Source organism: Actinomyces sp. Marseille-P3109 (assembly GCF_900323545.1).
Lineage (GTDB): Bacteria > Actinomycetota > Actinomycetes > Actinomycetales > Actinomycetaceae > Actinomyces.
This window is the reverse complement of sequence record NZ_OOHN01000008.1, coordinates 2,132,092-2,247,168: the sequence shown is the minus strand read 5'-3', so window position 1 is coordinate 2,247,168 and position 115,077 is coordinate 2,132,092. Positions and strand designations below refer to the sequence as shown.

The 115,077-nt window shown below is 68.8% G+C and carries 100 protein-coding genes, 2 tRNA genes and 1 pseudogene (2 of these 103 cut by a window edge); 61 read left to right on the top strand and 42 right to left on the bottom strand.

All coding sequences use genetic code 11. The annotated features are described in order from the left end of the window. Positions 1–1,270, top strand: partial view of an alpha/beta hydrolase gene (locus BQ8008_RS09755; RefSeq protein ID WP_108834862.1) — the 3' portion only. The gene continues 398 nt to the left of window position 1, outside the view; the window shows 1,270 of its 1,668 coding nt (coding positions 399–1,668); its start codon lies beyond the left edge, outside the window; it ends in the stop codon at positions 1,268–1,270. 76 nt (positions 1,271–1,346) lie between these two features. Next, positions 1,347–3,008 (top strand): alpha/beta hydrolase, encoded by a 1,662-nt coding sequence (locus BQ8008_RS09750; RefSeq protein ID WP_108833839.1) that lies wholly within the window; start codon positions 1,347–1,349, stop codon positions 3,006–3,008. Positions 3,009–3,144: 136 nt separating this feature from the next. Here the strand turns inward: BQ8008_RS09750 and BQ8008_RS09745 are convergent, their stop codons facing one another. After that, positions 3,145–4,143: an asparaginase gene (locus BQ8008_RS09745; RefSeq protein ID WP_108833838.1), complete on the bottom strand. Its 999-nt coding sequence runs from the start codon at positions 4,141–4,143 to the stop codon at positions 3,145–3,147. Positions 4,144–4,146: 3 nt separating this feature from the next. After that, on the bottom strand, positions 4,147–5,733 hold the full coding sequence (locus tag BQ8008_RS09740) for an amino acid permease (RefSeq protein WP_108833837.1): 1,587 nt from the start codon (positions 5,731–5,733) through the stop codon (positions 4,147–4,149). A gap of 283 nt (positions 5,734–6,016) precedes the next feature. On the opposite strand from BQ8008_RS09740, the gene BQ8008_RS09735 reads away from it, so the two are divergent. The 3 genes from BQ8008_RS09735 (at position 6,017) to BQ8008_RS09725 (ending at position 8,172) form a co-directional block, all read left to right on the top strand. After that, positions 6,017–6,089: transfer RNA gene (locus BQ8008_RS09735), tRNA-Thr, on the top strand. Positions 6,090–6,704: 615 nt separating this feature from the next. Next, positions 6,705–7,034: a histone-like nucleoid-structuring protein Lsr2 gene (locus BQ8008_RS09730; protein WP_108833836.1), complete on the top strand. Its 330-nt coding sequence runs from the start codon at positions 6,705–6,707 to the stop codon at positions 7,032–7,034. Between the two features lie 400 nt (positions 7,035–7,434). Next, entirely contained in the window at positions 7,435–8,172 is a 738-nt protein-coding gene (locus tag BQ8008_RS09725; RefSeq protein ID WP_108833835.1) for a phosphoglyceromutase, read from the top strand. A 151-nt stretch (positions 8,173–8,323) separates the two neighbouring features. On the opposite strand, the gene phoU is transcribed toward BQ8008_RS09725, so the two are convergent. Beyond that, positions 8,324–9,004: a phosphate signaling complex protein PhoU gene (phoU, locus tag BQ8008_RS09720; RefSeq protein ID WP_108833834.1), complete on the bottom strand. Its 681-nt coding sequence runs from the start codon at positions 9,002–9,004 to the stop codon at positions 8,324–8,326. A 205-nt stretch (positions 9,005–9,209) separates the two neighbouring features. Here phoU and BQ8008_RS09715 point away from each other — a divergent pair, with 205 nt between their 5' ends. The 5 genes from BQ8008_RS09715 (at position 9,210) to BQ8008_RS09695 (ending at position 14,235) form a co-directional block, all read left to right on the top strand. Further along, complete coding sequence (locus BQ8008_RS09715; protein ID WP_108833833.1) at positions 9,210–10,430, top strand: sensor histidine kinase; 1,221 nt, start codon at positions 9,210–9,212, stop codon at positions 10,428–10,430. Positions 10,431–10,495: 65 nt separating this feature from the next. Further along, positions 10,496–11,224 (top strand): response regulator transcription factor, encoded by a 729-nt coding sequence (locus BQ8008_RS09710; protein WP_108833832.1) that lies wholly within the window; start codon positions 10,496–10,498, stop codon positions 11,222–11,224. A gap of 140 nt (positions 11,225–11,364) precedes the next feature. After that, positions 11,365–11,847, top strand: a complete 483-nt coding sequence (locus BQ8008_RS09705) for a CarD family transcriptional regulator (RefSeq protein ID WP_003779424.1) — start codon at positions 11,365–11,367, stop codon at positions 11,845–11,847. A 49-nt stretch (positions 11,848–11,896) separates the two neighbouring features. Beyond that, positions 11,897–12,685 carry an IspD/TarI family cytidylyltransferase gene (locus BQ8008_RS09700; protein ID WP_108833831.1) on the top strand — a complete coding sequence of 263 codons (789 nt, stop codon included), beginning with the start codon at positions 11,897–11,899 and terminating at the stop codon, positions 12,683–12,685. A 107-nt stretch (positions 12,686–12,792) separates the two neighbouring features. After that, positions 12,793–14,235 (top strand): MFS transporter, encoded by a 1,443-nt coding sequence (locus BQ8008_RS09695; protein ID WP_108833830.1) that lies wholly within the window; start codon positions 12,793–12,795, stop codon positions 14,233–14,235. Positions 14,236–14,300: 65 nt separating this feature from the next. On the opposite strand, the gene BQ8008_RS09690 is transcribed toward BQ8008_RS09695, so the two are convergent. From BQ8008_RS09690 to BQ8008_RS09665, 6 genes are all read right to left on the bottom strand, one after another. Further along, complete coding sequence (locus tag BQ8008_RS09690) at positions 14,301–14,720, bottom strand: DUF2218 domain-containing protein (protein WP_108833829.1); 420 nt, start codon at positions 14,718–14,720, stop codon at positions 14,301–14,303. 507 nt (positions 14,721–15,227) lie between these two features. Continuing rightward, positions 15,228–16,067, bottom strand: coding sequence for a class II aldolase/adducin family protein (locus BQ8008_RS09685; RefSeq protein WP_108833828.1), 840 nt, complete (start codon positions 16,065–16,067; stop codon positions 15,228–15,230). Between the two features lie 59 nt (positions 16,068–16,126). After that, positions 16,127–17,653: a rhamnulokinase gene (locus BQ8008_RS09680; protein ID WP_108833827.1), complete on the bottom strand. Its 1,527-nt coding sequence runs from the start codon at positions 17,651–17,653 to the stop codon at positions 16,127–16,129. Positions 17,654–17,760: 107 nt separating this feature from the next. After that, on the bottom strand, positions 17,761–18,945 hold the full coding sequence (gene rhaI, locus BQ8008_RS09675; RefSeq protein ID WP_108833826.1) for an L-rhamnose isomerase: 1,185 nt from the start codon (positions 18,943–18,945) through the stop codon (positions 17,761–17,763). 147 nt (positions 18,946–19,092) lie between these two features. Further along, a complete protein-coding gene (locus BQ8008_RS09670; protein ID WP_108833825.1) occupies positions 19,093–20,376 on the bottom strand; it encodes an MFS transporter in 1,284 nt (427 codons plus the stop codon). Between the two features lie 42 nt (positions 20,377–20,418). Then, positions 20,419–20,805, bottom strand: a complete 387-nt coding sequence (locus tag BQ8008_RS09665) for an L-rhamnose mutarotase (protein WP_108833824.1) — start codon at positions 20,803–20,805, stop codon at positions 20,419–20,421. Positions 20,806–21,036: 231 nt separating this feature from the next. Between BQ8008_RS09665 and BQ8008_RS09660 the strand changes: the two genes are divergently transcribed. Then, positions 21,037–22,128 (top strand): LacI family DNA-binding transcriptional regulator, encoded by a 1,092-nt coding sequence (locus BQ8008_RS09660; RefSeq protein ID WP_234415336.1) that lies wholly within the window; start codon positions 21,037–21,039, stop codon positions 22,126–22,128. Positions 22,129–22,194: 66 nt separating this feature from the next. On the opposite strand, the gene BQ8008_RS09655 is transcribed toward BQ8008_RS09660, so the two are convergent. Together BQ8008_RS09655 and BQ8008_RS09650 are read right to left on the bottom strand one after the other, a co-directional pair. Then, positions 22,195–22,524, bottom strand: a complete 330-nt coding sequence (locus tag BQ8008_RS09655; RefSeq protein ID WP_108833823.1) for a putative heavy metal-binding protein — start codon at positions 22,522–22,524, stop codon at positions 22,195–22,197. A gap of 81 nt (positions 22,525–22,605) precedes the next feature. Beyond that, positions 22,606–23,121 (bottom strand): SprT-like domain-containing protein, encoded by a 516-nt coding sequence (locus BQ8008_RS09650; RefSeq protein WP_108833822.1) that lies wholly within the window; start codon positions 23,119–23,121, stop codon positions 22,606–22,608. A 164-nt stretch (positions 23,122–23,285) separates the two neighbouring features. Between BQ8008_RS09650 and BQ8008_RS09645 the strand changes: the two genes are divergently transcribed. Together BQ8008_RS09645 and BQ8008_RS09635 are read left to right on the top strand one after the other, a co-directional pair. Further along, a complete protein-coding gene (locus BQ8008_RS09645; RefSeq protein ID WP_234415335.1) occupies positions 23,286–24,407 on the top strand; it encodes a hemagglutinin in 1,122 nt (373 codons plus the stop codon). Between the two features lie 423 nt (positions 24,408–24,830). Beyond that, positions 24,831–26,357, top strand: a complete 1,527-nt coding sequence (locus BQ8008_RS09635) for a phospholipase D-like domain-containing protein (RefSeq protein WP_108833821.1) — start codon at positions 24,831–24,833, stop codon at positions 26,355–26,357. A 318-nt stretch (positions 26,358–26,675) separates the two neighbouring features. On the opposite strand, the gene BQ8008_RS09630 is transcribed toward BQ8008_RS09635, so the two are convergent. Further along, on the bottom strand, positions 26,676–31,418 hold the full coding sequence (locus BQ8008_RS09630) for a DUF3418 domain-containing protein (protein WP_108833820.1): 4,743 nt from the start codon (positions 31,416–31,418) through the stop codon (positions 26,676–26,678). A 115-nt stretch (positions 31,419–31,533) separates the two neighbouring features. Here BQ8008_RS09630 and BQ8008_RS09625 point away from each other — a divergent pair, with 115 nt between their 5' ends. Continuing rightward, positions 31,534–32,607 (top strand): endonuclease/exonuclease/phosphatase family protein, encoded by a 1,074-nt coding sequence (locus tag BQ8008_RS09625; protein ID WP_234415334.1) that lies wholly within the window; start codon positions 31,534–31,536, stop codon positions 32,605–32,607. Positions 32,608–32,632: 25 nt separating this feature from the next. On the opposite strand, the gene BQ8008_RS09620 is transcribed toward BQ8008_RS09625, so the two are convergent. The 3 genes from BQ8008_RS09620 to BQ8008_RS09610 all read right to left on the bottom strand — a co-directional run bounded on the left by BQ8008_RS09620 (position 32,633) and on the right by BQ8008_RS09610 (position 35,669). After that, entirely contained in the window at positions 32,633–33,454 is an 822-nt protein-coding gene (locus BQ8008_RS09620; RefSeq protein ID WP_108833818.1) for an alpha/beta hydrolase family protein, read from the bottom strand. Positions 33,455–33,786: 332 nt separating this feature from the next. Beyond that, positions 33,787–34,698 carry a copper homeostasis protein CutC gene (locus tag BQ8008_RS09615; protein WP_199908035.1) on the bottom strand — a complete coding sequence of 304 codons (912 nt, stop codon included), beginning with the start codon at positions 34,696–34,698 and terminating at the stop codon, positions 33,787–33,789. Between the two features lie 56 nt (positions 34,699–34,754). Then, positions 34,755–35,669 (bottom strand): cation diffusion facilitator family transporter, encoded by a 915-nt coding sequence (locus BQ8008_RS09610; protein ID WP_108833816.1) that lies wholly within the window; start codon positions 35,667–35,669, stop codon positions 34,755–34,757. A gap of 237 nt (positions 35,670–35,906) precedes the next feature. Here BQ8008_RS09610 and BQ8008_RS09605 point away from each other — a divergent pair. Continuing rightward, a pseudogene (locus BQ8008_RS09605) lies at positions 35,907–36,662 on the top strand (trimeric intracellular cation channel family protein); the annotation flags it as partial. Positions 36,663–36,856: 194 nt separating this feature from the next. Here BQ8008_RS09605 and BQ8008_RS09600 read toward each other — a convergent pair. The 6 genes from BQ8008_RS09600 to BQ8008_RS09575 form a co-directional block, all read right to left on the bottom strand. After that, positions 36,857–37,174 (bottom strand): protoporphyrinogen oxidase, encoded by a 318-nt coding sequence (locus BQ8008_RS09600; protein ID WP_108833815.1) that lies wholly within the window; start codon positions 37,172–37,174, stop codon positions 36,857–36,859. Positions 37,175–37,346: 172 nt separating this feature from the next. Continuing rightward, entirely contained in the window at positions 37,347–37,697 is a 351-nt protein-coding gene (locus BQ8008_RS09595; protein ID WP_108833814.1) for a hypothetical protein, read from the bottom strand. A gap of 213 nt (positions 37,698–37,910) precedes the next feature. Beyond that, entirely contained in the window at positions 37,911–39,185 is a 1,275-nt protein-coding gene (locus tag BQ8008_RS09590) for an App1 family protein (RefSeq protein ID WP_108834856.1), read from the bottom strand. Between the two features lie 472 nt (positions 39,186–39,657). After that, positions 39,658–40,992: a glycosyltransferase 87 family protein gene (locus BQ8008_RS09585; RefSeq protein ID WP_108833813.1), complete on the bottom strand. Its 1,335-nt coding sequence runs from the start codon at positions 40,990–40,992 to the stop codon at positions 39,658–39,660. A gap of 60 nt (positions 40,993–41,052) precedes the next feature. Continuing rightward, positions 41,053–42,339 carry an MFS transporter gene (locus BQ8008_RS09580; protein ID WP_108833812.1) on the bottom strand — a complete coding sequence of 429 codons (1,287 nt, stop codon included), beginning with the start codon at positions 42,337–42,339 and terminating at the stop codon, positions 41,053–41,055. A 77-nt stretch (positions 42,340–42,416) separates the two neighbouring features. Further along, on the bottom strand, positions 42,417–43,730 hold the full coding sequence (locus tag BQ8008_RS09575; protein WP_108833811.1) for a variant leucine-rich repeat-containing protein: 1,314 nt from the start codon (positions 43,728–43,730) through the stop codon (positions 42,417–42,419). A 404-nt stretch (positions 43,731–44,134) separates the two neighbouring features. On the opposite strand from BQ8008_RS09575, the gene BQ8008_RS09570 reads away from it, so the two are divergent. The 14 genes from BQ8008_RS09570 (at position 44,135) to BQ8008_RS09505 (ending at position 58,160) form a co-directional block, all read left to right on the top strand. Then, positions 44,135–45,004, top strand: coding sequence for a PP2C family protein-serine/threonine phosphatase (locus BQ8008_RS09570; protein ID WP_108833810.1), 870 nt, complete (start codon positions 44,135–44,137; stop codon positions 45,002–45,004). Beyond that, positions 45,001–46,383 (top strand): FHA domain-containing protein, encoded by a 1,383-nt coding sequence (locus BQ8008_RS09565; RefSeq protein WP_108833809.1) that lies wholly within the window; start codon positions 45,001–45,003, stop codon positions 46,381–46,383. Before BQ8008_RS09570 ends, BQ8008_RS09565 begins: the two co-directional genes overlap by 4 nt. Positions 46,384–46,562: 179 nt before the next feature. Further along, on the top strand, positions 46,563–47,396 hold the full coding sequence (locus tag BQ8008_RS09560) for a hypothetical protein (protein ID WP_108833808.1): 834 nt from the start codon (positions 46,563–46,565) through the stop codon (positions 47,394–47,396). Positions 47,397–47,422: 26 nt separating this feature from the next. Continuing rightward, positions 47,423–48,343 carry an LmeA family phospholipid-binding protein gene (locus tag BQ8008_RS09555; RefSeq protein ID WP_234415332.1) on the top strand — a complete coding sequence of 307 codons (921 nt, stop codon included), beginning with the start codon at positions 47,423–47,425 and terminating at the stop codon, positions 48,341–48,343. A gap of 210 nt (positions 48,344–48,553) precedes the next feature. After that, on the top strand, positions 48,554–49,879 hold the full coding sequence (locus BQ8008_RS09550) for an AAA family ATPase (protein WP_108833807.1): 1,326 nt from the start codon (positions 48,554–48,556) through the stop codon (positions 49,877–49,879). Between the two features lie 23 nt (positions 49,880–49,902). After that, positions 49,903–50,925 carry a DUF58 domain-containing protein gene (locus tag BQ8008_RS09545; protein WP_108833806.1) on the top strand — a complete coding sequence of 341 codons (1,023 nt, stop codon included), beginning with the start codon at positions 49,903–49,905 and terminating at the stop codon, positions 50,923–50,925. Between the two features lie 3 nt (positions 50,926–50,928). Continuing rightward, a complete protein-coding gene (locus tag BQ8008_RS09540; RefSeq protein WP_108833805.1) occupies positions 50,929–51,450 on the top strand; it encodes an alpha-amylase in 522 nt (173 codons plus the stop codon). After that, positions 51,444–52,556, top strand: a complete 1,113-nt coding sequence (locus BQ8008_RS09535; RefSeq protein ID WP_108833804.1) for a VWA domain-containing protein — start codon at positions 51,444–51,446, stop codon at positions 52,554–52,556. Before BQ8008_RS09540 ends, BQ8008_RS09535 begins: the two co-directional genes overlap by 7 nt. After that, on the top strand, positions 52,553–53,659 hold the full coding sequence (locus BQ8008_RS09530; protein WP_108833803.1) for a VWA domain-containing protein: 1,107 nt from the start codon (positions 52,553–52,555) through the stop codon (positions 53,657–53,659). Before BQ8008_RS09535 ends, BQ8008_RS09530 begins: the two co-directional genes overlap by 4 nt. Next, a complete protein-coding gene (locus BQ8008_RS09525) occupies positions 53,656–54,663 on the top strand; it encodes a hypothetical protein (RefSeq protein WP_108833802.1) in 1,008 nt (335 codons plus the stop codon). Before BQ8008_RS09530 ends, BQ8008_RS09525 begins: the two co-directional genes overlap by 4 nt. After that, entirely contained in the window at positions 54,660–55,157 is a 498-nt protein-coding gene (locus tag BQ8008_RS09520) for an NUDIX domain-containing protein (protein WP_108833801.1), read from the top strand. The genes BQ8008_RS09525 and BQ8008_RS09520 overlap by 4 nt, the downstream gene beginning before the upstream one ends. Before the next feature lie 114 nt (positions 55,158–55,271). After that, entirely contained in the window at positions 55,272–55,964 is a 693-nt protein-coding gene (locus BQ8008_RS09515; protein WP_108833800.1) for a TetR/AcrR family transcriptional regulator, read from the top strand. Between the two features lie 54 nt (positions 55,965–56,018). Next, positions 56,019–56,726, top strand: a complete 708-nt coding sequence (locus BQ8008_RS09510; protein WP_108833799.1) for a M50 family metallopeptidase — start codon at positions 56,019–56,021, stop codon at positions 56,724–56,726. A gap of 216 nt (positions 56,727–56,942) precedes the next feature. After that, the gene (locus tag BQ8008_RS09505) at positions 56,943–58,160 is read left to right on the top strand and encodes a sugar ABC transporter substrate-binding protein (protein WP_108833798.1); all 1,218 of its coding nucleotides are present in this window, start codon (positions 56,943–56,945) and stop codon (positions 58,158–58,160) included. Between the two features lie 375 nt (positions 58,161–58,535). Here the strand turns inward: BQ8008_RS09505 and BQ8008_RS09500 are convergent, their stop codons facing one another. Together BQ8008_RS09500 and BQ8008_RS09495 are read right to left on the bottom strand one after the other, a co-directional pair. Next, positions 58,536–59,012, bottom strand: coding sequence for an OsmC family protein (locus BQ8008_RS09500; protein WP_234415331.1), 477 nt, complete (start codon positions 59,010–59,012; stop codon positions 58,536–58,538). Between the two features lie 268 nt (positions 59,013–59,280). Next, a tRNA-Gly gene (locus BQ8008_RS09495) sits at positions 59,281–59,354 on the bottom strand. A 201-nt stretch (positions 59,355–59,555) separates the two neighbouring features. Between BQ8008_RS09495 and BQ8008_RS09490 the strand changes: the two genes are divergently transcribed. From BQ8008_RS09490 to BQ8008_RS09480, 3 genes are all read left to right on the top strand, one after another. After that, entirely contained in the window at positions 59,556–60,053 is a 498-nt protein-coding gene (locus BQ8008_RS09490) for a TM2 domain-containing protein (RefSeq protein ID WP_108833797.1), read from the top strand. A 147-nt stretch (positions 60,054–60,200) separates the two neighbouring features. Next, on the top strand, positions 60,201–60,836 hold the full coding sequence (gene dcd, locus BQ8008_RS09485; protein ID WP_108833796.1) for a dCTP deaminase: 636 nt from the start codon (positions 60,201–60,203) through the stop codon (positions 60,834–60,836). Next, positions 60,833–61,960 (top strand): hypothetical protein, encoded by a 1,128-nt coding sequence (locus BQ8008_RS09480; protein WP_108833795.1) that lies wholly within the window; start codon positions 60,833–60,835, stop codon positions 61,958–61,960. The genes dcd and BQ8008_RS09480 overlap by 4 nt, the downstream gene beginning before the upstream one ends. Positions 61,961–62,097: 137 nt before the next feature. Here the strand turns inward: BQ8008_RS09480 and BQ8008_RS09475 are convergent, their stop codons facing one another. Then, a complete protein-coding gene (locus BQ8008_RS09475; protein WP_108833794.1) occupies positions 62,098–62,898 on the bottom strand; it encodes a 3'-5' exonuclease in 801 nt (266 codons plus the stop codon). Between the two features lie 203 nt (positions 62,899–63,101). Here BQ8008_RS09475 and BQ8008_RS09470 point away from each other — a divergent pair, with 203 nt between their 5' ends. Further along, on the top strand, positions 63,102–63,971 hold the full coding sequence (locus BQ8008_RS09470) for a serine hydrolase domain-containing protein (RefSeq protein WP_108833793.1): 870 nt from the start codon (positions 63,102–63,104) through the stop codon (positions 63,969–63,971). Positions 63,972–64,001: 30 nt separating this feature from the next. On the opposite strand, the gene BQ8008_RS09465 is transcribed toward BQ8008_RS09470, so the two are convergent. Then, positions 64,002–64,718, bottom strand: a complete 717-nt coding sequence (locus tag BQ8008_RS09465; protein ID WP_108833792.1) for an NPCBM/NEW2 domain-containing protein — start codon at positions 64,716–64,718, stop codon at positions 64,002–64,004. A gap of 335 nt (positions 64,719–65,053) precedes the next feature. Next, positions 65,054–66,544 carry an MFS transporter gene (locus BQ8008_RS09460; RefSeq protein WP_108833791.1) on the bottom strand — a complete coding sequence of 497 codons (1,491 nt, stop codon included), beginning with the start codon at positions 66,542–66,544 and terminating at the stop codon, positions 65,054–65,056. A gap of 149 nt (positions 66,545–66,693) precedes the next feature. Here BQ8008_RS09460 and BQ8008_RS09455 point away from each other — a divergent pair, with 149 nt between their 5' ends. Further along, entirely contained in the window at positions 66,694–67,569 is an 876-nt protein-coding gene (locus tag BQ8008_RS09455; RefSeq protein ID WP_108833790.1) for a helix-turn-helix transcriptional regulator, read from the top strand. Here BQ8008_RS09455 and BQ8008_RS13760 read toward each other — a convergent pair. After that, positions 67,566–68,291 (bottom strand): hypothetical protein, encoded by a 726-nt coding sequence (locus BQ8008_RS13760; protein ID WP_234415330.1) that lies wholly within the window; start codon positions 68,289–68,291, stop codon positions 67,566–67,568. The genes BQ8008_RS09455 and BQ8008_RS13760 overlap by 4 nt on opposite strands. 161 nt (positions 68,292–68,452) lie before the next feature. After that, positions 68,453–68,797: a hypothetical protein gene (locus tag BQ8008_RS13755; protein ID WP_234415329.1), complete on the bottom strand. Its 345-nt coding sequence runs from the start codon at positions 68,795–68,797 to the stop codon at positions 68,453–68,455. Positions 68,798–68,921: 124 nt separating this feature from the next. Between BQ8008_RS13755 and BQ8008_RS13750 the strand changes: the two genes are divergently transcribed. Next, entirely contained in the window at positions 68,922–69,122 is a 201-nt protein-coding gene (locus BQ8008_RS13750; protein ID WP_234415328.1) for a hypothetical protein, read from the top strand. Positions 69,123–69,300: 178 nt separating this feature from the next. On the opposite strand, the gene BQ8008_RS09440 is transcribed toward BQ8008_RS13750, so the two are convergent. After that, on the bottom strand, positions 69,301–70,110 hold the full coding sequence (locus BQ8008_RS09440; RefSeq protein ID WP_108834848.1) for an exodeoxyribonuclease III: 810 nt from the start codon (positions 70,108–70,110) through the stop codon (positions 69,301–69,303). A 69-nt stretch (positions 70,111–70,179) separates the two neighbouring features. On the opposite strand from BQ8008_RS09440, the gene BQ8008_RS09435 reads away from it, so the two are divergent. From BQ8008_RS09435 to BQ8008_RS09390, 10 genes are all read left to right on the top strand, one after another. Then, complete coding sequence (locus BQ8008_RS09435) at positions 70,180–70,956, top strand: SDR family NAD(P)-dependent oxidoreductase (RefSeq protein ID WP_108833788.1); 777 nt, start codon at positions 70,180–70,182, stop codon at positions 70,954–70,956. 81 nt (positions 70,957–71,037) lie between these two features. After that, positions 71,038–71,535, top strand: coding sequence for a thiol peroxidase (gene tpx, locus BQ8008_RS09430; protein ID WP_108833787.1), 498 nt, complete (start codon positions 71,038–71,040; stop codon positions 71,533–71,535). Positions 71,536–71,656: 121 nt separating this feature from the next. Next, a complete protein-coding gene (gene pyrE / locus BQ8008_RS09425) occupies positions 71,657–72,226 on the top strand; it encodes an orotate phosphoribosyltransferase (RefSeq protein ID WP_108833786.1) in 570 nt (189 codons plus the stop codon). A gap of 53 nt (positions 72,227–72,279) precedes the next feature. Further along, positions 72,280–73,035 carry a TrmH family RNA methyltransferase gene (locus BQ8008_RS09420; protein WP_108833785.1) on the top strand — a complete coding sequence of 252 codons (756 nt, stop codon included), beginning with the start codon at positions 72,280–72,282 and terminating at the stop codon, positions 73,033–73,035. A 186-nt stretch (positions 73,036–73,221) separates the two neighbouring features. Beyond that, on the top strand, positions 73,222–74,271 hold the full coding sequence (gene fbaA, locus BQ8008_RS09415; protein ID WP_108833784.1) for a class II fructose-bisphosphate aldolase: 1,050 nt from the start codon (positions 73,222–73,224) through the stop codon (positions 74,269–74,271). A 408-nt stretch (positions 74,272–74,679) separates the two neighbouring features. Further along, positions 74,680–76,023 (top strand): ABC transporter substrate-binding protein, encoded by a 1,344-nt coding sequence (locus tag BQ8008_RS09410; protein WP_108833783.1) that lies wholly within the window; start codon positions 74,680–74,682, stop codon positions 76,021–76,023. 195 nt (positions 76,024–76,218) lie between these two features. Further along, the gene (locus tag BQ8008_RS09405) at positions 76,219–77,064 is read left to right on the top strand and encodes a carbohydrate ABC transporter permease (RefSeq protein ID WP_108833782.1); all 846 of its coding nucleotides are present in this window, start codon (positions 76,219–76,221) and stop codon (positions 77,062–77,064) included. After that, positions 77,061–77,966 carry a carbohydrate ABC transporter permease gene (locus BQ8008_RS09400; RefSeq protein ID WP_108833781.1) on the top strand — a complete coding sequence of 302 codons (906 nt, stop codon included), beginning with the start codon at positions 77,061–77,063 and terminating at the stop codon, positions 77,964–77,966. The genes BQ8008_RS09405 and BQ8008_RS09400 overlap by 4 nt, the downstream gene beginning before the upstream one ends. 182 nt (positions 77,967–78,148) lie before the next feature. Then, the gene (locus BQ8008_RS09395; protein ID WP_108833780.1) at positions 78,149–78,829 is read left to right on the top strand and encodes a DUF624 domain-containing protein; all 681 of its coding nucleotides are present in this window, start codon (positions 78,149–78,151) and stop codon (positions 78,827–78,829) included. A 130-nt stretch (positions 78,830–78,959) separates the two neighbouring features. Continuing rightward, complete coding sequence (locus tag BQ8008_RS09390; protein WP_108833779.1) at positions 78,960–80,246, top strand: adenylosuccinate synthase; 1,287 nt, start codon at positions 78,960–78,962, stop codon at positions 80,244–80,246. Between the two features lie 25 nt (positions 80,247–80,271). Here BQ8008_RS09390 and BQ8008_RS09385 read toward each other — a convergent pair whose 3' ends face one another. From BQ8008_RS09385 to BQ8008_RS09360, 6 genes are all read right to left on the bottom strand, one after another. Continuing rightward, a complete protein-coding gene (locus BQ8008_RS09385) occupies positions 80,272–81,246 on the bottom strand; it encodes an LppM family (lipo)protein (protein ID WP_108833778.1) in 975 nt (324 codons plus the stop codon). A 115-nt stretch (positions 81,247–81,361) separates the two neighbouring features. Beyond that, complete coding sequence (locus BQ8008_RS09380) at positions 81,362–82,240, bottom strand: LppM family (lipo)protein (protein WP_108833777.1); 879 nt, start codon at positions 82,238–82,240, stop codon at positions 81,362–81,364. Between the two features lie 161 nt (positions 82,241–82,401). Continuing rightward, positions 82,402–83,373, bottom strand: a complete 972-nt coding sequence (locus BQ8008_RS09375) for an LppM family (lipo)protein (protein ID WP_108833776.1) — start codon at positions 83,371–83,373, stop codon at positions 82,402–82,404. A 70-nt stretch (positions 83,374–83,443) separates the two neighbouring features. Beyond that, positions 83,444–84,331 carry a hypothetical protein gene (locus BQ8008_RS09370; protein ID WP_108833775.1) on the bottom strand — a complete coding sequence of 296 codons (888 nt, stop codon included), beginning with the start codon at positions 84,329–84,331 and terminating at the stop codon, positions 83,444–83,446. 84 nt (positions 84,332–84,415) lie between these two features. Beyond that, positions 84,416–85,489, bottom strand: coding sequence for an LppM family (lipo)protein (locus tag BQ8008_RS09365; RefSeq protein WP_108833774.1), 1,074 nt, complete (start codon positions 85,487–85,489; stop codon positions 84,416–84,418). 163 nt (positions 85,490–85,652) lie between these two features. Then, entirely contained in the window at positions 85,653–86,420 is a 768-nt protein-coding gene (locus BQ8008_RS09360) for a translation initiation factor 2 (protein ID WP_234415327.1), read from the bottom strand. 312 nt (positions 86,421–86,732) lie between these two features. Between BQ8008_RS09360 and BQ8008_RS09355 the strand changes: the two genes are divergently transcribed. The 3 genes from BQ8008_RS09355 to BQ8008_RS13355 all read left to right on the top strand — a co-directional run bounded on the left by BQ8008_RS09355 (position 86,733) and on the right by BQ8008_RS13355 (position 92,588). Then, the gene (locus tag BQ8008_RS09355) at positions 86,733–88,580 is read left to right on the top strand and encodes a phosphoenolpyruvate carboxykinase (GTP) (RefSeq protein ID WP_108833772.1); all 1,848 of its coding nucleotides are present in this window, start codon (positions 86,733–86,735) and stop codon (positions 88,578–88,580) included. Positions 88,581–89,549: 969 nt separating this feature from the next. After that, positions 89,550–90,791 carry a hypothetical protein gene (locus tag BQ8008_RS09345; protein WP_108833770.1) on the top strand — a complete coding sequence of 414 codons (1,242 nt, stop codon included), beginning with the start codon at positions 89,550–89,552 and terminating at the stop codon, positions 90,789–90,791. A gap of 225 nt (positions 90,792–91,016) precedes the next feature. After that, positions 91,017–92,588 (top strand): hypothetical protein, encoded by a 1,572-nt coding sequence (locus BQ8008_RS13355; RefSeq protein ID WP_159086789.1) that lies wholly within the window; start codon positions 91,017–91,019, stop codon positions 92,586–92,588. A 71-nt stretch (positions 92,589–92,659) separates the two neighbouring features. Here BQ8008_RS13355 and BQ8008_RS09340 read toward each other — a convergent pair whose 3' ends face one another. Beyond that, positions 92,660–93,175 (bottom strand): hypothetical protein, encoded by a 516-nt coding sequence (locus BQ8008_RS09340; protein ID WP_234415326.1) that lies wholly within the window; start codon positions 93,173–93,175, stop codon positions 92,660–92,662. A gap of 401 nt (positions 93,176–93,576) precedes the next feature. On the opposite strand from BQ8008_RS09340, the gene BQ8008_RS09335 reads away from it, so the two are divergent. The 8 genes from BQ8008_RS09335 to purQ all read left to right on the top strand — a co-directional run bounded on the left by BQ8008_RS09335 (position 93,577) and on the right by purQ (position 102,145). Beyond that, positions 93,577–94,404 carry a helix-turn-helix domain-containing protein gene (locus BQ8008_RS09335; protein ID WP_108833768.1) on the top strand — a complete coding sequence of 276 codons (828 nt, stop codon included), beginning with the start codon at positions 93,577–93,579 and terminating at the stop codon, positions 94,402–94,404. A 137-nt stretch (positions 94,405–94,541) separates the two neighbouring features. Then, complete coding sequence (locus BQ8008_RS09330; protein WP_108833767.1) at positions 94,542–95,324, top strand: VOC family protein; 783 nt, start codon at positions 94,542–94,544, stop codon at positions 95,322–95,324. Between the two features lie 523 nt (positions 95,325–95,847). Continuing rightward, positions 95,848–97,134, top strand: a complete 1,287-nt coding sequence (purD, locus tag BQ8008_RS09325) for a phosphoribosylamine--glycine ligase (protein WP_108833766.1) — start codon at positions 95,848–95,850, stop codon at positions 97,132–97,134. 284 nt (positions 97,135–97,418) lie between these two features. Beyond that, positions 97,419–98,369, top strand: a complete 951-nt coding sequence (locus BQ8008_RS09320; RefSeq protein ID WP_108833765.1) for a phosphoribosylaminoimidazolesuccinocarboxamide synthase — start codon at positions 97,419–97,421, stop codon at positions 98,367–98,369. After that, positions 98,366–99,133, top strand: a complete 768-nt coding sequence (locus tag BQ8008_RS09315) for a hypothetical protein (RefSeq protein WP_234415325.1) — start codon at positions 98,366–98,368, stop codon at positions 99,131–99,133. The genes BQ8008_RS09320 and BQ8008_RS09315 overlap by 4 nt, the downstream gene beginning before the upstream one ends. Further along, on the top strand, positions 99,130–101,022 hold the full coding sequence (locus BQ8008_RS13460) for a hypothetical protein (RefSeq protein WP_199907972.1): 1,893 nt from the start codon (positions 99,130–99,132) through the stop codon (positions 101,020–101,022). The genes BQ8008_RS09315 and BQ8008_RS13460 overlap by 4 nt, the downstream gene beginning before the upstream one ends. A gap of 154 nt (positions 101,023–101,176) precedes the next feature. Further along, positions 101,177–101,431, top strand: a complete 255-nt coding sequence (gene purS / locus BQ8008_RS09305; RefSeq protein WP_108833764.1) for a phosphoribosylformylglycinamidine synthase subunit PurS — start codon at positions 101,177–101,179, stop codon at positions 101,429–101,431. A gap of 3 nt (positions 101,432–101,434) precedes the next feature. After that, positions 101,435–102,145 (top strand): phosphoribosylformylglycinamidine synthase subunit PurQ, encoded by a 711-nt coding sequence (gene purQ / locus BQ8008_RS09300; protein WP_108833763.1) that lies wholly within the window; start codon positions 101,435–101,437, stop codon positions 102,143–102,145. A gap of 548 nt (positions 102,146–102,693) precedes the next feature. On the opposite strand, the gene BQ8008_RS09295 is transcribed toward purQ, so the two are convergent. From BQ8008_RS09295 to BQ8008_RS09275, 5 genes are all read right to left on the bottom strand, one after another. Continuing rightward, positions 102,694–103,353, bottom strand: a complete 660-nt coding sequence (locus BQ8008_RS09295; protein ID WP_108833762.1) for a DUF2461 domain-containing protein — start codon at positions 103,351–103,353, stop codon at positions 102,694–102,696. Continuing rightward, positions 103,350–103,721, bottom strand: a complete 372-nt coding sequence (locus tag BQ8008_RS09290) for a TfoX/Sxy family protein (protein WP_108834844.1) — start codon at positions 103,719–103,721, stop codon at positions 103,350–103,352. Before BQ8008_RS09290 ends, BQ8008_RS09295 begins: the two co-directional genes overlap by 4 nt. 21 nt (positions 103,722–103,742) lie before the next feature. Continuing rightward, positions 103,743–104,177 (bottom strand): SRPBCC family protein, encoded by a 435-nt coding sequence (locus BQ8008_RS09285; protein ID WP_108833761.1) that lies wholly within the window; start codon positions 104,175–104,177, stop codon positions 103,743–103,745. Further along, entirely contained in the window at positions 104,170–104,505 is a 336-nt protein-coding gene (locus tag BQ8008_RS09280; protein WP_108833760.1) for an ArsR/SmtB family transcription factor, read from the bottom strand. The genes BQ8008_RS09285 and BQ8008_RS09280 overlap by 8 nt, the downstream gene beginning before the upstream one ends. A 193-nt stretch (positions 104,506–104,698) precedes the next feature. Beyond that, on the bottom strand, positions 104,699–106,111 hold the full coding sequence (locus tag BQ8008_RS09275; protein WP_108833759.1) for a glycosyltransferase: 1,413 nt from the start codon (positions 106,109–106,111) through the stop codon (positions 104,699–104,701). A 211-nt stretch (positions 106,112–106,322) separates the two neighbouring features. Between BQ8008_RS09275 and purL the strand changes: the two genes are divergently transcribed. Together purL and BQ8008_RS09265 are read left to right on the top strand one after the other, a co-directional pair. Next, a complete protein-coding gene (purL, locus tag BQ8008_RS09270; RefSeq protein ID WP_108833758.1) occupies positions 106,323–108,683 on the top strand; it encodes a phosphoribosylformylglycinamidine synthase subunit PurL in 2,361 nt (786 codons plus the stop codon). 157 nt (positions 108,684–108,840) lie between these two features. After that, complete coding sequence (locus BQ8008_RS09265) at positions 108,841–109,233, top strand: VOC family protein (RefSeq protein ID WP_108833757.1); 393 nt, start codon at positions 108,841–108,843, stop codon at positions 109,231–109,233. Positions 109,234–109,499: 266 nt separating this feature from the next. Here BQ8008_RS09265 and BQ8008_RS09260 read toward each other — a convergent pair whose 3' ends face one another. Further along, positions 109,500–109,688, bottom strand: a complete 189-nt coding sequence (locus BQ8008_RS09260; RefSeq protein ID WP_108833756.1) for a hypothetical protein — start codon at positions 109,686–109,688, stop codon at positions 109,500–109,502. Positions 109,689–109,798: 110 nt separating this feature from the next. Here BQ8008_RS09260 and BQ8008_RS13350 point away from each other — a divergent pair, with 110 nt between their 5' ends. The 3 genes from BQ8008_RS13350 to BQ8008_RS09250 form a co-directional block, all read left to right on the top strand. After that, positions 109,799–109,954, top strand: a complete 156-nt coding sequence (locus BQ8008_RS13350) for a hypothetical protein (protein WP_159086788.1) — start codon at positions 109,799–109,801, stop codon at positions 109,952–109,954. A 239-nt stretch (positions 109,955–110,193) separates the two neighbouring features. Beyond that, complete coding sequence (locus BQ8008_RS09255) at positions 110,194–114,117, top strand: eIF2A-related protein (protein WP_108833755.1); 3,924 nt, start codon at positions 110,194–110,196, stop codon at positions 114,115–114,117. 218 nt (positions 114,118–114,335) lie between these two features. Then, on the top strand, positions 114,336–115,077 hold the 5' portion of the coding sequence (locus BQ8008_RS09250) for a CDP-alcohol phosphatidyltransferase family protein (RefSeq protein ID WP_108833754.1). 23 nt of this gene lie beyond the right edge of the window; only the first 742 of its 765 coding nucleotides appear in the window; its start codon is at positions 114,336–114,338; its stop codon lies off the right edge, out of view.

Sequence of the window (115,077 nt, the reverse complement as noted above, 5' to 3'; positions counted from 1 at the left end):
CTACGACATCATCGGCTTCGACCCGCGCGGCATCGGTGAATCGACCCCCATCACCTGCGCCGTCGCCGGTGAGACACCGGCCGGAGGAGCGGCCCAGGGAGCGATGGGAGCCGAGGATCCCCTTTCCGGCTCCATCAGACCAGACGCCGCCGGTGTCGATCCGGAGCCCCCGGAGGACACTGAGATCCCCGCTGCCGGTGCGGCGGCGGGCGGTGCCGGCTTCAAGGCACTCATCGACGAGATCACCAAGAACTACAAGCAGAAGGAGGCCGACTGCGCCGCCAGCACCAAGCCTGCAGGGCTGCTCGACCACGTGGACACGGTCTCGGTGGCCCGGGACCTCGATGTGCTGCGGGCGCTGTCCGGGGATGAGAAGCTCAACTACCTGGGCTTCTCTTACGGCACGTACCTGGGGGCCCACTACGCCGAGCTCTTCCCGGCCAACACCGGTCGTATGGTGTTCGACGGCGCCCTGGACCCCTCCCTGTCCCTGGGACAGCGAGGGGCGGGCCAGGCTCAGGGATTTGAGAGCTCGCTGCGCACCTACGTCGAGCAGTGCCAGGCCGGTCTGGCCGTCCGGGAGGGGCAGCGCTGCCCGCTCACCGGCGACACCGATGCCGGGGTTCAGCAGATTCGTGACCTCATCACCTCCGCCAACCAGTCGCCGCTGACGACCACCGACCCGAACGTGACCGTGGACGGCAGCACGGTCCGCGTCGTCGTCAACCGGCTCCTGTACTCCTCGGAGTACTGGAGCCTCCTCACCTACGCGCTCGACCAGGCCATCACCCAGCAGGACGGTTCCTACATCCAAGTGCTCCAGGGGCAGGTCGCGGCCGATGGTGGCTCGGGCGCTCCGACCTTCTACGCCGTCAGCTGCCTCGACATCCCCGTCCAGGGCGATATGGCCAGCTGGGAGAGGCAGTACCAGCAGAACCTCCAGAACTCGCCGACCTTCGGCGCCTCGCTGAGCAACCAGGACGCGCGCTGCCAGGCATGGGGGCACAACGGCACCCGCGAGCCCGCCCCCATCCACGCCAAGGGGGCCGCCCCCATCCTGGTGGTGGGCACCACCGGCGATCCGGCCACCCCCTACGCCTGGTCCCAGGCCATGGCCGAGCAGCTCGAGTCCGGCCGGCTCCTGACCTGGGAGGGCAACGGTCACACCGCATACGGGCGCTCCGGTACCTGTATCCACAGCGCCGTCGACGGCTACCTGCTCAACGGGACCATGCCGGAGCCGGGCGCCACCTGCAGGGGAAACGAGTGAGGCCGGCCCGCACGGGGGCGGGGCATCGCGATGATGGGTAGTTGTATCCACTCCACCTCCAGGAGGAGGAGCGCCCATGGCTCGGCATCGTAAGGTTCACCCCGTGACTACCGAGACTCTTCATCGGCCCGGCACCAAGCGGCTCGTCGCGGCGATCGCCGCGCTCCTGGTGTGCGCCGGCCTGACCGCGTGCCAGGGCAGCCCGGACATCAAGGCCTCGCCGGCCACCGCGTCGGCCACGCCGACGGTCCCGGCCGGGCTGGAGAGCTTCTACAACCAGAAGGTCTCCTGGTACGCCTGCGCCAAGAAGGGCATGGACGAGGCGAAGTCCGGGGAGGACACCGGTTTCAGCTGCGCCAAGGTCAAGGTGCCGCTGGACTACAGCAACCCCGGCGGCGAGACCATCGAGATCGCGGTGAAGAAGCGGGCGGCGACCGGGGACTCGGTCGGGTCCCTGTTCATCAACCCGGGTGGGCCGGGAGGGGTCGGGTCCCTGTTCATCAACCCGGGTGGGCCGGGAGGGTCGGGCATCGAGCTGGTCGACTCCGTCGGGACGTACTTCTCCAAGAACCTCACCGGCTCCTACGACGTCGTCGGCTTCGACCCGCGCGGCGTGGGCTCCTCAACGGCGATCGACTGCCTGAGCGACTCCGATCTCGACGCCGAGCGGGCCGGCGAGAACGACCCGGCGACGCCGTCGACCACCGCCACGATAGAGCGCGCCCAGAAGATGAACACCGCCTGTGAGTCGAAGACCGGCACGCCGGGGCTCCTGGACCACATCGACACGATCAGCGCCGCCCGGGACCTCGACGTCCTGCGTGCGGTCGAAGGACAGCAGGCGCTCACCTACCTGGGCTTCTCCTACGGCACCTACCTGGGGGCGACCTACGCCGAGCTCTTCCCGGCCAACACCGGTCGCCTGGTCCTCGACGGCGCCGTCGACCCCTCCCTGAGCGCCGAGGACATGACCCTGGGCCAGGCCAAGGCCTTCGAGGTCGCGCTGCGGGCCTATGTGCAGGAGTGCCAGTCCTCCAAGCTGAGCTGCCCGCTCAGCGGAGACGTCGACTCCGGCGTCTCCCAGATCCGGGAGTTCCTGGAGTCCACCAAGACGGCGCCGATCCCGACGTCCGACCCCCAGCGGCCGCTGACCTACGACCTGGCCCTGACCGGTGTGCTGGGGGCGATGTACCAGACCAGCCTGTGGTCATCTCTCACCGCGGCCCTGACGCAGGCGATGGACACCTCGGGAAGCCGGGACGGAAGCGCGCTGATGGTGATCACCGATGCCTTCGCCTCCCGGCAGAGTGACGGCAGCTACTCCGGTAACAGCACTGAGGCCCTCATGCCGGTCAACTGCCTGGACTTCCCGGTCCAGGGGGACGACGCCTCCTGGGAGCAGAACGCGACCGCCGTCAAGGATGCCTCCCCCACCTTCAGCGCTCAACTCCTGTACCCCGATGCCTACTGCCAGGGCTGGGGCCACGAGTCGAGCCGCAAGCGCGAGAAGATCACGGCCTCCGGCGCCGCGCCGATCCTCGTGGTGGGGACGACCGGCGACCCGGCGACCCCCTACGCCTGGTCCGAGGCTCTGGCCGAGCAGCTCGAAACCGGCCAGCTTCTCACCTGGAAGGGCAACGGGCACACCGCCTACGGACGATCCAACGACTGCGTTAAGAACGCCGTGGACACCTACCTGCTCAACGGGACGATGCCCGACAAGGGACTCACCTGCTGACTGACATGTGTGCGCCCGGAACGCCACCGACGGAGTCCTGGCAGGCGTGAACGCGGACACGGACTCGGCCCCGGACGGCTCACCAGCCGGCCGGGGCCGAGGTCTGTGACGCGGGTCCTGCCCTGATGCCGGGGTGCTACTCGCGCAGCTCGCCGGCGATGGAGCGCCCCATCCACTGGGCCAGCTCACTGCCGTGCAGTCCCTGCGAGAGCAGGAACTGCACCTTGGCGTAGGCGGCCTCCAGGGTCATGTCGCGGCTGCCCACGGCGCCGCTGCGGGCCAGCGCGTCCCCGGCCTCGTAGTGCCCCAGGAGCACCTCGGACTCGTGGCACTGGGAGGTGACGACGACGGCCGTCCCGGCGGCGATCACCCGCTCGAGGACGTCGGTCAGCCCCGGTTCCTGGGAGGGCATGTTGCCCACCCCGAAGGCCCGCAGGACCACGGCCTCGGGCAGCGGTGTCAGCAGAGCCTCCAGGCGCTGTGCGGTGATGCCCGGGGCCAGATCGACCACGACGACGTCGTGGCGAGTGTAGGGCCTGGCATCCTCCCAGGCCGTGCCCGCCGGTGTCGCCGCGGCCCACTGCCACGGGGCGCCGGTGGTGGCCAGAGGGGCGGCGTTGGGGGACTCGAAACCGGTGAAGGCCCACGAGGAGGACTTCGTCGCCCGGTTCCCGGCCAGCAGCCGGTGCCCGAAGAACAGCGATACCCCGCTGAGGCGCTCGGAGGTGGCGGCCTTGAGGGCGCCGGTGACGTTCGCGGCGGCGTCGGATCCCAGCACCCCCAGCGGGAGCTGGGATCCGGTGACGACGACGGGCGTGGCCAGGTCCGTCAGGGCGTAGGACAGGGCGGCGCTCGTGTAGGCCATCGTGTCGGTGCCGTGCAGGACCACGAAGGCAGCCTCCGGATCCTCGGCGGCATGGGCGCGCAGGTCGTCGATGATCGCCTGCCAGGACAGCGGCGTGGCATTCGAGGAGTCGATGAGCGGGGCCAGCGAGGTCACCGACACCGCGTCCGCCAGCGGAGTTCCCCTCAGCAGGGAGCCGAGCCAGCCCTCCAGATCGGCCCCGGGAACGAGGCCGCGAGGGGAGTCCACCATTCCGATGGTGCCTCCGGTGTAGGTGATGTGGACGCGCATGGGTCAGGCTCCTGCCGGTGAGGCGCCGTCATGCGTTGAGTGGACGGCGTCGTGCGGTGAGGCGGGCGCGGATCCGTCCACCTCGTCGGCGAGGACCTCCTCGAGGAGGTCTCCCCGGATGCGTCCCCGCACTGCGTACCAGCCTGCCACCATCATGATGATGACGATGGCGAACAGTGCCAGAGTCCACCGCCCGGCCGGGTCGGCCAGGTTCGAGGCGACGACGATGGTGAAGAAGGCCAGGGCGGCGTAGTTGCTCCAGGGGGCGCCGGGCATCCGGTAGGCCGGACGCACCTCCTTGCCGTCGCTCACCCGCCGGAGGAAGGCGAGGTGGGTGACGAGGATGGCGCCCCAGGTTCCGGCGATGCCGATGCCGGCCAGGTTCATGACGATGTCGAAGGCGTCTCCGGGCAGGTAGGCGTTGAGCAGGACGCCGAGCAGTCCCAGCGCGGAGGTGATGATGATGCCGCCGGCGGGAACCTGGTGCTTGTTGAGGCCGGCCGCCACCCGTGGAGCCTCACCGGCCACCGCCATGGAGCGCAGGGTGCGCCCCGTGGCGTAGAGGCCGGCATTGAGAGAGGACAGCGCGGCGGTGAGGACCACGACCTGGATGATGTCACCGGCGTAGGGAACACCGATACCGGAGAAGAAGGTGACAAAAGGCGACTCGGTCTTCGAGTAGGAGGTGTAGGGGAGGACCAGTGCCAGCAGCATGACGGAGCCGACGTAGAAGACGAAGATACGAAGAATCATCGAGTTGATCGCCTTGGGCAGGATTTTCTCCGCGTCCTTCGCCTCTCCGGCGGCCACTCCTACCATCTCCGTGCCACCGAAGGCGAAGACGACGCCGAGGGTCAGGGCGAAGACGATCGGGAATCCTTCGGGGAAGAAGCCTCCGTTTCCGAGGATGTTATGAGCCCCTGCGGTGATCGCCCCTCCATCGGAGGCTGTTCCGGTGTGAAGCCTGAGAACAATGGCGACGATGGCCACCACCATGAAGGACACGATGGCGGCGACCTTGATGAGTGCGAACCAGAACTCTGCCTCTCCGAACATCTTGACGTTCAGCATGTTGAGGATGAAGACCAGGACGAGTGCGATGAGCGCGAAGACCCACTGCGGTACAACCTGCAGAGTCGTCCAGTAGTGGAGGTAGAGGGCCACTGCGGTGATGTCGGCCATGACGGTCACCGACCAGTCCAGGAAGAAGAACCATCCAGTGATATAGGCACCCTTCTCCCCGAGGAACTCACGGGCGTAGGAGACGAATGCTCCGGAGGAGGGCCTGCGGATGGCGAGCTCGCCCAGTGCCCGCACCATGAGAAACGCGAAGACCCCGCAGATGGCATAGGCGAACATCAGGCCGGCTCCGCCTTCTTCGAGGCGGCCGCCGGCACCCATGAAAAGACCCGTGCCGATGGAGCCGCCGATGGCGATCATCTGCAGGTGGCGGTTCTTCAGTGACTTGTTGTAACCGGCGTCGCCGCGGTCCTGGACGTGATCGCCCGAGCGGGCGTCGGTGGGGACCCGCGGTGAATCCGGACGCGGAGATGGCGAAGTGGAGGGTGAGCTGGATGGAGACTCGGTCATGGAGATCCTTACGGGAGGTCGGCCGGCTGAATGATGTGCGGAGAATATCGGGCTCTGGCGGGTGCGGCTGACACAGGCGGTGAGTACTCCGAGCCGAGTCCGGGCTCTTCTCGGTGCGTGCCGCTCCTGCGCTGGAAGACGGATGTTGTGGGCACTGGGTGCTTGTGATCCGGTGCTCTGAGAGACGCTATCAACTGTGTCGAGGAACACGGTCGGTGGCGTTCTGGTGGATTGCGGTGATGGGGACGGGAACGGTATGTTCGGCCCTGCTGCTTGCGTCAGCGCCGCCTTAGCTCAGTCGGCAGAGCGATTCACTCGTAATGAATAGGTCGTGGGTTCGATTCCCACAGGCGGCTCGATCGACCCCGGGGAGGTACATCCCCGGGGCTTTTGCGTTGACCGGGTTCGGACTTATGTGTGCATTATGACACACGCCCCTCCTTCCGCGGCAGAGCGGGTGCTGCTTTCTGAAACGACCGCATCGTCGAAATGCCCGTCATCGATGATCGTGCACGGAGGGTGGGCGCCTCAGGGATTTTACTGGTTTAGCGGGCTGTCCCTTGTGGTGTGAAGGCATGTCTCTGGCGTTAGTAGGCAATCGCTTCAGGCTGGGAGAATCCTGTCCGATTATCTGGGAACCCTCTGGGAGTGATGGATTCGCGGACCGGATGATCTTCGTGGGCCTCCAGTTCTCAGGGGTGCTGGGCGAGTTGGTTGAGCATTGAGTGGCCGCATCTTGAGGGGATCTCCAAAGGAGGGCATCAGTGCTTTCACAGTTTTCAGTCTTGCGCGGGGAGGTGAGGAGGTGGGCCTGTCGGTGGGGTGGGTGCTGGATTAGGGTGCCCGGTCGTGGTTGGTAATGCAGGTGGCGAAAATACCGTGTTGCATTGAAGGCAACTATTGTTTAATCTAACGGTGTCCGCAGCGGGATACGTGCTTAGACCCGCTCCCTCCAATCAGAATGAGGAATCATGGCACAGAAGACTCAGGTCATCCTCGTCGACGATGTCGACGGGTCCGAGGCCAACCAGACCGTCACCTTCGCGCTTGATGGCGTGACCTATGAGATCGACCTGAACGACGAGCACGCCGCCGCTCTTCGTGAGTCCCTGGAGGAATGGGTCGGAAAGGCTCGTCGCACCGGCGGTCGTCGCAGTTCTGGTCGTCGTCGTTCCAGCGGTCCTTCCGACACTCAGAAGATTCGTGAGTGGGCCCGTGAGCAGGGTCTGGAGGTTTCTGACCGCGGTCGCGTCTCCGCTGAGGTGCGCAAGGCCTACTACGAGGTCAACCCCAACAACTGAGGCCGGTTGGGTGCGACGGGCTCCTGTGAGCCGGCGCCCAGTATCGAGACAACCTCGAGCTTATTGCCACCTCACACAATGGTCCTGGTTATGCACTGAGGCGCATAACCAGGACCATTGTGTTTTCAATGGGTGAATATCAGTGCCGTCCATGGGGGACAGGTATGAGTGCGGTGCGCGAGGCCTCATGCCTATGACGGATGAGTTTGTCCGTCCTCCTCTGCCTGCGGTGCGCGTCCATCGGCCTGCTGAAGGACGGGTCGCCGCGCTGTACGGGAACCCGCCCGGCGTGGAGCGCACCGAATACGTTCTCCGGCACCTGCTGAAGAGATCGGGCCGAGAGGGTTCCTAGGACCTCCAGGTCCTCGCGCCGTGCCTGGGATCCTGGCAGGATGGGGTCATGGCTTACACCCTCGTACTGCTCCGCCACGGCGAGAGCGAATGGAACGCGAAGAACCTCTTCACCGGCTGGGTCGACGTCCCGCTGTCAGACAAGGGCCGCGCCGAGGCCGTCCACGGCGGCGAGCTCCTCAAGGAGACCGGTGTCCTCCCCGAGAAGCTCTTCACCTCGATGCTCCGCCGCGCCATCATGACCGCCAACCTGTCCCTGGACGCCGCCGACCGCCACTGGATCCCGGTGGAGCGCGACTGGCGCCTCAACGAGCGTCACTACGGCGCCCTGCAGGGCAAGAACAAGAAGGAGATCCGCGACGAGTACGGGGAGGAGCAGTTCATGCAGTGGCGCCGCTCCTACGACGTGCCGCCGCCGGTCATCGAGCCCGGCTCCGAGTTCTCCCAGGACACTGACCCCCGCTACGCCGGTGAGCCCATCCCCGCCACCGAGTGCCTCAAGGACGTCCTCGAGCGCCTCCTGCCCTACTGGGAGGGCACTATCGTTCCCGAGATCAAGACCGGCAAGACCGTCATGATCGCGGCCCACGGCAACTCGCTGCGCGCCATCGTCAAGCACCTGGACGACATCTCCGACGACGACATCGCAGGCGTCAACATCCCCACGGGGATCCCGCTGGTCTATGAGCTCGACGAGGAGACCCTCAAGCCCCTCAAGAAGGGTGGCCGTTACCTCGACCCCGAGGCCGAGGCCAAGATCGCGGCGGTGGCCAACCAGGGCAAGTGAGCCCCACGGGCTGTCCGTCCTCTGACCGTCCCCCTAAGGACACGGGCGGCCTAGGGACACGGGCGGCGTCGAACCTGAAAAGGGTTCGACGCCGCCCGTCTCGTTCACGGTCATCCCTCGGCCGGGGTGGCTCCGGCCGGGGCCGGAGGGCTCAGTGGAGCGCGTCGGCGTCCTCGGCGTCGTGCGTCTCCGGCATGGAGGCCCCCGAGACGAGGTAGGCCACGCGGCTGGCCACCGAGGTCGAGTGGTCGCCGAAGCGCTCCAGGAACCTGCCCATGAGGACCGCGTCGATGACCTGCTGCCGGCTTAGGTCGTGGGCCGGGTCCAGGATCATCTGGAAGGAGCGCCGGTGCAGGGCGTCGAGCTCGGCGTCGTTGGACTGGATGACGCTCGCCAGCTCCAGGTCCCGCGTCGAGATGAGCCGGGCGACGTCCTTGCCCGCGCGTACCGCCAGGTCCGCCATCTCAAGGATGAGTCCCAGGATCGGCTCGGGCAGTGGCGGCTCGGGGTAGCGGCCCCGGGCGATGGCGGCCACGTGGCGGGCCAGGTCCCCCTGCCGCTCGAGGGTCTGCGCCATGCGCAGCGCGGACAGGACGTTGCGCAGGTCTCCGGCCACCGGCTGCTGGCGGGCCAGCAGCATGACACACAGGTCGTCGATGTCGCGCTGAAGGTCGTTGATGCGCTCGTCGGCGTCGATCACCTGCTCGGCGATGACGATGTCCCCCTGGCGCAGGGACTCCGCGGCCCGCTCGATCGCGGTGGCGACCTGGTTGGCCATGGACTCGAGGTCGGAGCCCAGCTGCTTGAGCTCCTGGTTGAAGATGGCGCGCATAGAGGCTGCTCCTGTTCCGGGCGGGCGCCGATGGCTCGTACCAGTCGACGATGCGGCTCTCGACGGCGCGGCTCGACGATCCTGTCGAGCCTGCCGCCAAGGGTGTTGGTCCTAAGCACAGCAGCCCCGCGACGCCGTCGCAAGCGGCGCGCCCATGGGCGGTCCTGGTCGGGAAGCGCCGTCGGGTCTCAACTACCCTAGAAAGGTGGGCCTGACCGTCATCGTTCTCCTCGTGATCGCCGCCGCGGTCCTCGTGTGCCTGGGGGCGGGGATCGGCGTCGTGCTGTCCCGGCGCGAGAGCAGGGCGGCCACGAGCGCCGCCGACCTCGCCGGGCTGGCCGGGACTGACACGACCGTCCCCGTGCTGGCCGCCCTGCGTTCGACGGTTGTCGTCCTCGATGACGACGATGAGGTCCTGCGCGCCTCGGCCTCGGCCTACACCTTCAACATCGTGCGCGACGACGCCGTCGTCGAGCCGGCCGTGGCGGCGATGGTGAGCCGGGTGCGTGCCTCGGGCCAGGCGCAGGACGCGGCCGTCACGGTGGCCAGGGGGCGGGTGCCGGGGTCGGGCCAGTTCCACCTGCAGGTGCGCGTGGCCGGCATCGGTCAGGGGCGCGTCCTCATCCTCATCGAGGACCACACCGCCGCCCGCCGGGTGGAGGCCATGCGTCGCGACTTCGTCGCCAACGTCTCCCACGAGCTCAAGACCCCCGTCGGCGCGATCCAGCTGCTGGCCGAGACCGTCGAGGCCGGCGCCGACGACCCCGACTTCGTGCGCGACTACTCCGGGCGCATGCGCAAGGAGGCCCGCCGCCTGGGCGTCCTGGTCCAGGAGATCATCGAGCTCACCCGCCTTCAGGAGGGCGACGCCCTGGCCGAGCCCGAGGTCGTCGACATCGACGCCGTCGTTGCCGAGGCCGTGGACCGGGTGCGCGTCGAGGCCGACGGCAACCAGATCACCCTCGTGGCCGGGGGCACTCGGGGACTGCGGGTGCGCGGCGACTCCGCCCTCATCACCACCGCCGTGCGCAATCTGCTGGACAACGCCATCCGGTACTCCGAGCCCCGTACCCGGGTCTCGGTGGGCGTCTCACTGGATGCGGGGGATCCCGACATCGTGCGCATCGCCGTGGTCGACCAGGGCATCGGCATCCCCAAGGAGGAGCAGGAGCGCGTCTTCGAGCGCTTCTACCGTGTCGACAAGGCCCGCTCGCGGGCCACCGGTGGCACAGGCCTGGGCCTGAGCATCGTCAAGCACGTGGCCGCCGACCACGGTGGGGCCGTTGAGCTGTGGTCCGCCCCGGGGCGGGGCTCCACCTTCACCCTCGTGCTGCCGCGCCTGGGCGAGGGCGAGCCGGTCCCGAACGGGCCGCCGCAGGGGGATCCAGACGACGCCGCCGGCCAGTCCGCCAGGAGCGCGTCGTGAGCCCGACAGAACCGTCCGCCGTCCCGCCCGCAGCGTCGTCCACGCCGTCGTCCGCAGCATCGCCTGTGGCGCCGTCAGCACGGACCCGTATCCTGCTGGTCGAGGATGAGGAGAACTACCGCGACCCGCTCGCCCTCGGTCTGCGGCGCGACGGCTTCGAGGTGGTCGAGGCCCAGGACGGCCAGCGCGCCGTCGAGATCTTCGAGGCCTCCCGGCGTCCCGGCGGCGTCGGCCCCATCGATCTGGTCCTGCTGGACCTCATGCTGCCGCGCCTGGACGGGACCGAGGTGTGCACCCGGATCCGGCGGTCCTCCTCCGTCCCGGTCATCATGCTCAGCGCCAAGGACACTGAGCTGGATAAGATCGTCGGCCTGGAGATCGGTGCCGACGACTACGTCACCAAGCCCTACTCCTACCGGGAGCTCCTGGCGCGCCTCAAGGCGGTCCTGCGCCGTAGCCGGGCCGTACCCCAGGAGCCCGAGCAGGTCCTGTCTGCAGGGCGGGTGCGGATGGATGTGGAGAGGCACGAGGTCAGGGTCGACGGCGAGGTGGTCGCCATGCCGCTGCGGGAGTTCGAGCTCCTGGAGCTATTTCTCCGGCATCCCGATCGCGTTCTCACTCGCAGCCAGATCATCGAGCGCCTGTGGGGACCCGATTACGAGGGAGATACCAAAACCCTGGACGTCCACGTCAAACGACTGCGGGGAAGGATTGAGGTCGAGGCCTCCAAACCGGTTCTCATCACGACAGTCAGAGGCCTGGGCTATCGCCTCGACAGTGGATCTGATCGCTGATCCCCCTCTCGTGCACCGCCCTATTCCCGCCGTGATCCCGGGCCGTGATCGCCGTGACCGCTGTGAGATACCTCCCCGATCTTTTCGCAGAATGACCTGATAAACTAGAGCCCCGCAAACCAGTCTGGAGAGTCATCCTTATGACCTATGAAGTCGGTGAGACTGTCGTCTACCCACACCACGGGGCCGCCCGGATCATTGATATCCGGCAGCGCAAGGTACGCGGTGAGGAGAAGACATATCTGCAGCTCGAGGTGGCCCAGGGTGACCTGACCATCCTGGTTCCCGCCGAAAGTGTTGAGCTCATCGGCGTACGTGACGTCGTCGATGAGACCGGCTTGGAAAAGGTCTTCGAGGTGCTGCGCGCACCGCTGACCGAGGAGCCCACGAACTGGTCGCGTCGTTTCAAGGCCAACCAGGAGAAGATCGCCTCCGGGGACGTCATCAAGGTGGCAGAGGTTGTGCGGGACCTCTCTCGCCGTGACACGGACCGAGGCCTGTCCGCCGGTGAGAAGCGCATGCTCGCCAAGGCCCGTCAGATCCTCGTCTCCGAGTTGGCACTGGCCCAGAAGACTCCCGAGGAGGAGGCCGAGTCCCGCCTGGACGAGGTCCTGGCCTCCTGATCCGCCCAGTGCCTCGGTCAGGGGTGGCGTACAGGGTAGCGTCCTGCTCGTGAGCATCATCCCGTCATCCGAGCCATTCGCCCCGCCCGGGTCCTCTCCGGGTGGGGCGGTCGCCGTTCTCACCGCGGCCGGCTCAGGCAGCCGCCTGGGAGCCGACGTCCCCAAGGCCCTCGTCCCGGTGGGGGGCATCAGCCTCCTGCGGCGAGCGGCGGTGGGACTCATCGCCTCCGGGGCTGTCAGTCACCTCGTCGTCACCGCCCCCGCCGACGACGTCGACCGCTTCCGCGCCGAGCTGTCCGGGGTGCTGGACGATGCGGCAGGGCGGGCGGTCGGGGTCGAGGTCGTGGCCGGCTCGCCGCACTCGCGCCAGGCCTCGGTGGCCCACGGGCTCGCGGCGGCCCTGGCCGCGGTGCCGCAGGCCGACGTCGTCATCGTCCATGACGCGGCTCGGGCGCTGACGCCGCCGGAGGTGACTCGCCGCGTGATCGCCGCCGTGCGCGCCGGCCATGCGGCCGTGGTGCCGGCACTGCCCGTGACCGACACGGTCAAGGAGGTCGAGATCGGTATGGCAGGCGAGCCCGAGCACGTCGTCGGCACCCCGCGGCGCGCCCGGCTCCGGGCGGTCCAGACCCCGCAGGGCTTCGCCACCGGCGCTCTTGTCGCGGCCCACCGAGCCGGGGCCGAGCGGGCTGAGGACGAGTCGCTCGCCGCCTCCGACGACGCCGCCCTGGTCGAGGCCTGCGGCGGCAGTGTCGTCGTCGTCGCAGGGGACGAGCGAGCCATGAAGGTGACGACGCCGATGGACCTGGCCCTGGCCGAGCTGCTTCTTGCGCAGTAGCCCGACGGCAGAGTGCGCCCGCTCCTCAGAGGATGGGGAGAACTGACGATCAGGTCTGTTTCCCTTTCGGTATCGTCACGAGCGCGGATGGTTCTATCGTCTGTCCCATGAGCACGATCGTGACGCCTGCTCCGACGCAGGCCGGCTCCCGTACCCGGCTCCTGTCCTGGCCCGTCATCGCCTGGGGCCTGTGGGACTGGGGGTCGGCGGCCTTCAACGCCGTCATCACCACTTTCGTCTTCACCGTCTACCTGGTCAGCGACTCCTTCGGGCCCAAGGCGGACAACGAGTCGGCGCTGTCCATCGGACTGGCGATCGCCGGACTGTTCATCGCCCTGCTGGCGCCGGTGACCGGGCAGCGCTCCGACAGGGCCGGACGCACCGTCTTCTGGCTCGGGGGCTACACCGCCGTGGTGGTTGCGGTCTCCGCGGCACTGTTCCTCGTGCGGCCGGCCCCCGGCTACCTGTGGCTCGGCATCGTCCTGCTGGGGATCGGCAACATCTTCTTCGAGCTCGCCTCGGTCAACTACAACGCCATTCTCAACCACCTGGCCTCCAAGGACCGGATCGGCGCCGTCAGCGGGCTGGGCTGGGGAATGGGCTACCTCGGCGGCATTGTCCTGCTGCTCATCCTCTACGTCGCCCTGGTGGGCCCCAGCCCCTTGATCTCCTTCCCCGCCGGAACCGGCATGGGGGTGCGCATCGCCATGCTCGTGTCGGCGGCCTGGTTCGGCCTGTCCGCGCTTCCCGTCCTCATCAACCGCTCCCGCAGTCTGGGCCGCCACGACGGCGCCGCGGAAGTGGGCGAGGGCATGGCCTCCGCTGAGCCGGGGCGGGACCGGGCCGGTATGGAGGTCGAGCCCGACGAGGCCGTCTCCCACAGCGTGGAGCGCAAGGAATCGATCCTGACCTCCTACAAGCTGCTGTGGCGCACTCTGCTTCGGCTCCACCGCTTCCAGCCGCGGCTGCTGTGGTTCCTGCTGGCCGCGGCCGTCTTCAGGGACGGCCTGGCCGGGGTCTTCACCTACGGCGGCATCATCGCCCAGAACACCTTCGGCTTCTCATCGGGCGATGTCATCATTTTCGCCATCGTCGCCAACATTGTGGCCGGCATCGCCACGATCGGCGCCGGGCGGCTCGACGACCGGTGCGGCCCCCGCAACGTCATCATGGCCAGTCTCATCATCCTGGTGGTGACCGGAATGCTGGTCTTCTTCCTGCACGCCGCCGGCACGGTCGTCTTCTGGGTGCTGGGTCTGGTGCTGTCGGCCTGTGTGGGGCCGGCGCAGTCGGCCGCCCGCTCCTTCCTGGCCCGTCTCATCCCCGAGGGGCAGGAGGGGGAGATCTTCGGGCTCTACGCCACCACCGGGCGCGCGGTCTCCTTCATGGCGCCCATGATGTACGGCATCTTCATCCACCTGGGCACGCGCATCGTCGGTCAGGGCGCGAACTACTGGGGGATCCTCGGGATCGTCGCCGTGCTGGCCACCGGCCTGATCCTCATGCTGCGCGTGGGCAACCCCGTCGCCGACGAGGAGCCGGCCGCGTAGACCGCGTGCGCCTCAGGCGAGTGAGGTCGGCCCGGGCCGAGCGGGGCAGAGGCAGGTGGCGTCGATCAGGAGGATGCCTTGCGGGCCTCGCGCTCGGCGCGCATGCGTTCGAGGTCCTCCGGGGTGAGCGGCCCCTGGGTGGTGCCCGGCGTGCCGTCCTGTCGGTGCCAGCTCACGACGATTCCCTCTTTGGCTCCGAAACGGGCCAGGTGGATGCCGGTGACCTGCTCAAGGCGCTCGAGGTGCTCGCCGTCGGAGGCCAGGTCGAGCTGGAGGACGGCGTCGTGAGACGAGAGCATGACGACGCCGGTGACCACTCCCTCGCGGTCGAAGGTCAGGGAGCCGGCCTCGGTGTCCTCGTCCCATGCGGTGGTGATCTTGCGACCCATGTGGCCGGCGAGCTGCTTGCCGTACCGGGCCGGTCGGTCGGTGCTCACGCGGGCGGTGGAGCGGCGCGAGAAGGCGGGCTGTGCTGAGTCAGTCATGCTCCTATCCTGACGCGCCTCCTCATCAAAAACATCCATGAACTCTCTGACATCGTGAGCCGGTGGGAGGGGAGAGCGCTCTGTGAGGGCATGGTGCGAGGTGAGGGTGTTGAAAAACCGCCGAAAAATGACTCGGCCCGCGGTCCGATTTCCCGGACCGCGGGCCCAAGCCTCGCGAGGTCCCACCTGCAACCCGGGGTCCCATGCACCCGAGGAGGCGGTTCCTCCTTCGCTGGAACGATGACGCCAGGCTCCCTATGACCTGACGCCGTCTCAGAAATGCGATCCGTCACTGGGCTCCCCAACCCTCGAGACCGTTCCTGTCCGGCGGTGACCACTATGTAACGCCATCACCCTGTGAGGAGAATGGACAGAGCCCTGGGAAAAATCTGGGAAATACTCGGCGAGGTCGATTCGCTGAGCCGAGAGTTTTCTCCGGCAGGGGAGGCGCTCATCATCGCTCAGAAATCACGAGAGGCCACCCTGGGTGGGATCGACGTGGTGACGTCAGAGAAGGTCGGTCGGAACGTCGAATGCGCTGGCAACCGCACGAAGCTCATCAGTAGTGACCCCCTCGCCGAGACCTCCCGTCATGAGGTTGCGGACCTCGTACATGGCGCCGGTCTCGGCATACTCCACCTTGTCGACGGCGGCCAGGGGGTCAGTATCGGAGCGCACCATGATCCCGTGCTTGGACCACATGACCATGACGTGGACGCGTAAGGCCTCCACACTGCTTTCCATCAGCGTCTGTGAGCCGGGGACCATGAAGTCGAGCACCTCAATGCCAGCCGGCAGCTGAACGATCGTCTCCGGCTCCCACCGCAGGATGCGGCGGTTGAACTCTTTGGTGCTACGGATATCTCTCATGTGGGACAGCTGGACCAGGTAAGGGGGTTGGGCGTGGATGACGGATTGGAAGTCCACGGCACGTCGCTCAACCTGATCGTTGTGGACGGCCAGATGGGAGTTGAACTCGCTCGTCGGCCTCAGGTACTCCCGCTTCGGGTGGGTGTACCAGGTGCCGGTGGTTCCGTCGTCGTCGATGGTGAAGGCGGATACGTTCGCCTCGGGTGAGTCGGCAATATCGCGTAGGCGACATCCTGAACCGGTGACGAGGACTGTTCGGCCGGCAAGTGCCGGAGCCGGCAGTGGCAGCTTCGTGCCGGGATGTGCTTGTGGCAGGTGCTCGGCCAGACCCAGCTCGTCGGCGTCGGCGGCGACCGACACTGAGATGTTGCCGGCGCCTGCCTCAACGGCGTTCATATGGTCCAGTCGGAGTCCGGCGGCTCCCATTTGCGTGAGGATCTCGTTCAGAGTCGAGTGAGTGGTCTTCTGCTCGGTCATGGTTCTGTTGTCTCCGGTTGTGTGTTTCGCGTTCAGAGGCCGCCGGCCGGGCGGATGGATCAGCCGAAGAGGCGGCGTTCTATGGCGTCCCAGTCGGAGGAGGCGCCGAGGTCGGGCGCGTGCCGCGTCAGCCGACTTGAGGTACGGATTAGGTGCCGTAGGTCGCCGAGGTCCCCCTCGATCACACCGGCTCCTCGAGCGGCGACGACGACGTTTCCCAGCGCCGTGCCCTCCGCAGGACCGGCCAGCACGGGCAGCCCGGTTGCGTCTGCGGCAAGCTGACACAAGAGCCGGTTGCGGATGCCACCGCCGACGATGTGCAGTACCTTCACCTCTCGCCCCGAGAGCTCCACCGCCTGGCGCACCGCGCGGCGGTAGGCCAGGGCGAGAGAGTCGTTGATGCAGCGGACGTACTCCCCGATATCTCGAGGACGTGGCTGTCCGGTGGCGTACGCGGCCTCATCGATGCGCGCCGCCATGTCACCGGGGCTGTAGAAGGTGGCGTCGTTGATGTCGATGACGGTTCGTAGCGGCTCGGCCGCCGCCGCGGCGGCGTCGGCCTCAGGCAGGGCGATCTCCAGACCCTGGTCGTGCCAGGCGCGGACGGCCTCGTTGAGGACCCAGAGCCCCATGACGTTCTTGAGATAGCGAACGGTGTGGTCCACGCCGAGTTCATTGGAGAAGTTGGCGGCCCGAGAGGCTTCAGTGAGCACTGGCTCGTCCAGCTCCAGACCGACCAGCGACCAGGTTCCACAGGAGACATAGGCGAAGTTGGGGTCCGTGGCCGGTACGGAGACGACGGCGGAGGCTGTGTCATGGCTGCCGACGGCAATCACGGGAGTGGGTTTCCCATCCGGACCGACGATGTCCGCCGCCTCGGGTCGTACTGTTCCGATGACGGTTCCCGGCTCGATGATGTCAGGCAGGAGACCGTTCAGGTCGAGACCAACCTCCGTGCGCAGGCGCTCCAGCAGGGGACGGGACCAGGTTCTACCGCGCGCATCAACCAGTCCGGTGGTTGATGCGTTGGTCACCTCGGCGACCCGCTTGCCGGTGAGGAAGCAGGCGAGAAGATCGGGCAGGAGCAGCAGGGTGCGGGCACCGGCGCCGTCAGACTCTCGGGGTAAGCCGTCGTCCCGTTCCTGGGCCATGAGCTGGAACAACGTGTTGAAGTCCTGCACCTGCAACCCGTTGATTGTGTAGACCTCCTGCGCGGGGATCTTGGCGAAGATCTGTTCGGGAATTCCCCGGGTGCGTGCCGAACGGTAGGCGTGGACCTGGGTGGATAAGGCGCCGGAGGCATTGACCAGCCCATAGTCCACCGCCCAGGTGTCGATGCCGATCGCGGAAAGAGGACCGACATTGCGAACAGCGGTGAGCAGTCCCTGGCGCACCTCACTCCACAGGTGGAGCACGTCCCAGAACAGACGTTCCCCGTCACTGGTAGGTACAGGTACAACGCTGTTTGAGAAACGGCGGATCTCCGTGAGGGAGACGCGTCCATTGGCAATGGTGCCGACCATGACGCGTCCGGAAGAGGCGCCGAGGTCCACCGCGCCGATGTGGACAGGAGTGGGGGCGGACATGAGAGAACCTTTCAGATGATGGTGTCAGGAATGGACCTGGGGAGGGACCTGGAGCCGATTGGTGGGGCAGGGGTCCTCACCTGTCCCGCTCCAGTCCCGTTGAGGACTCAGGCTCCCCAACCCGCGGCGTTGCCTCCGATGCGCTCCGAGCGGATACGTTCGAGGTAGCCGGAATCGAGGAAGGCTCGCATCGGATCGGGGGCCAGTTCCTGGGACTCTCGCAGCTCGGCGAGCATCGGGCGCACGTCGGTGTTGAAGGCGTCGACGAAGATGTCGTTGGCTCCTAGGACGTCGCCGGCGATCTGGGCCGTCTTCAGGGCCTCCCGGTCAACCAGTAGCGCTTTGGCAGTGGCCTCCTGGACGTTGGTCGCTGAACGGATCTCGCCAGGAATCTTCTCCTCCAGGTTGTGGCACTGGTCGAGCATGAAGTTGACACCGGAATCAGGCGCCAGCGCCCCGGCGGCGACAATCTCGTTCATGATGCGGAAGAGCTGGTAGGGATCAGCGGCACCAACAATGAGGTCGTCGTCGGCGTAGAAGCGTGAGTTGAAGTCGAAGGCTCCCAGACGTCCCAGACGGACCAACTGGGCGACGATGAACTCGATGTTTGTTCCCGGAGCGTGGTGCCCGGTGTCCAGCACCACCTTGGCGCGCTCACCGAGAGCAAGGCAGTGGATGAGGCTGGTCCCCCAGTCCGGCACGTCGGTGTGGTAGAAGGCCGGCTCGAAGAACTTGTACTCCAGAACAAGGTGCTGGTCATCATCGAGTGCCGAGTAGATCTGGGACAGGGAGTCGGCAAGTCGGTCCTGGCGCTCGCGGATGGAGTCCTGACCGGGGTAGTTCGTCCCGTCGGCCAACCAGATCTTCAGTGCCGGAGAGCCAGTGGCTCGCATGATGTCAATGCACTCCAGGTGATGAGCGATCGCCTTGGTGCGAATCCGCTCATCAGGATTGGTCAGGCTGCCGAGCTTGTAGTCCTCGTCCTGGAACACGTTGGAGTTGATCGTCCCGATCCGGATGCCTCGGTCCTCGGCGTGTCGGCGAAGGGAGTCGTAGTCGTCGGTCTTGTCCCATGGGATGTGAAGGGACACTCGGGGGGTGATGCCGGTGAAGGCATTGACCTGGGCGACGTCGTCGATCTTCTCATACGGGTCGCGAGGGACGCCCGCGGTGGTGAAGACGCGGAACCGAGTGCCTGAGTTACCGAAGGCCCAGCTGGGCAGCTCGATGGTCTGGGTCTTTAGCAGGCTGAGTGCCTCCGGGGGCAGGTCGGACAGGCGTGGGCTGGTCATAGCGGTTCTCCGTTTCTGCGCTCTGCGATGGGTTGTCAGTGGATCGGATCGAGGTATCGGGGGTGATGAAGGTGGGCTCGTCGCGGACATGGGGCGGGGCCGGTCGAGGGCTGGCTCTCAGGAGGGGCGGTCTCGACCGGCCGGCGATCACGCGTTGATCACGCGTTCCCCGTAACGTTCCATCTCGATCTCCTCCAGGCTCTTTCCCTGGGTCCTGGGTGCGCCGATCGTTCCGACGGCGGTGGCCACCACCAGGAACCCGATGAGGATGACGCCGTCGATCAGGAGTCCGCCCGGGCGGGCGAGGATGACAGGGAAGATCAAGGAGATGAGGCCGGAGGCGAGACGCACCACGAAGAAGACGATGCCCTGGGCCGCCGAGCGGTACGGGGTCGCGAACAGCTCAGGAGACCACACGGAGTAGAAAGCCTGCGCTGACGGACCCGCGGAGAGGCCCCAGATGACCGTGTAGCCGAAAGCGGTCCAGGCAGCGTCGGACGGGCCGAACACAAGGACGATCCAGGACACGATGGCGAGCACCCCACCCACCAGGTAGTGCCAGCGGTAGGGCACCCGGTCGACCAGACCCATGAAGATGAACGTCGAGATAATGACGAAGCCCCAGGAAAGCATGGAGAACAGGTCGGTCTGCAGAGTCTCGTAGCCCATGGAGCTGAGGATCGTGGGCAGGAAGATCCCGTTCTGTGAGGCCGCCTGGTTCCAGCACGTGTAGATGACTGCGAGGAACACCAGGGCGGTGATGTTGACGCGGCGGTTGAACAGCTTGCGGAAGGACGCCCACATCGAAGGAGGCTTGGCGTCCGCTCCGCCCTTGGCGGTCTCCCAGGTCTCGGACTCCTCAAGGCTGCGCCGGATGTACCAGGTGGCCAGGGCGATAGCGACGAGGTGGGCGAAGATGATACGGCTGCCGAGCAGGCCCAACGGAGTCAGTGCCGCCGCCAGTCCGAAACCGATGAACGGGCCGAAGGACCAGGCGAGCTGGGTGGCGCCGATGTGCCTGCCGCGCTGCTCGGTGGGAGCGAACTCCGCGATGTAGGTCCAGCCCGCGGGAACGGAGGCTCCCACTGCCAGGCCGATGATGATGAAACCGGCGAAGAGCATGGCCAGGTTGGACGTGAAGACGACGACGAGGCCACCGAGGGCGTAGAGAAGCAGGTCGTAGGTGTAGATGAACTTACGGCCGTACTTGTCGCACAGCGGCCCGCCGATGAGGGCGCCGATGGCGGCTCCGAAGGCGTTGGCGCTGAACGCGGCCAGAAGGCCGGCAATGGTGCCGTCGTCGTCAGGGAAGTACGCCTTGCCCCAGAAGCCGAGCGATGTCGCGATAGCGATGATGGAACCGGAGTCGATGTAGTTCGACATGGAGACGGCGGCAGTCGCCTTCCAGCCGGTCAGAGGGGTGCGAGCCATTCTCTCCTCCTTGAGAGATCTGTAGGTGGACGGAACAGGGCCTCACGCGAGGTGGAAGTACTGGGCGAGGATCTCGGGCGTACCGCCGTTGGGCTGGACGAAGTACTGGGCCATCTCCGCCTGCCAGCGCGTATTGACGTCGCTGTCTTCCATCGCCCTCATTGCGGCGGCGGTGTCATCGGACTCGAAGTAGCCGACGACGAGACCGTCCTCGGGTCGCAGGAAGAGGGAGTACCGGCGCCACCCGGCGTTGCTCAGAGCGTCGCGCATGTCCTGCCAGACGTGCTGGTGAACCTCGATGTACTCGGTCAGACGTTCGGGACGTACCCGGAGGAGGAAGCAGCAGCGCTGCCGCGAACGCTGTGCCGTGTGAGTAAGAAGCGTCGTGAGCCGATCCTGGTTGGCTGATGTGGAGGGTGAGGTGGTCATCGAACGTCCTTGTCCGTGCGAGGGGCCGTGAGCGGGGGTGGGGGAGCTGATGGGGCCCAACTGAAATGAATCGTTTCAATCAATGTAGCATCGCTTACTTGAGGCGGCAACCTCTGCTGGAGTGAGTAGACGTGCTGATCTCTCGTGCCTCGGTGCTCCACGATCCACGCCGATTCTCATGGGATGATGTCGCGGGTTCCCGTTGTGCCGGGTGGCAGGGGCCGATGCAATATGACTCAGGGTGCCGTCGCCGTCGAGAGGGGAGCGGCTGCGCTCGCGCTTCCGCTCAACCTGGAGGGTGCCGTGGATACAGGTGCGTCAGTGCGTCCTTCCGTGCGAGACGTCGCTGCCCATGCAGGCGTGTCCGTGGGCACCGTCTCCCACGTGCTCAATCATCCTGAGCGTGTCTCTGAGACGACTCGCAAGCGCGTGGAGGGGGCCATCGCGTCTCTGGGGTTCGTGCGTTCGGAGACCGCACGCCGTCTGCGCGATCGGGGATCGAGCGTTGTGGGAGTTGTCGTCCACGACGTGTCCAACCCTTTTTTCACCGAGGCTGCCCGTGGAATAGAGGATCGGCTGCGCGAGTCGGGGTGCGTACCGATGCTGTGCTCCTCGGATGCCGACTCTGTCCGCGAGCAGGAGATCCTCTCTCTCCTGGCCGGCATGGGAGTGCGAGGCGTCATCATCATGCCCTCGGCTACGACGCTGGACCGGCTCGGAATGATCGTGGAGCGCGGTATTCGGGTAGTTCTCCTGGACCATCCGCCCATTCCTGAGATGTCCACCGTCGTCGGAGACGATGTCGCAGGAGCTCGGGCTGCTATTTCTCACTTGCTGGAGATCGGTCACCGCAGGATTGGCTTCGTCAACGGTCCCCTCGCTATACGACAGGCGAAGGATCGGCACGACGGCGTCCTCAAGGAGCTCACTGCGAGAGGGCTCGACCCTGCAAGGGCTCTTCAGGAGGTCGAGTCTGAGGTCGACTCGAGGAGCTTCAACGCAGCCTCCGGGGCGGCGGGAGCGGCCCGGCTCCTGGATGGTCCGCTCCCGCCGTCGGCGATTTTCTGCGCCAATGACCAGATGGCGATCGGTGCCATGCGGGAGATACGTCGTCGCGGTCTGTCGATTCCTGGCGACGTGGCCATTGTCGGTTACGACGACATCTCCTTCGCAGCCGAGCTTATTACGCCGCTGACCAGCGTGCATCAGCCAATGCGTGAAATGGGTGTCGCGGCCGCTGAACTGCTTCTCGCCGAGGACGGACGGGTGCGTAGTGAGACCTTTATTCCGACGCTGGTGGTTCGGGAGTCAACGCTCGGATGATCGGCCTGTTTCGTCGGGCAGGGCACCCATTGTGAGGACTGTTGCCTAGCTGTATGAGAAACGGGCTCAGTCGACGGGGGAGAAGCGGACGGCCGTGCCTGATGCCGTCACCATGAGCATGCCGTTGTCGGAGCCCAGCGTCTCGTAGTCGATGTCGACGCCGACGACGCCCTCGGCGCCGAGCTCCTGAGCGCGCTGAACCATCTCCGCCAGGGCCGTCTCCCGGGCCTGGATGAGCTCGGTCTCATAGGTCTGGGAGCGGCCGCCCACGAAGTTGCGGAACCCCGCGGCCACGTCCTTGAGGAAGTTGACGCCCGCGATGGTCTCCCCGCAGACGACTCGCAGGTACTGCGTGACGGGGTAGCCCTCAACGGTGGGAGTGGTGGTGACGATCATGGGGTGCTTCTCCTCTTGTCGTGGAGTGATGGTGCCGGTGGCCAAAACCCTACTGCCCCGGAACGTCGTTGCGACCTCTCCTCACGGCTGGTGCCGAGCCAGTCTCAGCAGGCGGCTGTAGCGCTCGCTGATCTCCTCATGGGGTACGGGCACGTCGTCGAGCCTCCAGGACAACAGGTGCTCCAGGCTGAACCGGGGCGCGCAGCGCGAGCAGGAGACGGGTGATGCCGGGCGGCGCATCCGATCGACCTCATGGCCCGCTGGGCACCGACCCACCCAGCGGCCCCGGAGGCGCGGCGCCCGGGTGTCCACGAGCCGTCGCCCGGTGGCGCCCAGGCGGATCGCCTCCGCGGCCCAGACTGCATCGTGTCCGTGGTGGGCGCCCACGCGGGCGTGGGCGATCTCGTGCAGGATCGTCTCGCGCACCTGCTCCTCGTCGTACAGGCTCATGAGGTGACGGCTGAGTGTGAGCCGGCGTCGCGCATGGTCCGTCTGGCCGGCTCGACGACGCGCCCGGTCGAAGGCCAGCTCCCAGTCGCCGACGTCGGCCTCCTCCATGAGGGATCGTGCCAGGGCCAGGACGTCGGGAAGATTCACGGCCCCACAGTATGCGCCGCCGACCGCACCCCGTCGATGGCGGCGACGGAGACGGCCGGTGATGCCGATCGCCTCCAGCCGCCGGCGTGGAGCACCGGTTGTTCCGGGAAGTCATAGCGCCCGGAGACCGGTGCGCCCCGCCGTTGTGTGACACGATGACGTCGATGTCCCACCATCCCTCCAACCGACGCTCGCGGGCCCACCGAGGCGCCAGTGGTTCCAGCGCCTCCCAGCCGGCCCGCACTCCGCACCGCGCGGGCCCGACGGCGCAGCGCGGAGGTGAGCGTGCCCGAGGCGGCGGTCAGGGGCATCATCCCGGGCACGGTCGGGGCCACCGGGGAGGTGGCGAGCGTCCCGGCCGCCTTCGCGCCAGCGTCAGGCGCAGGAAACGAGGCAGGAGGAACCCGCTCCTGGCCTTCCTGCGCAGCCCGGTCGGCGTCGGTCTGGGCGCCTTCCTCATCACACTCCTGGTGGGCGTGATCGCGTTGCGTGCGGCCGGCTCCTCACTCAACGGACTCGCGGGCCTGGGGCAGCAGACCTCCCTGGGGACGGCGAGCTCCGCACCGGCTCCCCTGGTGCCCGATACGAGCGGGTTCGATGCCGCGCGCATCATCGACGATGAGGTCTTCTACGACGCCGACGCCATGACGCGCGAGGAGATCGCGGAATTCCTGGCACGGGTCAACGCCGGCTGCCAGCCGGGCAGCGACGGCACCGAGTGCCTGGCCACGGCCACCTTCTCCATGCAGGGGCGCGAGGCCAGTACCTTCTGCCCCGGCGGCACCAGGGATGCCTCGGGGCTCAGTGCGGCCGATGTCGTCTGGGAGGTCTCCCAGGCCTGCGACATCAACCCCCAGGTTCTCCTCGTCCTCATCCACAAGGAGCAGGGGCTGCTGACCGCCTCCGGCCGGACGCTGGGTGCCCGCGACTACGAGGCCGCGGCCGGTTACGCCTGCCCCGATCACGGAACCTGCGACCCTCAGTGGGCCGGTTTCTCCTCCCAGCTCTACGGGGCGGCCTCCCAGTTCCAGCGTTACCGTCTCAACCCGGGGACCTATGACGTGGTGGCGCAGCGACCGACCCAGATCGCCTACTCGCCCAACGGTCAGTGCGGCAGCGGCGAGCTCACGGTCGCGAACCAGGCGACGGCGGGCCTGTACAACTACACGCCCTTTCAGCCCAATGCGGCCGCCGGAAGCGGTGGAGACCAGTGCACCTCCTGGGGGAACTGGAACTTCTACGGCTACTTCAAGGCCCTTTTTGGAAGTCCGACGTTGGAGCCGTAAGTTCGGAGATGAGCCCCACGGATGCTGTCGTTCCAACGTTTGTGAGGTACTGTAGGGCAGTGCTCGGGAAGCCGTAACCGTATCGTCACCAAGCGTCATCATTTAGATGCATTATTTTCAGGTTTCTTTCAGACAGCGTCGGCAGAGTCATAGTCACCACTGGACGGTGGCGACCGCGAGGTACTGGGGAGTACCGCTGACCGGTGGGCACCGAGTCCGGGCCACAGCCAAGGGAATGTGCTCGGGCGTTTCAGTGAAGGAGGATCCGCTGCCGAATGGGAACCGGTAAGCGACCTCGTTGCGAAGGGCCCGGCCCGGTGGTTCAACCGGGGCGGGCCTTCGCAGTGCCTGGGCGTAGGGCCATCCGGCCCGCGCCCAGGCTTCTTTCCGAGGCCCGCTCGACGGACATGACATGATGCGAACATGACGTTGCCGCCGGTACTGGCGACCACCTGGGTCGTCATCGAGTACCTCATCAAGATCGCTGCGCTGGGCACGGTCCCCGAGAATCGCCGCCCGTCGTCGTCGACCGCGTGGCTGCTGCTCATCTTCCTGCTGCCCCTGGTAGGACTCCCGCTCTACCTGCTCATCGGCAGCCCGTGGGTGCACGGCACTCGTCGCCGTCAACAGCACACCGTCAACGAGATCACCCTCGACTACACCCGCGCCATGCCCGACCTGCCTCAAGGGGCCCAGCCCTCGACCTACCTGGCCGGGGCACTGCGCATGAACCGCCGGCTCACCGGGCTGCCCTGCGTCAGCGGCGAGGTGGTAGCCGTCCACGCTGAGCCGCGCACCACCTACGAGGCCATGGCCCGCGCCGTCGACGCCGCCACCGACCACGTCCACGTCGAGTTCTACATCATGAGCTGGGACGAGGTCACTGACGTCTTCTTCTCCTCCCTGGAGCGCGCGGTGGCCCGCGGGGTCACGGTGCGCCTCCTGCTGGACCACCTGGGCAGCCGCAAGTACCCCGGCTGGAAGCAGTTCTGCCAGCGCATGACCGACGCCGGCATCCACTGGCGGCTCATGATGCCGCTGCTGCCGCTCAAGCGACGCTGGCGCCGCCCGGACCTGCGCAACCATCGCAAGATCCTCGTCATCGACGGTGAGAAGGCCTTCATCGGCAGCCACAACGTCATCGACCCCACCTACAGGACCCGGCGCAACGTGCGCATCGGACGTCGCTGGGAGGACCTGTCCGTGGAGGTCACCGGGGAGATCGTCCTGGAGGCCCAGGCCATCTTCGCCATGGACTGGTACTTCGAGGCCGGCGAGCAGCTCGAGGCCTTCGACCTGGCCCTGGGAACGCCCTTGGAGACCCTGCCGGAGATGGCGGGGCTCCCGGGTGTCCTGGTGGGGACTCCGGCCCCGCGGCCGGGGCGGCCCGACGCCGTCGTCAACGCCATGCAGCTCGTGCCCTCCGGGCCCGGCTACCCCACCGAGCCGAACCTGCGGATGTTCCTGGCGCTCATCAACGGGGCCAAGCGGCGCGTGTCCATCACCAGCCCCTACTTCATCCCTGACGAGGCACTCCTGTCGGCGATGACGTCGGCCGCCTACCGGGGGGTGGAGGTCGAGCTGTTCGTGGGCAAGGAGTCCGACCAGTTCATCGTCAGCCATGCCCAGCGCTCCTACTACTCGGCGCTTCTGGCAGCAGGGGTGCGGATCTACCTCTACCCCTCGCCGACGGTCCTGCACTCGAAGTACATGACGGTCGACGACGAGGTCGGGGTCATCGGTTCCTCCAACATGGACTTCCGCTCCTTCGCCCTCAACTACGAGGTCATGCTGCTGGCCTTCGGCGGGGACCTCGACGACCTGCTGCGCATCAACGACGCCGACTACCGGGGCATCTGCACCGAGCTGACGGCCGAGGACTGGGCCACCGAGCCCTGGTACAACCGCTACGTGGACAACGTCTGCCGCCTCATGTCCGCCGTGCTGTAGGAACACCGGCCGGATCGACAGCTGACGACGTCGTCGGCCCCCGCACCTCAGAGGTGCGGGGGCCGACTGTGTGGAACCGGAGAAAGCGTCCGTGAGACGCCTGGGACGGAGAAACGGAGAAAGCAGGCGTCGCAGTGATCGTTCTTCCTCAATGACTCCAGGCTAGCCGCACCGGACATCGGTGCAATCGTCCCGCCGGGCGAATGGGGCGCCGGCCGACATCCTCCTGGGGGAGGAGATGTTGTCATCGCAAGGATGACGTCTCACGGTACGTCCGCGAAGGGACAGGGGGTGACCAGGCGAGTGGATCGAGGGCGGTCAGGCGATCTGGGCGCAGAGCTTGGTGATGCGCTGAAGGCTCACCTTGCGGCTCGTGCCCAGGGTCTGGGCGAACAGGCTGACCCGCAGCTCCTCGACCATCCAGCGCGCCTCCTCCAGCAGCGCCTCGCGCTGGGGATCGGCCGGCAGCGAGGCGGCCTTGACGCGGGCCTTGTCCACCACCTCCTGGGCCTGGGAGACCTGGAAGGCCAGAGCCGCATCCTGGGAGGCTCCCGACGGCGAGGAGGCCGCCTTCTCCACCCGCATCACCAGCGCCCTCAGGTAGCGCTCCAGATACGCCAGGTGCTCCGGCGGAGTGGCGGCGATGAAGCCGTCCGGGACCAGGGCCGCCGCGTGCTCGCGCACCTCCTGGAGCGTGCCCAGCAGAGTCAGCGAGGTGCGCTCGCCCACCGCACGATCCACCTCCCGGGAAGCCTTGAGCGCCGCTGCGGCATGCTGCGCCACCCGGTAGACCTCGTCCTCGAGCTCATCGCGCATGACCCCGACCAGGGAGGCGAAGACCTCCCGCCTGCGCACCTCGGCCAGCGGCGTGCCGGACTCCGAGGCCGCCCAGCGCCCGGCCACGACCCGCGCAGCGGCTGCCTCCATGTCCTCCACCAGCGCCTCGGTGCTCCGGTAGGGGCTGGCCGCCAGGATGAGCGACTCCTGCGCGCTCCATCGGCTCTTCACCCGAGCCGTCGGTAAGGCGGTCCGCGCCAGGGCCAGCGCCGTGACCCCGGCGCCGTGAGCGCCACGCTGGGCGACGGCGTCGGGCAGGATCCTCAGGTCCGCGCTCCTGGTCGAGGTGGCCACCAGGGCCGGGTAGCCGCGCACCACCAGGCCGGCCCGGCCCGCCGACTCCACCGAGGCCGGGATCGTCGATCCGTCCGGGTCGCCGAGGCCCGGTACACCGCTGGGCCAGTCGGTCAGGCCGTTGCGCTCCTCCAGACCGGTGCCGGCCCCGGTGGCTTCGGCAGCGCCGTCGGGACGCCGGGCGACAGCAACCTGCCCACCTTTCCTCCTGCGCCCCTTGCGGCCGGACCTCCCGCCGCTGCCCCGAGACTCCTGGCGCTCCTGGGCCTCGGCCATCGCCTGAGCCAGAGCACCGCGCACCGCGGAGCGCACGGCGGCCTCCGTCTTTCCCGACAGCCGCTGCTGGAGCGAGACCAGGTCCCGGCCGCGGCCGATGACCCGGCCCTGCGCGTCCAGGGCCGCGAAGGCCATCGCCAGGTGATCCGGCAGCCGCTCGGCGGCCTCGGCCCAGTCGTCCTCCGTGATCTCCACACCCCTGAGCCGGGAGACCACTCGGCCGAAGGCCTCCTCGAAGGGGATCTCCGGGCAGCTCGCGCCCGGCGGCGTCGGGAAGTCCCGCTCGATCTGCGCCCGCACCTGGGCGCCCACGTCCGGGGCCGGTACCAGCTGGCGGCGCACCCGCTTGGGCAGCGCCCGGATCGTGGCCACGCACAGCTCGGGGCGCATGCCCGGCACCAGCCAGTCGAAGCCCTCCGGGCTCAGGCGCCCCAGCACCTCCACCGGTACCTGGACGCTGACCCCGTCCTCGGCCTGGCCCGGCTCGAAGACGTAGTTCAGGCTCAGGGTGAGGTCGCCCTGCACCCACGTGTCCGGGAAGCCGCTGGCGTCGTCCCCACCGGGCAGCAGCAGCTCGCGCGTGAAGTCCAGCAGGTCCGGGGCGGTGCGCCGCTGATCCTTCCACCACGCATCGAAGGCCGCCGCCGAGGTCACCTCCTCGGGGACGCGGTCGTCGTAGAAGTCGAACAGGGCGGTGTCGTCGGCCAGCAGGCCGTGCTCGCGTCGACGCCGCTCCACGTCCTGGAGCTCCTCGATGAGGGCCCGGTTGCGCTCCACGAAGCCGTGCCGGGCGTGCCAGCCGCCCTCCACCAGGCCCGAGCGGATGAACATCTCCCGAGCGACCTGGCGGGCCGAGTCCGTTCCCACGCTCGCCAGCGTCGCCGGCCGGTCCGCCACCAGGGTCATCCCGTAGAGCAGCACCTTCTCGTGGACCATGGCCGCCCCCTGGCGGGTCGACCAGTAGGGCTCGCCGAACACGCGGCGGGTCAGGCCCGCCCGGTCCGCCACCTGCTCGATCCACCGGGAGTCCACCTTGGCCACCGTGCGTGCGAAGAGCCGGGAGGTCTCCACCAGCTCGGCAGTCATCACCCAGTCGTAGGTCTTGCGGCGCAGGCCCGAGCCCGGCCAGATCGTGAAGCGCGTCCCGCGCGCACCGGCGTACTCCCGACGCCGCTCGTCCCAGTTGCCCACGTTGGACAGCAGCCCCACCAGCAGCGAGCGGTGGATCGCGTCGGCGTCGGGAGTGTCTGCGCTGCGCCCCAGGGCCACGACGGCGGCCGCCACGCCCCCGTTGGCGATCTGGGCGGCGTGGCTGCCCGGCTCCAGGGCCTCGGTGGCGGCCCGGATCGAGCGGGCCGTGGGCAGCTCCACCGGGGCGGCGTCCAGGCCGAGGGGACGGGCGAGCTGACGCAGCTGGGCGTGGACGTCCTGCCACTCGCGCACCCGCAGGTAGTGCAGGAACTCGGCGCGGCACATGCGCCGGAACGCCGAGCCTGACAGCTCCCGGCTCTGGGTGCGCAGGTAGCGCCACAGGTTCAAGTAGGTCAGGAAGTCGCTCGTCGGGTCGGCGAAGCGCCGGTGCAGGGCGTCAGAGGCCTCCTGCTTGTCCGCTGGGCGCTCGCGCACGTCCTGGATGGACAGGGCCGCCACGATGACCATGACCTCCCCGACGCAGCCCAGCTCTCCCGCCTCCAGGAGCATGCGCCCCAAGCGCGGGTCGATCGGCAGGCGGGCCAGGCGTCGCCCGATCTCCGTCAGACGCGGCCCCCTCCGGCCCTGCCCGGAGACGTCGTCGGACCGGGCGGAGGCGGACCCGGCCGGCTCGATCGCACCGATCTCCGTGAGCAGCTGCAGGCCGGAGCGGACCTGACGGGAGTCGGGGGCGTCCAGGAAGGGGAAGTCCTCCACCGCCCCCAGCCCCAGGGCCGCCATCTGCAGAATGACGCTGGCCAGCGAGGTGCGCAGGATCTCCGGCTCGGTGTACTCCGGGCGCGCCTCGAAGTCGGCCTGTGAGTATAGACGGATCGCGATGCCGTCGGCCACGCGCCCGCAGCGGCCCGCCCGCTGGTTGGCACTGGCCCGGCTGACCGGCTCGATCGGCAGGCGCTGGACCTTGGTGCGGTTGGAGTAGCGGGAGATGCGCGCCAGGCCCGGGTCGACGACGTAACGGATGCCAGGAACCGTCAGGGAGGTCTCGGCCACGTTCGTGGCCAGGACGATGCGGCGCACCCGATGGGCCTCGAAGACCCGGTGCTGCTCGGCGGCGCTCAGGCGCGAGTACAGGGGTACGACCTCAATGGCGCCCGGCGTGCGCGAGCGGCCGTCGGGCGTGTAGCGCGCCCCCAGATGGTCGATGAGGGCCGCCTCGGTGTCGCGGATGTCGCGCTCACCGGCCAGGAAGATGAGGATGTCGCCGCTGGGCTCGCCCAGGAGCTCGTCGACGGCGTCGAGGATCCCGGTCACCTGGTCCTTGGGCTCGCCGGCCTCGGTGCTCGCTCCGCCGGGAGCGGTACGGCCTCGGCCCTTGCCGCGAGCGCCCTGGTTCCGGGGAGCGAGCGACGTGGAGCCGGCAGTGGAGCGGATGGCCTCGCGGCGGGCCCGTGCGGCGGCGCGCACCGCCGGGTCGGGGGAGGTCAGGGCCTCCAGCTCGGTCTCGCTCAGCTCGCCGGGAGCCGCCGGGCCGGGCCGGGACCCGGCGGCGGCGCCGGCCGGCTCGCCGGTGTCGTCGGAGTCGGGCTCGACGTCGTCGGGAGCCAGTGGACGGTAGCGGACCTCGACGGGGTAGGTGCGCCCGGAGACCTCGATGACCGGGGCGGGAACGGTGAAGGGCCGCCCCCGGTCGCCGATCTGCTCGCGGCCGAAGTGCTCGGCGAAGCGCTCGGAGTCGATGGTGGCCGAGGTGATGATGACCTTGAGGTCGGGGCGCTGGGGCAGCAGGCGCGCCAGGTAGCCCAGGATGAAGTCGATGTTGAGGCTGCGCTCGTGGGCCTCGTCCACGATGATCGTGTCGTAGCGGCGCAGCTGGGGGTCGGACTGGATCTCCGCCAGCAGGATGCCGTCGGTCATGAGCTTGACCAGGGTGTTCTTGCCGACCTCCTCGGTGAAGCGCACCTGGTAGCCGACGACGCCGCCCGGCCCGATCGGGGTGCCCAGCTCGGAGGCGATGCGCTCGGCCACGCTGCGGGCGGCGATGCGCCGCGGCTGGGTGTGGCCGATCATCCCGGTCACGCCCCGGCCCAGCTCCAGGCAGATCTTGGGCAGCTGGGTGGTCTTACCACTGCCGGTCTCGCCGGCGACGATGACGACCTGGTGGTCGGCGATGGCCGCGGCGATCTCTTCGCGGCGGGCGGAGACCGGCAGCTCCTCGGGGTAGACGATCGCCGGGACGGCTGCAGCGCGGGCGGCGAGCTGCTCGGGGGAGTAGCCCCTCCAGGTGCTGCGACGTCGGCTCGGGCCCTTGCCTGAGCGCCGAGCCTGGCGGCTGCGGCCATCGCTGCGTGGGTTGCGCCGGCCCTGCTTGGCCGGTGCGCCACCGGTACCGCGTTCGCCCTGCTCACCAGGTTTCTCCTCACGCTGGTCCTTGCCCTGACCACTGCTGTGCCCGCCGGCCTGATCGCCGCTGTGACCCTGGTACCGATCCTCGCCCTGTTTCATAGGTGGCCCATTGTCCCCCATGGATGCGGGTTCGTTTGTCCGGGACGCCGATCGTGCTGAGCTCCTCGGTTACGGAAGCTGGCAGAAGGCCGCCGGGGTCTGGTTGAGTGCGGACATGACTCGACGTCAACAGCTTCTTCGGTGGGGTCCTGTCGTGGCCGTCGTCGCCCTGACGTTGGTGAGCGTTCTGCCCCCGACGACGGTCTTCCCCTGCGCCCAGCTCATTGCGTTGCGCTCGCTGCTGGCGGTCGGCGCGGCGTCCTTGGGCCTTCTGCTCCTCACGGTCGCGATCCTGTGGCGTCGTCGGCGGCGTGGGCAGCCGTCTCGGACTGGGCCGGGAACCTGCCGGACGGGTGTGCGTACCGCAGTGGTTGGACTGGTTTTTCTGCTGGTGGCGGGGGCTCATGGCGGCGTTCTGGTGTCCAGGGGGCTTCGACAACGACCCGTCGATGCCGGCGCCGTGAGCGTCTTGAGCCTCAACACTGAGCGGGAGGGCGCAGATGTCGAGGCGGTTGCAGGGCTGGCGGATGCGGTGGGGGCCGACGTCCTCGTGCTGCCGGAGACGACTCAGCGCTACGGACGGCGGCTGGCCGATGCCCTGACCGAGCAGAAGAAGGAGAGCGGCGCGCAGCCCCCGAGCTTCGCGGTCTTCTCCGACACCGCCATGCCCTCCGACCTGGCTGAGCAGGGGATCGACCAGAACTCCGACCCGGCGTACTCCACGACCGTCCTCGTCGCCTCCCGACTGGGCGGCTACAGGCAGGTGGAGGAATCTGCCGGGGCCGGTTTCGGTACGGTCAGGCTGGAGCCGGAGAGCGGCGACGGCCCCGTCATCGTCGGTGCTCACACCTACCCGCCGCTTCCGGGGGCGATGACGTGGTGGAGGAGCTCGGTGACCGACGTCGCCTCCCTGTGCCGCCGGCCGCCCGCCGGGCTGATTGTGGCCGGGGACTTCAACGCCACCCGCGATCATGCCCCGCTGTGGAACCTGGGCGGCTGCGTCAGTGCGGGGGAGCAAGCGGGTATCGGCGGCTTGGCCACCTGGCCCAGCAGCACGGGCACGACCCTGCTCGGCGCCACCATCGACCACGTCTTTGTCGACGGCACGGTCTGGGAAGGAAAGGGGGGAAGGGTCGTCACCATTCCCGGTACCGACCACAGGGCCGTCGTCGTCCGGCTATCCGACTAATCGCAGCAGCCACCGGTCATTGACCTCAGCGCAGTCGGCGGCGGGCCCACTCCAGGCTCAGGCGGGCGACCTCCTCCTGGGCCTGGTCCAGGGACTCGGCGTGGACGTGGACCATCTGGCTGGAGTCGGGCAGCAGCGGGAAGCCCTCGGCCGTGGCCTCTGCGGTGTTCGGCAACTCGTTGGACAGCACGCCGTGCACCATGAGCACTGGCCAGGGCAGGTCCGCCAGGGTGCGCTGCGGCTCCTGCATGGAGAAGTCCGCCAGCGTCTCCTTGGACAGGACGTTCCACTCGCGCGAGTTGGGGTTGTCATCCACCAGGCGCGTCAGCCCGTGCTGGGCGAGCTCGTCGAGCTGCTCGGGGGAGAAGACCTCCTCCCACAGAATCGACTGCGGGCCCACGATCGCCCCCACGAGCACGGCCGTACGCACCTGCTCGGGGCGCGCCAGGAGCGCGGCCGTCGCCCCGAAACCGTTGGCGTGAATCATCTGCCGCGTGAAGCCCAGGTCCGCCAGCCAGCTCGAGGCGGCGCGCAGGTCCTCAGCCTCTCCCGCCAGGGTGATGACGTCGTCGTCGGACTCTCCCAGGCCCGAGAAGTCCAGACTAAATGTGGCCAGGCCCGCCTCGCGGTAACGGGCGCCGATCCGGTCCAGGCGGCCGCCCTGGCCATGCCGGTCGGTGAGGAAGTCGTGCGCCAGCAGGACGACGCCCTCGTCCCGAGCCGGTCGGGGCTGGTCGTCGTCGGGCGTCGTGGAAACCTCCAGATCGATCGGAGCGGCCCCTGCGGGCAGGCTGAGGGTGCCGGCCAGGGTGATCCCGCGGGGGGTATCGATACGGACGTCGCTCATGGGGTCAACCTAAGACAGAAAATAGGGGTGGTCATGGGGGTCATGAGGATAGTTGTCCCGATTGCGCTTCCAGCGTGATGGGAGTGCCGAGGCCCCCGGCCGAGCGGAGGGCTGTGGATATCTACGAACCGTGCAGTTTCCTCGACAATGCGTTGTGACGACGCTTGACGGCGCTCGGCAGATGGGCGGGTGGCGGAACGGGGCGAAGCGCAGTGCGGGCCTGGGACGGGGCTGCGGCGTCGGGCGTCGCCCCGGACAGCACGGGGCGGCGCCCACCGTCGAGGTCTGGGCGGATGGGGCAAAAGCTTCGAGGGTCCGGCCGGGCTACCTGGCTACTCGGGCAGCGGCACCGCGCGGACCGCCTCGACGGCGCGTCGTACCAGGTCCTCATCGGTGCGCTGGGGCTCGTCGGGGCTCAGGCCCTCACGCGGACAGCGCATGTGGACCTCGCGCACGCCGGTGGACTCCACCAGGTCGACCAGGCCGTGGGGGCGCACGGCCCCGGCCGCGACAACGATCGGCCCGCCGCTGGCCACCAGCCCGGCGATCACCGAGGCGCCGTCGGCCGCCGTCTGCGCCGCGCCGCTGGTCAGGACATAGCGCACGCCGAGTCCCTCCAGGTCCCCGTAGGCCTCGACCGTGTCACGGCAGCGGTCGAAGGCCCGGTGGAAGGTGACCGGGGCGCCGTTGGCCATGTCGACCAGCAGGCGCACCAGGCCGCGGTCGATCACTCCGTCCTCGGTCAGGGCGCCGACGACGAAGCCCAGGTCCACGGCCGGCGGCAGCTCCCCTCGCCCTCCTCCGGTGGCCTGGGGGCGGGTGAACTCGGCCATTTCCAGGGCCAGGGATGCGATACGTCGCACGTCGGCGATCATGGCCCGGCCCTCATCGGCGTCGTAGACGAAGGAGCCGCCACGGGGGCGGATGAGGACCCGCAGGCCGAAGGGTGCGGCGGCCTCGGGCTTGTCCGCCCAGTGGGCGCCGGCCTGGGCGCGGCGCTGCTCCACCTGCTCGGCGGCCGCGAAGATGGCCGCCTCCACGGTGCCGATCGAGGGGGTGGTGCCGGCGGCGGTGAGGTTGTCGCCCAGCTCGGCGCGGTCGGCCCCGGCTCGGGCGGAGATCCTCACGCCCTCAACGTCCTCGACGCAGGTCTCCAGGACGACGTGGTCGGGGCGGCGCCAGGTGGGGGTGGGGGCGGTGATCGTATGCTGGCGCAGCGACGGTGCTGAGCCGGTGAGCCTCATTGCGTTCATGGGGCCGAGTCTGGCATGTCCCGACGTTGATGAAAACCGGGTAGATGTCAGATGTCCTCGAGGTCCTCGTAGGACTTGGGGTCCTCGATCGGCTCCAGGTGCGCCGAGATGCGCAGGCTCGCATCGGCGTCGACCAGCTCGTCGATGACCTGCTCGGTGAAGTCGTGTCCCTTCTTGACGCTCCAGGCCGCGGGGACCAGCACGTGCAGCTCCATGAAGCGCCGGTTGCCGGCCTCGCGCACCCGCACCGCGTGAAAGTCGATCATGCCCTCCTTGCGGTGGCGCTCCAGGACCGTCGCGACACTGTGAAGCACCTCGGTGGAGGGGGCGATGTCCATGAGCCCGCCCACCGAGTCGCGGATGAGCGTGAAGCCGGTCCACATGATGTTGAGTCCGGCCCCCAGGGCGACGACGGCGTCGAGCACGGCCGAGTCGAAGACCGCCACCAGCGCCACCCCGACCAGGACCGCGGCGGAGGTGACGACGTCGGTGGCCAGGTGCTTGGCGTCGGCCACCAGGGTCATGGAGCGCTCGCGGCGCCCCGCCCGGTAGAGCACCCACGCCGCCGCCCCGTTGAGGAGCGAGGCGACCACCGAGACCGCCAGGCCCACCCCCAGCTGCTCGGGCATCTGCGGGGTGATGAGGCGCCCGATGGCGGAGATGATGATGAAGGCGGCCGCCACGAAGATCATGACGCCCTCGACGACGGCCGAGAAGTACTCGGCCTTGGAGTGGCCGAACTGGTGGTCGGCGTCGGCGGGCTTGGCCGCGATCCTCAGGACGACGAGCGCCATGACGGCGGCGATCAGGTTGATCACCGACTCGGCGGCGTCGGAGAGCAGTCCCACCGAGCCGGTCATCCAGGCCGCGGCCCCCTTGAGCGCGATCGTGCCCAGGGCCGCCGCAATGGAGAGCCACGCATAGCTGCTCAGGTCCTTGGGGGGTGCGTATCGTGAAGACACTCCCCGATCATCGCGTGGGCCGGTGCGCCCTGACCACCTGAGGTTTCGCATCGCCGCAATACTCTGGGCCGTCGCGGCCGGGTGCCGGGCCCCTGGGCCGCCGTGGGCTAAGGTGTCGCCGGGCGCCGGGCGCCGGAGACCCGGCCGACACCGGGGCAGACGACGGCTCTCAGTAGCCACGGCATCAGTGAAAGGCGGGGGATCGGAGTGCTGGACGGCTCGTCCCTCGCGCTGCACATGCCGGCCTCCCTCACCGACACCTTCCGGGTGCTCGACCTGTGCGGCGTCCTGCTCAACGGGATCCTGGGCGGGCTCATCGCCCGGCGCAAGAACTTCGACCTGGTGGGCTTCGTCGTCCTAGCCATGCTCACAGCCACCGCCGGCGGCATCCTGCGTGACGTCATGATCCAGGCCGGACCGCCCTTCGCCCTGACCGACCCCTACTACCTCTACACCGCCTGCCTGGGGGCGACGATCGCCTGGTTCGTGCCCCTGACCTCGCGGCCCACCCGGCGCCTGCTGGTGGTGGCCGACGCCGTCATCCTGGGGTGCTGGGCCGCCACCGGCGCATCCAAGGCCCTCACCCACGGGCTCGGCGTCATGCCGGCCCTGCTGCTGGGCTGCCTCACGGCGATCGGCGGCTCCATGATCCGTGACGTCGCGGTGGGGGAGACCCCGGCGGTCTTCGGCGGCAACAAGCTCTACGCGATCCCGGCGCTCATCGCCGCCGGTACCCAGGTCCTGGCCGTGAGGGCGGGGGTGGCCGACGCGCACGCCATGCTGGTGTCCACCGCCGTCGGGGCGGGCCTGTGCGTGCTCGCCTACTGGCGCTCATGGCAGCTGCCGGTCATCTCCGACCGGGAGCGGCGCCGGGCCGGGCGCCGCAGTGGGGCGGGGGCGCTGGTCGGCTGGCGCCGGGCACTCATGATGGGGCCGCTCAAGGCGCCGGCCTGGCGCGGCCGGGCCGGACGGGGCGCAGACGCCGGCACGTCGCTGGGCCCGGCGACCGCTGAGAGCCGTGCGGAGGCCGAGGCCGCTGAGGGGTGCGAGGTCCGTGAGGACTGCGAGGACCGCGAGGACTGTGAGGACATGGAACGGGGCGCCTCGACGTCGTCGAAGCACCCCGGTCGTACTAGTCAGTGCTAGTCAGCGGTCCACTCCTGGGGCCACTCCCGGTTCAGCCGGCCTCAGCCGGCCTCACTGACCGGGCGCAGGCTGGCCTCGCTGGCGTCGACGGGCTGGGACTGACCACTGCTCTTGGCTGATGGCGTCCCGAACAGCCGCTCCTTGACGGCGTCGGCGACCTTCTCGGTAACGGCCTCGCCCTGGGTGCGCACGGCCTGCTTGACGTGGCTGGAGGCGGCGTCGACCCGGGTGCGCACGAAGGGCTGCTCGGCGACCCTCGAGGCGGCCGACTTGATGCGCTCGTACTGGGCGCGCCCCGCGCGGGTCCCGAGCACGTATCCCGCGCCGAGTCCGAGGATGAAGGGGATCTTGCCGGCCATATCTGTCTCCTGAGCTTGAGGGAAGCGCTGGTTGATGCGTCATCACCATACCGGCCACGAACCGGGACGGCCGCCATGAGAGCCGACCATCGGCGTCCTGATCGCCCACAGCGTCATGCGCGGAGCGGCGTCCGGCGCGTGTGCGGTGGCATGCGCGGTGCTGCGCTCGCCATCACATGGTGGCCAGGGCAGCATCGTCATCGGCTGCGGTGAGGTTCCCAGCGGAGTTCTCAGCACTGGTTCCGTGGGTGCCCGAGCGGGAGCTGTTCAGGTCGTCGGGTGAGACGGTGGTGATGTAGGAGCGTCCGCCCAGGATCACGCCGAGCGCCACCAGCAGGCCGGTGCCCATGAGGGTGGCCACCTGCAGCACGTTGAGGTCGGCCAGGATCGCGTGGCGTCGCAGTGAGGCTGCGGTCGAGGGGGCGGAACCCTTGCGGGCTGCCGAGCGGGTCGTCGGGGTTGTCGGGTCGCTCGCGGGCGCGGCGGTCGGAACGATCGAGGAGTCCTTGGGGAGGGGGGACATGTGCTTCCTCCTGTTCATTGGGGATGGGAGCGGGGACGTCTGCCCCAGTGGCGGAACCAGGTAACTGCCGGGACCTGTCGGCCTCGTACGGTGGGCCTGTGATGTCTCTGTGAAGAGATGAGACGGGGTGTGAAATCGCTCGCTGCCGGGGATCGGCCATGACGGAGGCGGCGACGTGAGACATGCCGCACCGACGGTTGCGCCCGAGGGCCGTCAGCGGCGTGGTGCGGCCTCCAGCAGCTCTCGGGGCAGGAGCCGGGCCAGCTCGTAGCCGTCGGCGCCCACGACGACGGGCACGTCGGCCTCGGCCAGGGTGCGTGCCTCGGGCCCGATCCCCATGGGGCGGGCGGTCAGCCCTCCGGCGAGTACCTGCTGTGTGGCGGTCAGGCGCCGGATGGCGACGACGGCGATCCGGTCGGCGTGGTGGAGGGCTGCCTCGCCGTAGATGAGTGGGTCGTGCTGGCCGTCGTCGCCGAAGAGGATCCAGGTGATCTGGGGCAGGTCGATCATGAGCCGGCGCAGCTCGGTGCGCTTGTGCTCGATCCCCGAGCGGAACCAGCCGGTGTTGGTCAGCCCCCAGTCGGTCATGAGCGCGGGGCCGGAGGGGAATCCGTGGCGGGAGAAGAAGGAGCGCAGGGTGGGCACGACGTTCCACGCTCCGGTGGACAGGTACATCATCGGGGTGCCCGGGTGGGCGGCCCGGATGCGCGAGTAGAGCTCGGCCATCCCGGGGACGGGCTCTCTCGCCGAGGAGTACTTGACGAGCTGGTTCCAGGCGGCCACGAGCACACGGGGGACGTGCGTGATCATCGCGGTGTCATCGATGTCGGAGATGATGCCCAGGCGCGGGCCCTCGGGGATGATGAGGACCTTGGCGGCGACGGCCTCGGCCCCCATCGCCTCGATCCGGGCCTCGTGCCAGCCCGGCTCCAGACCGTGGTCGCGCACGACGACGTCGATGTAGCCGCCGCGATCGGCCCGCGTGCGCACACTGGCCCGGCCCACGTGGACGGTCACCGGCAGGAAGGCCACCGGCACCTCGATGAACAGACGCCAGCCGCGCTGGGCGTCGAGCAGGCTGGTCAGGGCGAAGTCGCGGGCCTGGGCGGGGCTGACCGGGAGGGAGGCCGGCAGGGATCGGAACAGCGGCCCCTCGGCCGGAGCGTTCTGGGGGCGCATCACCATGCGAGCCAGGACCCGGGCCATGGAGGCGGGGCGAGAGGCCTCAGAGGAGGCTGCTGGAGAGACGGGTTGAGGATCCGGGGGAGCGGTCGGGCGGTCGGCGGCCTCGGTGCGCGTGTGGACGGGCCTGCGGTGCCGCCCCGACGTCGGCCCAGGCAGGTCTGACGGTTCTGACTGAGCCGGTGTGCTGGTGCCGTAGCCGTCGTAGGGGATGACGCGGGGGCGCCAGCCCTGGCGCTTGAGGACGGGGACGGAGTCGCGGTGGAAGTGGTCCTCGACGGCGCGGGCGATGTCGAAAAGGGGCACCACCCGATCCTAGATGACGGGCCTCATCGAGGAGGGGCTGATGCGAAGGCAGGTTCTGGGCGGAGCTTGGGACGACGGGGGTGATCTCGGACGAGCCGGTCCCGTTCGGGGACGTACTTTTTGATCGGGGACTGCGTTCTCCCGCAAACGACTGGGGCCCGACCGTCGTCGTTTGCGGGAGAAGTACGTCCTGGATGGAAATCGCAGTCCCCGATGCGTGCGGCCAATCGCCCTGCACCGCCGTCGAGACCGGCCGGGCTCAGCAGGGGGCGGCAGGGAATGGCCGGGATCGGCCGGGAGTCGCCGGTCATCTTGCCCGATGGGGTGGGCTTGATCGCGTTGCCGAAGGGGTGTGCACAGTCGCGCCGGCGGTGCAGTACCAGCGGCCACCACGAGGACGACCACATCGCCTCCTCATGGAGGAGGGGACCCTGCGACGGCAGGTTCCGGGCAGCGCTGGTGGTGAGAGATCTCAGCGGTGCGAGACCACCTGGTGCCGGCCGGCTGCCCACCACAGGGCCGCCCCGCAGCCCAGGGCCCACCAGGTGTAGCTCGAGCCGACGACCTTGGCCCAGGCCGGCCAGCTCTGCTCGACGTGGTTCTGCTCGGGGAACCACCACTGCATCGCCAGGACGAAGACAAGAATCCCGGCGAGCCCGGCCACTCCGAGCGTGGCGGAGCGCCAGCGCCAGGCCGCCGCCCCCACCGACACGAGCGCCGGCAGGCACCACACCCAGTGGTGCGACCAGGAGATGGGGGAGATGAGCAGCCCCAGCACCATGACCACGTTCACCTGGAGCGCCAGGACCAGGCCGGCGTCGCCGGCTTCGACGTCGGGGTCCCGCAGCCGGTCCAGCCGGCGGCACAGGAGCCATGCCGCCAGCACCGTCAGCAGCGAGCAGGCTGCCCAGGTCGGGTTCCAGGCCGGCTCCGGCAATGCCCGGGCGATGGCGCCCTTGAAGTTCTGGTTGCCCGAGTAGTCGGCGAAGCCGGCACGTCCCGGGTCCCACATGGCCCACGTGAAGAACCGCCAGCTCTCCGTAGGGGCGAACAGTCCCGCCAGGGCCGTCAGGCCGACGGCGCTGCCCGCCATGGTGGCGGCGGCCCGCCACTCGCGGCGCGCCAGGAAGACCAGGATCGCCACCGCCGGCGTCAGCTTAATCCCGGCCGCCAGGCCGCTGAGGACCCCGCGCCACCGTGAGCGGCCGGGGACCACGAGCAGGTCGACGGCGACCAGCGCCATGAGGATGGCGTTGACCTGCGCGTACTCCATGGTCTTGGGGAAAGGCTCCAGCACGACGACTCCGAGCAGGGCGATCCACGGCGCCAGGCCGTGCGCCGTCCTGATCCTGGCCCCTAGGCGCCTGAGGACCGCGTACGTCGTCACGGCGGCGCACAGCGGGGTGGCAACGACCAGCAGCGCGGTGGCCGACTGGTACGACATCCAGGTCAGGGGCGTGATGACCCAGGCTGCCAGCGGCGTGTAGGTGAAAGGCCACAGGTGCTGCGGCGGGTTGGCGTACCAGTTGTAGAGGTCTCCGCCGTTGAGCCACTGATGAACCGCCTCGTAGTAGACGAAGGAGTCCAGCTTGAAGACCCACTGGCCGCTCTCGTCCACCAAGGACCGGTGGGCCGGCACCAGGAGCGCCAGCCAGCCGAGGACGGCGACGACCGGCGCGCGAGTCGCCGCGACCAGGCGCGAGAACCGCGGGACCGACGCGCGCTCCTCATGGTCCTGACGATCATCAGTGCCGGAGCCGGGCCTCGATGAGAGGGACTCGTGTTGTGGGTTGTCTGCTATGGACATCGTGCAGAGTGTAGAAGAGGCACAGAGCCTGCCGGGAATCGAGCGCGGAGCGGCTGAGCGTCAGTGGGCGGCCAGGGAGCGGGTGGTCCGTGCGCGCCTGAGGGCGGGCAGGCCCAGGATCCCGGCTGCGACGGCGGCCCAGGCGAAACCGGCCACCGTCAGGTAGCCGGCACGTGAGCCGCCGGCGTCCGTGGCCTGCCCCGCCAGCAGGGAGCCGACCGAGACCCCGACGTTGAGCGCGGTACTCACCCAGGCCAGTCCCTCGGTGAGCTGTGAGGGGGCCACCGTGACCTGCACGATGTTGTTGCCGCTGGTCAGGGTCGGGGCGATGGCCAGCCCCGTCATGAGCGCCAGGACCGACAGCACCACGAGGCTCGGGGCCAGGCTGAAGGTCGAGGTGCCCACCGCCAGCGCCACCAGGCCGGCCATGAGCTGCTTCCACAGCGGCCACCCCCACGTGCGTGATCCGTAGACGAGCGCCGCGGCGAAGGACCCCACTCCCCAGACGGCCAGCACGAGCCCGGAGGCCGACTTGTGGCCGGCCTCGGTGGCGAAGGCGACCGCGGCGACGTCGTTGGCCCCGAACATGGCCCCCGAGAGCAGGAAGACGACGATGGTGGCCACGACGGCGCCGTAGCGCAGGACCGGACGGTATCCCGTTGTGGTTCCCGCACCGGGATCCATAGCGGAGACGGCCGCGGCGTCCCTGGCGGCCGCCTTGGCTGCGCGCCGCGGCCGGCGGGGGTGCGGGGCGGGCTCGGTGGCGCGCTGGGCGAGGAACCACAGCCCGCCCACCGTCTGCATCGCCAGGCAGACGAGCCATCCCGAGGTCACCGGCAGGACCGGCGTCGTGCACAGGGCGGTGGCCAGCACCGGGCCGAGAATGAAGGCCACCTCGTCCAGGGCCGCCTCCAGGGAGAAGGCCGCGTGGACGTCCTCGGGGCGAGAGATCAGCGCGGTCCAGCGCGCCCGCACCAGCGAGCCCATCGAGCCGGCCAGCCCTCCCGCCAGCGCGGCCAGCACAGCCAGGACTCCCAGGTGCGCGTGCACCGTGGCGGCGGCGACCAGCCCGGCCAGGCTCGCCGCTGAGACGACGAGCGCCGGCAGCATGACCCGCGACTGGCCGTACCGGTCGACGCACCGGGCCAGGACCGGCGCGCCGACCGCCAGCGCCACGAAGTTCGCGGCGCTGACCAGGCCCGCCGCCGTGTAGGAGCCGTAAAGCCCCTCGACAGCGAGGATCGTGGAGATCCCCACCATCGACATGGGGAACCGGGCGATGAGGCCGGCGGTCGTGAACGACCGGGCCCCGGACAGGTTGAGGATCGCGTTGTAGGAGGTGGCCATGTCAGAAGCTGTGAGCTGTCAGTGGTGCTGGGAGAGGACCGACGCGGGGTGGAGGAGTCGGACCGAGACGGAACCGCTCAGCGGGCGTGGCTGGTGGACTCGACCCCCTCGCGGCTGAGGGTGAAGCCCTCTCCGCTGACCTGGCTCCAGCACTGCATGCCGTCCGAGGTCGAGGTGCAGGCGAAGTTGGCGTTCTTGGCCGAGGAGCTGTAGCTGAGGCTGACCCCGTTGGGGGTGAAGGTGGAGCCGCAGGACTGGGTGGACTGCCCGTTGGCGCCGATCTTCACCGTCAGCGGCTTCGAGGCGGGGCAGGAGCCGGTCGCGGCGTGCTCGTTGATGACACAGGTGACGTCGTTGTTGCCCAGTGTGCAGGTGATGTTGCCGCTGGGGGCGTCGAAGGCGGGCAGGTCCCGGGCGTCGCTGGGAGCAGGAGCCTTGAGGGTGGGCGTCGCCGAGGCGCTCGGGGTGGCCGAGGCCTTGGAGGAGGCGGTGGCGCTCGGGCCGGCGCTGGCCCGGCCGGCGTCCTGGCCGCTCTGGGCCGTGGACTGGGTCTCGCCGCCCGTGGCGGAGTTGTCGCCGTCGCCGCCGGAGAAGTACCAGGTCGCCAGGAAGACCATGATGATGGCCACCATCAAGGCCAGGATCAGCAGGATGCGGTTCGAGGTCAGGAAGGACGATGAGGCCGAGGAGTCGTCGTCCTCGGTGCCCACGCCGAAGACGCCGGCACCGCCGTCGGTCGCGGTGGAGGCCTGGGCCGCAGCAGGAATCGCCGTGCCCGGCGCCTGCGACATGCTCGCGGACTGCTGGAAGGTCTGCTGGAGCGCAGGCTGGACCGGGCGGGCCGGTGACTGCGAGGGGACCGCCTGGGTGGGGCCGAACGTCGAGTCGGAGACGGTCGGGTCGCCCGTTGCCCGGAAGCTGTCGACCTGGGTGTTGGCGCCCGCCGCACTGAAGGCGCTGGTAGCGCTCGCGGCGCTCCTCGAGCTGGTCGCCGACATCGCGGAGGCGCCGGAGATCCCCGAGGTCGCCGAGGTCGCCGAGGTCGCACTGCCCGGCTGGAGCGAGCGCGGCAGGGTCACCTGGGTCGGGGGCTCGGAGGACCTGACCGACGGCGAACCGGGCTGGGACCCGGGGGGCGACACGACTGCCAGCTGCGGCGAGGTCTGCGGGGACTGGCCCGACTGGGGCTGGCCGGTACGAGAGGCCAGGGCGGCGTCGACCGCGGGGTCTCCCAGCGTGCCCAGCCACTCCAGGAGGGCGGGGTAGGTGCGCGGGTTGGCGGCGATGTAAGGGCGCAGGCCGGGGTAGTTCTGCGCGAGCTGGTGGAGGGTCTCCAGCTCCGCGTTGGGATCTTGCGCGCGTGCGACAAGCTCGTCCTTGGCCTGAGACATGCTGGGTCCTTCGGGGTCGGGAAAACTGCGTCGTTCCAGGTTGTGACCGGCACCTGACTCCGTCGTGGATCGGGTCCCGGAACCACCCGCGGTGCCGAGTGAGGGGACGCGGTACCGTGCTGGTGGCGCATGGGCCGGGTAACCGGCCGCGCAGAAAGACTACCTGAGGACCCTGTGGTGCTGGCTGCCTGACGGATCACGGCCCCAGGCGGGAACCGGGGCGACCGAGGTGGTGGCGGTGGTTATCGAGCGCGTCCGGGCAGTGCCCTCGCACGTCCTCCCCGCGTCGTCCTCGGGCCGCCTCATGCTTCCATATGGTGGAATCTCAGCCGTGGTGCAGTGGTTCAGGACGGGGCGCTGGGGTTTACTAGGGGAGTGCAAGCAACGCAGGTGAAAGGGAGACGATGACCGAGCACATTCGTGCCGACGCCGATGCCCCCGCGATCCGGGCCGACGGCGCGGCCGGTGTCTCCGGGGTCGTCGTTGGTGCAGCCACCGACGTGGGACGCCTGCGCACGGTCAACGAGGACGGCTACCTCGCCATCGCGCCGGCCTTCGTCGTCGTCGACGGCATGGGCGGGCACGCCGCCGGTCGCATGGCCACGCAGGTCGCCCTCGACGCCCTCTACTCGCTGGCCGGAACGCGTGTCACCAGCGTGGAGACGGTGGTGCACGCGGTGATGTCCGCCCAGGAGGCGATCGTCTCCATCCCATCGCACGCCGCCTACCTGCCCGGCGCGACGATCGCCGGCGTCATCCTGGCCTGGCTGGAGGATGAGCAGGGCGTCGCCCGACCGACCTGGATCATCTTCAACATCGGGGACGCCCGGGTCTACCTGCTGCGCGAGGGCATGCTCTCCCAGGTCACCCGGGACCACTCCCGGGTCCAGATCCTGGTCGAGACCGGAGAGCTCACCCCGGAGCAGGCTCGCAGCGACCCGCGTCGCAACGTCGTCACCCGCGCCCTGGGGGGAGGAATCGCCGACTCCGCGGTCCCCGATCTCTACAGCGTCCCGGTCGCCGCCGGGGATCGTCTGCTCGTGTGCTCCGACGGGCTGAGCGACGAGCTCGACGACGAGGCCATCGCCACGGTGCTGGCCGCCGGCTACACGGTGCAGCGCACGGCCGAGCTCCTGGTGGCCGCCTCCTTGGAAGGGGGCGGACATGACAACACCACGGCTGTCGTCGTGGACGCCACCGAGGTCCCTACCAGTGCTCCCGACGCCGTCCACGGTGAAGGCCGCGGCGAGATCGTCGCTGAGGGGGCGCAGTGACCGCATCACCCCTGCCAGGCGAGCGCATCCCGCTTCCCGAGGGACTGACGCGTCTCTCGGACTGCTCACTGCGAGTCGACGGCGTGGACGGGGTCGCCGTCATCAGTCCTGCCGCCGGGGCCGGTTCCCGTTCCGTGTCCGTCGAGGCCGGGCTGCGGGTCCTTGAGGCCCTGGGAGGCACCCACCTGCCCACAGTGGGGCCGACGACGTCGGAAGCGACCGTGGCGGCGCAGCAGACCGGGCTGCGGTCCGTGGTGGCCGGCGAGGCCTCCGACGACACCGGCGACATCGTCCCGGCGGAGCCCGGCGACGAGACCGCGCTGCTCAAGCCGGTCAGCCTGGTGACGGACCTGTCGCCGGACACGGGCCCGACGGAGCTGACGGACCCGGCAGGTCCGTCAGACTCAAAGAACGATGAGTCCGACGGCGTCTCCGGAACGGGCCCCCTCGACACCGCCGGGCTGAGCGGCGTCGCCGGGCGGAGCACTGGGGCGAGCATCGAGGAGGAGCCTGCCGCGGCCCCCACTGCGCAGAGCGCCGAGGAACCCGCGGAGCCCCTTCCCGAGCCTCCTGAGCTCCTGGAGACGGGTGTCTGGGAGGAGCCCGACGAGTCCCTTGATCTCCCCGACGAGAGCCGGGGGAGCGGCGACGCTTCCGTCGATACCGGAGGGGCTGACAGCGTCGAGCGGATGCCGGAGTACCCCGAGCCCGAACCCGGTTCGGGGCGGCGCCGTCGTGGCGCCCACCGGGCCCAGACGGCGCCGTCGGTCGACTCCCCGGGACAGCCGACGGCCGACACCTCCAAGAGCAAGCAGCCCCAGCCGGTTCGTGCCCCCCAGCCCCTGGAGGCGCTGCCCAACACCGAGGTCGTCTCCGCCTCCGAGGCGGCTCTCATCGCGGCGCCCCCGGTGCGGGCCTCGATCTGCCCCCGGGGGCACGCCAACCCACCCGAGATCCGCGAGTGCCTGACCTGTGCGCAGCCCCTGACAGGAGTGTTCTCCTTCGTGCGCCGGCCGGCGCTGGCCACGTTGACCCTGTCGACCGGCGCCGCCGTCGAGGTCGCCGGTGACGTCGTCATCGGACGCGCCCCCCAGGTGCAGGTCGGGGCGGACCCTCACGTCGTGGCCCTGGTCGCGGTCCCCAGTCCTCACCACATGGTCTCGCGCTCCCACCTCCTGCTGACGACCTCGGGGTGGAGCGTCCTGGCCCAGGACCTCGGCTCCTCCAACGGCACGGTGCTGGCGCGGCCCGGCGCGACGCCCGTCCTGCTGGGGTCGGGCATGCCGACGCCCGTCTTCATGGGGGACCTCATGGATGTCGGGGACGGGGTCACGCTTCGCATCGATCCGCCGGCCTGGTTGAGACCGCAACGTGCTTGAGGTCATATCCACCTGGGAGGCGCTTCGCCAGTGCGGACCCGGGTTCTCAGCGAGACTTGTCTCAGACGACTCAAGACATTCAATGCCGGATTCAATGCCACGGACCCGCACGACTCACAGCCTCACCGCTCCGCTGCTGACCGCTGCGCAACGAGACAGGACCTGTGGAAGGAGACTTCATGAGTGACCTGACCTGGACTGAGATGCCAGAGGTCAACCCGGAGCAGCCCGATGAGCTCGTCCTGGACTTCTCCGGTGAGATCCACCGGGTCGCCTCCACGGACACCTTCGTCATCGGTCGAGGCGGTGACCTGGACATCGACGACAACCCCTACCTGCACCGCCGCTTCCTGGTCCTGGCCCACTCCGAGAATCTGTGGTGGATCGCCAACGAGGGCTCGCGGCTGTCGGCCACGCTGACCGACGGCGAGGGGCTGGTCCAGTCGCGCCTGGCCCCGGGGGCCCGGATTCCCCTGGTCTTCCCCCGGGTCATCCTCACCTTCTCCGCCGGCCCGACCACCTACGAGATCAACCTCGTCACCTCCGGGGAGGACCACTTCTCCGGGATCGACGGCGTGCGCCAGTCCTCGGGGCAGACCACCATCGGGGTCACCCCGATGACCCGTTCCCAGCTGCTGCTCGTCCTGGCGCTGTCCGAGCCGGTGCTCAAGCGGGCGGGGACCGGAGCCGCCGAGATCCCCTCCTCCGCGGCCGCCGCGGCACGCCTGGGCTGGCCACTGACCAAGTTCAACCGCAAGCTGGACAACGTCTGCGAGAAGCTCGACCGGGTGGGGGTGCGCGGGCTGCGCGGCGGGCGCGTGGCGGGAGCCGCCTCCAACCGGCGCACCGCGCTGGTGGAGCACGCCGTGTCCACCCTCATGGTCACCGCCGAGGACCTTTACATGCTTGATGAGGAGCAGGCCGCCAACCAGGCGCCTGCGGACCAGACGGTCGAGCGCTCGGCGACCACCGCTCCAGTGGCTCAGAGCTCACCGACGGCGTTGAAGCGATGACGGACGATGACATGGCTCGCGGTGCGATGAGAAACCTGAGAGGTCGAGGAGGCTGGGCCGACGCCGAGGTGTCCGGCCGGCAGGGACCGGGGGGCGAGGACAGCTCCGCCGAGGGCACCTTCTTCGAAGAGGTCCTGACGGGCGATCCCGAGGACGACGACACGTCGGAAGGCGTCCGACGCCGTCCTGCTCGGCAGCGTCGTGCCAGACGCTGGGTGGTGGTGCTCCTGGTGCTCGTCGTCGTCCTGACTGCCGGGGCCGTCGGAGCGGAGTACCTCGTGCGCGCGCAGATCGACTCCGCGGTGCGCTCCGCGCTGCCCGGGCTCAGCTCGGACGCGAGGATCGCCACGAAGGGCATCGTCCTGACCCAGCTCGCCGGCGGCTCCCTGGACAGCCTGTCGGTGGACTCCAAGGTCTTGGAGATCACCTCCAAGGGCCAGGGCGGCGCCAAGGTCGCGCTCAGCGACGTCGACGTCGACCTCAGCCGCATCCGCCTGCGCAGTCCCTACCCGACGGACACGGTGACGGCTGCTGGCACCATCAGCTGGAAGCAGCTCACCGAGCTCGCTGCCAGAAAGCACCCGAATATGCAGGGCATGACTCTTCAGGCCAAGCGGACGGGAACGAGCGCCCAGCAGCCCGGAGCCATCAATGCCTCGGCCTCCCTGCTCGGCATGAGCGGCGAGGCGGAGATCGTGCCGTCGATCAAGGAGGACGGCAGCCTGGTGCTCACCATCACCTCCACACGGATGGGGGGCGAACAGAACGGGGTCGACGTCGGCACGAGTGAGAGCAGCCTGCTCGGCTACGTCGGCCTGGACTCCCCGGAGATCACCATCCCGGCCGAGTCCCTTCCCCAGGGGCTGCGCCCGACCAGCGCGATCGTCACCAATGACGGACTGCGGCTGTCCCTGACCGGCAGCGGGGTGAACCTCGGCCAGCTCTGAGCCGGGGCGCGACTCGATCACGATCCGTCTCACATTTTCGCTCGATCCATGCTATAGCAGCGAAAGGTTGAGACTGTTCCGAGGCACTGGGGAGGACTTTCCATCCGCGGATGCCCCAGCCGGCGTCGCCTCGTATAGCCTGCCGATGCGTTGCCCTTCCGATCGTGAACACGGCGCGAGGAATCCAGTAAGGACCGATCAAGGAGAACCATGAGCATGCAGCCCGAGCACCGTGCCCAGCCCGGCGGCCAGCCGGACGGGTGGCGCAGCGGCCAGCCGACTGGTCAGTCGTACGGTGGGGCGGCCGGCGGTCCCGCCGGGCAGGCCGGTCCCGCCATGGTTCAGCCGCCGTCGGTTCCTCCCCATATCGACCCGCAGACCTCCGGCGTCCCGGCATCCGCCCTGGCGCCGTCCTCGACCACCTCCTCGTCCAGGGTGACGGTTCCCGGCTACCCCTCCGGTCCAGCGGCCCCGGCGGAGGAGGGCACCGACACCGGCCCCCTGCCCTCCCGTGAGGCGCTGCGCCGCGAGGCCCGCGCCGCCTCCAGTCGCCGTGGCGCCGGGGACGCCGACGTCGAGCGCGCCGGCACGCTGCTGAAGTCCGTGGCCGATATCTTCTCCCAGCGCGTCGTCGGCCAGGAGCAGCTGCGCACGGCGCTGGTCACGGCCCTCATGTCCAGCGGACACATCCTGCTGGAGTCCGTGCCCGGCCTGGCCAAGACCACCGCCGCCCAGACGCTGGCCTCCGCCGTCTCCGGCTCCTTCCGCCGCATCCAGTGCACGCCCGACCTCATGCCCAACGACATCGTGGGTACCCAGATCCTCAACTCCTCCACCGGCGAGATGACCACCCAGCTGGGGCCGGTCCACGCCAACATCGTCCTGCTCGACGAGATCAACCGCTCCAGCGCCAAGACCCAGTCGGCCATGCTCGAGGCCATGCAGGAGCGCCAGACCTCCATCGGCGGCGTCGTCTACCCGCTGCCCCACCCCTTCATGGTCCTGGCCACCCAGAACCCCATCGAGGAGGAGGGCACCTACGTCCTGCCCGAGGCGCAGATGGACCGCTTCCTCATGAAGGAGGTCCTCACCTATCCGCGGCCCTCAGAGGAGGCCGACGTCCTGGACCGCATCTCCAACGGCAGCTTCGACCGGCCCGTGACCGGGCGTCCCATCTCCACCGACGACGTCGAATGGCTCCAGCGGGCCGCCGAGCGGGTCTACGTCGACCCGGTCATCAAGCAGTACATCGTCGCCCTCATCAACACCTCCCGCGGCGGGGGCCCGCGGCCCGTGCCCGGCCTGGACCGGCAGGTGCGTGTGGGAGCCTCCCCGCGCGGAGGCATCGCACTCATGAAGGTGGCCCAGGCCGTCGCCCTCCAGGAGGGGCGCACCTACGTCATCCCCGACGACGTCCGCCTGCTGCGCCACGGGGTGCTGCGCCACCGGCTGGTGCTCACCTACGACGCCTTGGCCGACGGCGTCGCCCCCGAGGCGATCATCGACGCCATCTTCGCCGCCGTCCCCACCCCATGACTCCGGCGGGGAACTGCTGAGCGATGAGTATGGAGCCACCTGACGCCCTCGGAGCGCCCCGGAGTGAACCGGGGGCCGAGGCACCCGAGCCCGGTGGACGGCGCGGCGCGAGGATCGAGCGCCTGCGCGCGGCCCTGTCCCTGCCAACCCTGCGGCGGGCCACCGGGCTGCTCGACGGACGCCACAAGTCGGTCTTCGTCGGGCGCGGGCAGGACTTCGACGACATGTCCTTCTACCGGCCCGGGGACGACATCTCCGACATCGACTGGAAGTCCTCGGCCCGACTGGGCCAGCCGGTCATCAAGCGCTACCAGCGCGAGTCCATGATGCCGCTGGTCCTGGCCGTGGACACGGGCCGGACCATGGCCGCGATGGCACCCTTGGGGGAGGACAAGCGCGACCTGGCCCTGGGGGTCGCCGAGGTCTTCGCCTACCTGGCCCGGATGCGCGGCGACTCCGTGGCGCTCGTGGCCGGGGACGCCGGTCGTATGATCTCGCGGCCGGCGCGCTCGGGTGCCAAGCATGTCGAGACCCTGCTGACCCTGCTGGCCCGTACCTTCGAGGGCCTCGACGTGCCCGTCGCCGGGGCGCCCGAAGGCTTCTTCGAGCTGGCTCCCGGAGCCCCGCCCTCCAGCCTGCCCCGACTCATGGAGCGGGTGAGCACCTGGCACCGCCGTCGCAGCCTGGTGGTGCTCATCACCGACACCGCCCACCCCGAGCCCGACGCCGCGACCTGGCTGCGACGCCTGTCGATCCAGCACGAGGTGATCGTCGTCCAGATCGAGGACGACGACCCGCTGCGTCCCGAGGCCGGTCGCGGGCAGGACATCGACCTGCCGGTGGAGATCCCCTCCTTCCTGCGCTCCGACAAGTACCTGGCCGCCCAGGCCGCCGTGGTGCGCGACCAGTGGCGAGCCGGCGTCGAGCAGGTGCTCGACGCCCGGCACCTGGAGTACGGCGTCGTCTCCTCCGAGGAGACCCTCATCGACTCCATCGCCGAGCTCCTCCAGCGCGAGCGCGCCGCGGTGGCCCGAGGGAGGCGATGAGCGGTGCAGATACTGCCCCCGGTTCTCATGCCGGTGTGGATGATCGTCGTCATGATCGTCGGAGTCCTCCTGGTGAGCGCCTGGCTGCTGCGCACCTTCCTGGTGACCCGCCGGGACACCTCACGCGAGGTCGGCGACATCCCGATGGCGCCTCGCGAGCGCCGTCAGTGGGGCGAGCGCCTGGAGGAGATCTCCCGGCGCTGGGACGGCGGCGAGCTGGACCTGCGTGAGCTGCACCTGGAGCTGGCGGCGCTGCTGCGCGGCTTCGCCGAGGCCCGCAGCGGCGAGGAGATCACGACCGCCACGGTCTCAGAGATCCTCGACATGGCCGCCACATCCGGCCCGCGCTCGGTGGAGGAGCGTCGGCGCAGCGTGCGCGAGGCGGGCCACCCCCTGGACACCAACCCGCTGGGACACGTCGGTGAGCTGCTCGCCGTGTGGGAGCAGCCCTCCTTCGACCGTGAGCCGCAGGCCGCCGCGCAAGAGGCCCTCACCCATGCACGGGAGGTGGTCACCCAATGGTGATGCTCTGGCTGTTCTGGATCCTCCTCGCCATCGCCGTGGTGGCGATCACCGCGGTCCTCATCGTCGACCGGCGCTCCGGCGGAGCCCCCACCGGTGCGGACCGCAAGCGCTCGCGGCTGCCCTGGATCCACTGGACGACGCCGCAGGTCGCCGAGCCGCCGCGGCGTCTGGCCAACTCGGCGAGCCTGTTCCAGCTCCCGGCAGTGCGCGCCCGCATCAGGGCCCAGCGCTGGCTGCACGCCGGTCTGGCGGTCCTGCTGGTCGTGTGCCTGCTGAGCGCCTCCGCCGTCGCCGGTCGTCCCGTGCGCGTCACCGAGCGCTCCGACGCCCTGGCCAACCGCGACATCGTCCTGTGCCTGGACGTGTCGACGTCGATGATCAACATCGACGCCTCCGTCCTCAAGACCTTCTCTGAGATCCTGGAGGACTTCGACGGCGAGCGCGTGGGGCTGGTGGCCTGGAACTCCGCGGCCCAGACCATCGTGCCGCTCACGGACGACTACGAGCTGCTGCGCGAGCAGATGGACGATCTGAGCGACGTCCTGGACATCGACCCCGACAACCCGACCTACAGGCAGGCGCTCAGGTACGGCGAGGCCCTCAGCGGGACCCAGAACAAGAGCATCAACGGCTCCTCCCTGGCCGGTGACGGACTGGCGTCCTGCGCGCAGGCCTTCGACAACCAGGGCCTGGAGCGCTCCCGCTCCATCATCTTCGCCACCGACAACCAGGTCATCGACCCCGACAAGGAGCAGATCTACACGCTTCCGGACGCGGCGAACCTCCTGGCCGAGCGCAAGATCCGCCTGTTCTCCATCTACGGCGCCGACGACGAGCAGTCCTCCAAGTACCAGCTCGACCAGACTCCCGAGGAGTCCCGCGAGGAGCTCAAGACCGTCACCGAGGAGCAGGGCAGGGGCCGCTTCTACGACGTCGAGGACTCCGGCACCGGGGGGCAGATCGTCAAGGAGCTGGAGAAGACCGAGGTCAACGCGCTCGGGGGGCGCAAGCAGACCCGGCGCACCGACACCCCCCAGGCCCTCGTCATCGCCCTGTCCGTCGTGATCATGGCCTACCTGGGGCTGACCACCTGGAGGCGAGCATGAGACCAGTTCCCGTCATCGGAGACTTCGCGTTCATCCCGGTCACCTGGTGGATCCTCGTAGTGCTCATGGCCGCCGCCATGGCGGCCCTGCTCGTGGTGTCCCGACGCCGCCTGCGCCGTGACGCCGCCGAGCCGGCCGCCTGGAGGGCGTGGTGGCGGCGCCTGGCCATCGTCGTCGTCGTCGTGCTGGCGATGGCGGGACCGGCGATCCGCGGCAGCGAGGCCATCAGCGTCTCCAACGTGGAGATCTACATGGTGGTGGACCGCACCGGGTCCATGGCCGCGGAGGACTACCAGGGCAAGGGCCCCGACGGTACCGACCCGGCCGCCTCCACCCGCCTGGACGGGGTGCGCTCGGACATGCGCGCGGTGCGCGACGCCTTCCCCGACTCGCGGTTCTCCATCATCGCCCTGGACAACGCCGCGGCCACGGAGCTGCCGCTGACCCACGACACCAACGCCGTCGACTCCTGGATCGGATCGCTCAAGCAGGAGGTCACGGGCCACGCCACCGGCTCCTCGCTGGAGGTGGCGCTGCCCATGCTGGCCCAGTCCCTGGCCCAGTCCCACGAGTCCGAGTCCAAGGACATCCGCCTCGTCTACATCTTCTCCGACGGCGAGGCCACCGACGACGGACGCGGCGCGCAGGCCGCCGACAGCGCCGGCATCTCCTGGCAGTCGCTGGCCGGCGTCGTCGACGGCGGCGCGGTGCTGGGCTACGGCACTGCCGAGGGCGGCCAGATGCGCAGCTACGACGGCTCCGACGCCACTGGTGAGCACACCCAGTCCGACTACATCGCCGACGGGGAGGGCGGCCGGCCCGGGGTGTCGAAGATCGACGAGGACGAGCTCCAGAGCGTGGCCAAGGCCATGGGGCTTCCCTACTTCCACCGCACCGGCGGATCTGGCGACGACCCGACGAGCAAGTTCACCGACCTGGACATCAAGGCCATCACCTCCGACGGACGCACCAAGACCAACGCCCGGGTGTACCTGACCTGGCCCCTGGGTCTCATCGCCTTCGGCCTGCTGCTGTGGGAGATCATCGACCTCATCCGAGCCGATAGCCGCCTGCGTCTTCTCGCGGGAAGGGGGAGACGATGACGACACCGGGGAACAACCCGCCCGAGGCCTTCCCCCGGGGGCAGGGCGAGGGCCCGCCGGTCTCCGCCTACGGCCCCGAGGCGCCGGGGGCGGCCGGCGCTGACGCGGTGCCCAACTACCTCCAGGAGCCGGACGCGAGCACCTCCGAGGGCGCGTCCGCCCAGGACCCCTCCGAGCCAGAGGACCCCCGACGCCGCAGGGCCCGCCTGCTCCGGCGCCGTCGGCTGCTCAGGATCGGCGCGGTTCCGGCCGTGCTGGCCACCATCGTCTCCCTGTGGCTCGGCTCGATCTTCCTCATCTCACTGGCCGGCAACCGGGCCGTGGCCGCCGGCCACTACGACACGGCCCTGTCCCGCTACCGCCTGGTGGCCAGGATCAATCCCTGGATGGAGCAGTGGCGCGTCTACTTCAACCTCGGGACCGGCCAGCTCGCTGCCAAGGACCCGACCTCCGCGGTCACCAGCCTCAACCGGGCCCTCACCAAGGTCCCCGCCGCAGGGTCCGACCCCCAGACGAAGGTCAAGCAGGCCGGCTCCCCGGAGTGCACGGTTCGCACCAACCTGTACGTCGCGCACCTCACCCTGGCCGCCCAGGCTCAGGAGGGAGGCAATTCCACCGCGGTGACCGAGCACATCGAGGCTGCCAAGAAGGCCGCCGACACCTGCGAGGTACCGCCCCCACCCGAGCAGAACCCCTCGCAGAGCCCGACCCCGTCGCAGAATCCCAGCTCGGATCCCAGCGCGACGCCCAGCTCGGACCCGTCGGCCAGCTCCTCCAGCGACACGAGCTCGACGCCCAGCTCCGATCCGTCGGCGACGCCGAGCTCGGACCCGTCGTCGTCGGCCTCGAGCTCCCCGGGCGAGAGCGCCTCCAGCTCGCCCAGCACCCAGCCGACCCCGACCCCGGCCGACGACCGGGCCCAGCGTCTGCGCGACCGCAACAACGGCAGCTCGGGGACCACCGCGAAACCCAATGGCGGCGGCAACGGGGGGAAGCCCTGGTGAGCGGCACCGACGCGGTGGGCGCCTCCCGGCTCGTCGTGGCGGCCGCGGTCCTGGACCACCTGGAGCGCCCGACGGCGCTGCTGTGTGCCGCCCGCTCCTACCCGCCCGAGCACGCCGGGCAGTTCGAGCTGCCCGGCGGCAAGGTCGAGCCCGCGGAGCGGCCCAGGCAGGCCCTGGCCCGCGAGCTGGACGAGGAGATCGGCCTGAGAGCGCGACTGGGGCCCGAGCTCGTCCCACCGAGCGACCTGGCCGTTCCCGCCCCGCCGGACGCCTCACTCGGCGACGACGCCGTGGCCTGGCCGGCCATGCACGGTTTCCGGATGCGCGTGTGGCTCGCCGAGCCCGCCCGGCCCGGGGACCGCGGGCGGGCGGGCGCCGACCACCAGAGGCTGGAGTGGGTGAGCCTCGATCCGCCCGACCAACTGCGCCGGCTACCCTGGCTTCCCGCGGACCTGCCGATCATCGACGCGCTCGTGACGACGCTGGGGCGCTGAGGCGTGCGGCTGGCCCGTTGGTCCTGTGGTCCTGCGACCCGCCAGGACGCCGTCGGCGCGTCGGTTTCCTGACACTTCTAGCCTCCTCGTCATCTCACGGGTTAGGGTGACCTCATGCCGAAGATCCTGGGTTCCTCACTGGCCGAGCACCGCGAGCGCACGCGCACGGCGCTGTTCCAAGCGCTCTCCGAGCTCATGAGCCAACGCAGCTTCGACAAGATCACCCTGTCCGACGTCGCCAATCATGCGGGCGTGGGACGCACGGCCGTCTACAACCACTTCGTGGACAAGGAGGACCTCCTCCTGGCCTTCATGGAGCATGAGGCCGGCCGCTACGCCGAGGAGCTCTCCCGGGCGCTGGCCGGGACCGAGGACCCGATCGACCGCCTGCGCATCTACGTGCGCCAGCAGGCCCTCATCGCCCGCCACTTCCACTTCCCGACGTCGGGGCCGCTGGCCGACTCCGTCTCGCGCGGGACGGCCGGCCGCCTGCGCGCCCACGGCGCCCTCCTGTCGCAGATGCTCTCCTCGATCCTCACCGACGCCATGGAGCAGGGGCTCATTCCCGCCCAGGAGCCCGAGCAGGTCATCCCCCTCATCCACGCCACCGTCATGGGCGGGCGCCCGACCCCCACGGAGCCGGAGCGGCGTCGGGCCTACCTGGACTCCCTGGACGCCTTCGTGCTGCGCGCGGTGGGGGCCCGCCGGCCCGCGCACGCCGTCCCGACCATCCAGAGCCCCCATGCCACTGAGCCGTTGGAGGGGACCGGTCACCACGGTTCGCTTCGTCACAGCGCCGTTGGCTGACAGCGTGCACCGGGGGCTGCCGCGGGCACGGGTGGGCCTGGCAGACTTCCGTTCGTGAATCTGAGCTGGACTGAGACCTGGAACGATCTGCTGGCGCGCGCCTCGGGCGTCGTCGGTCTGGACCCCGGCGTGCTGTGGCCGGCGCTGGCGATCCTCATCATCGTCCTGGCCTGGGGCCCCGCCCGGCGCTGGGGCCGCACCCTGGTGACGATCGTCCATGAGGCAGGCCACGCCGCTGTCGGCCTCATGGTGGGGCGGCGCTTCCTCGGCTTCGTCGTGAGCCGGGACCTGTCCGGGCACGCCGTGACCGCCGGTAAGTCGACCGGACCCGGCCGGGTGGCCACTTCCTGGGCCGGCTACCCCGCCCCCGCGATCCTGGGCACCGTCGTCGTGCTTCTGGCGCTCCACGGCTGGGCGAGCGCGGTCCTGCTGCTCGGGCTGGTCATCCTGGCGGTCCTGCTGGTCATGTCCCGTTCGGTGCGCACGGTCCTCCTCGTGCTGCTGGTGGCGGCCCTGACCGGGGCGCTGTGGTGGTGGGGCGGATCGTGGCGTGACGGCGTCGTGGCCGGGGTCGGGCTGGCCCTCATCGTCGGCGCCTGGGACTCCCTGCGCGACGTCGCCGCCTCACGTGACCCGCAGCAGGATCACCGCACGCTGGCCCAGCTGACCGGCGTCCCGGCCGGAGTGTGGCTGGCCACCTGGTTCCTCGTGGACGCAGCGGCCACCGGCGTCGTCGTGCTGGCGGTGCGCGATCTCCTGTGAGGCGGGGTCGGCGCCCGGTGAGGGGAGTTGCGGTCGGGCCGGCCCGAGGGTCGGGGAGGGGCGCCAACATGGCCTACGCTTCGTCCTGGCGCCGCCGAGCCCCACGGGCCCGCCCGCCGTCCCCACCCGACGTCGATCGCCACGTGCTCCTGCGCGCAGCCGCGGCCCGGGCTCACCCCGCTCCCGGATGCTCCGGGATTCCCTCAAGGAGAACACATGATGCTGACCCGCCGGACGCTTGGCCTGACCACTCTGGGACTGGCTGTCTCGGCCACACTCGCCGCCTGCTCCTCCACCTCCCAGGATGAGGTCACCGAGGAGGGAAAGTTGGCTCTCATCGTCTCCGACGCGGGTGAGGCCGCCTCGGAGGAACTGTCCAAGGCGGTGCAGGCCTTCACCAAGGAGACCAAGGTGGAGGTGGACGTCAAGACCGTCTCCGACATCTCCCAGGAGCTCGCCCGCGGGATCACCGCCAACCCGACCGTCGACGTCGTCACCCTCAGTCCCGCGCAGTTGACCAGCTACGCCGGCTCCCTGCACGCCTGGGAGAAGGACTCGGCCGCCGTGAAGGACGCGCACCCCGCCCTGCTGACGAGCGCCACCAGGCAGGGCAGGATCAGCGCGGCGCCCAGGGACGTCTCCACCCTCGCCCTGTTCATCAACACCTCGCTGTGGTCGGCGGCGGGCCTGAGCGAGGCCAACTACCCCATCACCTGGGACCAGCTCGGCCAGGTGGCCGCCACGCTCACGACCGACGGCGTCGTCGGACTGGCCCTGGACGCCTCCTACGAGCGCGTGGGCGCCTTCCTGGTCCAGGGCGGCGGAGGACTGACCAGTGCCGACGGCGCGCAGGCGACCGCCTCCTCCGAGGGATCCATCGCGGGACTGACCGAGGTCAAGAACCTCCTGTCCTCCGGTTCGGCCGGCTGGGGCGCGGACCTGCCCGCCGGGTCGGCCGCGGACGCCTTCGGAGAAGGGCAGGCCGCCATGGTGGTGGAGTCCGAGGCTCTGGTGAAGACCCTGGCGGATGTCTACTCGGGCGTCTCCTACACGGTCGTCGAGCTGCCGGCCGGCAGCGGCGGCAAGGGGACCCTGCAGTTCCCCACCTTCTACGGCGTGGTCGAGGCCTCCAAGCACAAGGCCGACGCCGTCCGGCTCGTCGAGTACCTCACGGCCGCCGAGCGGCAGGTGGCCCTGGCCGCCGCGGCGGGCACCGTGCCCGCCGGCAAGCCGGCCGGTGAGACCTGGAAGGGCGAGCACGCCGACCAGGCGGCCTTCCTGGCCGGCGTCGAGTACTCCCAGGCGGTGCCGTCCGCGGCAGGAGTCGCTGACGTCATCGCCGCCTTCGACAACGAGCTGCCGGGGCTGGCCGGGGGCGACCCCGCCGGCATCCTGAACAGCGCGCAGGTGAACCTGCAGGCCGTCCTGTCCTGATGTCGCGGGGCGGCACCGGCGGATGACGTCGGAGCCGCCCCGGAGGAGGGGAGCGGCGGCCGGGTCGAGCAGCAACGAGGGCGGTCAGGACGGATATAGGCCTGAGGGCGGGTGCACATCCTGGGAGCCTGGGTGCAATACTGAAATGACGCATTGTGGCCCCGGGGTCTGGTGCGATTCCCGGGGCCGCGTGGTCAGGGTGTGAGGAGGCCGCCGAGGCTGTCGTGGTCCTTCTCGACGACATCGCGCTCAACCTGGACCTTGAACTCCTCAGAGTATTGTGACGCTGGCGTGGTCTCCGTCCTGTCGACTCGCGGGAGGAAGAGCTCCCCAGTCCGACAAGCACCACGCACCCCACCCGGAAGCCCTGGCCTTCTATGGCTCGGTCGTGATGACGGCTTCGTGGTGGACTGGGAAGTTCACTGATCGGGCGATGAAGCAGTACTCGGCGGCTCGGTCGTGCAGTGCGGCTGCACGTTCAGGATCACTGTCGGGAGCAATGGTCACTGCGGGGTGAAGGGTTGCTGAAGCGAACTCCCCAACTCCGCCTGGGTGCTCGACCATGATGCCGGTAGGGGTGTCCGAGTAGGCGGTGACGGTGACGCCCGCGTCTGCTGCGAGGTGGAGGTACCACAGCATGTGGCACTGCGAGAGCGAGGCGAGCAGGAGCTGTTCCGGGTTCCACCTGTCAGCGTCCCCTCGGAACGCAGGATCTGCCGATCCGTGGATCACCGGCAGGTCGGCGGTGGTTCCCCGGACATCATGGTCGCGCGAGTAGGCGCGGTATCCAGACGTGCCCGTACCCAGGTTGCCTGTCCACTCCACGCACACGGAATATTCGTGATCTGGCACACAAAAAGCATAGAGATGAGCCGCCGAGCCGTCCAGGGGTCGGCGAAGTCGGTGGGTGAGAGTGTCTGGGTCGGTTTGACGGGGGTGGCGTATCGCTGGGATGGGGGCGGGCCCCGTCATGACGATGAGTGGTGCTTCATCAATCCCTCGTCCCAAGGAGCCCGCACTGATGTCATCTTCCACCACGACCGCCCTGGAACAGCAAGAACGCCACCCCGGACACCTCCCGGCCAGGCCAGGAGACTTTGTGTCCAGAGTGACGTGCGGATGGAGCGGGTGACGGGAATCGAACCCGCGCTGTCAGCTTGGGAAGCTGAAGTTCTACCATTGAACTACACCCGCGTGGCACCAGTGGACGTGCGTCCCAGGTGCGTGCGGAAGTCTAACCCAGACTCCGGCCGTCTGCGCAAATCGATCTCAGGTGCGCCTCGCACACAGTGCCGGCAGGGAGCCGGCCCCGCAGCGGGCGAGTCCTGTCGGCGGTGTCCGGGGTCGTTACACTCGAGGGCGTTACCCAGATACCGCGACGCATGTGGTGACTACATGACTGATCCGACCAATCCCTACGATCCCACAGAGGCCCAGCCGGGCACGCCGGCGCTGCCGCCGGGCTCCTCCACTGGGGAGTACCCGCCCGATGCCGGTCAGCCCGGTTTCGGCGCGCAGCCGGGGTATGACCCACAGGGTGGCTACGGCCCCCAGCCGGGATACGGGCCCGAGGACGGGTATGGCGCACCACCCGGATACGGTCCTCCCGTCTACGGCCCCTACCCCGGTTACGGCCCGCCGGCCTACCGGGGCAAGTCCAAGGTCGCCGCCGGCATCCTGGCGCTGTTCCTCGGATCTTTCGGGATCCACAACTTCTACCTCGGCTACACGAACAAGGGGCTCATCCAGCTCCTGGGCTCGCTGCTCAGCTGTGGGATCCTGCTCTTTCCGATCGCCGTCTGGGCCTTCATCGAGGGAGTCCTCATCCTGATGGCCCACCCCGGCGAGCCGCCGTGGGGCGTCGACGCCCAGGGCATGCCGCTGAGCGACTGAGGACCGTCTCAGGGCTGACCGGAACCGTCTGGGACCGGTGAGCAGTTCTCGCCCGGTTCAGCAGTCCCCATCCGGGTGAGTGCGTGTGACGTCTCCGGCGTCATCGAGGACTCGGTATGTTCCCATGGACCTGGCACAATCGGGCCCGTGCTGCTCTCCGACCGCGATATCCGCACCGAGCTCGACGCGGGCCGGGTCGTCCTGGACCCCTGCGACCCCGAGATGATCCAGCCGGCCTCCATCGACGTGCGCCTGGACCGCTGGTTCCGCCTCTTCGACAACCACCGCTACCCGGTCATCGACCCCGCCGCCGACCAGGAGGGGCTGACCCACCTGGTCGATGTCGGGGCCGACGAGCCCTTCGTCCTGCACCCCGGCGAGTTCGTCCTGGGCGCCACCTACGAGCGCATCACCCTGCCCGACGACGTTGCCGCCCGCCTGGAGGGCAAATCGAGCCTGGGGCGCCTGGGCCTGCTGACCCACTCCACCGCGGGCTTCATCGACCCCGGCTTCACCGGGCACGTCACCCTGGAGCTGTCCAACACGGCCACCATGCCCATCAAGCTCTGGCCGGGGATGAAGGTGGGGCAGCTGTGCTTCTTCCGCCTGTCCGGCCCGGCCCAGGCCCCCTACGGCTCGGGCGCCACCGGCTCGCGCTACCAGGGGCAGCGCGGACCGACGGCCTCGCGCTCCCACCAGTCCTTCCACCGCACCCGTATCCCCGACGCCCCGGCGGCCCCCGCTGACGGCGCCGGCCCCGTCTCCCAGGAGAAGCACGTATGAGTGACTCGACCGACTTCGCCGTCTCCCTGCCCACCGACACCGGGACCTTCACGGCCTCCTCCATGCTGCCGGTCGGCCTGCTGGACACCAACCATGTCCTGCTGCTGGCCGACGACGTCGCCCCCGACGAGGTCGAGGCCCTGGCCCTGTCCCAGGACATCCAGGCCGGCTGGGTGGGGGTCTCCAGCCTCCAGCTCTTCCCCGGGGTCTCCCTGTTGGGGCCCTGGAAGGTCGACGCCGAGATGCGCCGCCTCCTCGGGGCGCCGGAGTGGACCACGCAGCTGATGATCCTGGACTGCCCCCGTATTCGCGCAGGTGCCCTGCCCTCGGAGCTGGCGGGCCTGGACCCGCTCTCCGACGCCTTCCCCAAGGCCCAGCCCACGGGGGCCGAGCTGGTGGCCCTCACCCGCCTGCGCGCCATCGCCCGGCGCCTGGCCGGAGCCCTGCGACTCATCCCCGGCGGGGATAAGGAGGACCCGGTCCTGGTCGAGCCCAGCCCCGAGGTCTCCGCCTCCCTGACCGTCTACGCCCCGGTGTGGCTCGGCCCGGACGACCTGGTGGCCGTCCTGAGGCCCGTGACCCCCGAGGTCACCACCGCTATGGAGGCCGTTCAGCCCCGAGGCGCCGTCGGACTGGATGCCATCGACCCCGAGCAGCTCGAGAGCCTCGTGGAGCGCATCGGCCCGGAGGTCTTCGAGAAGGCCTGGCGCGGCTCGGAGAAGGTTCGCCAGGACACGATGCGCCAGGAGATCGTCGCCGCCGCCACCGGCAACGTCATCGAGGAGCTGCGCGACGGCTACGCGGTCGTCGCACCGGTCGACTCCGAGCACGAGGGCTGGGGCCGCATCGAGGTGCGCGCCGGCGCCACCGACGGGCTGCCGCTGGCCGTGCGCGGAGAGCCGTGGGCGCGCGGGGCGGTCCTGTCCTACGACCTGCGCTGGATCCCTCAGGACCAGGCCGACGCCTACGCCGAGGTGGTCTCCCGCTCCCGGCGCCGCGAGCGTCAGACGGCCCGGGACCTGGTCGAGGAGCTCGCCACCGTCCTGGTCACCGCCGTCTCCGGGGTGGCCGTGGACGACGACGGCTTCCTCGTCTCCCTGGGCGAGGACGCTCAGGAGGCCTGAGAGGTCTCGGCAGGAGGTGGTGCGGGCGCCGCACGGCCCATGAAGGGGATCCGGCCGGAAGCGGCCCGCCGGACGGCGCCGACGGGTGACAAAGCTGCTCCGGCGTGTCCAGATCTGCGGCAAAGGGGTCGGGGCGCCTACTGACGCGGCCTCGAAGACTCGGGTCCGGGCCGGGGCCGCTCGGCCCCGGGCGTGGTGCGGGCCTTCAGACGCTCGGCGCCGACCTGCGCACGCCGGGCGTCCCAGTGCCAGCCGGTGAAGCGGCGAGCGTCGAGAAGCGCCTGGGCCCAGGCCACCGGATCCTCGCCGCGCTGCGCCCCCACCTCCAGGTAGTGGCGCAGCAGGCCGGCAGCGGCCAGGGCGTCGTCGAGCGCGTTGTGGTGGCGGCCGATCTCCACCCCGGCCACCTCGCAGCACGTGGTCAGCCGGCGCGACGGCGTCGTCATGAAGTGGCGCGCCCACTCCATCGTGCACACCCGCGGCACCCGGGCGCCGCGGTCCAGCAGTCCCCGGATCCCCAGCGCCTGGGTCAGGAAGCCGACGTCGAAGCGGGCGTTGTGGGCCACCACCGCCCGCCCGGCCAGGCCGGCCACCAGCAGGTCGGCGACGTCGTCGAGCCCGGGCGCCCCGCTGAGCTCCTCGGCGACGAGCCCGTGAATGTGGGTGGGGCCGACATCCACGCCCGCGCCGGGGTCGATGAGCGTGGACCAGCTGCGCTCGACCCGCCCGGCGGCGTCGGTGAGCACGAGCGCGATCTCCAGGATCGAGTCCGTCGTGGGGGACAGGCCCGTGGTCTCCAGGTCGACGACGGCGTAGCCGACACCGGCGGCCTCGGCCTGCTCGGCGGGTGCGGGATCGGCAGTTGCCTGTCCTGGAGCCATGGGGGAGCGGGGACGCAGCGGGCCTCGGTCGGCGGGCGGGCGGTGGTAGAAGGGCATCGCCCTGATCCTCTCTCGATCGGAGGCGATTCGCAGGGGCATGGTGCCCCATGTGCCGCCGGGCCGGTCCTGGTGGCCGCGAGCTCGCGGCCGCACCCTGCGGCACGCGGACGGCACCGGGGCCTCGGCCCCCGAGGCGTAAGGTACGAACGCGAGGGAGCACGACCTCCCGAGCCGAGACACGATCCTGGCCAGGAGGAGCGATGACCAGCCCAGACGTATCCCGGACGGAGCGCATGAGGGACGACGGCCCGGATGCCCTGCCCGCCCTGGCGGCCTTCCCCTTCCCGACCGCCCTCGTGGTGACCGGCACGCCTGCCACCGGTGACGGCGTGCTCCACGAGTCCGGCGACATCGACGAGGTCTTCCCCTTCGCCTCAGTCACCAAGCCGATCGTCGCCTGGTCCGCCCTGGTCGCCGTCGACCGGGGCCTGTTGGACCTGGAGGCCCCCGCGGGCGCGCCCGCTCCCGACGGCGCGACCATCGGGAACCTGCTGTCCCACTCCTCGGGGATCGCGGCCGACTCCGATGAGCACCTTGCCGCCCCGGGCGCGCGCCGCATCTACTCCAACCGCGGTTTCGAGATCCTGGGGGACCGGCTCGAGGAGGCCACCGGCACACCCCTGGAGACCTGGGTGGAGACCACGGTGCTCGAGCCCCTGGGGATGGCCAGCGTCCTCGTCCCCGGCTCGCCCGCGCATTCCGGGGAGGGCAGTGCCCGCGACCTGTCGCTGTTCGCCCGCGAGCTGGCCGCCCCGAGGCTCGTCTCGTCGGCGCTGGCGGAGCGGGCCTGTGCACCGGTCCTGCCCGGCCTCGACGGCGTCCTGCCCGGTTACGGGCGTCAGGCCCCCAACCCCTTCGGCCTGGGGGTGGAGGTGCGCGGAGCCAAGTCGCCGCACTGGACCGGTACGGGCAACAGCCCGCAGACCTTCGGGCACTTCGGCCAGTCCGGCTCCTTCATATGGGTGGATCCGGTCGCCGGGCGCCAGGCCGTCTTCCTGGGAGCTGAGCCCTTCGGGGCGGTTCATCGCAAGACGTGGCCCGCACTGGGCGACCAGATCCTGGCCTTGTAGGGGACTGCGCCGGCTACGGCCGCTTCCTCATCATTCGGCCTTGACGTTGAAGATGACGCCGGTGGTGGACTTGTCCTCCAGGAGAGGCTTCTCCTGTTTCTGAGTGATGGGCGTGAGAGTGAACTTCAAGGCGTTGACGTTCGCGACGTTGACGTCGAAGGCGTGCGCGTCGTTGAAGGGAACGTCGACCGTCTCGATCTCCTTGCCGTCGGCGAAGACCGCGACCCTCACAATGAGGTCGGAGCTCTCGGAGTCGTTGGCCTGACCCACGTTGAAGGTGACTTTCTGGAACTTGTTGGCCAGCCGCAGCTCGATCTCACCGTTGTGCAGCCAGTCGAGCTTGGTGCCGACTCCCATGGTGTTGGTGGTCGAGGCGATGTCGTAGCGCTTCTCCTCCCAGTTGCTGCTCGAATTGGGCTGCTGGAAGTCTGAGAGGCGGAGCTCGCGGCCCTTGCTGTTCTCCGGGGTGAGTCCGTTCGTGGTGGCATCCGCCGAGGCCGAGGGGTCGCCGGAGGCCGTGGCTGAGGCCGTGCTGGTGGGTGTGGCCGTGGCGGAGGCTGATGCTGACGCCGTGGCGCTCGGGGTGGTCGCCGCAGAGGCGGAGGCGGTCGTCGCCTCCGGGGCCGCGGAGGTGGACTCCGGGGCGGAAACGAAGGGCAGACTGCCGCAGGCGGCCAGGGACAGGACGGAGACGGGAATGAGGGCGATGACGGTTCGACGCATCGGAGAGAGTTGTGAGGAGCTCATGGCGCGAGAATAGCGACGCTGGTCAGTGAGTTCTGCTGTGAATCCGGAGTCTGACGCGACGGAAAGAGGGAATTATTTGGCTCCGACCGAATGGGATAATATATTTTATGGGTCGCATGAAGCGTTGACGTCATTGGTGGATCTGGGTGGTGGGGGTGATTTTAGGGGCCTGTCGCGGGCGCGTGTTTTAGGCCTCTTTGCCGGGATGGGGAGTATTCTCCTAGGGCTTTGGTCTTATTTGTCTGGATACTCACCGTCGTGGCTGACATGAGAATACGAATATCTTTCTTAAGTCGTTCCCATCATGATGGGGTTATTGCAGTGGCGATGTCGACCTACTCTCCGGGGTGAGGCAGCCATCTGAAGGCGAGGGTGCCCAGGCCCGCGCACAGGAGTACGGCCAGGGCCACGGCCAGGTGAAACCCGTCAACGAAGGCCTCCTTCGCCTGGTTGATGGCGGAGGAGGTCGCTCCGACGTCGAGCGTCTCCCCGAGAGTGGGAGCCACGCCGGGGCCGCGAAGACGGAACACGAAGGTCGCCGTCGAACCGAGCAGAGCGATGCCCAGAGCGTTCCCGACCTCGTTGGAGGTCTCGGCGATCGCACCGGCGGCTCCGGCCCGCTCTGTGGGAACAGCCCCGACGGCGGTGTCGGCCACCAGGGAGAAGGAGATCCCGTAGCCGAGCCCTGCGACGACGGTGGAGGTCATGAACCAGCCGACGCCTTCGGTGACACGAGTGGCCAGGAGCAGAGCGAGACCTGCCGCCATGGCGATATGGCAGGTGAGCAGTGCCCGGCGCTGCCCGATCCGGTCCGCCAGTGCGGGAGTCAGGACGCAGGTGGCTGTCAGGACGACCGCACCGGGAAGGGCCAGCAGGGCGGCGGCCAGGACGGACAGTCCCAGGACGGACTGCAGGTAGACGCCGCTCAGGTAGGCCGCTGCGGACCACACGACTAGGGAGATCACACCGGTAAGGATGGCGATGGTGAAGACCCGGCCCTTGAACAGGTCGACGTCGACCAGAGGGTGCTCCAGTCGGCGCTGTCTCATGAGGAACCAGGTCAGCAAGCCGGCCCCCGCAGCTGCTGATACAGCGACCAGAGGAGACGGGCCGTAGGCCGCCGCCCGCTTGACGGCGTAGACGGCTAGGAACATGCCCGAGGCGGACAGTCCGATGCTGGGGAGGTCGACAGTGCCGGGACGGGTGGCTCTCACCTCGCGCAGCACGAATGGCGCAGTGAGTAGAAAGATCGCGACGACGGGCAGGTTGATGAGAAACACTGAGCCCCAGAAGAAGCGGCTCAGCAGCAGTCCCCCGATGACAGGGCCGATGGCGAAGCCCGCGGCAAAGGTGGCCGCGAAGATCCCGATCGCCCGGGACCGCAGGCGGGGGCTGGCGAACAGCTCGCTGAGCACCGCGAGCCCGGAGGGCAGGAGCGTTGATCCTCCCAGGCCCATCATCGCGCGCGAGACGATCAGCCAGCCCGGGGACGCGGACAGGGCGGCCAGGGTCGAGCCGGCACCGAAAACGAGGGCGCCGCCGATCAGGAACCTCAGGCGCCCGTAGCGGTCTCCGAGGCTGCCGAAGGTGATGAGCAGCGAGCTGACGGCGAAACCGTAGATGTCAAGGATCCACAGCGCCTGATCGGCGCTGGGCCCCAGGGACCGGGTGATGGTGGGCATCGCCAGGAACAGCACCGAACCGTCCATGGAGACCAGCAGCACCGGGCCGAGCACCACGAGCAGACCGAGCCAGGCGCGTCGTGGGACATGGTCGACGTCGTCGAAGGAGCTGGATGCTGCGGGAGAGTGAGCCTGCGTATCCATGTTCATCATGCTCGGAGTTACCAATCCAGGCAGCCAGTTCCCTGGGGCGGGTACACCCGGCAGGGATAGGCGCGATAGTTGATGGGTGCCTACCCTGAGAAGGACATCGGCCAAGGATTACCTGCAAGTGGTGATGACGGGGAGGCAGCGTGGAGACAGTGGTGGCCGCGGCGGGGGTCTCCGGCGAGACGCTGGGAGCGTTCCTGAGGACTCGTCGAGACGGGGTGACCCCTCAGGCCCTCGGTTTGAGCTCGTACGGAACTCCTCGACGCGTCCCGGGGCTGCGGCGTGAGGAGCTGGCCCAGCTGGCCGGGCTGAGCGCGGGCTACTACACCCGCCTTGAGCAGGGGCAGGCGGGTCGCGTCTCCGCCCAGGTGCTTGATGCCCTGGCTCGGGTCCTTCATCTCGACGATACCGAGACGGCGCACCTGCACAACCTCGCCCGCGGTCCCGCCCTGTCCCGGCTGGAGACGCCGGATGAGGAGGAGCCCGGCTCCCATGTGCTCGCGTTGCTGCATGCGTTGGGCGAGAGTGTCCCGGCGATCCTGCTGGGGCGGCGAGGAGATGTGCTGGCCTGGAATCGGACCGGGCATGCTCTGCTGGCTCCGCACCTGGATGAAGACTCGCCGCGCGATCCTGACACCAGGCCATCCATTCCGCGGATGTTCTTCCTGGACCCCGTGCACCGCAGCCTGTACCGCAACTGGGACTACCTGGCGCGTATCCACGTGGGCTACCTGCGTCTGACCGCTGGCGCGCATCCCATGGACGCGCAGTTGGCCGGGCTCATCGGAGAGCTCGTCATGCACAGCCAGGTCTTCGCCGGGCTGTGGTCCTCCGGCGGAGTCGCCGACTGCACCACCGGCCCGATGGATCTGAGCCACCCGGATGTCGGCCGCGTGGATGTCGATTACCAGATCTGGCTTCAACCGGACAGTCCCGATCACCGTCTCGAGGTGTACACGCCTCGAGACGACTCCTCGCGCAAGGCGCTGAGTCTCCTTTCCGCCCAGGCCTCCTGCTAGCTCTGCTTGATGGGGAGGGAGGCGTTCTCCAGGTCGCGGACCGATGCGGTCAGCCTGTCGGTGCTCACCTGCACCTCTGCACGGCAGATGATGTGGTTGTCTCTGGTGTCCGGGGCTATTCGGATACTGCGGTCGACCGGGCGCCCGGAGAACTCCTCGTACTTCTTGAAGCAGTCGACGTCGATCGGTGCGTCGAAGAACTCCTCGGAGGCGTGCTCGGTATCGCAGGAGACCTGCTGTCCTTGACGGTTGAGGCACCGACGGAACTCGCCGCCGTCCTTGTAACCGTTGTGGTCATTGTCGACCGTCCAGATGTCCTTGAGTGAGACGCTCGGCATCCCGGACCGCTTCTCGACGACGCACAGGTCGTCCGTGTTCTCAAGGGGCTCGATGTCGATACCGGAGGCGAGGAGATCGATGCCGGGGACCCCGCCCATGTGGAGGACAAGCGCGCCCTCATCACAGGATGCGCCGTCTGGTTTGGCGAATACCTCCCGGGAGTGCGGCGAGCCGCACGGTGTCGGAGTGTCGCCGTCGTAGCAGCCCGACGCTGATGAGCCTGTTTGCGCGGAGCTCTCAGTCGTCGAGGCGGGGCGAGGTTCCGTGGCGGGTGAGGTGGGGAAGTGATCAGAAGGTGAGGGCTGGAGGGAGGTGGGCGAGGACTGCTCGGTCTGGAGGGAGTACGTCAGCCAGGCGATAGCAAGTGATGCGATGCCGATCACTGCGGTTAGCGCAATGTTGATAATGGTAGCCCTCACGCCTCGTTTGCTGTCTTTTGCCTGCTCGACAGTGGCGGCCCTGGACTCCTGTTCCGTGAAGAAGCGCGGTTCATCTGATGCGTGTTCGGCTTTGGATCTGAAGATCTTCATTCCGCCGGTTCCTGTTACTCGAGCCTCATGTCGAACATGACTCCGGTGATGGAGCCTGGCCCGTAGTGACTTTTTCCTTCCTGTGTCAGGGGAAGGAGGTCGATCCTTAGTGCATTGACGTTCGAGACGTCAACCTCGACCGGCTTAACTTCGTTGAAGGGGATGTCGATGAGCTGGTCGTTCTTGCCGTCTTTGTAGATACCTACTCGCAGGATGAGGTCTGAGGACTTTGAGGTATTCGCCTGTCCGGCTTTAAAGGTGAGCTTCCGGAATCGATTCTCCAGTCGGAGCTCGGCCTGCACGCCCTGGCTCCCCTCCAGGTCTGCTCCGATGCCGTTCGTGTCGCTAGTGGTGGCCACGTTGAAAAGGTCTTGCCTGAGTTTTGTTGGCGGCTCGAAGAAATCATCTAGTGTCAGGTCGCGCCCTTGGGTGTTCACTGGCGCCCCGGTGGCGGACGTCGGTCCCGAGGGTGGTCTGTTGTCGGTGAAGCTCGTCGACGGTGCTGACGGGGCGGTTGCTGTGGTGCTGGCTGTGGAGGAGGGGGGGGGGGTCGTTGGCTGTGGGGTGGGGTCGGAGGTGGTGGGCTGTCCCGAGCAGGCCACCAGGGTGAGTGCCGCGAAGGAGGAGAGGGTGAGGGCTGTGCGCCGACTGACAGACCACGTCGAATATTTCATATGGACATAATATGTCCGATATATCTAGGTTCTAAGGGATGCAAGACTTCATTTTCACATAATTATTCACAAATTATTTTGGCTGATTTGTCGATTGAGTTCTGCCAGCCTGGGTGTCAGTCGTCCTGCGGCAGTGTGCTGGCCACGCACCGGCTCTCTGTCCGTTCTTCCGCTCGTGCTCCGCGGCCTCAGTCGACCTCGACGATGACGGGGACGTGGTCGGAGGCGCCCTTGCCCTTGCGCTCGTTGCGGTCGATGGCGGCGCCGGTGACCCGATCCGCCAGGGCCGGCGAGGCGTAGACGAAGTCGATGCGCATGCCCTCGTTCCTCGGGAAGCGCAGTTTCTGGTAGTCCCAGTACGTGTAGTTGGTGACCCGCTCGCGCGTGACCTCGTGCATGCCCGCCTCGGCGAAGGCGGTGAAGGCCTCCCGCTCCGGCTCTGAGACGTGGGTGGCGCCCTCGAAGGCGCTCATGTCCCACACGTCCTCGTCCCTCGGCGCCACGTTCCAGTCGCCCACCAGCGCCAGCGGCAGGTCGGGCTCGGCCTCCAGCCAGGTGGCGACGTCGTCGCACAGGACCCGCAGCCAGTCCAGCTTGTACGTGTAGTGCGGGTGGGTGAGCTCGCGGCCGTTGGGCACGTACAGGCTCCACAGGCGCACCGGAGTCGCCCCCGACGCCGTGCCCACCGTCGCCCCGAGAGCCCGGGCCTCAACGGTCGGCTCGGTCTCGGGCCCGGTGGCCCACCCGGGTTGACCGGGGAAGGAGGTGACGACGTCGTCGAGTCCGACACGTGAGGCGATCGCCACCCCGTTCCACTGGTTGAGGCCGTGGATCGCCAGCTGATAGCCGGCTGTCTCGAAGGGCTCGACCGGGAACTGGTCTGGTCGGCACTTGATCTCCTGCATGGCCAGGGCGTCGATGTTCTCCCGCTCCAAGAAGGCCAGGACGCGGTCGACGCGGGTGCGGACGGAGTTGACGTTCCAGGTGGCCAGGCGCATGGCAGCAGGGTAACCGGTGGTGGAGCTGGTTCCCATCGATCACTCAACAAGCGCGCGTAGCCTGCCGTCATGGGAACAGCACTTGTCACCGGGGCCACCAGTGGCCTCGGTCTGGAGTTCGCCTGGCAGCTGGCTCAGGCACGTCATGATCTCGTCCTCGTTGCGCGCACGCCCGAGCGCCTGCGGGAGGTGGCCGAGGAGATGCGGCAGTTCGCCGGCGTTCAGGTGGAGGTCCTGCAGGCCGACCTGTCTCAGCGTGACGAGCTCGAGCTCGTCGCCGAGCGTCTGCGTGAGAAGAGCAGGCCCGTCGGGCTCCTGGTCAACAACGCCGGCTTCGGCCTGGGGCAGAGCTTCGTCGGTGGGGACCTGGCCCGGGAGGAGCAGGCTCTTGACGCCATGGTGCGGGCCGTGATGGTGGCCTCACACGCGGCCGCCGGCGCCATGGTCGAGCGCGGCCGCGGCGCCATCCTCAACGTCTCCTCCATTGCTGCGCACACCGTCGTGGGCACCTACGCGGCCCACAAGGCCTGGGTGCTCCGGTTCACCGAGGGGCTGGCCGTTGAGCTCGCGGGCACCGGCGTGACCGCGACGGCGCTGTGCCCCGGGCTCGTCCACACCGGCTTCCACGCGGCGGCCGGCATCGATGAGACCCAGTGGAAGGGGCCGGTGTGGCTGGATGCCGAGCGGGTCGCCGTCGAAGGACTGGCGGCGGTGCGCCGCGGCCAGGTCATTTGCACCCCGAGCCTGCGCTACCGCAGCGTCAACGCCGCTCTGCGGCTGGCTCCCCGCTGGCTCGTGCGTCGAATGGCCGACGATCCCGAGCGCTCCGGCCGTCAGCCGGAGTAAGGCCGGCGAGCCCTCCGGAAAATCGCGCAGGGCTGAGGGCTCCCGCTGGTCAGGAGGGCCGCGACCTGCAACGATCGCGTCATGGCTTCAATTACCTTTCATGGAGACCCTGTCAGCACCGTCGGCGAGCTGCCCGCTGTGGGATCGCCCGCGCCCGCCTTCGACCTCGTGGGCGCCGACCTCGCGCCGGTGACCAGCCAGTCCCTGGCCGGCCGCCGCGTGGTCCTCAACATCTTCCCCTCGGTGGACACCGGGGTGTGCGCCGCCTCCGTGCGCCAGTTCAACAAGCTGGCCTCCGAGCTGGACAACACGACCGTGGTCTGCGTCTCCGCCGACCTGCCCTTCGCCGGCTCCCGCTTCTGCGGCGCCGAGGGGCTGAACAACGTGGTCACCGGTTCCAGCTTCCGCTCCACCTTCGGTGCCGACTACGGCGTCACCCTGGCCGACGGCCCGCTGGCCGGTCTGCTGTCCCGCGCCGTCGTCGTCCTCGACGAGTCCGGCAAGGTCGTCTACACCGAGCAGGTTCCCGAGGTCGGCCAGGAACCCGACTACGACGCCGCCGTGGCCGCCCTGTCCTGACCTCTCTCTACCGGGAGTCGCCCAGAGCCCGCCCCTCCGCGCAACGCGGAAGAGGGCGGGCTCTCGCCGCAGTGAGTGTCTACCCGACGCGCAAGCGCCCACGGCCACTACCATCGACGTCGTGAGCACCAACGACTCCCACATCGCCCGCCTGGCCGAGCTCGTCAACGAGCTGTCCGTCGTCCGCGGCAAGGTCACCCTCGCCTCCGGCCTCGAGTCCGACTTCTACGTGGACATGCGCCGCGCCACCCTCCACCACGAGGCCGCGCCTCTCATCGGCCACGTCATGCTCGACATGCTGGAGGAGGCCGGTCTGGGCACCGATGAGATCGATGCCGTCGGCGGCCTGACCATGGGGGCCGACCCCGTGGCCGCCTCCATGCTGCACGCCGCCGCCTCGCGCGGCCTGGACCTGGACGCCTTCGTCGTGCGCAAGGCCGCCAAGGACCACGGCATGCGCCGTCGCATCGAGGGCCCCGACGTCACCGGGTGCTCCGTCGTCGTCCTGGAGGACACCTCCACCACCGGGGGTTCTCCGCTGGAGGCCGTCGAGGCACTGCGCGAGGCGGGCGCCGACGTGCGGGCCGTCGCCGTCATCGTGGACCGGGCCACCGGTGCTCGCGAGCGCATCGAGGCCGCGGGGCTGCCCTACTATGCGGCGCTCGGCCTGGCCGACCTCGGCCTGGAGTGAGTCCCCGACGGCGTCCGCCGGCATCTGCTCGCCGGGGCGAGGACGCTGATCGCATGGATCAGCCCGTCGACCTGCCCGAGGGGGAGCACCGGCCCGCGACGTCCACCCGGGCTCCGGTATCGTCCCCCGAGCTCTCGGCGTCCCCCGCGGCTCCTGCGCTGAGCCTGGAGGAGGATCGGCCCGCCGATGTCCGACAGGTCGGCGTCGGGCCCTGGCCCGGCGGAGCCGAGATCTGGCCCACCGACCCCCGCTACGACCGTGAGCTGCTCGCGGGAGGCGACCGGCGCAACGTCGTCGACCGCTACCGCTACTGGACCATCGCGGCGATCCGCGCCGACCTGGCCGCCCGAGCCCACCGGCTGCACATCGCCATCGAGAACGTCAGTCAGGACCTCAACATCGGCTCCATCGTGCGCAGCGCCAACGCCTTCAACGTCGCCGGCGTCCACATCATCGGCCGACGCCGCTGGAACAAGCGCGGTGCCATGGTCACCAACCGCTACCTGGACGTGCGCCACCACCCCGAGCCCGGCGAGCTGCTCGACTGGGCGGCGGCAGGCGGCTACGAGGTCATCGGCATTGACAACGGCCCCGGAGCGCAGCCCCTCGAGAGCGCCGCACTGCCCGAACGGTGCCTCATGGTCTTCGGCTCCGAGGGCGAGGGCATCAGTGCTGAGCTGAGCGCCGGCTGCGCCCGTCTGCTGCGCATCGGCCAGTACGGCTCCACCCGCTCCATCAACGTGGCCGCCGCGGCGGCCGTGGCCATGCACACCTGGATCCTCCAGCACGCGGGCCCCGCCCCGGACTGAGCCGTTGATCGGCTGCTCCGAGTCGCCGTTGGGAGTTGTCACCGCAGGCCGACGCGGACATGGATCTGGGGGTCGTAGCAGGTCTGCCCTGCGCCGTCCGGGACCATGATCCGGTTCACGTGGGTCCGAATTCGTGGAACAATCGGCCCCGCACCACTGACTCATACAGAAATCAGGAGGCACCCAGTGGCCATTGCAACCCCGGAGTCCTACGCCGACATGCTTGACCGCGCGAAGGCCGGCAAGTACGCCATTCCCGCGATCAACGTCACCTCGTCCCAGACTCTGTCCGCCGCCCTCAAGGGCTTCGCCGACGCCGAGTCCGACGGCATCGTCCAGATCTCCAACGGTGGTGCCGCCTACTGGTCCGGGTCCTCGCGCCTCGACCGCGTCAAGGGCTCGATCGCCTTTGCCGCCTACGCCCGCGCCGTGGGTGACCTCTACCCCGTCACCATCGGTCTGCACACCGACCACTGCCCCAAGAAGCTCCTGGCCGACTGGATCCACCCGCTCCTGGAGATCGAGGCCGAGCAGGTCAAGAACGGCGAGCTGCCGATGTTCAACTCCCACATGTGGGACGGCTCCGCCGAGGCCCTCGACGACAACATCGAGATCGCCGTCGACATGCTCAAGCGGGCCAAGGCCGCCAACGTCGTCCTCGAGATCGAGATCGGCGCCGTGGGCGGCGAGGAGGACGGCATCAAGGGCGAGGAGAACGCCAACCTCTACACCACTGCCGACGACGCCTGGAAGGCCGCCGAGGCCCTCGGCCTGGGCGAGAACGGCCGCTACATCACCGCCCTGACCTTCGGCAACGTGCACGGCTCCTACAAGCCCGGCCACGTCAAGCTCCGCCCGGAGATCCTCGGTGAGATCCAGGACGATGTGGCCAAGCGCCTCGGTGACCGTCTGTCCTCCAAGGTCGGTGACAAGAGCTCGCCCTTCGACCTGGTCATGCACGGCGGCTCCGGCTCTACCGACGAGGAGATCGCCACCGCGGTGCGCAACGGCGTCATCAAGATGAACGTCGACACCGACACCCAGTACGCCTTCACCCGCCCAGTCGCCGGCTGGATGTACACCAACTACGAGGGCGTCCTCAAGATCGACGGCGAGGTCGGCAACAAGAAGCAGTACGACCCGCGCGCCTGGGGCAAGGCCGCCGAGGAGGGCATGGCCGCCCGCGTCGTCGAGGCCTGCGAGCGCCTCGGCTCCGTCGGCTCCGCCCGCAAGTGAGCCTTTGCCCCACACAGGGGTGAGTGGCGAGCTCGGTCCGCCGCTGCACGTGGCCCCGGCACCATCACGGTGCCGGGGCCACGTCGTGTCTGCGTCACGAGGCGGCCGGGAGAGGGGCCGCTCATGAATCAGCCGAACGGTTACATTCTTGCAGGGCGACGTGGAATGGTGCCGCTTCGTGAGAGGAGGCGGTGAAGTCTCGGTATCTCGCGGAAACGGGATGATGGGTCGACGGCATTAAAGCATGACCCAGGTCACTGATTGCAATCCTTGCAGCAATGTGGGCTGAAATGTGTCATGATTGGCCATCGCCGTTAAACCGACGGATCCGCCGCCGGCCATGCGGCAGTCGCTCCTCGCGGACGCCCTTGTCCGCTCCTGTCCCATGCGTCCAAAGGAGGACCCCCAATGCGACTCATCTCCCGCCGCTCCATGCTGGGCGGAACCGCTGCGATCGCCGTCGCCGCCACCCTGGCGGCCTGCTCCAAGGGCTCGTCCGGCTCCGACGGCGATGGGGGCGTTTACTTCCTCAACTTCAAGCCCGAGTCGGAGCAGGCCTTCAAGGACATCGCGGCCGCCTACACCAAGAAGACCGGCGTGGCCGTCAAGGTCGTCACCGCCGCCTCTGGCACCTACGAGCAGACCCTGAAGTCCGAGGTCGCCAAGTCCAACCCGCCCACCCTGTTCAACCTCAACGGCCCCGTGGGCTACGGGAACTGGAAGGAGTACGCCTCCGACCTGTCCGACGCCGACTTCACCAAGCAGATGACGGACGAGTCCCTGGCCCTCAAGGGCGACGAGGGCAAGGTCGTGGGTGTACCGCTGGCCATCGAGGGCTACGGCATCATCTACAACGCCGCCATCCTCAACAAGTACTTCGCCATGGAGGGCGCCAAGGCCACCGCCGTCGACCAGATCAAGGGCTTCGACAAGCTCAAGGAGGTCGTCGAGGACATGCAGTCCAAGAAGGCCGACCTCGGCATCGAGGGCGTCTTCGCCGCGACCTCCCTGTCCCCGGGCGAGGACTGGCGCTGGCAGACCCACCTGGCCAACTACCCGGTCTACTACGAGTACCGCGATGCCAAGGTCGACGACCTCGACGAGCTCAAGCTGACCTACTCGGACAACTACAAGCAGATCTTCGATCTCTACCTCAACAACTCCACGATCGCCCCCACCGAGGCCAGCGCCAAGACGGTCACCGACTCCATGGCCGACTTCGCCCTGGGCAAGGCGGCCATGGTCCAGAACGGCAACTGGGGCTGGTCGCAGATCTCTGAGGTCTCCGGCAACACGGTCAAGGCCGAGGACGTCCACTTCCTGCCGATCTACGTCGGCGTATCCGGCGAGGACAAGAGCAACATCGCCATCGGCACCGAGAACTACCTGACGATCAACTCCCAGGTCTCCGACGACGCCCAGAAGGCCACCAAGGACTTCCTCACCTGGCTGTTCACCGACGCCGAGGGCTCCAAGCTCGCCGCTGAGAAGCTCAGCATCATCGCGCCCTACAAGGCCTACGCCGAGCTGGCCCCCTCCGACCCGCTGGGCAAGGAGGTCGCCGCGGCCATCACCAACAAGGACCTCACTCCCGTCAAGTGGGTCTTCCCGACCTTCCCGAGCCAGGACTTCAAGGACCAGCTCGGCCAGCACCTGGCTCAGTACGCCTCTGGTAGCTCGGACTGGGCGAAAGTCAAGGAGTTCTTTGTGACCACCTGGGCCTCTGAGAAGAAGTCGGCCAAGGAGGGCTGACGCCGTCGAGTCGCCCAAGGCCGTTCAGGCCCGTCCGAGTGCGCGGATGACGGCGCGACGGCGACTCATCTCCCCATCCCCTCTCCGTCCGGGGCGGCGCGCCCGAACGATCGATTCGTGCGTCGTCGCCCCGGTGGGAGCCCCCCCCTGCCACCCGGCCGCTTCAGCGGGTACCGGTCGCACCTCGAGGTAGATATGACCAAGGCACTGAAAAAGTTCTTCCCAGTATTTGCGGGGCCGACCCTGTTGGCCTTCATGATCGCGTTCATCGTCCCCTTCTTCATGGGGCTCTATCTCTCCTTCACCAAGTTCAGCACCCTGACCAACGCGCGGTTCGTGGGCACTGACAACTACGCCAGGGCCCTGGGGGAGCGCAGTGACTTCCCGCAGGCCCTCCTCTTCACCGCCGTCGTCTCGATCATCTCCATCATCACGGTGAATCTGGGCGCCTTCGCCCTGGCCTACTTCCTGACCCGCAAGCTGCGTGGAACCAACTTCTTCCGCGCCGTCTTCTTCATGCCCAACCTCATCGGCGGCATCGTCCTGGGCTACACCTGGCAGGTCATGCTCAACGCGATCCTGCAGCGCTGGGGCCAGACCATCGTCAACGACTGGCGTCTGGGTCTGGCCGGCCTGGTCATGCTCGTCAACTGGCAGCTCATGGGCTACATGATGGTCATCTACATCGCCGGCCTGCAGAACGTGCCGCCTGAGCTCATCGAGGCCTCTCAGATCGACGGCGCCGGCAGGTGGCAGACGCTGCGCAACGTGACCCTGCCGATGATCATGCCCTCGATCACCATCTGCCTGTTCCTCACCCTGGCCAACACCTTCAAGATGTACGACCAGAACCTCGCCCTGACCAACGGGGCCCCGGCCAAGCAGACCCAGATGGCCGCGCTCAGCATCGTCAACACGATGTACAAGAAGATCGGCCAGGAGGGTGTCGCCCAGGCCGAGGCCGTCATCTTCTTCCTCATCGTCGCCGCCATCGCGCTCATCCAGCTGCGCGCCACTCGTTCCAAGGAGGTTGACGCGTGAGCACCGCCGTCCAGACCCATGTCCCCGCAGCCGCCGTGTCCGCCAGCAAGGCGGGTCGGAAAGCGGCCCGGTACACGCCCGGTCAGAATGCGCTCGTGGGGGTGCTGGCCGTCCTGGCCCTCGTGTGGGTCGTCCCCCTGGCCTTCATCCTCATCAACTCCTTCAAGGGCAAGTTCTACATCGCCGACAGTCCCTTCGCCCTGCCGACCGCGAAGACCTTCGCCGGCCTGGACAACTATGCCACCGGCCTGGCCCTGTCCGGCTTCGCCAGCGCCATGGGCTGGTCGCTGTTCATCACGGTGGGCTCCGTCGTCGTCATCGTCTTCCTGACGGCGATGACCGCCTACTACATCACCCGCATCAAGACCTGGTGGACCTCGGCGATCTACTACGCCTTCGCCTTCTCCATGATCGCGCCCTTCCAGATGGTCATGTTCCCCACCGTCAAGGTGGCCGATCTGCTCGGCCTGGCCACGCCCTGGGGCATGATCGTCCTCTACCTCGGCTTCGGCGGCGGTCTGTCGGTGTTCCTGTTCGCCGGCTTCATCAAGTCGATCCCCATGGAGATCGAGGAGGCCGCCTACATGGACGGGTGCTCCCCGCTGCAGACCTACTTCAAGGTAGTCATGCCGCTGCTCAAGCCGACGGCGGTCACGGTGGCGATCCTCAACGCCATGTGGGTGTGGAACGACTTCCTCCTGCCCAACCTCGTCATCGGCCAGGACGAGCGGTACAAGACGATTCCGATCGTCATCCAGTCGCTCGTCGGGTCCAACGGCAACCGAGACATGGGCGCCCAGATGGCCATGCTCGTCTTCGCCATCGTCCCGATCGTGGCCTTCTACCTCTTCGGTCAGAAGCACATCATCGAGGGCGTGGCCGCGGGCGCGGTCAAGGGCTGAGGCCTGCGCCTGAGCCCCGCCCCCTTACTCGGGCGGTCCTCGATGCTCCACCGCGGGCATCGAGGACCGCCCGTATCATGTCCACGTCACTCCCACCGCTGTCGGCTCAACGCGGGCAACCGCGCCGGCAGCAGGTCCCGCTATCGCATACATGGCATGAGTCCTGCCTGAAGGAGGTCCCGTTGGCGCTGTTCCCCGGTCCCGACAGCCCGGCCTACCGGGCGTGGTCCGCGGCGGCCGACGTCGTCATCCTCAACGCCCTCACCCTGGCCGGCTGCCTGCCGGTGGTGACGGCCGGCGCCTCCCTGACGGCCTGTGCGCGTGTGGCCGGTGAGATGGCGGCCGACGACGACCCGGCGGTTGCCGCCACCTGGTGGCGATCCTTCCGCCTCAACCTGCGCCAGTCGCTGGCCTGGTGGCTGCCGGTGCTCGTGCTGCTGGCCCTCGGCTCCTGGGAGTACCTGGTCCTGGCCGACGGCATCGCCACGGGTGACCAGCACGGCAGCCAGCAAGGCGGCCTGGGTGGTGCGAGCAGCGCCGTGGCCGGGCTGGTGCTGGCCGGGGGAGCTCTCCTGGCCGCGATCCTCACTTGGCTGCTGCCGCTGGCGGCCTTCTTCGACGCGCCACTGACCCGGCACCTGTCCAACGCCGCACGGCTCGCCGTCGGCCGCCTGGGGCTGACGGTTATCTGCCTGGCGGTCCTGGCGGCTCCGGTGGCCGCCCTCTGGGGGCTGCCCGCCATGAGGACAGCCGCCCTCTGGTTCATGGTCCTCATCGGCCCGGCCTTCCAGGCCTACCTCATCGCCCTGCTCCAGCGCTCCACCATCGCCGGGCTCACGGCCGCTGCCCAGCCCTCCTCCTGACATCGCGCTCGCCTCATGAAGCCAGGAGGTGAGCACGACATGATCGCGACATGATGCTGTCGGTCCGGCTCCGGTAGGCTAGAGGACGGTGTGTCCACCGGCACGCCGTCACTGAAGTCAGGGAGCAGCCATGCCAGCCGTTGTCGTCGTCGGGACCCAGTGGGGGGACGAGGGAAAGGGCAAGGCGACTGACCAGCTCGGTCAGGACGTCGACTACGTCGTCAAGTTCAATGGCGGCAACAACGCCGGCCACACCGTGGTCATCGACGGCGAGAAGTTCGCCTTCCACCTCCTGCCGGCCGGTGTGCTCACCCCCGGGGTCACCCCCATGATCGGCAACGGCGTCGTCGTCGACCTGGAGGTCCTCTTCAGCGAGATCGCCGAGATCGAGTCTCGTGGCAAGGACGCCTCCAGCCTCCTCATCAGCGCCAACGCCCACATCATCCCCTCCTACAACCGGGTCCTGGACCGCACCACCGAGCGCTTCCTGGGGTCGCGCCAGCTGGGCACCACCGGCCGCGGGATCGGCCCCACTTACGCGGACAAGATGAACCGTGTGGGCATCCGAGTCCAGGACCTCTTCGACGAGTCGATCCTGCGTCAGAAGGTCCACTCGGCCCTGGACCAGAAGAACAGCCTCTTCCTCAAGGTCTTCAACCGGGCGGCCATTGACGCCGACGCCGTCGCCGACGAGCTGCTCTCCTACGCCGAGCGGGTCCGCCCCATGGTTGTGGACTGCTCCCTGGTGCTCAACAGCGCCCTCGACAAGGGCAGGACCGTCCTGTTCGAGGCCGGCCAGGCCACGATGCTCGACATCGACCACGGGACCTACCCCTTCGTCACCTCCTCCAACCCCACCTCCGGTGGCGCCTGCACCGGTACCGGTGTGGGACCCACCCGGATCGACTCGGTGGTCGGGGTCGTCAAGGCCTACACGACGCGCGTGGGGGAGGGGCCCTTCCCCACCGAGCTGCACGACGAGGTGGGTGAGCGCCTGCGTACCGAGGGCGGCGAGTTCGGTGTCACCACCGGCCGGCCGCGCCGCTGTGGCTGGCACGACGCCGTCGTCACCCGCTACGCGGCCCGCGTCAACGGGCTCACCGACCTGGTCATGACCAAGCTCGACGTCCTCACCGGCCACGAGACCATCCCCGTGTGCGTCGCCTACGACATTGACGGCACCGTCACCCAGGAGATGCCGCTGACCCAGTCCGACTTCCACCACGCCGTTCCCGTCTACGAGGAGCTGCCCGGCTGGAGTGAGGACATCAGCGAGGTGCGCCGCTTCGCCGACCTGCCACGGGCCGCCCGGGACTACGTGCTGCGCATTGAGGAGCTGGCCCACTGCCGGGTCTCCGCGATCGGCGTCGGGCCGGGGCGCGAGGCCACGATCTCGCGTTACCCACTCGTGGGCTGACGGTGGCTGAGACCGTCAGCCACCGTCAGCCACCGCCGTATATGCCCTGCCCCGGCGGAGGGTACGGGCCACCCGCTCCGGGCGGGGGCGAGCCAGGAGGCTGCTGATAGGGCTGCGGCGCTCCCAGGTATCCGGCCTGGCCGACCGGAGGCATCTGCGATGGAGGGTAGCCGCTCTGCTGAGGGGCCTGTGGGTAGTAGACCTGCGGCTGGGGCGGACCGCCTACGGGAGGGGTCGGTGAGGTGTAGGGGAGAGGCTGGTACATCGGTGCGGCCGCCGCTGCGTTGAACGACTGCTGCTCCAGAGCGGCGAGGTACTTCTGCTCCCGGTTCTTCCTGGCGCTGTTGGAGATGAGAGCGATGACTCCGCTGGCGGCCACCACCATGAGCATCAGAATGATGATGATCCATAACCCGGCGTTCCCGGAGGACTCCTTGACCGCCGCCTCGGCAGTGTCTCGACCGCGGGCCTTATTGTCGTAGAAGGAGTCGAACGAGACCTTGTTCTTGTGCTCCCCCTCTATCGTGCCGCCACCGGCATCCGTGACCTTCCCGGGGAAGACGACCGAGAGCGTCAGCGAGCTCTCCTTGTCCTCCTCAGATGCCGAGGCCACCGCGGTGTCGACGACGTATTCGTCTCCGTCATGTGTCACATACTCGTTCTCGGACACCGACCCGGTGATGACGGCTGTACAGGTGGGAGTCCCGTTCTTGGAGGAGAAGGTCACCTTCGGTGTCGCCGTGTCGGTTGAGAAGTTCTCCTCGGTGCAGAAGTCCTTGAGCGTCTGCTCGCCATCGGACGGCGCGGTGGCGAGGAAGGTCGTCGTCACCTCATCATCCGATTTGATATCGATCTCGATGGTGACCTTCTCCTCGTTAGTACTCGCCAAGGGGGCGGCGGCGTTCGCGGGAGCAGCCCCCGCCGTGAGGACGACGGTGACGAGACAGAGAAGGGCGGTCAGGGGTGTTGCCGGAGCATGTCGAAGAGCGGGGTGGTGCATGTGCCGCCTTAGAGCTGCGTGGACGAGAAGAAGGGCATCCGATTCCGTTGAACGGCGTCGGCGGCCCTGAGCACATCACATGTCTAACATGAGCTCAGGGCCGCCGCGGTCGGCCTCAGTGGGAGGCCGGTGAGTCGGGCTGTCCGCCAGGAGGAGGGGGAACGGGGCCGGGGGCCACGGCACCGCCGTGTTCCTGCTGCCCGTAGCCCGGACCGGCCGCGCCTGAGGCCGGCGGGGGGACCGAACCGGGTGCTTGCGCCTGACCGGGAACAGGGGACTGAGGCTGTCCGGGTGCGTATCCTACGGCTCCGGCTGGGGAAGCCTGGTACGCCTGCTGCTGAGTCCCCTTCTTACGATTGTTCAGGTACCAGAAGGCGCCGCCTCCGGCGGCTGCGACCACCAGCACTCCGATGATCACCCAGACCCACGGGAAGGCGGGGGTGTCCTTGCCGGTCACCCGGTACTCACCGGCCTCATCGAAGGTGACGGTGGTTCCGTCGATCTTGCCGCCGTCGGAGTTGGTGACTTTTCCGGGGAAGGTGACCGACAGGGAGAAATCCAGGTCGCTGTCGGCACTGGACAGTCCCCCGTTCCCGGTGTCGAAGACGTACTCGTCTCCCACGTGCTCGATGAGGTCATTGCTCTCGGAGATCTTGTCCTTCCCGCTGAAGGTGCAGGTGGGACGCCCTCCGGGCTCGGAGTAGGTCGCCTTGGCGTTCTCCAAGGCCCCCGACCCCGTCGACTCTTCGCAGCTCTCTTTGAGATCGTCTGATGATGCCGAAGAATTCTTCTTGTCTCGCGCGACGGCCACCTTGTAGTCGTAGGTATCGTCCTTGTTGATCGTGACGTCAACGGTGTAGGAGCCTCGGCTGTCCCGACTTGTGGCGGTGGGCGTCAATGCGTTGCCCGCGGAGGAGGCGAGCGCGAGGGATGCGAGAAGTGGGAGGAATGTCAGTGTGCGCAGGGTAAGGCGCAGGGGAGTGGTTGCTGCCATGAGCCTCACCCTAGACGATCGTCGGAGGTAAGAGGGCTGAACGGATGGTGAAGATCGGCCGGGATGACCCGGGATGAGTGCGGAGGGCCGGCGGCGGTCGAAAAAGGGCCGTGGCCCCGGAGTCGCGTAACTCCGGGGCCACGAGTGATGTGGGGCAGATGTCAGTAGGTGCCTTGTCCGGGCTGTCCGGGCTGGCCGGGCTGAGGGCCGTAGCCGGGCTGCCCGGGTTGGGCCTGAGGGGCTCCGTAGCCGGGCTGGGTACCGGGTTGGCCGCCGTAGGCCTGGCTGCTGTCGGGTTGAGCGCCGTAGGCCTGGCTGCTGTCGGGTTGAGCGCCGTAGCCCGGCTGCCCGGAGCCCTGGGGAGCGGCGCCGTAGCCCGGCTGCTGACCCGGCTGAGCCGGGAAGGGCTGGTTGGGGTCGTAGCCCTGACCGGGAGCGGCGTAGGGGGAGGCCTGGGCCTGGTTCTTCTTCTTCCGGGTGATGACGAAGGCGGCAACGCCTCCAGCGACCACGGCCAGGACGCCGACGCCGACAAGAATCCAGACCCACATGGGGATGGAGCCGTCCTTGCCCTTCACCTTGTGGTTCATCGAGTCGGTGAAGGTGACCTTGTTGCCGTCGACCTTGCCGCCGTCGGCCTCGGTGACTTTGCCGGGGAAGGTGACTGAGTAGTTGAGCTCGAGGCCCGGCACCGAGTCGGCGCTGGCAGAGCCGCCGGACGTGGCGTCGACGATGTACTCACCGTTCTTGTGGGTGATTCCCTTGGCGTCAGCGATCTTGCCGGATCCCTCGATGGTGCAGGTGCGGGTGTCGCCTTCATCCTTGAAGGTGAACTTGGCGTTCTTGTAGTAGTCGCCGGAGCTGAGGCTGTTGAAGCTCTCTGCGGTGCAGGCGTCTTCGGAGATGGCCTCGACGCCGGTTGAGGAGTCGACCATCTCCATCTTGATGGTGAACGAGTCGTTGGACTTGATGACGAGGTCGACGTCCATGGTGATCTTGAAGTCCAGATCGGCTTGAGGAGCGGCGTGCCCGGGTGCCCCAGCCAGGGCCAGGGCGGCGGACACAACAAGGACGACAAGAGCTGTCAACGCGGAAAAGGGCGCGGGGATGCGGCGAGCGGCGGCAGGTGTCATGGGCCCACAGTAGCGGTTCCGATGCTTGGTTGTAACCAGATATTCGTGGGGACCGCTCCCCGCCGGGCTGTCACTGAGGCTGCGGCGGCGGGGACCACTGGCCGTGCTGCTGGGGCGCCTGTGCGGGCAAGGGCGGGTAGGTGCCGTTGCCGGTCCCGGAGGGGGAGTGAGACGGCGTCGGCTGCATGGGGTACTGCTGAGGTGCTGGCTGGCCGAGGTAGGGCTGTTGCGGCACAGGGCCCTGGGTGGGGACGGCCTGCGCACCAGGCCCTGGTGCACCCTGCCCGCTTCGCTGGCGACGTCGGACAATGACCGCTGTCACGATGAGCCCGGCCGCCACGAGTGCGCCGACGCCACCGATGATCCAGGGAAGGACCTTGCTGATCGTGATCTCGGAGGCGGGACGGTCCTTGCCCTTGACCACGCGGCCCGTGAATTCGGTGAAGCTGACGGTGTTGCCCTCGACCTTGCCGCCCTCGCTCTGGGTCACCTCGCCCGGGAAAGTGGCCGCGTAGAACTGCTGCAGCTTCGGGGACGGTGTCTTGCGCTCGTTCAGGCTGGTGGTATCGATGGCGTACTCGCCGTTGCTGTGACTGATCGCGCCGTTGGTCTCGGAGATATTTCCCTTCTTCGTGATGGTGCAGACTCGTTTGTCCTTCCCGTCATCGAATTTCGGCTCAGCATTGGCAAAGATATTCGGTTCTACGAGGAAGTAGTCCAGGGTGCAGTTTTCCTCGTTGATGGGGGGAGCCCAGCTGTAGTCCGTCCGGTCGGTGATGACGAAAGACGCCTCAAAAGTGTCATCGCTCTTCACAGTCACCTTCATGTCGATGGTGACATTCAGCTCGTCGGCCGCCTGTCCCGGGGGAGTGATCAGGGCCATGGCGGCGACAAAGGCGAGGACGGCCAGCGCAGCCAGCGTTGTGCGGATGCTCTTGATGGCGAGGGCGCAGTTCATGGTGACACCCTAGCCGTCGCCTCGTCTGCCGGTCGGTTATTCGAGTGGCAGTACTACCCGTACTAAGTGGCAGTACTACCCGTACTACCCGCCCTGGTACGGCGGGTAGTACTGATCGCCGCTCCCCTCCTGCGGGGGGTGGAAGCCCGCGTACCCGTTGCCCTCCTGATAGGGCATCTGCGCGTGCCCCGTCCCGGGGGAGTAGATCCCATTGCCGTCCTGGGCCCCGTAGATGTTGGCGCCGGCCGGGTAGGCAGCATAGCCGGGGTCCTGAGGTGGGAAGGTGCCGGCACCTGCGCCCGGATCGATGTACGGGGAGTAGCCGGCCTGAAGATCGGCAACAGGGTAGGTCTGGGTGGGCCCCGACGTCGGCTGCTGGACGCCGGGCAGAGGCGACTGGTAGGGGCCGCTGATGTAGACGTCCGGTGGAGTGAAGCCGGCGGCTCCGACGTGCTGGGGGACCTCCCCGTACGGGGCGACGGGAACCATCTGCTGGGCGCGACGAACCCTCAGGAGGTAGAGCACGACACCCGCGACAATGAGGAGAACGACGCTGACGGCCAAGACGATCATCCACCAGCGCAGGTGGAACTGGCCGTCCTCGCCCTCGGCGTGAAGGCCGTCGGAGCTCTCCAGGGCGTTGTCCCAGGTGACTTTGTTTCCGTCGTTTCTGCCGTTGGACTTCGTCACCTCACCGGGGAAGGTCACCGACACGGAGACCTTGGTGCGTCCGGCGATGTCCTGATTCGACAGTTGCGGGTTCTTCGAGCTGAGCGTGCTCAACGAGTCAGGGGACAGATCGAAGACGTACTGCCCGCCCTCGTGCTTGATCGTCCACGTGTCGGTCTGCAGCTTGCTGAGCGGGACCGCTTTGGCGGTGACCTGGCAGGCCGGGTAGTTGTTGTGGGACGTGAAGGTGTAGGTCGCCTCGACGCCGTCGGGGAGAGGGCTTGACTTCCCCAGCTCCTTCTCACTGCAGTTCTCATTGTTGATGAGCCGCAGGTTGGAGGAGTCCCACATGATGTAGGTCAGGTCGACGGTCTCGTTCTTGTGGATGACGAAGTCGTAGCGGACTCCGCAGCCGGCCAGGAGCAGCGTGAGACCGGCCAGAACCGTCGCGACCACAGGCCGTGGAACAGTGCGGGAGGCATGATTCATGCGTCGAGTCTAAATCGGGAGCATTGCGGCACGGGAGCAACCGCCGGATCCGCTGTGCACGGGCCCGTACGGACGTACGGGTGCGCCGAGCGGCTCGCCGCCGAGGCGGCAGGGCCGTCCAGACGGAGGAGGCGGTGTTTGTCGCCTCGGCGTCGACAGGTGGCTACTTCTCGCGCGAGCCTCGCCTCCACGGCCTGCGTCGTGCCGTCAGCCATGCTCGCCGCCGCAGGACGGCTACCGTCAGAATGCCCCCGAGCAGCACCAGGCCGCTGGTCAGCCAGGTGCCGGATCGGGTCCACCAGGACACGCCCCGGGAGTCCTGGGCGTAGCCCGAGGCGCTGACGCCCTTGGCCACCGTGTCGGGGTCGTCCCAGGTGACCGTGGTGCCTGAGACCTTCCCCCCGCCGGACTGCGTCACCGCACCGGGGAAGGTGACCGAGACCTTGGTGTCGACGACGCCCTTGAAGGACGTGCTGTCCGACTGGGGCTCGCCCTGGGCGCCTGACGGGGCGACGGACGCCTCCGGTGCGGTGCCCGCTGCGCCGTCGGCTCCGCTCGAGTCCTGAGAGGGATCGGGGGCGAGGGGCTGGATCGTCACCTTGTAGACGTCGCCGTCGCGCATGACGATGGTGTTCGGCTCGGCCTGCGAGGCCTGGGGGACCTTGACCCCGCTGATGCTCACCTGGCAGCCGGGGCCGTCGTCGCCGGTGAGAGGATCGGCCTTGATCGTGGTGCCCGCGGGCACGCCCAGGGTGGTGGGGTCGGAGTAGGCGGAGCAGTCGGGGGTCTTGCCCTGGGGGAAGACGGTGCCGGTCGTGTCCCGTATCTCCAGGGCGACGTCGTAACTGCCCCGGGAGCTGATGGTCATGTCCATGTGGGCGGTGCAGGCGGTCAGCGCCAGGCAGGAGGCGGCCACCAGGATCGGGCGCATCAGCGGACGGAGTCGAGGGCGCACGAAGGGGCTCGCTGGACGGGACGCGGAAGATGGCGCGGCGGGCATGCGGGCACGCTACACGCTCGCACTGGACCTTCACTGAGGGCGGAACGGTGCCGTTTTAAAGGTGCTAAAAGCCGTCATCCTCCCGAATGTGGCCGATCACATGCCGCTCTGGCCGGGCGAAGTGGCCGAGTTGGGACCTTCGGCGATGTGACCTCGGGCTCCAGGTGGGGGAGTATTGCCCTCGACCGAGCGGGTCGGCAACGGCGCGCTCACCGGATCAACACACCCAAGGAAGGGACTCGCATGACTGTGTCTGAGAAGGACGTCCGCGCTGCTGCGCCGGCTAACGCCCCTGAGGATGTCATCGAATTCGTCACGCGTATCGCCGAGCTGGCCAAGCCCGAGAACGTCTACTTCGCGGACGGATCGCAGGAGGAGTGGGACCGCCTGACCACTGAGATGGTCGAGTCGGGCATGTTCACCCGCCTCAACCCCGACAAGCGCCCCAACTCCTTCCTCGCGCGCTCCCTGCCCAGCGACGTCGCCCGCGTAGAGTCCAGGACTTTCATCTGCTCCGAGAAGGAGGAGGACGCCGGCCCGACCAACAACTGGTACGACCCGGTCGAGATGAAGAAGATCCTCCACGAGAAGTTCGACGGCGCCATGCGCGGCCGGACCCTCTACGTCATCCCCTTCTCCATGGGCCCCCTGGGAGGCCCCATCTCCCAGCTCGGCATCGAGCTGACCGACTCCCCCTACGTGGTGGTCAACATGCGGATCATGACCCGTATGGGTTCGGCCGCCATGGACCTCATCGCCGAGGGTCGTCCCTGGGTCCCGGCCGTGCACTCCGTGGGCGCGCCGCTGGCCGAGCACGAGAAGGACACCGCCTGGCCCTGTAACGACGAGAAGTACATCACCCACTTCCCGGAGACCAACGAGATCTGGTCCTTCGGCTCCGGCTACGGCGGCAACGCCCTGCTGGGCAAGAAGTGCTACGCGCTGCGCATCGCCTCGACGATGGCCCGTCGTGACGGCTGGATGGCCGAGCACATGCTCATCCTGCGCCTGACCGACGAGAAGACCGGCAAGCAGTACCACGTCACCGCCGCCTTCCCGAGCGCCTGCGGCAAGACCAACCTCGCCATGCTCCAGCCCACCATCCCGGGCTACAAGGTCGAGACCGTCGGTGACGACATCGCCTGGATGCGCCCCGGCCCCGACGGCCGCCTGCGCGCCATCAACCCCGAGGCCGGCTTCTTCGGCGTCGCCCCCGGCACCTCCTACGACACCAACCCGATGGCCATGGACACCATGAAGGCCAACACCATCTTCACCAACGTCGCCCTGACCGACGACGGTGACGTGTGGTGGGAGGGCATCGACGCCCCGATGCCGGAGCACCTCATCGACTGGCAGGGCAACGACTTCACCCCGGCCGACGCCGCCGAGGGCAAGAAGGCCGCCCACCCCAACAGCCGCTTCACCACCCCGGCCTCGCAGTGCCCGATCATCTGCCCCGACTGGGAGGCTCCCGAGGGCGTGGCCGTCGACGCCATCCTCTTCGGTGGCCGCCGCGCCACCAACGTGCCGCTGGTCGCCGAGCAGTACGAGAACGCCCACGGCGTGTTCATCGGCTCCGCTGTGGCCTCCGAGGTCACCGCCGCCGCCCTGGACGCCAAGGTCGGCTCGCTGCGCCACGACCCGATGGCCATGCTGCCCTTCTGCGGCTACCACATGGCCGACTACTGGTCGCACTGGCTGGAGATGCAGGAGAAGCTGGGCGACAAGTTCCCCAAGGTCTACCAGGTCAACTGGTTCCGCAAGGACGAGAACGGCAAGTTCATCTGGCCCGGCTATGGCGAGAACTCCCGCGTGCTCGACTGGATCGTGCGCCGTGCCTCCGGCGAGGTCGAGGCGATCGACGGCGTGACCGGCCGCTACCCCAAGTTCGAGGACTTCAACCTCGAGGGCCTCGACCTGGGCGAGGAGGAGTGGGCCAAGATGTACGACATCGACCCCGAGGCCTGGGCCGCCGAGATGGACGACACCGAGGAGTACTACAAGCAGTTCGGTGACAAGCTGCCCGATGCCATCAAGGAGCAGCTCGCCAAGTTCCGTGAGCGCATCGCCGAGGCCAAGAAGGCCTGATCGCGGCTGAGACCCTTCCCTGCGAAGGGCTCTGACGGGGGTTCCCACCGGTTCGCCGGTGGGAACCCCCGCTTGTTGCCGCTGTTGCTGCCCTCGCCGCCGGCTCAGCGGCTGCTGCGCGCCGTGTCGGCGTCGAGGACGCACTCTCTGGCTCGACAACTGAGCGCCGGGGGGCATGTTGACTGTCCTGTCAGCGACGATGCGCGGAGGGAAAAGGCCTGGCAGGTCGCTGGTGTCCATGGTGCTGACATCACAGGCGCATCGGCGCTGCGCACCGCAGAAGAACCGCAGGATTCCAACGACTTTCGCTGGGTGCTTCGGCGGCAGGCTCGTTCATGTCAGCGCTGTGGACACCGGGCCGCGCAGGAGTGAGTCCGGGGTTCTTGCGGTATAGCCCGGTGCCTCCGTCACAGGTCCTCCTCCACCGTCCCCTGACCGCCGTCTGCGCTGGGGTCCGGAGGCTATGACTCGACTCCGGTCCCGCTTTGAGTCTCGCCTCGAGTCGGCCTACCTACTCCACGAGGGTCGGGATCTACTGGCCAAGGGGTGTGCTTACTGCACGAAGGCCCCACCTACCCGCAGTACCCTCAACCCTCGTCCGGTAGCACCCCACCCTCGCACAGTGCATCCAGATGAGGCCGGCAGCCACCAGAGTGACTGGGTCAATCTGCTCCGTCAGGTCGAAGCAGCAGCTTTCCCGTCTGGCAGAGGCACCCAAGCCGTGTCGTGAGATGTCATGACATCCGAAACTCTCAGAAGTCATGAGGCAGTGTATGAGCGCCGGGGACAGTCCTCGAACCGTGTGGTGCGTCCATGTGGGGCACGTCGGAGACGGGATGGTGAACGGTGCCCATCGGAGGACACGAATCGGCGCCGCGCTCGCTATTACAGTGACGAGGAGCCGATGGTGAGTGTTCGGATTGCTTTCCCATCGTGCCGGTGACCCCAGCAGCGTGGAAGGTGCCGAGTATGGAATGGCAGGACAACGACGTCGGTGGCGGTCGGGGTGACCTGTTCGATGAGACTCTGGGGAAGTCGATGCGGTGGTGGGCGACGGAGAAGTCTGATGGGCGCCTGCTCCTGCGACGCTCGGTGATGATCCGCTGCTGTGCGCTGCTGGTGCTCGTGGTGGGAGTGCCCGGCATGGTCCGCAAGGCTCTGCCGCTGATGAGCTCCCACATCACCGATTATGAAGCCAATGACGCCATGATCGTGGTGACCATAATCGGCATTCCGGTGGTCTGGGCGATCAATGTCCTGCGGCGTCAGACGGTGCTGAGTGCGGAGGGCATCGCCATGCGACGCCTCCTGTTCACCGAGCGGCGTCCCTGGGAATCGGTGGCCTCGAGATTCACGCTGTCGACGCTCAATCTGACTGACGGGCCGTCGTCGTACGGCGGATTCATTGAGCGGACTCGGATCGCAATCGAGAACGGTGACGGCAATGATGCCATCAGACTTCCCGGATGCGTCATCGGGATGACCTGGGGGAGCTCTGAGGACCGCGCCTCTGCGGCTGTGGGGGACTTGCAGTACTACATCTACGCGCGGGGGTGGAGTATCTCGGAGGATGCCGCTGTCAGCGAGGACCCCCGTCTCGTGGCGGCCCGGGTCCGGCACGGGGCGGAGAAGATGATGCAGCGCAGCCGCCTGGTGTTCCGCACTCCGCTCTGGCGCAGAATCAAGGAGCACCTGTGCAACGGTGGGCTCTTCCTCATCGGCATGGGGGTGCTGTTCATGGTGATGGGTGGTCAGCAGCTGTTCTTCGAGACGGCTCCGGTCAGTGGATCGGACCTCACCTTCGTGGTGTTCTTCCTTCTGCTCGGACCGGTCACCATGGCGTATCCCCTCTACAAGATCTACGGATGCTTCCAACGAGTCGTCGTGGACGATCGAGGGATTCGCGCCGGAAGGCGCTCCTGCGCCTGGCCGGAGTCCCGTTCTGGACTGTTCGTCGCCGGAGATCGGATCTTTGTCGTGTATGCCAACGGGCGGCACATCGCCTTGGACGGCGCCGGTGTGGCGTGGGGGAGCTTTCAGCGACGGCAGGAGCAGCTGGTTGCCAGATGCGAGGCTATCTGGCTCTGGGGTGTCGCCCGCGGCGCCACTCGAGAGACCGGCAGGTACGTCACCGTTCCGGATGAGGGCATGCAGAAAGAGCGCGAGATCCTCGAACGAGGCATTGGCTTGGCGGTACCTCGTCAGAGATAGCGGTACTCGGAGCAGGGATCCGAGCGTCAGTTGACGCGAGTCGAGTAAGGACTGCCGGAGGCGGGCTGGAGCGTGAGCTGCGGTAGGGCACTACCGTCACTGGCACGTTCGTGTACTTGACAGCCGAAAAGCTATGACGCACGCCTGTGCAACCTGATGTTGTGCGGGGGGTATAGCTGACTCGAAACGGCTACCAATATTATTTTTCAGGGTAGAATGAGTGTCATGCTCTGGAGATCTTCAAAGAAGAAGCCTGAATCGCATGGTTGCTGTCATTATTGCCAGTACGTGCCGGAGCCTTGCTCTGCGGAAGAGGAGAAACTGACTCAAAAGCTCACCAGGACTCATGCAGGCGATGCGGGTGTGCAATGCGAAAAGAAATTCATGGAAAACAGAGCGAATGAAGGTGGGGGTGAAATTGCGGGATATATTCCTTATGTTAAATTGAAATCAAATGTAAAGCCCGTTTTTGTTTTGTGGTATCAAATGCTGGTGATGTCGCCAATGCTGTTATTGTCGGTTGGATACTTTTCTGTGTATTTCGCGACAAGGAAGGGTGGGGTGACTGTCGAAGGAGTTAGAACCCTATATAGCCAGTCCTCGTCAGGATTGTTTCGTGAGGAGATCCTTGGCGTTTGCGGTTTCGTGATTGGTGCAGTAATGGCCTTAGCGGCCTTGTCGTGGGTGCGTCATCGGCGGCCTGAAAACCCTCATCACACTCGAATGTGGATCGTTGACATTCTTGACGATTCCTTGAAGGAAATGGTTTCTTTTTGTGCCACAGTAGTATTGTCTTCGCTGTTCGGCGTGCTTACAATTATGTATTGGATAAGCGTCTTCTCTGCAAGACAAAAAGGTGACCATATGGGTGGCGCAATTCTCATCGGGTCTGTGCTTATTATTGTGTCGGTGGTGGTGTATTCATTGCCATTGCTTCTGAGTACAACTGGAAATGTCCCACATCGCGAGCGCGTGCGTACCTTGCAGGATATCATAAGCTATTCGCGCTTTATGTCTGTTGTTCGAGGGTGGGGTGAGTGTAAAAAATTGTCCCGTCTAGGCATTGCGGTGCGGTATGCTTCGATTTTCGTTATTGCTTCTATTTCGATGGGAATTTCTTGGTGGTTGTGGGGTGGTAGAAATGTGTCAGTGGTCGCTGTAGCGTTATATGTTGGAGTGATCGCTGTCTATTTCGTTTGCTGTAAGATTTATTTTTCGATTAAACTCATCATTCGGTCATGTTTTTCGCGGTCGGCCTTTCTGTTGCTTTCTGGATTGTTCTGTGTGTCGCTACTTCTAATATTCTGGGCGGGGATGACGGAAGTTAGTAATCGTTCGAAAGACTCGTTTTTGGCGGTTTTGGCCGGTTTTTGGTGGATTGTACCTATTTATTTTTACGGGATACTTCGGAGGGTTCCGATGCTCGCTAGCCTAAATAGTATGCGTCTTTGCAGAGAGATCGAATCGCTTGCAAAAAGTTATGAGCAATTATTTTCTGGCGAGGTTGGGGGTGATCGGGATGTTGTTGCTATCGTTAATGAAGTACTTCCCGTTGGGGTCGTGCTTCGTAAAAAAGACCGGAGTGGTTGGGTGAAGCCCTGGTCTCGGCGGGCTGTGATGATGGTGCCGGAGGCGGGGAAACCTCGTAAACCTGGTCCTTATGACGTCGACCTACGGGCATATATCGCGAAGACGTTCGACATCGTTCTTCCTGGAACGGGGGCGCCTGTACTGCCCTCGCGGGTGCGGTCGTCCAATGGTGCTATCGACGAGTGGCATGTCGACTCGTTGTACTAATTGATTGCCCGCGATCTCCTGGGAACTCGATGTCTCCCGGGTGTGAGTGTCCTGGCGGTTCCGCGTCGGGGTCAGCCCACTTGAGTCTGCGCGGCGAGGGCTCGGTGGCGTCGAACGAGGAGAATGACGGCGATGATCCAGCAGGCCACGCCGCTGCAGAGCCCTGCCGCGAGCGGCCACACGAATAGGTGGAATAGGTGGAAGGTGAGACCGGGGCCTACAAAGACTGGATCGGTGTCACTCAGGCCATCGCATGAGACGCGATAATCTCCCGCCTTTGTGACTTTGAATGACAGGACAGAGTCATAGCTGCCGTAGTTGTTGGAGATGTGCGACCCGGTGCTGTGAGAGGTGGGGACCTCCTTGCCGTCCGGGGCGGTGACGGTGCAGGCGCTGGCGATGGCGTCTTCCGGTACGTACAGGGTGCGCTCATCGTTGCTGCTCAGAGTGACCTGCTGTCCGTTGGTGATGACGTCTCCACTCGTGGCGATGTTGGCGAGGACGATGGCGGAACCGATGCCCGCGATGAGCAGTCCCAGAAATGGGCCGGCGACGAGCAGGATGATCGCCGTGATCAGCTTCCCCACGTGAGTCGGGCGGGGGCGCTGCTGTCCGTACGGGGGCACAGCCTGATAGGGAGGCTGGTACGGGGGTTGGTTCTGGGGAGTCGACATCGATCTGTTTTCTGGGCGTGCTTCAGTTGTCGTCCTAGCATAGCAAGTCAGGTTTTCTGACGGGGCGGCCTATTTCGGCGTATCGGCCGGTGGAACCCTCGACATAGGAGACTCCAGATCCTTCGCCACGAGCGGGTGGGAACCTATCTCGCTCAAGACGTGACAGCCAGACTCAAGACGACGGATGCGAGCGTGAGCCGGGTGTCCGACCGTGGCCCGGCTGCGCCGCGCTGGGCGGGCCTTCCCTCCAGCCGTCCCTGGTGGCTGGGGCGCCACTCCTCCTCCCGGAGGTCACCGCTGTGTAACGTGACGTCATGCGCGAGTACTCACCTGACGGGCTCATGACGCCAGGCTCCTCCCATGAGGCTCCAGCCGCCGACGGCGCACAGGTGGGTCGGCTGCTCGACGAGACCGCCGCCGATCTGGCGCTGCGAGCCACCCGGTACCTGCGCAACCATTTCCGCGATCGGGTCACCATCGGGGACCTCTCGGCGCACCTCGCCTACAGCCCCTCCCACCTCACCCGGGTCTTCACGGCCGCCGTCGGAACCTCGCCCATGGACTACCTGGCTGCCTGGCGACTGCACGAGGCCAAGCACCTCCTCGTCGCCCACCGGATGGGCGTGGCCGAGACCTGTCACGAAGTCGGCTACACCTCGGTGGGTACCTTCAGCCGGCGCTTCCTGCGCGACGTCGGAATCCCGCCCGGCGCCCTGCGTCGCATCGCCGACCGGATCGCCGAGCGAACCCTGCCGGCCGTGAGCCTCCTGGTGCCGGCGGCGGGGAGGATCCGTGTCCGCCCGGAAGTCCCTGAGGAGATGCGCCGCGCACTCGGACCCGCCCCCCATCAGTGGGTCGGTACCTTTCCCCGCCCCGTCCCCAGCGGGCTGCCGGCCACCGGGACGCTGCGTCGCGGTATTGACGAGGTGGAGCTGCCCGTGGTTCCGGGCGCCCCCTGGATCCTCGCCACCATCCTTCCCGACGGCGCCAGCGTCCACGAGCACCTGGCCCCCACAAGCCCTCTCGTCGCGAGGCTCCGTGTCCCGTCGGCACCCGTCATCGGCGCCGTCACCCTTCCGGTGCGCGCCGCCCTCCCCTGGGATCCCGCGGTCCTCGTGGCCCTGGCGGCGATGGTCGTCTGACGGTCGTCTGAGGTGGTCTGAAACGGGCATCGCTCAAGAGAGCAGGATCGGAGTCGTTCGCCGTGCGCCGGCCGGTCTACCGTCGTGGAGCGTCACAACGTCCCTCGACACGCAGCTGGATACGTAAGGAGCCACTGATGACCGACACCACCGCCAATGCCCTGCCCGCTGAGCGCCTTGCCGGCTTTCCCTGCTGGATCGAGCTGTACACACCGGACATCGACGCCTCGGCCGCCTTCTACCGGAACCTTCTCGGCTGGGAGATCACCCCTGCCGAACCGGGCGAGCCGCTGACCACCGAGGTGCATCACGACGGTCGGCTCATCGGCTCCTTCGAGCCTGCCGAGGAGGCGCACGGGGACCCCGGCTGGCGGGTGAGCTTCATGGTCGACGACGTCCGTGCCGCAGCCGGAGCCGCCAAGGGAGCCGGTGGGGGTGTCGTTGTGGAGCCCACTCACGTCACTGAGACCATGGCCTACGCCCTCGCCTCCGACCCCGACGGTAACGTCGTCGGACTCCTGCAAGATGAGGACTTTGAGGGTCCCTACCCCTACCAGGCCGGGATGCCGGTGTGGTTCGACGTCCTGGCCAGCGACCTGGAGCTGGCCGAGCGCTTCTACCGGGAGGCCGCCGGGTGGCCCACCCGCCGGCTGACCATCGCCGACCAGGAGCAGCCCTTCTACACGAGCGTCGTCGGGGGCCGGTCTGTGAGCGGCGTCGGCCGGGCCGGCTACTTCGGGAGTGAGGAGGTCCCCTCGCGCTGGCGCATCTACTTCGGGGTTGAGGACGCGGACGCCGCCGCTCGGCGGGTGCGCGAGCTCGGGGGGACCGTCGTCGTCGAGCCCATCGACTTCACGTTCGGACGCATGGTGGAGGTGGCCGACCCGCACGGGGCGCGCTTCCTGCTCACCACCTTCTGACTCTCTGTCGTGCTCTCTGTCGTGTCTCCTCACCTCAGAGACGTGTGAGTGTCATGGCTTCTGAGGCGCGGGCAGGGCGGGCCGCCCGGGGGAACGAGACCTGACCGATGCCTGGTTCCACTGCTGGGGCGCCGGTAGGGGCCCTGTGAGCCCCCGGCAGAGCGGACATCGCCGCCCTGGCCACTGGGGCACCTGTAGGTCGGCTACTGCACGAGGGTGGGGGTGTACTGGCCAGGGATTGTCCGTACTGCACGAGACCCGGACCCCCGTGGAGTACCCCCGACTGTCGGCCAGTAGCCCCCGACCCTCGTGCAGTACGCGCCGAACGCCACCAGGGTCACCAAGCGCGCCCCTTCAGCGACGCGATCAAGTAACCCTGGCACCCGGGTGGCCCGCCTCGCCCCTGTCTCAGGTGCTCTGACCCCCAAAACCCTCAGAAGCCATGAGACAACACATCGGTGCCAGGACGCGCGGTGCCTGTGATTCCGGGCGTGATGCAGCCTCGATCCTCTAGGCTGAGGCCGTGAAGATCCTGCTCCTCGGCTCCGGCGCGCGCGAGCACGCCCTGGCCCGTGCCCTCGCCCGTGATCCGCAGACCACCGAGCTCGTCGTCGCTCCGGGCAACCCCGGGACCGCGGCCATCGCCACGAACCTCAACATCGACCCCTGCGTCCCCGAGGAGGTCGTCGCCCTGGCCACCCAGATGGGGGCCGACCTCGTCGTCGTCGGCCCCGAGGCGCCCCTGGTTGCCGGCGTCGCCGACGCCGTGCGCGACGCCGGGATCCCCTGCTTCGGCCCCGGCGCCGAGGCCGCCCGCCTGGAGGGCTCCAAGGCCTTCGCCAAGGAGGTCATGGCCGCCGCCGGCGTGCCCACCGCCGAGGCCGCCGTGTGCACCACCGAGGCCGAGCTGGCCGCCGCGCTGGACCGCTTCGGCAGCCCCTACGTCGTCAAGGAGGACGGCCTGGCCGCAGGCAAGGGCGTCGTCGTCACCGACGAGTACCCCGTCGCCCTGGCCCACGGACGCGCCTGCCTGAGCCGCGGCGGCGGCCGCGTCGTCGTCGAGGACTACCTCGACGGCCCCGAGGCATCCCTGTTCTGCGTGTGCGACGGCGCCACTGTCCGCCCCCTGGCTCCCGCCCAGGACTTCAAGCGGCTCCTCGACGAGGACGCCGGCCCCAACACCGGCGGCATGGGCGCCTACTCGCCCCTTTCATGGGCGCCGGCCGATCTGGCCGAGCAGGTGGTGCGCGAGGTCGCCCAGCCCGTCGTCGACGAGATGGCCCGCCGCGGTACCAGCTTCATCGGCCTGCTCTACTGCGGCCTGGCCCTGACCGGCCGCGGACTGCGCGTCGTCGAGTTCAACGTCCGCTTCGGCGACCCCGAGACCCAGGCCGTCCTGGCCCGCCTGACCTCCTCCCTGCCCGAACTGCTCCACGCCGCCGCCACCAGCGCCCTGGCCGAAGTCCCCGAACCCACCTGGTCCGATCAGTGCGCCGTCGACGTCGTCATCGCCGCCCCCGGCTACCCCGGCACCGTGACCACCGGCGGCGCCATCTCCGGGATCGAGGCCGCCGAGGAGCTCGACGACGTCCACGTCCTGCACGCCGGCACCGGCACCACCGAGCGCGGCGAGCTGGTGTCCACCGGCGGGCGCGTCCTGTCCGTCGTCGCCCTGGGCCCCACGGTGGAGGACGCGCGGGCGCGCGCCTACGAGGCCGTCGAGCGCATCGAGTTGGAGGGCGCCCACTACCGCACCGACATCGCCCGGACTTCTTCTGAGACCAAGCGCACAGCCGTTACCTGTTCGTGATATTTTCTCGCGGCGTCGCCGGCAGTGTTGCGCCGTGCCCGCCGGCGTCGGTGTTGACCCACGTCAGCGTCCGGGTCGGCCGTCCGAGGCCTCCCGTCTGCTCGATTCGTCTCCTTCCCACCGGTCGGAATTGCTCCGGTCGGCACCCGGGGCCGTTCCTGAGGCGACCCGAATGAAATGGCGTGATGGCGCGGTATGCGAAGAGGGAGGAAGTGGCGACTCACGCAGACGACGCCGCCGCTCGGAACCGGACACACGGTGCCCGCCGATGGCAGGATGGGGGTATGACTCAGTCCGCGAGCTCCGCCTCCGTCAGCCTCGGAGCCTCAGCACCCGCGTCCCAGGCCCCCACCATCCCAGGCTGGGAGCACCTCTCCAGCGGCAAGGTGAGAGACGTCTACGCTCCCGTCGCCGAGGGCCCCTGGAGCGGACAGGACGTGCTCCTCGTGGTCGCCTCGGACCGCATCAGCGCCTACGACCACATCCTGTCCACCCCGATCCCGGACAAGGGCAGAGTCCTCACCGCCCTGAGCGCCTGGTGGTTCGAGCAGCTCGCCGACGTCGTCCCGAACCACCTCGTCTCCCTCGACGTCCCCGACCAGGTCGCCGGGCGCGCCATGATCTGCCGGCGCCTGGAGATGCACCCGGTGGAGTGCGTGGCCCGCGGCTACCTCACCGGCTCGGGCCTGGCCGAGTACCAGGAGGGCCGATCCGTGTGCGGCGTGCCCCTGCCCGAGGGCCTGACCGAGGCCTCCCGCCTGCCCGAGCCGATCTTCACCCCGGCCGCCAAGGCCGAGCTCGGCGAGCACGACGAGAACGTCACCTTCGAACGCGTCATCCAGATGGTGGGGGAACCGGCCGCCACCGCCCTGCGTGAGACCACCCTGGCCCTCTACGGCCGGGCCGCCGAGATCGCCCGCGACCGCGGCATCATCCTGGCCGACACCAAGTTCGAGTTCGGCACCGATACCAGCGGCGATCTGGTCCTCGGCGATGAGGTCCTCACCCCCGACTCCTCCCGTTTCTGGCCCGCCGACGCCTGGGAGCCCGGCCGGGTCACCCCCTCCTTCGACAAGCAGTACGTGCGCGACTGGCTCACCGCGCCGGCCTCCGGCTGGGACCGCGACGGCGGTCAGGAGCCCCCGGCCCTGCCCGACGACGTCGTCGAGCGGACCCGGGAGCGCTACCTCGAGGCCTACGAGCGACTGACCGGCCATCCCCTGGAGCTGTCATGACCCCGACCTCGCCCTCCTCCGTCCCCCGGTCGGCCCAGGGAAGGTCCTCGGCCGGCTCGTACGACTCGTCGGCACCCTCCGATGCCTCTGACGGGAGCACGGCCCGCGCCTTCAAGCCCGGCCCGGGCTTCTACATCCTCATCGGCCTGATCGTCCTGACCATCGTCCTGGCGCTGTCAGCAGCCATCACCTCCGCCCTCGGGGTCACCAGCACCTCCCGCATCCTGGGCGGCACCGCCCTCATCCTCGTGGGGCTGGGCATGCTCTCCTCCCTGCGGGTCTCCGCCCGCTCCCTGGTGGTCAACGCCCCCCGCCTGCGCCTGGAGCGCAACCGGGTCCGCGCGGCCCAGGCTCGCCGGCAGGCCGAGGCCGAGGCCGCCAAGAAGGCTGCAAGCGCCTCGAACGGCAGGAACACCAAGGGCAGGGCGGGCAAGGGCTCCCAGTCCTCGCAGCGGGGCTCGGGACCCGACGGCGTCGGAGCACCCCAGCCCGGGACCGAGCTGGTGACGCTCACCGTGCCGGGAACCAAGGTGCTGGTTCCAGAGTCGACCGGGCGGCGCGAGCTGACCACCCTCGACGTGGTCTCCGGCCCGGTCACCACCGCGCTGGCCGCGACGTCACTCGGGCGTGCGGCCGACGAGCGCCTGGCCGGGACCTCCACCGGCGAGACCCTTATCCGCGTCGGCCAGCTCCTGCTCGGCGCCACCGGCTTCGTGCTCGTGGCCCTGGGGCTCGCCTCCATCCTGGGACAGGTGATCTCATGACTCCCCGCGACCGACGTCCCGACAACGAGCGGGGTCCCGTTAACTGGGGCATCGTGCCCAAGAAGGCCCCTCGGGCGAAGAACACCTCAACCCGGCCCGGTGGCAACGGGCGGCTCGAGGTCATCCGCCCGGGCAACAACCCGGCTCCCTCCGGCTCAAGCGCGTCCGCCGCATCCGCCACCGGATCAGCCGACGGCGGCGCCGGCAGTGTCGGCAGTGCCGGTAGGGCGGCGGTCATGACGGAGGAGGACATGCGCTCTGCGGCGGCCCAGGCCATCGCCTCGGGCACCGCCGACGCCGTTGATGCCGCCATCGCCATCGACCTGGCCGACGCGGCCGATGACGACACCGTCTGGGCCGGCTCCGCCGCCTCTCCCGCCTCCCCGGTCTCCATGGCCTCCGTGGGCTTCGCCCGCGGGTACTCCGCCACCAAGGACCGCATCGCGGACAGCGCTGAACCCGTCGAGCCGGAGCCAGCCCTGGGCAACACCGCAAACGGGACCGGGGTCGGGAACGAGGCTGCGGTCGAGACCGCGGCCGGTGACCGTGCAGACAGCGACGACGCCGATGACACGGGTGGCCCAGTCGACGAGTCCCGGGAGCGCGGCGGGCCCGTCCCGACGGCGGCCCCGGTCGCGCCCCCCGGCAACAGCTCCGCCAGCGCCAGCAGCTCCGCTGCCGCCGCTGCAAACGGGCAGGACGGTGTCGCCGCCGGCAGTGCCGCCAGTGAGAACCGCTCCCGACCCGTCGTACGGCCCACCGCTGTCGAGGGCCCCAGCTCACCCCAGACCGCCACGACGACCACCCGTGTCTTCACCATCTCCCAGGGCAGGCCCACCTCCGTGCCCAGCGACGCCTCCGGGGCCGACGCGCCGCAGCCGGCACCGGCCGCCGCCCGCTCCGCGGCCTCCGCCCCGGCTCCCGACGCCGGAAGGCCGCCCGCCAGCGGCTATGGGTACCAGGCGCGCCCCAGCGCCTCGTCCGGCGCCGCCCCCGATGCGGCCTCCCAGGCCGCTGCCGCGACCACCCGCATGTCTACGAACATGCCTTCGGGCACGGCAGCCGCAGCCGACCCCGAGGAGGACGCCGGCATCCTGGCCGAGTCAAGCGCCTGGGAGGCGGCCACCAACGCCCTCGACACCGAGGAGATCAAGGCCCAGGGCGGTGGCACCGACTGGGGCGTGGGGCACGGACCGGCCAAGGGGCGCGGCCCCCGCCGGCCCTCCTCCGGCACCGACTGGGGCGTCGGGCGAGGCCCCGCCAAGGGATCCAGCAACAACCGCACCCGTTCCCCCTGGCCCGCAGCGGTGCGCAGGCAGCGCCTGGCCGGTGTGGCCTTCGCCCTCATGGGCCTGGTCCTGGCCACCGTCTCCGCCATGAACCTGGCCCGCAACGCCGAGGCCGGGCACCTGTGGATCCCGCCGTGGCTCGTCGCCGTCCTGGGCGGCGCCGGGCTGGTGGCCGCAGCCGGATACCTGGCCTGGGCCGGAGGGACACCCCTGCGCCGCGAGGCCGAGCGCTGGAAACCCGGCGTGCTCGACGCCGCCGCGGGCCTGACAACCGGGACCGTCAAGGTTCACGACCCCGCCCGGCTGGTGGCCCGCGCTCGCGGACCGCTCCTGCTGGGCTCCTCCGAGCGCGCCGACGAGACGGCCCCCACCGTGGACTCCGGCCCCAGGCCGGTCATGGGAACCTCCACCGTCGACCAGTCGACCCGCGCCCCCGCGGGCGTGGCCGGAGCCGTGGGCGGTTTCATGCTGGCCAGTGCGGTGGTCTGCGCCGTCGTCGCCCTCATCCTGGGGCCCAGCTGGCTCATCGCCACCGCAGCCCTGACCCTGGGCGGGATCGTCGCGATCCGCCTGGCCGGCGAGTGGCTCGGTCAGGTCTGATCCGACCGGGGCCGGCCAGGACCGCACCGGGAGCGCTTCGACACTGTTGCGGCCCCCGCCCCGGGATCGCCCGCCGCTCTGCTGGACGAATGCTCCCGGTCAAGTCCGGGTAGTCTTGTCTGCGCACTCATCCCGCCTTATCTGAGGAGCACCCATGGGACGCATCGTCGTCGAGGTCATGCCCAAGCCCGAGATCCTTGACCCCCAGGGCAAGGCCGTCGTCGGGAGCCTTCCCCGCCTCGGATTCGACCAGTTCACCGGCGTGCGCCAGGGACGCCGCTTCGAGCTGACCGTGGACGGTCCCGTCACCGAGGAGCACCTGGCCGCCGCCCGCGAGGCCGCCGCCACGCTCCTGTCCAACCCGATCATCGAGGACGTCGTCTCCGTGGCCGCCGACGAGGAGGCCTGAGCCGTGAGTGACTCTCCCACCGCCCGCATCGGCGTCATCACCTTCCCCGGCACCCTCGACGACGTCGACGCCGCCCGCGCCGTGCGCCTGGCCGGGGCCGAGCCGGTGAGCCTGTGGCACAAGGATGCCGACTTGCGCGGGGTCGACGCCGTCGTCGTGCCCGGGGGCTTCTCCCACGGCGACTACCTGCGCTGCGGCGCCATCGCCCGCTTCGCCCCCGTCATGGGCGAGGTCGTGGCCGCCGCCGAGCGCGGCATGCCGGTGCTCGGCATCTGCAACGGCTTCCAGATCCTCGCCGAGGCCCACCTCCTGCCCGGTGCCCTCCTGCGCAACGCGGACCAGCGCTTCATCTGCGTCGAGCAGCGCCTGCGCATCGAGAACGCGCAGACCGCCTGGACCAACCGGTTCACGGCCGGGGAGGAGATCGTCGTCCCCATGAAGAACGGGGAGGGCAACTTCATCGCCGCGCCCGAGGAGCTCGACCGCCTCGAGGGCGAGGGCCTCGTCGTCTTCCGCTACGTGGGCAACCCCAACGGCTCGGCCCGGGACATCGCCGGCGTGCGCAACGAGCGCGGCAACGTCGTCGGCCTCATGCCCCATCCCGAGCACGCCGTCGAGCCCGGATTCGGCCCCGGCTCGCAGCTCGGCCCGCGCACCGGTACTGACGGCCTGGGAGTCTTCCGCTCGGCCATCGACTCGCTTTTGGCCGCCTGACGACGCCGACCCGTCCGGGCCCCGTCCCGCGCCCGGGGCGCCGTCGGCTGCGCCGCTCCCGGATGACCGTCAACGTGGGGGACCACCTCGCCCCACCCTCCTCCGAGTTATCCACAGGACCGCCGAGGGCCTGTGTAGAACTGTGGAGAGGGTGGGGCGACTCGCTGCCCGGACCGGTGTGCGGCGGTCACGCTCGGGTTGCGCGAAGATGAAGAATGTGCTGTCATCCCCGCCGGGCTCGATGTCACTGAAAGCACGCGGTCCGGGCCTGACTGATCGGACGGTTTTCCCACATTTTCAGGCAAAACTCTGTCTATGGCGATGATGCCTCAAGGTGCGTGGTGGTGTTTGTGGGAAGCCTCCAGCAGGATCGCTCACCCGGGTTGGAGATCTCGAACGGGTCTTGTGCACAGGGGGAGTGGCGACATCCCAAGAACCCACACACCCCTGCACAAGCCTGTGGACACGGCCTGTGGATAACTCCGCTCATGATGTGACGAAGTCCCCTGAACCGACTCTCCAGCACACGACTGTCGACCGCTCACTGGTCAGTGATTGTGCTGCGAGACGTGCTCGTCGAGCCATGCCTTGAGAGGCCCGACGGCGGTCCAGATGTCTCGGATCCTCTCGCACACCCGGGGAGTATGCATCCAGGTGTCGGTGGGCCACTCCTGAATGACTGCTGCCCCTTTCCATCTGAGGAAGTTGATGCGGGGATGGTCGGTCGGCCAGCCGCGCGGTGCGTTCTTCAGTGGCTGGTCGGCACCGGGTGTGACGGGCAGCCCCTGTGCGGCGAGCTCTTGGGTGATCTCCTCGAACCGGATTCCGGTGACGTCGGCGTCGATGGCGCCCCGGAAACGGCCGAGCTGGTCGGCGGTCATCCGCATGGCTCCGTAACCGGTGGTGATACCGGTGGCCGACACACTGAGGTAGTAGCCGATTCCACCGGTGGCCTGAGGAGTGCTGGTGGCGCCTGTCCAGAGCTTGTAGGGGGTCTTGTCTTGGGTGAAACGTAGGTCACGGTTGGGGCGGAACATGCGCAACGGGCCGAACTCGCTGGAGAGCTCGTCAACCAGTGCACTCATGGGGGCTTTCACGTCCCGCTGCCAACGCTGCCTGTTGACGCTCCAGAAGTCCTTCGAGTTGTCCTGCGCCAGGTCGGCGAAGAACTCGAACAGGGCTGTCGGTAGTCCCTGGAAGGCGCTCATGATCCCTCGCTCCCCGATTCCCCGCCGGTGATGGCGCGGTTGTGCCTCATGGCCACCTCAACCCAGAAGGCAAGGAGACCGTCATCGGCGACGGCCTCAGGAGCGACGGTGATCCAGCCGGGCCCCATGCCTCGCCCGGCCCCCATCCGGGCCTGCGCGGCACCCGGCTCGCCCAGAAGCGCCTCATGATGCCCGGCGGCGACGCGTACCAGGAGGTCGCCGGTCTTCCCGGCGCTGACGACCATCTTGTCGTTGACCATGATCGCGCGGCCTCCGAACATGGACACCTCGCGCACGTCCGGTTCATCATCGACCAGCGCGCGGACGCGCTGAACGAGGTGGTGCTGCTCGGGCGTCATTGCTGCCATGGCTGCGCCTCCCATCGGCGGTCAGTCGGTCAGGGGCCGCCAGTGGTCCGCACCGGCGTCCCCGCCTGCGCCGGCGATCGCGAGGCGGGGCAGGAAATGGGCCCAGCCGTGCGCGTGCCCGCGGACCTCGGGCTCGGGCAGATCGACGTGGCACAGGTCCACACGCGTGCCACCAGTGATCGGGGTCAGGAGGAACTCGACCCTGGAGGCGCCGGCGGGCAGCTCGTCACTGCCGGCGAACCCCCACGAGACCACCACGCGCTTGAACGGCTCGACCACGAGGTACTCGCCCCGCACGGGATAACCGGCGATATCGACCGCGAACCGGCCACCCGGCGTCGGGTCGAGATCGGCGTACTGCCCCATCCACGCCGTCATGCCCTCGTTGGTGGTCAGGTACTCGAACACCGCCTGCGGGGGCGCCTCGATCTCAATGGAGTCACGGAACTCAGCCATGCTGCTTCTCCTCTCGCTGCTCGACGGCGGACTTGAGGGCCGCCAGCCTCTCGGGCCAGAAGTCGTCGAGGTAGGAGCGCACCGCCGCGAGTCCATCCGTGCTCAGCGCGTACAGGCGGCGCGTGTGATCGGCGGTGACGGTCGCCAGACCCGCCCTGTGAAGGGTTCGAAGATGGTGCGAGGTGGTCTGCTGCGACAGCCCGACCGCCTGCGCGACGACACCGACAGGCTGCGGCTCTGAACGGATCACCCGCAGGATCGCCCGACGGTTCCCATCGGCCAGCGCCCGCAGCGCCACATCGACATCGATCGCCTCTGCCGCTCCCACACGCTCCTCCTCAGATCGACGACCCCACCCTAACACAAATGACCATTTGCACTCATGACCATTTGTATCTTGATGACGTGGCTTCCTGCGGGGCGGCGAACCGCATGAGGGACTGATCCTCCCGATCTGGCGGTTGAGGCCTGTCCCGAGCCGGATTCGCTCGGGCCTGAAGGTGCCGTCAGTCAGTCGATCGCTAGCCCACCAGGTCGGCCACGATCTGCAGGAGGTCCTGCAGGTGCCGGTTGGACAGGAACTCCCGGCGCACGGACTCGTGCGCGGCCAGCCCCATCTCCCGGGCCCGCTCGGGGAAGAGCAGCAGGTCGCGCACGGCCTCGGCCCAGGCGGCGCCGTCGGCCGGGTCGATCAGGACGCCGTCGACGCCGTCGTCGATCTGGTCGCGGATGCCGCCCACCGCGGAGGCGACCACCGGGGCCTTCTTCCACATCGCCTCGGCGACGGTCAGCCCGAAGGCCTCGACCAGGGAGCGCTGGGTGACCACCGAGCTGACCCGCTGGACAGCGTTGACGACGGTGGCGTTGACCTCCCGGTCCTCCATGCTCACCGCGGCCACGTGGATCCGGGAGGCGACCGAGTCGGGCAGCACTGAGCAGCGCTCCACGATCTGGGTCAGGGTCGCCTGCGACTCGGGCCCGTCCGGGGAGGGGCCGACCAGCAGCAGGTGGGCGTCCTCGGGCAGCAGGGCGATGCTCTCCGCGAAGGCCTCCACCAGTTCCAGACCGCCCTTGAGGCGGTCCCAGCGGTTGACCTGGGTGACGACCCGGGCGCCCAGCGGCACCGGGCCGCCGGCCAGGACCGGGTCGTCGGCCAGGCCGCGGAAGGCGTCGGCGCGCCCGTCGTGACGCATGAAGGGCACGGCCTCGAAGGGCGGCTCGCCGGCGAAGATCCCGGACAGGCGCGCCACCGACCAGGCCTCGTCCAGGTCCAGGACCCGGTTCTTGGGGGAGTCGGCGTCGATCGAGGGGGCCAGGACCGCGCAGTGCTCGGCCTCGATGTAGGGCGGGCGGTACTCGGGGCGAGAGACGACCACCAGGTCCACGTCCTCCAGGTAGCGGTCCAGGAAGGCCCAGGCGTAGTCGGCGGCCTCGCCCGCGCCCTCGGCTCCGGCGTGGCAGCGCCAGATGACCGTGGCGCCCACGGCCTTGAGTGCCTTGGCCAGGCCCGCTGTGGGCGGGTCGTGGAGGATGACGACGTCGTCGGGGCGGACCTCGTCAACGATGTTCTCCGCGTTGGAGGACAGGACGTGCTCGTAGATGTCGCGCTGCTTGTCCCCGAGCTTGCCGCCGTCGCCGCGGTCGCCGTGGATGCCTGCGTGCAGCCGGTCCGCGATCTGGGTGAACTCCTCGGGCGCGTCCAGGGTCAGCCAGCGCACGTCGAGGCCGGCGCCCAAGGAGTAGCCCACGAGGGGTGCGACCGTCTCCGCCGGTCCCGAGCCGGCGGCGGCCGACGGCGTCACCGTCCACACGGTGCGTCCCTCCAGCAGGGCCTCGGCCCCCGCCAGGCTCGTGCGCAACCGCCTGACGGCCACCTCGTCCAGGTGGCTCTCCAGATGCGACAGGGGCAGTGGGGCGACGTCGATATCTCTCATGCCACGATCTTCCCTCGAAATCGTGTGAGGCGCAGCACTTTGAGGGCGGGCGTGGCGCCTCGTTGCCGTTTCGGCATATTTCTCGGCCGGAATCCAGGCGGCGTGATGGAGGGCGCAGGGAGCGCTGGGTCGGTGCGCTGGTGATGTGAGGGCGCCGCGGGGCGCGGGTAGGCTTGGCCCGGCCGCACTCCCTCTTCGACCAGGAGCACCCATGGCGCCCGAGCCCGCGATCCCATCCGCCCACCCCGACACCGTTGCCGACGCCGCCGCAACCCCCGAGCGGGAGATGCCCTGGAAGGATCTGGGCCTCAAGGCCGACGAGTACGAGTCCATCCGTGAGCTCCTGGGGCGGCGCCCCACCAACGCCGAGCTGGCCATGTACTCGGTCATGTGGTCCGAGCACTGCTCCTACAAGTCCTCCAAGGTCCACCTGCGCCAGTTCGGCGCCAAGACCACTCCCGAGATGCGTGAGCACCTCCTGGTCGGCATGGGGGAGAACGCCGGCGTCGTCGACATCGGCGACGGCTGGGCCGTGACCTACAAGGTCGAGTCCCACAACCATCCCAGCTACGTCGAGCCCTACCAGGGGGCCGCCACCGGTGTGGGCGGCATCGTGCGCGACATCATCTCCATGGGGGCGAGGCCCGTGGCCGTCATGGACCAGCTGCGCTTCGGCGCCGTCGACCATCCCGACACCGCGCGCGTCGTCCACGGCGTCGTGGCCGGCGTGGGCACCTACGGCAACTCCCTGGGACTGCCCAACATCGGCGGCGAGACCGAGTTCGACTCCTCCTACCAGGAGAACCCGCTGGTCAACGCCCTGTGCGTGGGCGTGCTGCGCCACGAGGACATCCACCTGGCCAACGCCACGGGCGCCGGCAACAAGGTGGTGCTCTTCGGGGCGCGCACCGGCGGCGACGGGATCGGCGGTGCCTCCATCCTGGCGTCCGAGTCCTTCGAGGATGGCATGCCCGCCAAGCGGCCCAGCGTCCAGGTGGGAGACCCCTTCATGGAGAAGGTCCTCATCGAGTGCTGCCTGGACCTGTTCGGCGCCGGGCTCGTGCTCGGGATCCAGGACCTGGGCGCCGCCGGCATCTCCTGCGCGACCTCCGAGCTGGCCTCCAACGGCGACGGCGGCATGCACGTCGACCTGGAGAAGGTGCTGCTGCGCGACCCCACCCTGACCGCCGGCGAGATCCTCATGAGCGAGTCCCAGGAGCGCATGATGGCCGTCGTCGCGCCCGACAAGCTCGAGGAGTTCATGGCCGTCATCGACAAGTGGGACGTCGAGGCCGCCGTCATCGGCGAGGTCAACGGATCGGGCCGCCTGACCATCGACCACTTCGGGGAGCGGATCGTCGACGTCGACCCGCGCACCGTGGCGCACGAGGGCCCCACCTACGATCGCCCCTACGCCCGCCCCGCCTGGCAGGACGAGCTCAACGCGGACACCACTGAGCGCCTGGCCCGCCCCGGCAGTGCCGTCGAGCTCGCCGAGCAGGTGCGCGCCGTCGTGACGAACCCCAACCAGGCCTCCACCGCCTGGGTCACCAACCAGTACGACCGGTTCGTGCGCGGCGACACCGCCCTGTGCCAGCCCGACGACGCCGGCGTCATCCGCGTCGACGAGGCCACCGGACGAGGCGTGGCCATCGCCACCGACGCCAACGGCCGCTTCACCAAGCTCGACCCCGCCACCGGCGCCGCCCAGGCCCTGGCCGAGTCCTACCGCAACGTGTGCACCGTGGGCGCCCGGCCCCTGGCCGTCACCGACTGCCTCAACTTCGGATCGCCGGAGGACCCCGACGCCATGTGGCAGCTCGTCGAGGCCATCACCGGCCTGGCCGACGCCTGCGCCGTCATGGGCGTGCCGGTCACCGGCGGCAACGTCTCCCTCTACAACTCCCACGGCAAGGTCAAGGGGCAGATCGACTCCTCGATCAACCCCACGCCCGTCGTCGGCGTCCTGGGCGTCATGGACGACGTGCGCCGGGCCAACCCCTCGGGCTGGCACGAGGAGGGCCTGGCCATCATGGCCCTGGGTGCCACCGCCGACGAGCTCGACGGCTCGGCCTGGTCCCGCGTGGTCCACGACCACCTCGGCGGGCGGCCCCCTCGCGTCGACCTCGAGGCGGAGATGGCCCTCGGGCGTGTGCTGCTGGCTCTCAGCGAGGCGGAGGGGCCCGGTGGCGAGCCGCTGGTGCGCGCTGCCCACGACTGCTCCGCCGGCGGCCTCATCCAGACCCTCGTGGACTCCTGCCTGCGATGCGGCGTCGGCGCCAGCGTGGACCTGACCGCCATCCAGGAGGAGGGCGTGGACGACTTCACCGCCCTGTTCTCCGAGTCCGGGGCCCGCGCGATCGTCGCCGTGCGCGAGGAGCTCGTGCCCGCCGTGACCGCGGCCGCCGAGGCCGAGGACGTCGCCGTCGCCCGCCTGGGCACCACCGGTGGCGACCTGCTCGTCGTGGCCGGCAGCGACCTGCTCGCCGACGGCGGTGCCGGCCGGCCCCTCGTCCTGGACCTGGCCGAGCTCGGGGCCGACGTCGAGGGCGTCCTGCCGGGCCTGTTCTGAGCTCGTCCCTCCACTCCGTACCGAGCCGGGCGTTTCTCGCGTAGCCCTACAGAAATACCGTAGGGCTACGCGAGAAACGCCCGGCTCGATGTCCGAGAGGTGCGGAAAGAGGCAGCCGGGCCTTACGCGTCCCGGTGCGCACCGCTAGCCTGGGTGCATGATCGATCACATCTCTGTGAATGTCAGCGATCCGGAGGCTTCGAAGGCCTTCTACGAGGCGGCGCTCGCGCCGCTGGGCTACCGCGTCGTCATGGAGTTCGGGCCCGTCACCGGGTTGGGGGCCTCCGTGCCCGGAGCTCCGCAGGACGCCCGGGTGCCCCCGGATCTATGGCTGTCTCCGACCAAGAGCCCGACGCCCTGCCATGTTGCCGTGACGGCGTCGTCGACGGCGCAGGTGGATGCCTTCCACAAGGCGGCCCTGGCGGCTGGGGGCAAGGACAACGGCGGGCCCGGCGAGCGTGCGCACTACCACCCCGGCTACTACGGGGCCTTCGTTCTCGACCCCGACGGCAACAACCTCGAGGCCGTCTTCCACGGCACCGGCGACTGAGCCTGTCCGCGGCCTCACACTCGCCGTCGACCTCCCTCCGTCGACGGGGGCCTTTTACGGGTGCGGTGACAGAAAACCCGCACCTGCACGTGCGGGTTGTCCCCGCCGGGGCAGAACGCTCCCCGACGCGTGGAATGTCCCCGTCCGGTGCCTGTTGCGGAGGTCGGGGCGGAGGCCTTGGTGCGCCGGCGCCACCCAGATCAAGGCGTGCCCTGTAAGCCGGGTAGGGGAGCGGGGCCTTGGTGAAACGGATAGGAAGGCGGCGCCTACCGCCCGGCCTTCGCGCTCCCGCCGGTGATGAGCGCGGACGCGGTGCGTGTGACGCCGATGAGCACGAGGCAGAGAATGCCGGCAAGGGCGGCGGTCAGGATGTTCTTGAGCCAACGACGTCCGAGGGGCTCGCCGGCGGGGTCGAGCTCGTGGCTCATGGGGCGGGAGGTCGTGATCGCGGTCATGACTCCAGCCTGCGTGATCGCGGCCCGTGGGACATCGGGCCGCCGAATGATTCTCCGACGACCCATATCCATCCAAAGGAGGGCGGGGCTCGGCGCGCTTCCTACCCAGGTTGGAGACGGCCGCCCGACGACGGTGCCGGCCGTGCCTGGTCGACTCCCGGCTCTCCCGCATCGCCCTGGGTGTGCCCGGCGAGGCCCCTTCCCACGAGTGGCTCGAGCCCGCCGACGACGCCCGCCACGACGCCCTCGGCGGCACCCGTCGATAAATGTCCGGGTGTCTCGGGGAGATATCGAAACGGCCGACGCGTTGGCGCGCGTCGGTCGCTTCGGCTCTGCGCGCGCCCGCCCGGGTGGCTCGGTGCGGCGCCAAAGAGGCCGCTACCGCGTGTCGCGCGCCCGGCGTGGCGCCCTCTCAGCCCCGGATTTGCCAGATATCACTCAGGTAACTGCTCGCCATCGGCTCAAGATGCCGCAGATATCTCGCAGAGATCTCTAGACTTCAACCATGACTGTGCCTTCAGAGACCTCGGGGACGATCGACCCTCGCGAGGTGTCACTGTATGCCGGCCACTTCGACGCACTGTGGGGAGTGGCCTGGAGCCCGGATGGGACGCGGCTCCTGTCCGGATCGCATGACGGCACGGCCCGTGTCTGGGACGCGAACAGCGGCATCGAGCTGTTCGCGCTCGCGGGCCCCAGTCTGTCCATCAGTGCGGTGGCCTGGAGCCCTGACGGCACGCGCCTCCTCACCGCGGCGGAGGATCACAGCGTGCGCGTCTGGGACGCGACCACCGGCGCCGACCTGCTGACCCTGGGCGTCGGTGGTTCCGGTGTCGGCGGGGCGGTGGCCTGGAGCCCCGACTCCACCCGCATCCTCACCAGCTTCGACGACGCCTCGGCCCGCATCTGGGACGCCTCCGGCGGCCAGGTGGTGCGCACCCTGTCCGGACACACCGACCACCTCACCGCGGTGGCCTGGAGCCCCGACGGGACCCGCGTGGCCACCGCCTCCGACGACGGCACCGCCCGGGTCTGGGACGTCACCACCGGCACCGAGCTGCTGCGCGTGGGCCCCATGGCCTTCGTGGGCCGCGGTGGAGCGATGGGCCCCGACGGCACACCGACTCACGTCGGCCCCATCGAGCCGATGACCGGACTGTCGTGGAGCCCGGACTCGCGCCGCATCATCACCGCCTTCGACTCGGCCGAGCCCCGGGTCTGGGACGCCGCCACCGGCGAGGAGATCCTCAGCCTCCACGGCCGCGAACGCCGCTGGGTGAGCGTGGTCTCCTGGAGCCCTGATGGCGGCCGCATCGTCACTGACGACATCTCCGGCACCACCGCCCACATCTGGGACGCCGCCACCGGCGAGGAGTTGTTCAGCCTGCGCGGTCACAGCCAGTGGGCCTGCTCCCTGGCCTGGAGCCCGGACTCTCGCCGCGTGGCCACCGGCTCGCACGACGACACCGTGCGGGTCTGGGACGCCGCCACCGGCCAGACCCAGCTGGTCCTGGGGGCCGGCAACTCCGTCGAGACCGTCTCCTGGAGCCCCGACGGTTCGAGGATCACCATTGGTGCCAAGATCGGCGGCAACCGCGTCTGGGACGCCGCCACCGGCGAGCCGCGGCTGACGGTGGACAGCGGTGCCCGTGAGCTGAGTGAGGTCGTCTGGAGCCCCGACGGCACCCGCCTGGCCACCTCCTCCTATCTCTCACCGCGCGTCCTCATCCTCGACGCCGCCACCGGCGACGTCGTCCAGGCCCTGACCGCCGGCGAGGACGACGTCAACGACGTCGCCTGGAGCCCGGACAGCGAGCGCATCCTCTCCGGCCTGGGCGACGACCGCGCCGCGATCTGGGACGCCGCCCGCGGCGAGCGCCTCCTCACGCTCGAGGGCCACCGCGACATGATCACCTCGGTGGCCTGGAGTCCCAACGGCCAGCGCGTGCTGACCGGCTCCCAGGACGGGACCGCCCGCATCTGGGATGCCACCACCGGCGAGGTCATCCACACCTATACCGGCAACTGGGTGCGCGACGTCGTGTGGACCCAAGGCGGCCCCCGGGTCGTCACCGGCAGCGCCGACGGCGCCGCCCACGTCTGGGACGTCATCACCTCCGGCGAGCTCGTGACGCTGCGCGATGAGGGCGCCATGGTCCGCTCCTACGCGTGGAGCCCCGATGGCGCCCGGGTCCTGGCCGGCTTCGACGACGGTGTCGTGCGCGTGTGGGACGAGGTCTCCGGCAAGGTCGTCCTGTCCCTGGCCGGCCACCGCTTCGGCGTCACCGACGCCCAGTGGAGCCCCGACGGCACCCGGATCCTCACCGGATCCGAGGACGGCACCGCGCGCCTGTGGGACGCCACCACCGGCGAGATGACCGGCCTGTTCCTGTGCTTCCTGCCCGATGGCGGGGTCGCCATCCTCGACGCCCCCTCCCTGAGTCTGCGCTCGGGGCCCGGCGAGGTCTGGGACTACCTCGGCCGTCCCGAGATCCTCGCCGGCCAGCTCACCCGGGTGGGCGTGGAGCGGCGCCAGTACATCGATCCGAACCCGGTGCCCCATGTCGCCGCCGGGTCGGCCGCGGAGGAGTCCGAGGAGGCCGCTGAGGCGCCTCAGGCGCCTGAAGGCGGAGAACCCACCGAACCCGCTGAGGTCGCCGAGGCCACCGGGCCTGCGGAGCCCACTGAATCGGAGCCTGCGGAGCCCGGCGAGCAGCCGGCGGCTCCGGCCTCCTCTGACGCGTCCGTGTCGTCGTCGGTCTCCGCCGCGTCGGCCGATGCGGAGGGGGTCTCTGAGGCCGTCCCCTCGGCCGCCGACGGTACGTCCAAGGACGCTGTGTCCGAGGCCGCTTCTGAGACCTCCGCCGAGTTCCTCGCCGAGGCTACTGCGGAGTCCGTCGCGGGGGCGGGCGAGTCCGCCCCCGGTGAGGAGGCCCCCGACGAGGCCGCGATCGCCACCCCGGTCTCCGTTCCCGAAACGGAGGATGCGACCGCTGCCGGGCAGGTCCGGCACGGTGCAACCGCCGTCCACACGCCGGCCGAGGCCGTACCGGCCTCCGGGCAGCCGGCTGAGCAGGTCCCGGAGCACAGCGCCGAGCAGGTCGAGACCGAGCCGGTCGCCGCGCCGACGGGTGAGACCCTCCTCGTCCAGCCCTTCCCCGTCGACCAGGGCCTCGTGGACGGCGAGGTGACGGCGCCCGCCGCGACGACGCCGTCGATGGTCGAGACGCCTGCTGCTCCTGTCGCGGCCCCGGTCGCGAACGAGGCCGGTGCCGAGGCGCCGGAGGCTCAGGTCCCCACTGAGGCCGGAGCTGAGGCCGCCACTGAGAGCGCCGTCGAGACGCCCGCCTCCCCATCGCCGCAGACAGGATCGGCCGCTGCCTTGCGCAGGGCCCGGCACGCGGCCGCCACCGCCCAGACCCCGCCCGAGTCGGGCACGGAGGCGGTTGCCACGGAGACCCCTGCGGTGGCATCGGACGCGGCTGAGCCCGCACGGGTCGCCCCCTCCGGGCCGGCCGAGTCGGGCTACGAGCCGGTGGCGATTCCCACCGTCGAGCACGCCGGCGGTGAGCCCGTGGCCGCTCCCACCGGTGAGACCGTGGCTTACCCCGACCAGCCCGAGTCGGGCCGGGAGGGTGTCCCCGTCGCCCCTGCGCAGCAGCCGACGGCCTCCTCCGGTGAGGCCTGGGAGAACGTGGCGGTCTCCGCTCGGACCCCTGCCGACGCCGTCGGCCACGTCGGTGAGCAGACCACGATGGATGCCCCCGAGGAGTCCGGCGAGCCGGTGCAGACGGAGGTTCCCTGGTACGCCGCCTCCGTCGAGGGCGCGGTGCCGCCCGCGGCTGACGCGGCGGCCCCTGAGGCTCGGGGCGCCTCCGGCTCCGAGCCCGCCTCCGCGTCGACCGCCTCGACTCCCGAGGACCAGCCCGAGGGCCGTGCGGTGGAGGCCGCCCCCGCCGAGCCCGTCGTCGGACGGCCCGGTGAGACCGATGAGACCGCGGCCGGCTCCGCCGAGCCCGTCGCCGGCACCGCGGACGCACCCGAGGAGCCGGCCCCGATCCCCTGGGGGGACGAGGAGCTGCGCCGTCGGATCTACACCGAGGTCCAGGAGTTCGTCGCCGCCATCGCGCGCCGTGACGTCAACGAGCTGGCGAGCCGCTACGGGATCGCCGGCAACGACCTGGCCGGACTCGACGAGCAGCTGGCCGGGCTCTCCGCACCCGCCTCCGACCTGACCCTCTACCCGGTGGAGCAGGCCGACGACTACGTCGACGACCACCACCGCCTGAGCCTGAGCGAGCTGGAGGGCGGCGGCGTCGTCATCGCCAGCGAGCTGTGGGCCCACGGTGCGTCCACCGGGGCACGGCTCGTCGCCCACTGGAACCCCATGGGGATCTACCCCTTCGACTTCCGCCACGTGAGCATGTGAGTCATCTCCTGTGAGCGCCCGCGGGCGCCCAGCAGCCCGGTGTGTCCCCGTACCAGCAGGTGTGGGGACACACCGTTTCAGGGGCAACGGCGTGCTCAGCTCGGGGCGCTCGGAGGCCCGTGCGCGTTCATGGTGAGAGCGACCCGCGCGGATATGTGCTCAGGCTGTGAACCGCATAGACTTCCCGCCATCAGTTCATCCACCGAGAGGGGACGTTTGTGTCGACGGCGCAGCACCCGGCACATGCCCGTGTCGCCGCCTGGGCAGTGCACATCTTGACCATGTCGGGACTGGTATGGGCCAGTCTGGCCATGCTGGCCACCATCCACCCTCGCCGGGAGTTCGCCTGGATGTGGTTCTGGCTCCTCGTCGCCCTCGTCGTCGATGGTGTGGACGGCACCCTGGCCCGGCGTGCCAAGGTCTCCGAGATCATCCCCTGGTTCGACGGCGGCATCGTCGACATCGTCGTCGACTACCTCACCTGGACCTTCATCCCGGCGGTCTTCATGTACGTGGCCCTGCCGATGGGGCCCAGGCTGGTGGCTGGCCTGCTCATGGCCCTCATCCTGAGCTCGTCGATGTTCTGCTACGCCAACAAGCAGTGGAAGTCCACCGATTACTACTTCGTGGGCTTCCCGGCGGCCTGGAACATCGTGGCCCTCATGTTCTACGTGCTCCAGACCCCGGCAGCCGCCAACATCATTATCACCCTCGTCTTCGTGGTGCTCACCCTCGTGCCCACGCACTACGCGCACCCGGCCCGCGTCAAGCGCTTCCGCACCCTCAACATCGCCGCGGTGGCGGTATGGTTCCTGGCCACCTGCTGGCTCGTGGCGACCTACCCACACCGTCCCCTCAGCCTGGTCGCGGTCATCGTCGTCTCCGGCGGGTGGTTCCTGCTCGCCGGGGTTCTGCGTTCGATCCGCGGCGCCGAGCCGAACGCAGAACCGGATACAGCGC

Bases quoted from the DNA above. Each gene is read 5' to 3' on its own strand.
- BQ8008_RS09750 (WP_108833839.1), top strand. From the start codon at position 1,347: ATGGCTCGGCATCGTAAGGTTCACCCCGTGACTACCGAGACTCTTCAT.
- BQ8008_RS09745 (WP_108833838.1), bottom strand. From the start codon at position 4,143: ATGCGCGTCCACATCACCTACACCGGAGGCACCATCGGAATGGTGGAC.
- BQ8008_RS09740 (WP_108833837.1), bottom strand. From the start codon at position 5,733: ATGACCGAGTCTCCATCCAGCTCACCCTCCACTTCGCCATCTCCGCGT.
- BQ8008_RS09730 (WP_108833836.1), top strand. From the start codon at position 6,705: ATGGCACAGAAGACTCAGGTCATCCTCGTCGACGATGTCGACGGGTCC.
- BQ8008_RS09725 (WP_108833835.1), top strand. From the start codon at position 7,435: ATGGCTTACACCCTCGTACTGCTCCGCCACGGCGAGAGCGAATGGAAC.
- phoU (WP_108833834.1), bottom strand. From the start codon at position 9,004: ATGCGCGCCATCTTCAACCAGGAGCTCAAGCAGCTGGGCTCCGACCTC.
- BQ8008_RS09705 (WP_003779424.1), top strand. From the start codon at position 11,365: ATGACCTATGAAGTCGGTGAGACTGTCGTCTACCCACACCACGGGGCC.
- BQ8008_RS09695 (WP_108833830.1), top strand. From the start codon at position 12,793: ATGAGCACGATCGTGACGCCTGCTCCGACGCAGGCCGGCTCCCGTACC.
- BQ8008_RS09690 (WP_108833829.1), bottom strand. From the start codon at position 14,720: ATGACTGACTCAGCACAGCCCGCCTTCTCGCGCCGCTCCACCGCCCGC.
- BQ8008_RS09685 (WP_108833828.1), bottom strand. From the start codon at position 16,067: ATGACCGAGCAGAAGACCACTCACTCGACTCTGAACGAGATCCTCACG.
- BQ8008_RS09680 (WP_108833827.1), bottom strand. From the start codon at position 17,653: ATGTCCGCCCCCACTCCTGTCCACATCGGCGCGGTGGACCTCGGCGCC.
- rhaI (WP_108833826.1), bottom strand. From the start codon at position 18,945: ATGACCAGCCCACGCCTGTCCGACCTGCCCCCGGAGGCACTCAGCCTG.
- BQ8008_RS09670 (WP_108833825.1), bottom strand. From the start codon at position 20,376: ATGGCTCGCACCCCTCTGACCGGCTGGAAGGCGACTGCCGCCGTCTCC.
- BQ8008_RS09665 (WP_108833824.1), bottom strand. From the start codon at position 20,805: ATGACCACCTCACCCTCCACATCAGCCAACCAGGATCGGCTCACGACG.
- BQ8008_RS09660 (WP_234415336.1), top strand. From the start codon at position 21,037: ATGACTCAGGGTGCCGTCGCCGTCGAGAGGGGAGCGGCTGCGCTCGCG.
- BQ8008_RS09655 (WP_108833823.1), bottom strand. From the start codon at position 22,524: ATGATCGTCACCACCACTCCCACCGTTGAGGGCTACCCCGTCACGCAG.
- BQ8008_RS09645 (WP_234415335.1), top strand. From the start codon at position 23,286: ATGTCCCACCATCCCTCCAACCGACGCTCGCGGGCCCACCGAGGCGCC.
- BQ8008_RS09635 (WP_108833821.1), top strand. From the start codon at position 24,831: ATGACGTTGCCGCCGGTACTGGCGACCACCTGGGTCGTCATCGAGTAC.
- BQ8008_RS09630 (WP_108833820.1), bottom strand. From the start codon at position 31,418: ATGAAACAGGGCGAGGATCGGTACCAGGGTCACAGCGGCGATCAGGCC.
- BQ8008_RS09625 (WP_234415334.1), top strand. From the start codon at position 31,534: ATGACTCGACGTCAACAGCTTCTTCGGTGGGGTCCTGTCGTGGCCGTC.
- BQ8008_RS09620 (WP_108833818.1), bottom strand. From the start codon at position 33,454: ATGAGCGACGTCCGTATCGATACCCCCCGCGGGATCACCCTGGCCGGC.
- BQ8008_RS09615 (WP_199908035.1), bottom strand. From the start codon at position 34,698: ATGAGGCTCACCGGCTCAGCACCGTCGCTGCGCCAGCATACGATCACC.
- BQ8008_RS09600 (WP_108833815.1), bottom strand. From the start codon at position 37,174: ATGGCCGGCAAGATCCCCTTCATCCTCGGACTCGGCGCGGGATACGTG.
- BQ8008_RS09595 (WP_108833814.1), bottom strand. From the start codon at position 37,697: ATGTCCCCCCTCCCCAAGGACTCCTCGATCGTTCCGACCGCCGCGCCC.
- BQ8008_RS09585 (WP_108833813.1), bottom strand. From the start codon at position 40,992: ATGTCCATAGCAGACAACCCACAACACGAGTCCCTCTCATCGAGGCCC.
- BQ8008_RS09580 (WP_108833812.1), bottom strand. From the start codon at position 42,339: ATGGCCACCTCCTACAACGCGATCCTCAACCTGTCCGGGGCCCGGTCG.
- BQ8008_RS09575 (WP_108833811.1), bottom strand. From the start codon at position 43,730: ATGTCTCAGGCCAAGGACGAGCTTGTCGCACGCGCGCAAGATCCCAAC.
- BQ8008_RS09570 (WP_108833810.1), top strand. From the start codon at position 44,135: ATGACCGAGCACATTCGTGCCGACGCCGATGCCCCCGCGATCCGGGCC.
- BQ8008_RS09560 (WP_108833808.1), top strand. From the start codon at position 46,563: ATGAGTGACCTGACCTGGACTGAGATGCCAGAGGTCAACCCGGAGCAG.
- BQ8008_RS09555 (WP_234415332.1), top strand. From the start codon at position 47,423: ATGAGAAACCTGAGAGGTCGAGGAGGCTGGGCCGACGCCGAGGTGTCC.
- BQ8008_RS09550 (WP_108833807.1), top strand. From the start codon at position 48,554: ATGAGCATGCAGCCCGAGCACCGTGCCCAGCCCGGCGGCCAGCCGGAC.
- BQ8008_RS09545 (WP_108833806.1), top strand. From the start codon at position 49,903: ATGAGTATGGAGCCACCTGACGCCCTCGGAGCGCCCCGGAGTGAACCG.
- BQ8008_RS09535 (WP_108833804.1), top strand. From the start codon at position 51,444: ATGGTGATGCTCTGGCTGTTCTGGATCCTCCTCGCCATCGCCGTGGTG.
- BQ8008_RS09530 (WP_108833803.1), top strand. From the start codon at position 52,553: ATGAGACCAGTTCCCGTCATCGGAGACTTCGCGTTCATCCCGGTCACC.
- BQ8008_RS09525 (WP_108833802.1), top strand. From the start codon at position 53,656: ATGACGACACCGGGGAACAACCCGCCCGAGGCCTTCCCCCGGGGGCAG.
- BQ8008_RS09515 (WP_108833800.1), top strand. From the start codon at position 55,272: ATGCCGAAGATCCTGGGTTCCTCACTGGCCGAGCACCGCGAGCGCACG.
- BQ8008_RS09505 (WP_108833798.1), top strand. From the start codon at position 56,943: ATGATGCTGACCCGCCGGACGCTTGGCCTGACCACTCTGGGACTGGCT.
- BQ8008_RS09490 (WP_108833797.1), top strand. From the start codon at position 59,556: ATGACTGATCCGACCAATCCCTACGATCCCACAGAGGCCCAGCCGGGC.
- BQ8008_RS09480 (WP_108833795.1), top strand. From the start codon at position 60,833: ATGAGTGACTCGACCGACTTCGCCGTCTCCCTGCCCACCGACACCGGG.
- BQ8008_RS09475 (WP_108833794.1), bottom strand. From the start codon at position 62,898: ATGCCCTTCTACCACCGCCCGCCCGCCGACCGAGGCCCGCTGCGTCCC.
- BQ8008_RS09470 (WP_108833793.1), top strand. From the start codon at position 63,102: ATGACCAGCCCAGACGTATCCCGGACGGAGCGCATGAGGGACGACGGC.
- BQ8008_RS09465 (WP_108833792.1), bottom strand. From the start codon at position 64,718: ATGAGCTCCTCACAACTCTCTCCGATGCGTCGAACCGTCATCGCCCTC.
- BQ8008_RS09460 (WP_108833791.1), bottom strand. From the start codon at position 66,544: ATGGATACGCAGGCTCACTCTCCCGCAGCATCCAGCTCCTTCGACGAC.
- BQ8008_RS09440 (WP_108834848.1), bottom strand. From the start codon at position 70,110: ATGCGCCTGGCCACCTGGAACGTCAACTCCGTCCGCACCCGCGTCGAC.
- BQ8008_RS09435 (WP_108833788.1), top strand. From the start codon at position 70,180: ATGGGAACAGCACTTGTCACCGGGGCCACCAGTGGCCTCGGTCTGGAG.
- tpx (WP_108833787.1), top strand. From the start codon at position 71,038: ATGGCTTCAATTACCTTTCATGGAGACCCTGTCAGCACCGTCGGCGAG.
- BQ8008_RS09420 (WP_108833785.1), top strand. From the start codon at position 72,280: ATGGATCAGCCCGTCGACCTGCCCGAGGGGGAGCACCGGCCCGCGACG.
- BQ8008_RS09410 (WP_108833783.1), top strand. From the start codon at position 74,680: ATGCGACTCATCTCCCGCCGCTCCATGCTGGGCGGAACCGCTGCGATC.
- BQ8008_RS09405 (WP_108833782.1), top strand. From the start codon at position 76,219: ATGACCAAGGCACTGAAAAAGTTCTTCCCAGTATTTGCGGGGCCGACC.
- BQ8008_RS09390 (WP_108833779.1), top strand. From the start codon at position 78,960: ATGCCAGCCGTTGTCGTCGTCGGGACCCAGTGGGGGGACGAGGGAAAG.
- BQ8008_RS09385 (WP_108833778.1), bottom strand. From the start codon at position 81,246: ATGCACCACCCCGCTCTTCGACATGCTCCGGCAACACCCCTGACCGCC.
- BQ8008_RS09380 (WP_108833777.1), bottom strand. From the start codon at position 82,240: ATGGCAGCAACCACTCCCCTGCGCCTTACCCTGCGCACACTGACATTC.
- BQ8008_RS09375 (WP_108833776.1), bottom strand. From the start codon at position 83,373: ATGACACCTGCCGCCGCTCGCCGCATCCCCGCGCCCTTTTCCGCGTTG.
- BQ8008_RS09370 (WP_108833775.1), bottom strand. From the start codon at position 84,331: ATGAACTGCGCCCTCGCCATCAAGAGCATCCGCACAACGCTGGCTGCG.
- BQ8008_RS09365 (WP_108833774.1), bottom strand. From the start codon at position 85,489: ATGAATCATGCCTCCCGCACTGTTCCACGGCCTGTGGTCGCGACGGTT.
- BQ8008_RS09360 (WP_234415327.1), bottom strand. From the start codon at position 86,420: ATGCGCCCGATCCTGGTGGCCGCCTCCTGCCTGGCGCTGACCGCCTGC.
- BQ8008_RS09355 (WP_108833772.1), top strand. From the start codon at position 86,733: ATGACTGTGTCTGAGAAGGACGTCCGCGCTGCTGCGCCGGCTAACGCC.
- BQ8008_RS09345 (WP_108833770.1), top strand. From the start codon at position 89,550: ATGGAATGGCAGGACAACGACGTCGGTGGCGGTCGGGGTGACCTGTTC.
- BQ8008_RS13355 (WP_159086789.1), top strand. From the start codon at position 91,017: ATGCTCTGGAGATCTTCAAAGAAGAAGCCTGAATCGCATGGTTGCTGT.
- BQ8008_RS09335 (WP_108833768.1), top strand. From the start codon at position 93,577: ATGCGCGAGTACTCACCTGACGGGCTCATGACGCCAGGCTCCTCCCAT.
- BQ8008_RS09330 (WP_108833767.1), top strand. From the start codon at position 94,542: ATGACCGACACCACCGCCAATGCCCTGCCCGCTGAGCGCCTTGCCGGC.
- BQ8008_RS09320 (WP_108833765.1), top strand. From the start codon at position 97,419: ATGACTCAGTCCGCGAGCTCCGCCTCCGTCAGCCTCGGAGCCTCAGCA.
- BQ8008_RS09315 (WP_234415325.1), top strand. From the start codon at position 98,366: ATGACCCCGACCTCGCCCTCCTCCGTCCCCCGGTCGGCCCAGGGAAGG.
- BQ8008_RS13460 (WP_199907972.1), top strand. From the start codon at position 99,130: ATGACTCCCCGCGACCGACGTCCCGACAACGAGCGGGGTCCCGTTAAC.
- purS (WP_108833764.1), top strand. From the start codon at position 101,177: ATGGGACGCATCGTCGTCGAGGTCATGCCCAAGCCCGAGATCCTTGAC.
- BQ8008_RS09295 (WP_108833762.1), bottom strand. From the start codon at position 103,353: ATGAGCGCCTTCCAGGGACTACCGACAGCCCTGTTCGAGTTCTTCGCC.
- BQ8008_RS09290 (WP_108834844.1), bottom strand. From the start codon at position 103,721: ATGGCAGCAATGACGCCCGAGCAGCACCACCTCGTTCAGCGCGTCCGC.
- BQ8008_RS09285 (WP_108833761.1), bottom strand. From the start codon at position 104,177: ATGGCTGAGTTCCGTGACTCCATTGAGATCGAGGCGCCCCCGCAGGCG.
- BQ8008_RS09275 (WP_108833759.1), bottom strand. From the start codon at position 106,111: ATGAGAGATATCGACGTCGCCCCACTGCCCCTGTCGCATCTGGAGAGC.
- purL (WP_108833758.1), top strand. From the start codon at position 106,323: ATGGCGCCCGAGCCCGCGATCCCATCCGCCCACCCCGACACCGTTGCC.
- BQ8008_RS09265 (WP_108833757.1), top strand. From the start codon at position 108,841: ATGATCGATCACATCTCTGTGAATGTCAGCGATCCGGAGGCTTCGAAG.
- BQ8008_RS09260 (WP_108833756.1), bottom strand. From the start codon at position 109,688: ATGACCGCGATCACGACCTCCCGCCCCATGAGCCACGAGCTCGACCCC.
- BQ8008_RS09255 (WP_108833755.1), top strand. From the start codon at position 110,194: ATGACTGTGCCTTCAGAGACCTCGGGGACGATCGACCCTCGCGAGGTG.